Annotated in this window: 107 protein-coding genes, 1 tRNA gene and 1 pseudogene (2 of these 109 only partly in view); 55 read left to right on the top strand and 54 right to left on the bottom strand. The window is 59.3% G+C overall.

What is annotated here, in order from left to right; genetic code table 11:
• The 10 genes from BR48_RS26565 to BR48_RS0102945 form a co-directional block, all read left to right on the top strand.
• On the top strand, positions 1 to 165 hold the end of the coding sequence (locus BR48_RS26565; RefSeq protein WP_245273373.1) for a glycoside hydrolase TIM-barrel-like domain-containing protein. The gene continues 2,013 nt to the left of window position 1, outside the view; the window shows 165 of its 2,178 coding nt (coding positions 2,014-2,178); its start codon lies beyond the left edge, outside the window; its stop codon occupies positions 163 to 165.
• Between the two features lie 25 nt (positions 166 to 190).
• The gene (locus BR48_RS0102985; protein WP_027229945.1) at positions 191 to 409 is read left to right on the top strand and encodes a hypothetical protein; all 219 of its coding nucleotides are present in this window, start codon (positions 191 to 193) and stop codon (positions 407 to 409) included.
• Positions 410 to 501: 92 nt separating this feature from the next.
• Complete coding sequence (locus tag BR48_RS0102980; RefSeq protein WP_051614801.1) at positions 502 to 753, top strand: hypothetical protein; 252 nt, start codon at positions 502 to 504, stop codon at positions 751 to 753.
• Between the two features lie 22 nt (positions 754 to 775).
• On the top strand, positions 776 to 1,447 hold the full coding sequence (locus tag BR48_RS0102975; protein ID WP_027229943.1) for a response regulator transcription factor: 672 nt from the start codon (positions 776 to 778) through the stop codon (positions 1,445 to 1,447).
• A 145-nt stretch (positions 1,448 to 1,592) separates the two neighbouring features.
• On the top strand, positions 1,593 to 2,894 hold the full coding sequence (locus BR48_RS0102970; protein WP_027229942.1) for a HAMP domain-containing sensor histidine kinase: 1,302 nt from the start codon (positions 1,593 to 1,595) through the stop codon (positions 2,892 to 2,894).
• Positions 2,895 to 2,975: 81 nt separating this feature from the next.
• Positions 2,976 to 3,404 carry a membrane protein gene (locus tag BR48_RS0102965; protein ID WP_027229941.1) on the top strand — a complete coding sequence of 143 codons (429 nt, stop codon included), beginning with the start codon at positions 2,976 to 2,978 and terminating at the stop codon, positions 3,402 to 3,404.
• 80 nt (positions 3,405 to 3,484) lie between these two features.
• Positions 3,485 to 4,666 carry a c-type cytochrome biogenesis protein CcmI gene (ccmI, locus tag BR48_RS0102960; protein WP_155810797.1) on the top strand — a complete coding sequence of 394 codons (1,182 nt, stop codon included), beginning with the start codon at positions 3,485 to 3,487 and terminating at the stop codon, positions 4,664 to 4,666.
• Complete coding sequence (ccmE, locus tag BR48_RS0102955; RefSeq protein ID WP_027229939.1) at positions 4,666 to 5,112, top strand: cytochrome c maturation protein CcmE; 447 nt, start codon at positions 4,666 to 4,668, stop codon at positions 5,110 to 5,112. The genes ccmI and ccmE overlap by 1 nt, the downstream gene beginning before the upstream one ends.
• Positions 5,109 to 7,091, top strand: a complete 1,983-nt coding sequence (locus BR48_RS0102950; RefSeq protein ID WP_027229938.1) for a heme lyase CcmF/NrfE family subunit — start codon at positions 5,109 to 5,111, stop codon at positions 7,089 to 7,091. The genes ccmE and BR48_RS0102950 overlap by 4 nt, the downstream gene beginning before the upstream one ends.
• On the top strand, positions 7,088 to 7,561 hold the full coding sequence (locus BR48_RS0102945; protein WP_027229937.1) for a cytochrome c-type biogenesis protein: 474 nt from the start codon (positions 7,088 to 7,090) through the stop codon (positions 7,559 to 7,561). The genes BR48_RS0102950 and BR48_RS0102945 overlap by 4 nt, the downstream gene beginning before the upstream one ends.
• A 6-nt stretch (positions 7,562 to 7,567) precedes the next feature.
• Here the strand turns inward: BR48_RS0102945 and BR48_RS0102940 are convergent, their stop codons facing one another.
• On the bottom strand, positions 7,568 to 8,458 hold the full coding sequence (locus BR48_RS0102940; protein WP_027229936.1) for an MBL fold metallo-hydrolase: 891 nt from the start codon (positions 8,456 to 8,458) through the stop codon (positions 7,568 to 7,570).
• Positions 8,459 to 8,643: 185 nt separating this feature from the next.
• Between BR48_RS0102940 and BR48_RS0102935 the strand changes: the two genes are divergently transcribed.
• The 4 genes from BR48_RS0102935 to BR48_RS0102920 all read left to right on the top strand — a co-directional run bounded on the left by BR48_RS0102935 (position 8,644) and on the right by BR48_RS0102920 (position 15,378).
• Complete coding sequence (locus BR48_RS0102935) at positions 8,644 to 10,179, top strand: Do family serine endopeptidase (RefSeq protein ID WP_027229935.1); 1,536 nt, start codon at positions 8,644 to 8,646, stop codon at positions 10,177 to 10,179.
• Positions 10,180 to 10,331: 152 nt separating this feature from the next.
• Positions 10,332 to 11,018 carry a response regulator transcription factor gene (locus tag BR48_RS0102930; RefSeq protein WP_027229934.1) on the top strand — a complete coding sequence of 229 codons (687 nt, stop codon included), beginning with the start codon at positions 10,332 to 10,334 and terminating at the stop codon, positions 11,016 to 11,018.
• Positions 11,015 to 12,415, top strand: a complete 1,401-nt coding sequence (locus BR48_RS0102925) for a HAMP domain-containing sensor histidine kinase (protein ID WP_027229933.1) — start codon at positions 11,015 to 11,017, stop codon at positions 12,413 to 12,415. Before BR48_RS0102930 ends, BR48_RS0102925 begins: the two co-directional genes overlap by 4 nt.
• On the top strand, positions 12,412 to 15,378 hold the full coding sequence (locus BR48_RS0102920) for a bifunctional [glutamine synthetase] adenylyltransferase/[glutamine synthetase]-adenylyl-L-tyrosine phosphorylase (protein ID WP_027229932.1): 2,967 nt from the start codon (positions 12,412 to 12,414) through the stop codon (positions 15,376 to 15,378). Before BR48_RS0102925 ends, BR48_RS0102920 begins: the two co-directional genes overlap by 4 nt.
• Here the strand turns inward: BR48_RS0102920 and BR48_RS0102915 are convergent, their stop codons facing one another.
• Positions 15,379 to 17,700 carry a PAS domain-containing sensor histidine kinase gene (locus BR48_RS0102915; RefSeq protein ID WP_027229931.1) on the bottom strand — a complete coding sequence of 774 codons (2,322 nt, stop codon included), beginning with the start codon at positions 17,698 to 17,700 and terminating at the stop codon, positions 15,379 to 15,381.
• Positions 17,701 to 17,918: 218 nt separating this feature from the next.
• Complete coding sequence (pepN, locus tag BR48_RS0102910; protein ID WP_027229930.1) at positions 17,919 to 20,564, bottom strand: aminopeptidase N; 2,646 nt, start codon at positions 20,562 to 20,564, stop codon at positions 17,919 to 17,921.
• Positions 20,565 to 20,840: 276 nt separating this feature from the next.
• Between pepN and BR48_RS0102905 the strand changes: the two genes are divergently transcribed.
• Complete coding sequence (locus BR48_RS0102905; RefSeq protein ID WP_036813779.1) at positions 20,841 to 21,755, top strand: DMT family transporter; 915 nt, start codon at positions 20,841 to 20,843, stop codon at positions 21,753 to 21,755.
• A 5-nt stretch (positions 21,756 to 21,760) separates the two neighbouring features.
• On the opposite strand, the gene BR48_RS0102900 is transcribed toward BR48_RS0102905, so the two are convergent.
• The 3 genes from BR48_RS0102900 to BR48_RS0102890 form a co-directional block, all read right to left on the bottom strand.
• Positions 21,761 to 23,014 carry an MFS transporter gene (locus tag BR48_RS0102900; RefSeq protein ID WP_027229928.1) on the bottom strand — a complete coding sequence of 418 codons (1,254 nt, stop codon included), beginning with the start codon at positions 23,012 to 23,014 and terminating at the stop codon, positions 21,761 to 21,763.
• Positions 23,015 to 23,115: 101 nt separating this feature from the next.
• The gene (locus tag BR48_RS0102895) at positions 23,116 to 23,946 is read right to left on the bottom strand and encodes a uracil-DNA glycosylase (protein WP_027229927.1); all 831 of its coding nucleotides are present in this window, start codon (positions 23,944 to 23,946) and stop codon (positions 23,116 to 23,118) included.
• A 50-nt stretch (positions 23,947 to 23,996) separates the two neighbouring features.
• Entirely contained in the window at positions 23,997 to 24,608 is a 612-nt protein-coding gene (locus BR48_RS0102890) for a hypothetical protein (RefSeq protein WP_245273343.1), read from the bottom strand.
• Positions 24,609 to 24,887: 279 nt separating this feature from the next.
• Between BR48_RS0102890 and BR48_RS0102885 the strand changes: the two genes are divergently transcribed.
• Positions 24,888 to 26,555, top strand: a complete 1,668-nt coding sequence (locus BR48_RS0102885) for an electron transfer flavoprotein-ubiquinone oxidoreductase (protein ID WP_027229925.1) — start codon at positions 24,888 to 24,890, stop codon at positions 26,553 to 26,555.
• A 3-nt stretch (positions 26,556 to 26,558) separates the two neighbouring features.
• Here the strand turns inward: BR48_RS0102885 and BR48_RS0102880 are convergent, their stop codons facing one another.
• Complete coding sequence (locus BR48_RS0102880; protein WP_027229924.1) at positions 26,559 to 27,599, bottom strand: endonuclease/exonuclease/phosphatase family protein; 1,041 nt, start codon at positions 27,597 to 27,599, stop codon at positions 26,559 to 26,561.
• 525 nt (positions 27,600 to 28,124) lie between these two features.
• Between BR48_RS0102880 and BR48_RS0102875 the strand changes: the two genes are divergently transcribed.
• Positions 28,125 to 28,475: a VOC family protein gene (locus tag BR48_RS0102875; protein WP_027229923.1), complete on the top strand. Its 351-nt coding sequence runs from the start codon at positions 28,125 to 28,127 to the stop codon at positions 28,473 to 28,475.
• A 3-nt stretch (positions 28,476 to 28,478) separates the two neighbouring features.
• Here BR48_RS0102875 and BR48_RS0102870 read toward each other — a convergent pair whose 3' ends face one another.
• Positions 28,479 to 28,925 carry a MarR family winged helix-turn-helix transcriptional regulator gene (locus BR48_RS0102870; RefSeq protein ID WP_027229922.1) on the bottom strand — a complete coding sequence of 149 codons (447 nt, stop codon included), beginning with the start codon at positions 28,923 to 28,925 and terminating at the stop codon, positions 28,479 to 28,481.
• An 88-nt stretch (positions 28,926 to 29,013) separates the two neighbouring features.
• Between BR48_RS0102870 and BR48_RS0102865 the strand changes: the two genes are divergently transcribed.
• Positions 29,014 to 29,781, top strand: a complete 768-nt coding sequence (locus tag BR48_RS0102865) for a VOC family protein (protein WP_027229921.1) — start codon at positions 29,014 to 29,016, stop codon at positions 29,779 to 29,781.
• A gap of 18 nt (positions 29,782 to 29,799) precedes the next feature.
• Here the strand turns inward: BR48_RS0102865 and BR48_RS0102860 are convergent, their stop codons facing one another.
• Both BR48_RS0102860 and BR48_RS26090 read right to left on the bottom strand, forming a co-directional pair.
• The gene (locus BR48_RS0102860) at positions 29,800 to 31,308 is read right to left on the bottom strand and encodes an AMP nucleosidase (protein WP_027229920.1); all 1,509 of its coding nucleotides are present in this window, start codon (positions 31,306 to 31,308) and stop codon (positions 29,800 to 29,802) included.
• 45 nt (positions 31,309 to 31,353) lie between these two features.
• Positions 31,354 to 31,518, bottom strand: a complete 165-nt coding sequence (locus BR48_RS26090) for a hypothetical protein (protein ID WP_155810796.1) — start codon at positions 31,516 to 31,518, stop codon at positions 31,354 to 31,356.
• Positions 31,519 to 31,700: 182 nt separating this feature from the next.
• Between BR48_RS26090 and BR48_RS0102850 the strand changes: the two genes are divergently transcribed.
• Positions 31,701 to 32,402 carry a glutathione S-transferase N-terminal domain-containing protein gene (locus BR48_RS0102850; RefSeq protein ID WP_027229919.1) on the top strand — a complete coding sequence of 234 codons (702 nt, stop codon included), beginning with the start codon at positions 31,701 to 31,703 and terminating at the stop codon, positions 32,400 to 32,402.
• 34 nt (positions 32,403 to 32,436) lie between these two features.
• On the opposite strand, the gene chrA is transcribed toward BR48_RS0102850, so the two are convergent.
• From chrA to BR48_RS0102835, 3 genes are all read right to left on the bottom strand, one after another.
• Positions 32,437 to 33,822 carry a chromate efflux transporter gene (chrA, locus tag BR48_RS0102845; protein WP_036813776.1) on the bottom strand — a complete coding sequence of 462 codons (1,386 nt, stop codon included), beginning with the start codon at positions 33,820 to 33,822 and terminating at the stop codon, positions 32,437 to 32,439.
• Positions 33,823 to 33,847: 25 nt separating this feature from the next.
• Complete coding sequence (locus BR48_RS0102840; RefSeq protein WP_027229917.1) at positions 33,848 to 34,666, bottom strand: sulfurtransferase/chromate resistance protein; 819 nt, start codon at positions 34,664 to 34,666, stop codon at positions 33,848 to 33,850.
• Positions 34,667 to 35,901: 1,235 nt separating this feature from the next.
• The gene (locus tag BR48_RS0102835; RefSeq protein ID WP_027229916.1) at positions 35,902 to 36,303 is read right to left on the bottom strand and encodes a GFA family protein; all 402 of its coding nucleotides are present in this window, start codon (positions 36,301 to 36,303) and stop codon (positions 35,902 to 35,904) included.
• Between the two features lie 167 nt (positions 36,304 to 36,470).
• Between BR48_RS0102835 and bla the strand changes: the two genes are divergently transcribed.
• Complete coding sequence (gene bla / locus BR48_RS0102830) at positions 36,471 to 37,361, top strand: class A beta-lactamase (RefSeq protein WP_027229915.1); 891 nt, start codon at positions 36,471 to 36,473, stop codon at positions 37,359 to 37,361.
• Between the two features lie 1,055 nt (positions 37,362 to 38,416).
• Here the strand turns inward: bla and BR48_RS0102825 are convergent.
• Entirely contained in the window at positions 38,417 to 38,764 is a 348-nt protein-coding gene (locus tag BR48_RS0102825) for a DUF2147 domain-containing protein (RefSeq protein WP_027229914.1), read from the bottom strand.
• A 450-nt stretch (positions 38,765 to 39,214) separates the two neighbouring features.
• Between BR48_RS0102825 and BR48_RS0102820 the strand changes: the two genes are divergently transcribed.
• Together BR48_RS0102820 and BR48_RS0102815 are read left to right on the top strand one after the other, a co-directional pair.
• Positions 39,215 to 39,481 (top strand): sel1 repeat family protein, encoded by a 267-nt coding sequence (locus tag BR48_RS0102820; RefSeq protein WP_027229913.1) that lies wholly within the window; start codon positions 39,215 to 39,217, stop codon positions 39,479 to 39,481.
• 170 nt (positions 39,482 to 39,651) lie between these two features.
• Entirely contained in the window at positions 39,652 to 39,858 is a 207-nt protein-coding gene (locus BR48_RS0102815; protein ID WP_027229912.1) for a hypothetical protein, read from the top strand.
• Positions 39,859 to 39,951: 93 nt separating this feature from the next.
• Here the strand turns inward: BR48_RS0102815 and BR48_RS0102810 are convergent, their stop codons facing one another.
• The 5 genes from BR48_RS0102810 to BR48_RS0102790 all read right to left on the bottom strand — a co-directional run bounded on the left by BR48_RS0102810 (position 39,952) and on the right by BR48_RS0102790 (position 46,054).
• On the bottom strand, positions 39,952 to 40,479 hold the full coding sequence (locus BR48_RS0102810; RefSeq protein ID WP_027229911.1) for a DNA starvation/stationary phase protection protein: 528 nt from the start codon (positions 40,477 to 40,479) through the stop codon (positions 39,952 to 39,954).
• Positions 40,480 to 40,576: 97 nt separating this feature from the next.
• A complete protein-coding gene (locus BR48_RS0102805; protein WP_036813773.1) occupies positions 40,577 to 42,583 on the bottom strand; it encodes an acetyl/propionyl/methylcrotonyl-CoA carboxylase subunit alpha in 2,007 nt (668 codons plus the stop codon).
• Between the two features lie 21 nt (positions 42,584 to 42,604).
• Positions 42,605 to 44,212, bottom strand: coding sequence for a carboxyl transferase domain-containing protein (locus tag BR48_RS0102800; protein ID WP_027229909.1), 1,608 nt, complete (start codon positions 44,210 to 44,212; stop codon positions 42,605 to 42,607).
• 56 nt (positions 44,213 to 44,268) lie between these two features.
• On the bottom strand, positions 44,269 to 45,432 hold the full coding sequence (locus BR48_RS0102795) for an isovaleryl-CoA dehydrogenase (protein ID WP_027229908.1): 1,164 nt from the start codon (positions 45,430 to 45,432) through the stop codon (positions 44,269 to 44,271).
• The gene (locus BR48_RS0102790) at positions 45,398 to 46,054 is read right to left on the bottom strand and encodes a TetR/AcrR family transcriptional regulator (protein WP_027229907.1); all 657 of its coding nucleotides are present in this window, start codon (positions 46,052 to 46,054) and stop codon (positions 45,398 to 45,400) included. Before BR48_RS0102790 ends, BR48_RS0102795 begins: the two co-directional genes overlap by 35 nt.
• A gap of 138 nt (positions 46,055 to 46,192) precedes the next feature.
• Here BR48_RS0102790 and BR48_RS0102785 point away from each other — a divergent pair, with 138 nt between their 5' ends.
• Positions 46,193 to 46,699, top strand: coding sequence for a hypothetical protein (locus BR48_RS0102785; protein WP_036813225.1), 507 nt, complete (start codon positions 46,193 to 46,195; stop codon positions 46,697 to 46,699).
• Complete coding sequence (locus BR48_RS26085; protein WP_155810795.1) at positions 46,699 to 47,034, top strand: hypothetical protein; 336 nt, start codon at positions 46,699 to 46,701, stop codon at positions 47,032 to 47,034. The genes BR48_RS0102785 and BR48_RS26085 overlap by 1 nt, the downstream gene beginning before the upstream one ends.
• On the opposite strand, the gene BR48_RS0102780 is transcribed toward BR48_RS26085, so the two are convergent.
• Genes BR48_RS0102780 through BR48_RS23645 form a run of 3 tightly spaced genes read right to left on the bottom strand, consistent with a single transcriptional unit; the run spans position 47,018 to position 49,448 of the window.
• On the bottom strand, positions 47,018 to 47,383 hold the full coding sequence (locus tag BR48_RS0102780; RefSeq protein ID WP_027229905.1) for a DUF423 domain-containing protein: 366 nt from the start codon (positions 47,381 to 47,383) through the stop codon (positions 47,018 to 47,020). The two genes, BR48_RS26085 and BR48_RS0102780, sit on opposite strands and share 17 nt — an antisense overlap.
• A 26-nt stretch (positions 47,384 to 47,409) precedes the next feature.
• The gene (locus BR48_RS0102775) at positions 47,410 to 48,510 is read right to left on the bottom strand and encodes a pyridoxal phosphate-dependent aminotransferase (protein ID WP_027229904.1); all 1,101 of its coding nucleotides are present in this window, start codon (positions 48,508 to 48,510) and stop codon (positions 47,410 to 47,412) included.
• 50 nt (positions 48,511 to 48,560) lie between these two features.
• Positions 48,561 to 49,448 (bottom strand): protein-methionine-sulfoxide reductase heme-binding subunit MsrQ, encoded by an 888-nt coding sequence (locus BR48_RS23645; RefSeq protein ID WP_051614500.1) that lies wholly within the window; start codon positions 49,446 to 49,448, stop codon positions 48,561 to 48,563.
• 127 nt (positions 49,449 to 49,575) lie between these two features.
• On the opposite strand from BR48_RS23645, the gene BR48_RS0102765 reads away from it, so the two are divergent.
• The 3 genes from BR48_RS0102765 to BR48_RS0102755 all read left to right on the top strand — a co-directional run bounded on the left by BR48_RS0102765 (position 49,576) and on the right by BR48_RS0102755 (position 52,586).
• Positions 49,576 to 50,076, top strand: coding sequence for a DUF1236 domain-containing protein (locus BR48_RS0102765; RefSeq protein WP_027229903.1), 501 nt, complete (start codon positions 49,576 to 49,578; stop codon positions 50,074 to 50,076).
• Positions 50,077 to 50,267: 191 nt separating this feature from the next.
• Positions 50,268 to 51,317, top strand: coding sequence for an aldo/keto reductase (locus tag BR48_RS0102760; RefSeq protein ID WP_027229902.1), 1,050 nt, complete (start codon positions 50,268 to 50,270; stop codon positions 51,315 to 51,317).
• Positions 51,318 to 51,365: 48 nt separating this feature from the next.
• Positions 51,366 to 52,586, top strand: a complete 1,221-nt coding sequence (locus tag BR48_RS0102755) for an MFS transporter (protein ID WP_051614498.1) — start codon at positions 51,366 to 51,368, stop codon at positions 52,584 to 52,586.
• On the opposite strand, the gene BR48_RS0102750 is transcribed toward BR48_RS0102755, so the two are convergent.
• Positions 52,583 to 53,872 carry an Hsp70 family protein gene (locus BR48_RS0102750; RefSeq protein WP_027229900.1) on the bottom strand — a complete coding sequence of 430 codons (1,290 nt, stop codon included), beginning with the start codon at positions 53,870 to 53,872 and terminating at the stop codon, positions 52,583 to 52,585. The genes BR48_RS0102755 and BR48_RS0102750 overlap by 4 nt on opposite strands.
• Before the next feature lie 120 nt (positions 53,873 to 53,992).
• Complete coding sequence (locus BR48_RS0102745) at positions 53,993 to 54,901, bottom strand: LysR family transcriptional regulator (protein ID WP_027229899.1); 909 nt, start codon at positions 54,899 to 54,901, stop codon at positions 53,993 to 53,995.
• 99 nt (positions 54,902 to 55,000) lie between these two features.
• Between BR48_RS0102745 and BR48_RS23640 the strand changes: the two are divergent.
• Positions 55,001 to 56,007 (top strand): annotated as a pseudogene (locus tag BR48_RS23640) (aldo/keto reductase).
• Positions 56,008 to 56,044: 37 nt separating this feature from the next.
• Here the strand turns inward: BR48_RS23640 and BR48_RS23635 are convergent.
• On the bottom strand, positions 56,045 to 57,550 hold the full coding sequence (locus BR48_RS23635; protein ID WP_051614794.1) for an MFS transporter: 1,506 nt from the start codon (positions 57,548 to 57,550) through the stop codon (positions 56,045 to 56,047).
• Between the two features lie 122 nt (positions 57,551 to 57,672).
• Between BR48_RS23635 and BR48_RS23630 the strand changes: the two genes are divergently transcribed.
• The gene (locus BR48_RS23630; RefSeq protein ID WP_051614497.1) at positions 57,673 to 58,578 is read left to right on the top strand and encodes a LysR family transcriptional regulator; all 906 of its coding nucleotides are present in this window, start codon (positions 57,673 to 57,675) and stop codon (positions 58,576 to 58,578) included.
• Positions 58,579 to 58,607: 29 nt separating this feature from the next.
• Here BR48_RS23630 and BR48_RS0102725 read toward each other — a convergent pair whose 3' ends face one another.
• From BR48_RS0102725 to BR48_RS0102705, 4 genes are all read right to left on the bottom strand, one after another.
• Positions 58,608 to 59,174: a hypothetical protein gene (locus BR48_RS0102725; RefSeq protein WP_245273372.1), complete on the bottom strand. Its 567-nt coding sequence runs from the start codon at positions 59,172 to 59,174 to the stop codon at positions 58,608 to 58,610.
• A 132-nt stretch (positions 59,175 to 59,306) separates the two neighbouring features.
• Complete coding sequence (gene gnd, locus BR48_RS0102720) at positions 59,307 to 60,344, bottom strand: phosphogluconate dehydrogenase (NAD(+)-dependent, decarboxylating) (protein WP_027229897.1); 1,038 nt, start codon at positions 60,342 to 60,344, stop codon at positions 59,307 to 59,309.
• Positions 60,345 to 60,539: 195 nt separating this feature from the next.
• Positions 60,540 to 60,794, bottom strand: a complete 255-nt coding sequence (locus BR48_RS23625; RefSeq protein ID WP_036813218.1) for a hypothetical protein — start codon at positions 60,792 to 60,794, stop codon at positions 60,540 to 60,542.
• A 443-nt stretch (positions 60,795 to 61,237) separates the two neighbouring features.
• A complete protein-coding gene (locus tag BR48_RS0102705) occupies positions 61,238 to 62,563 on the bottom strand; it encodes a CoA transferase (protein WP_027229896.1) in 1,326 nt (441 codons plus the stop codon).
• 57 nt (positions 62,564 to 62,620) lie between these two features.
• Between BR48_RS0102705 and BR48_RS0102700 the strand changes: the two genes are divergently transcribed.
• Positions 62,621 to 63,772, top strand: coding sequence for a citrate synthase family protein (locus tag BR48_RS0102700; RefSeq protein WP_081815739.1), 1,152 nt, complete (start codon positions 62,621 to 62,623; stop codon positions 63,770 to 63,772).
• A 208-nt stretch (positions 63,773 to 63,980) separates the two neighbouring features.
• Here the strand turns inward: BR48_RS0102700 and BR48_RS26765 are convergent, their stop codons facing one another.
• The 3 genes from BR48_RS26765 to BR48_RS0102685 form a co-directional block, all read right to left on the bottom strand.
• Entirely contained in the window at positions 63,981 to 64,106 is a 126-nt protein-coding gene (locus tag BR48_RS26765; protein WP_255453099.1) for a hypothetical protein, read from the bottom strand.
• 231 nt (positions 64,107 to 64,337) lie between these two features.
• Entirely contained in the window at positions 64,338 to 67,559 is a 3,222-nt protein-coding gene (locus BR48_RS0102690; protein WP_027229894.1) for an efflux RND transporter permease subunit, read from the bottom strand.
• A gap of 30 nt (positions 67,560 to 67,589) precedes the next feature.
• The gene (locus tag BR48_RS0102685; RefSeq protein ID WP_027229893.1) at positions 67,590 to 68,807 is read right to left on the bottom strand and encodes an efflux RND transporter periplasmic adaptor subunit; all 1,218 of its coding nucleotides are present in this window, start codon (positions 68,805 to 68,807) and stop codon (positions 67,590 to 67,592) included.
• 169 nt (positions 68,808 to 68,976) lie between these two features.
• Here BR48_RS0102685 and BR48_RS0102680 point away from each other — a divergent pair, with 169 nt between their 5' ends.
• Positions 68,977 to 69,561, top strand: coding sequence for a TetR/AcrR family transcriptional regulator (locus BR48_RS0102680; RefSeq protein WP_027229892.1), 585 nt, complete (start codon positions 68,977 to 68,979; stop codon positions 69,559 to 69,561).
• 8 nt (positions 69,562 to 69,569) lie between these two features.
• Here BR48_RS0102680 and BR48_RS0102675 read toward each other — a convergent pair whose 3' ends face one another.
• Genes BR48_RS0102675 through BR48_RS23620 form a run of 4 tightly spaced genes read right to left on the bottom strand, consistent with a single transcriptional unit; the run spans position 69,570 to position 74,677 of the window.
• Positions 69,570 to 70,691, bottom strand: coding sequence for an ABC transporter permease (locus tag BR48_RS0102675; RefSeq protein ID WP_027229891.1), 1,122 nt, complete (start codon positions 70,689 to 70,691; stop codon positions 69,570 to 69,572).
• A 7-nt stretch (positions 70,692 to 70,698) separates the two neighbouring features.
• The gene (locus tag BR48_RS0102670; RefSeq protein ID WP_051614789.1) at positions 70,699 to 71,844 is read right to left on the bottom strand and encodes an ABC transporter permease; all 1,146 of its coding nucleotides are present in this window, start codon (positions 71,842 to 71,844) and stop codon (positions 70,699 to 70,701) included.
• 29 nt (positions 71,845 to 71,873) lie between these two features.
• Positions 71,874 to 73,637, bottom strand: a complete 1,764-nt coding sequence (locus BR48_RS0102665) for an ATP-binding cassette domain-containing protein (protein ID WP_027229889.1) — start codon at positions 73,635 to 73,637, stop codon at positions 71,874 to 71,876.
• A complete protein-coding gene (locus BR48_RS23620) occupies positions 73,634 to 74,677 on the bottom strand; it encodes an efflux RND transporter periplasmic adaptor subunit (RefSeq protein WP_051614496.1) in 1,044 nt (347 codons plus the stop codon). Before BR48_RS23620 ends, BR48_RS0102665 begins: the two co-directional genes overlap by 4 nt.
• Positions 74,678 to 74,769: 92 nt before the next feature.
• Between BR48_RS23620 and BR48_RS0102655 the strand changes: the two genes are divergently transcribed.
• Positions 74,770 to 75,453, top strand: coding sequence for a CerR family C-terminal domain-containing protein (locus BR48_RS0102655; protein ID WP_027229888.1), 684 nt, complete (start codon positions 74,770 to 74,772; stop codon positions 75,451 to 75,453).
• Here the strand turns inward: BR48_RS0102655 and BR48_RS26080 are convergent.
• A complete protein-coding gene (locus tag BR48_RS26080; protein WP_155810794.1) occupies positions 75,447 to 75,623 on the bottom strand; it encodes a hypothetical protein in 177 nt (58 codons plus the stop codon). The genes BR48_RS0102655 and BR48_RS26080 overlap by 7 nt on opposite strands.
• 232 nt (positions 75,624 to 75,855) lie before the next feature.
• On the opposite strand from BR48_RS26080, the gene BR48_RS26075 reads away from it, so the two are divergent.
• The gene (locus tag BR48_RS26075) at positions 75,856 to 76,191 is read left to right on the top strand and encodes a hypothetical protein (protein ID WP_139217607.1); all 336 of its coding nucleotides are present in this window, start codon (positions 75,856 to 75,858) and stop codon (positions 76,189 to 76,191) included.
• Positions 76,192 to 76,233: 42 nt separating this feature from the next.
• Here the strand turns inward: BR48_RS26075 and BR48_RS0102640 are convergent, their stop codons facing one another.
• The gene (locus BR48_RS0102640) at positions 76,234 to 76,608 is read right to left on the bottom strand and encodes a hypothetical protein (RefSeq protein ID WP_155810793.1); all 375 of its coding nucleotides are present in this window, start codon (positions 76,606 to 76,608) and stop codon (positions 76,234 to 76,236) included.
• 58 nt (positions 76,609 to 76,666) lie between these two features.
• Positions 76,667 to 77,056: a DUF930 domain-containing protein gene (locus BR48_RS0102635; protein ID WP_027229886.1), complete on the bottom strand. Its 390-nt coding sequence runs from the start codon at positions 77,054 to 77,056 to the stop codon at positions 76,667 to 76,669.
• A gap of 300 nt (positions 77,057 to 77,356) precedes the next feature.
• On the opposite strand from BR48_RS0102635, the gene BR48_RS0102625 reads away from it, so the two are divergent.
• Positions 77,357 to 77,447: transfer RNA gene (locus BR48_RS0102625), tRNA-Ser, on the top strand.
• 100 nt (positions 77,448 to 77,547) lie between these two features.
• Here BR48_RS0102625 and BR48_RS0102620 read toward each other — a convergent pair.
• Positions 77,548 to 78,264 (bottom strand): hypothetical protein, encoded by a 717-nt coding sequence (locus BR48_RS0102620; protein WP_027229885.1) that lies wholly within the window; start codon positions 78,262 to 78,264, stop codon positions 77,548 to 77,550.
• A gap of 656 nt (positions 78,265 to 78,920) precedes the next feature.
• Here BR48_RS0102620 and BR48_RS0102615 point away from each other — a divergent pair.
• Complete coding sequence (locus BR48_RS0102615; RefSeq protein ID WP_081815738.1) at positions 78,921 to 80,456, top strand: hypothetical protein; 1,536 nt, start codon at positions 78,921 to 78,923, stop codon at positions 80,454 to 80,456.
• A 153-nt stretch (positions 80,457 to 80,609) separates the two neighbouring features.
• Here BR48_RS0102615 and BR48_RS0102610 read toward each other — a convergent pair whose 3' ends face one another.
• On the bottom strand, positions 80,610 to 81,329 hold the full coding sequence (locus BR48_RS0102610) for a class I SAM-dependent methyltransferase (RefSeq protein WP_027229883.1): 720 nt from the start codon (positions 81,327 to 81,329) through the stop codon (positions 80,610 to 80,612).
• 659 nt (positions 81,330 to 81,988) lie between these two features.
• Positions 81,989 to 82,111: a hypothetical protein gene (locus BR48_RS26760; protein WP_280140128.1), complete on the bottom strand. Its 123-nt coding sequence runs from the start codon at positions 82,109 to 82,111 to the stop codon at positions 81,989 to 81,991.
• Positions 82,112 to 82,331: 220 nt separating this feature from the next.
• On the opposite strand from BR48_RS26760, the gene BR48_RS0102595 reads away from it, so the two are divergent.
• Positions 82,332 to 83,510, top strand: a complete 1,179-nt coding sequence (locus BR48_RS0102595; protein ID WP_027229882.1) for a GAF domain-containing sensor histidine kinase — start codon at positions 82,332 to 82,334, stop codon at positions 83,508 to 83,510.
• A 237-nt stretch (positions 83,511 to 83,747) separates the two neighbouring features.
• Here the strand turns inward: BR48_RS0102595 and BR48_RS0102590 are convergent, their stop codons facing one another.
• The 4 genes from BR48_RS0102590 to BR48_RS0102575 all read right to left on the bottom strand — a co-directional run bounded on the left by BR48_RS0102590 (position 83,748) and on the right by BR48_RS0102575 (position 86,904).
• Entirely contained in the window at positions 83,748 to 84,671 is a 924-nt protein-coding gene (locus BR48_RS0102590; protein WP_051614787.1) for a site-specific integrase, read from the bottom strand.
• A gap of 336 nt (positions 84,672 to 85,007) precedes the next feature.
• Entirely contained in the window at positions 85,008 to 86,114 is a 1,107-nt protein-coding gene (locus BR48_RS0102585; protein ID WP_027229880.1) for a porin, read from the bottom strand.
• 47 nt (positions 86,115 to 86,161) lie between these two features.
• Positions 86,162 to 86,491 carry a multidrug efflux SMR transporter gene (locus BR48_RS0102580; protein WP_027229879.1) on the bottom strand — a complete coding sequence of 110 codons (330 nt, stop codon included), beginning with the start codon at positions 86,489 to 86,491 and terminating at the stop codon, positions 86,162 to 86,164.
• Complete coding sequence (locus BR48_RS0102575; RefSeq protein ID WP_027229878.1) at positions 86,488 to 86,904, bottom strand: hypothetical protein; 417 nt, start codon at positions 86,902 to 86,904, stop codon at positions 86,488 to 86,490. The genes BR48_RS0102580 and BR48_RS0102575 overlap by 4 nt, the downstream gene beginning before the upstream one ends.
• On the opposite strand from BR48_RS0102575, the gene BR48_RS0102570 reads away from it, so the two are divergent.
• The 3 genes from BR48_RS0102570 (at position 86,897) to BR48_RS25375 (ending at position 89,596) form a co-directional block, all read left to right on the top strand.
• Entirely contained in the window at positions 86,897 to 88,015 is a 1,119-nt protein-coding gene (locus tag BR48_RS0102570; RefSeq protein ID WP_027229877.1) for a porin, read from the top strand. The two genes, BR48_RS0102575 and BR48_RS0102570, sit on opposite strands and share 8 nt — an antisense overlap.
• A 147-nt stretch (positions 88,016 to 88,162) precedes the next feature.
• Entirely contained in the window at positions 88,163 to 88,828 is a 666-nt protein-coding gene (locus BR48_RS0102565; RefSeq protein ID WP_027229876.1) for a BON domain-containing protein, read from the top strand.
• A gap of 120 nt (positions 88,829 to 88,948) precedes the next feature.
• Positions 88,949 to 89,596, top strand: a complete 648-nt coding sequence (locus tag BR48_RS25375; RefSeq protein ID WP_051614495.1) for a hypothetical protein — start codon at positions 88,949 to 88,951, stop codon at positions 89,594 to 89,596.
• A gap of 5 nt (positions 89,597 to 89,601) precedes the next feature.
• Here the strand turns inward: BR48_RS25375 and BR48_RS0102550 are convergent, their stop codons facing one another.
• Together BR48_RS0102550 and BR48_RS0102545 are read right to left on the bottom strand one after the other, a co-directional pair.
• Complete coding sequence (locus BR48_RS0102550; protein WP_081815737.1) at positions 89,602 to 90,498, bottom strand: alpha/beta hydrolase; 897 nt, start codon at positions 90,496 to 90,498, stop codon at positions 89,602 to 89,604.
• Positions 90,499 to 90,500: 2 nt separating this feature from the next.
• Positions 90,501 to 92,609 carry a lytic transglycosylase domain-containing protein gene (locus BR48_RS0102545; RefSeq protein ID WP_081815736.1) on the bottom strand — a complete coding sequence of 703 codons (2,109 nt, stop codon included), beginning with the start codon at positions 92,607 to 92,609 and terminating at the stop codon, positions 90,501 to 90,503.
• A gap of 278 nt (positions 92,610 to 92,887) precedes the next feature.
• Between BR48_RS0102545 and dapA the strand changes: the two genes are divergently transcribed.
• Positions 92,888 to 93,769 carry a 4-hydroxy-tetrahydrodipicolinate synthase gene (gene dapA, locus BR48_RS0102535; RefSeq protein ID WP_027229873.1) on the top strand — a complete coding sequence of 294 codons (882 nt, stop codon included), beginning with the start codon at positions 92,888 to 92,890 and terminating at the stop codon, positions 93,767 to 93,769.
• Between the two features lie 31 nt (positions 93,770 to 93,800).
• Positions 93,801 to 94,289, top strand: a complete 489-nt coding sequence (gene smpB / locus BR48_RS0102530; RefSeq protein ID WP_027229872.1) for an SsrA-binding protein SmpB — start codon at positions 93,801 to 93,803, stop codon at positions 94,287 to 94,289.
• Between the two features lie 332 nt (positions 94,290 to 94,621).
• On the opposite strand, the gene BR48_RS0102525 is transcribed toward smpB, so the two are convergent.
• Together BR48_RS0102525 and grxD are read right to left on the bottom strand one after the other, a co-directional pair.
• Positions 94,622 to 95,827, bottom strand: a complete 1,206-nt coding sequence (locus tag BR48_RS0102525; RefSeq protein ID WP_027229871.1) for a multidrug effflux MFS transporter — start codon at positions 95,825 to 95,827, stop codon at positions 94,622 to 94,624.
• A gap of 145 nt (positions 95,828 to 95,972) precedes the next feature.
• On the bottom strand, positions 95,973 to 96,305 hold the full coding sequence (gene grxD, locus BR48_RS0102515; protein ID WP_027229870.1) for a Grx4 family monothiol glutaredoxin: 333 nt from the start codon (positions 96,303 to 96,305) through the stop codon (positions 95,973 to 95,975).
• A 218-nt stretch (positions 96,306 to 96,523) separates the two neighbouring features.
• Here grxD and BR48_RS0102510 point away from each other — a divergent pair, with 218 nt between their 5' ends.
• Positions 96,524 to 97,234, top strand: coding sequence for a phosphodiester glycosidase family protein (locus tag BR48_RS0102510; RefSeq protein ID WP_197030327.1), 711 nt, complete (start codon positions 96,524 to 96,526; stop codon positions 97,232 to 97,234).
• Here BR48_RS0102510 and BR48_RS0102505 read toward each other — a convergent pair.
• Together BR48_RS0102505 and purL are read right to left on the bottom strand one after the other, a co-directional pair.
• Positions 97,231 to 97,464, bottom strand: coding sequence for a BolA family transcriptional regulator (locus BR48_RS0102505; RefSeq protein ID WP_027229868.1), 234 nt, complete (start codon positions 97,462 to 97,464; stop codon positions 97,231 to 97,233). The two genes, BR48_RS0102510 and BR48_RS0102505, sit on opposite strands and share 4 nt — an antisense overlap.
• Positions 97,465 to 97,476: 12 nt before the next feature.
• Positions 97,477 to 99,708: a phosphoribosylformylglycinamidine synthase subunit PurL gene (purL, locus tag BR48_RS0102500; protein WP_027229867.1), complete on the bottom strand. Its 2,232-nt coding sequence runs from the start codon at positions 99,706 to 99,708 to the stop codon at positions 97,477 to 97,479.
• A gap of 184 nt (positions 99,709 to 99,892) precedes the next feature.
• Here purL and BR48_RS0102495 point away from each other — a divergent pair, with 184 nt between their 5' ends.
• Positions 99,893 to 100,660, top strand: a complete 768-nt coding sequence (locus tag BR48_RS0102495) for an SDR family oxidoreductase (RefSeq protein WP_027229866.1) — start codon at positions 99,893 to 99,895, stop codon at positions 100,658 to 100,660.
• A 57-nt stretch (positions 100,661 to 100,717) separates the two neighbouring features.
• Positions 100,718 to 101,044 (top strand): DUF1330 domain-containing protein, encoded by a 327-nt coding sequence (locus BR48_RS0102490; RefSeq protein WP_027229865.1) that lies wholly within the window; start codon positions 100,718 to 100,720, stop codon positions 101,042 to 101,044.
• A gap of 13 nt (positions 101,045 to 101,057) precedes the next feature.
• On the opposite strand, the gene BR48_RS0102485 is transcribed toward BR48_RS0102490, so the two are convergent.
• Both BR48_RS0102485 and BR48_RS0102480 read right to left on the bottom strand, forming a co-directional pair.
• On the bottom strand, positions 101,058 to 101,723 hold the full coding sequence (locus BR48_RS0102485) for a uracil-DNA glycosylase (RefSeq protein WP_155810844.1): 666 nt from the start codon (positions 101,721 to 101,723) through the stop codon (positions 101,058 to 101,060).
• On the bottom strand, positions 101,723 to 102,295 hold the full coding sequence (locus tag BR48_RS0102480) for an NYN domain-containing protein (RefSeq protein ID WP_027229863.1): 573 nt from the start codon (positions 102,293 to 102,295) through the stop codon (positions 101,723 to 101,725). The genes BR48_RS0102485 and BR48_RS0102480 overlap by 1 nt, the downstream gene beginning before the upstream one ends.
• Positions 102,296 to 102,594: 299 nt before the next feature.
• Between BR48_RS0102480 and rpoZ the strand changes: the two genes are divergently transcribed.
• The 11 genes from rpoZ to BR48_RS0102420 all read left to right on the top strand — a co-directional run.
• Positions 102,595 to 102,999 (top strand): DNA-directed RNA polymerase subunit omega, encoded by a 405-nt coding sequence (rpoZ, locus tag BR48_RS0102475; protein ID WP_027229862.1) that lies wholly within the window; start codon positions 102,595 to 102,597, stop codon positions 102,997 to 102,999.
• Positions 103,000 to 103,156: 157 nt separating this feature from the next.
• Positions 103,157 to 105,373, top strand: a complete 2,217-nt coding sequence (locus BR48_RS0102465; protein WP_027229861.1) for a bifunctional (p)ppGpp synthetase/guanosine-3',5'-bis(diphosphate) 3'-pyrophosphohydrolase — start codon at positions 103,157 to 103,159, stop codon at positions 105,371 to 105,373.
• A 21-nt stretch (positions 105,374 to 105,394) separates the two neighbouring features.
• Positions 105,395 to 105,973 (top strand): orotate phosphoribosyltransferase, encoded by a 579-nt coding sequence (gene pyrE, locus BR48_RS0102460; RefSeq protein WP_027229860.1) that lies wholly within the window; start codon positions 105,395 to 105,397, stop codon positions 105,971 to 105,973.
• A gap of 71 nt (positions 105,974 to 106,044) precedes the next feature.
• Positions 106,045 to 106,608: a DUF2062 domain-containing protein gene (locus tag BR48_RS0102455; RefSeq protein ID WP_027229859.1), complete on the top strand. Its 564-nt coding sequence runs from the start codon at positions 106,045 to 106,047 to the stop codon at positions 106,606 to 106,608.
• Positions 106,605 to 107,009, top strand: coding sequence for a holo-ACP synthase (acpS, locus tag BR48_RS0102450; RefSeq protein WP_027229858.1), 405 nt, complete (start codon positions 106,605 to 106,607; stop codon positions 107,007 to 107,009). The genes BR48_RS0102455 and acpS overlap by 4 nt, the downstream gene beginning before the upstream one ends.
• A gap of 87 nt (positions 107,010 to 107,096) precedes the next feature.
• Entirely contained in the window at positions 107,097 to 107,870 is a 774-nt protein-coding gene (lepB, locus tag BR48_RS0102445; RefSeq protein ID WP_027229857.1) for a signal peptidase I, read from the top strand.
• A gap of 7 nt (positions 107,871 to 107,877) precedes the next feature.
• Positions 107,878 to 108,591 (top strand): ribonuclease III, encoded by a 714-nt coding sequence (gene rnc, locus BR48_RS0102440; protein ID WP_027229856.1) that lies wholly within the window; start codon positions 107,878 to 107,880, stop codon positions 108,589 to 108,591.
• Complete coding sequence (gene era / locus BR48_RS0102435) at positions 108,588 to 109,508, top strand: GTPase Era (RefSeq protein ID WP_027229855.1); 921 nt, start codon at positions 108,588 to 108,590, stop codon at positions 109,506 to 109,508. The genes rnc and era overlap by 4 nt, the downstream gene beginning before the upstream one ends.
• An 18-nt stretch (positions 109,509 to 109,526) precedes the next feature.
• Positions 109,527 to 110,303: a DNA repair protein RecO gene (gene recO / locus BR48_RS0102430; protein WP_027229854.1), complete on the top strand. Its 777-nt coding sequence runs from the start codon at positions 109,527 to 109,529 to the stop codon at positions 110,301 to 110,303.
• Positions 110,300 to 110,818 carry a PaaI family thioesterase gene (locus tag BR48_RS0102425; protein WP_091919117.1) on the top strand — a complete coding sequence of 173 codons (519 nt, stop codon included), beginning with the start codon at positions 110,300 to 110,302 and terminating at the stop codon, positions 110,816 to 110,818. Before recO ends, BR48_RS0102425 begins: the two co-directional genes overlap by 4 nt.
• 232 nt (positions 110,819 to 111,050) lie before the next feature.
• On the top strand, positions 111,051 to 112,341 hold the 5' portion of the coding sequence (locus BR48_RS0102420; protein WP_027229852.1) for a PTS transporter subunit IIC. The gene runs 113 nt beyond the window's last position; 1,291 of the gene's 1,404 nt are visible here — the first part of the coding sequence; its start codon is at positions 111,051 to 111,053; its stop codon lies off the right edge, out of view.

The raw sequence follows: 112,341 nt of genomic DNA, 5'->3' as shown, positions 1-112,341 counted from the left end.
TCCGCGGAGGTTGCTGGTCCGAGCTGGTTTTATGGCTTGCAACAGCGCCGGGACGACTTGGGCAATCCTGATGCAGACTTTGACTTCTACGTCGCGATGATTTCGGCCGTCACGGGACCCAGCCGGCAGGCTCATTTGGCAATTCGCCATAAACTATTGAAATAAAGCCATTTTTAAAAGGGATTTGATTATGACCAATGAAAAACCCTGGTACCTTTCGAAGACGATCTGGGCATCGATCGTTACGGTTTTGCTGTCCTGCTCGGGCTTCTTCAACATTTCCGTTGAGCATGTCCAACCGGCCGAGCTCACCGCAACCATCGTACAGTTCATGACCGCGCTCAGCGGAATCGCAGCGCTATTTGGCCGCATAAGTGCGACGTCGCTCATTTCACGTAAAGAAATATAGTGTTAAAAGGCGTGACGTAGTGGCAATCCTGCCCTTTGCATCCCAACTGTTCATGCATCGTTCAGACACCAAGCGATACTAATAACGCCATGATGAAACACCTGATTTTCTCCCTGCCCCTTGCGGGCCTTATATCGGTCGCTGGCGTCCTTGGGGCCGGCAGCGCCCAAGCCGCGGATTGTTCGTCTGTCGGCCAACAGGTCGCGGACTCGCAAGGCGGCACCCTTGCGCGCGCCACGTCCGTTGTGCAGAACGGCAAGGAAGTATGCGTTGTCGTGGTGCTCATTCCAGGCCGGGATGGCGAACGGCCACGCCGCGTCGAAGTGGCCGTACCGGCAAACTGAGTTTGCGCTTGGGAAACAATGGATGAGAATACTCGTCGTCGAAGATGATCGTGACCTCAATCGCCAATTGGTCGAAGCGCTGACCGAGGCCGGTTATGTGGTCGACAAGGCTTTTGACGGCGAGGAGGGGCACTTCCTGGGGGATACGGAGCCCTATGACGCGGCAGTGCTGGATATCGGTCTGCCGCAGATGGACGGCCTGACGGTTCTTGAAAAGTGGCGGCGGGACAACCGCAGCATGCCGGTCCTGTTGCTCACGGCGCGCGATCGCTGGAGCGACAAGGTTGCCGGCATCGATGCCGGGGCGGACGATTATGTGGCGAAGCCCTTTCACATCGAGGAAGTTCTAGCGCGCCTGCGTGCCCTTATCCGCCGCGCCGCAGGACATGCTTCGTCAGAGATTACATGCGGACCGTTGCGGCTGGACACGAAGACATCGAAAGCCACGGTCAACGGCACGCCGCTGAAATTGACCTCGCACGAGTTTCGCCTTCTATCCTACCTGATGCATCATATGGACGAAGTGGTCTCGCGCACCGAACTCGTCGAGCATCTTTACGACCAGGATTTTGACCGAGATTCCAATACGATCGAAGTCTTTGTTGGACGTCTGCGCAAGAAGATGGGCATGGATCTGATCGAAACGATCCGCGGCATGGGCTACCGGATCAAGTCACAGGACAGCAAGTCCTGATTGTGTCCCGCCTGCCGCCTGCTGACCACCTTTCGATCACCACAACGACAAAGGGCGACGCGTGAACATCCGCCTGAGCAGCTATCTTCCCAGCCTGCGTTCGCTTTCCCTGCGCGTCATCACCCTGTCGACGCTCTGGACCATCATTTCGTTTTTCGCGATCGCCACGATCATCTCGGCGCTCTATGGCGAGGCGCGCCTGCAAAGCTTCAAGCAATTGCTCTCGGCCCATCTCTTCAGCGTCATCGCGTCGGTCAGCGTCAATGACGGCACACTTGCAGGCCGCCCCGATCCTGGAGAAGTGCGCTATTCCAGCCCGATGTCGGGCTGGTATTGGTCGCTCGAGCCGGTGGGTGACAATCTCAAGGGCTCGCTCCGCTCCATTTCGCTTGGCGACAAGAGCATCGACTCGCCGTCCACGCTCCTCGTTCCCTTCGACACCTCGTTCCAGCGCTCATACACGGAAGAGGGGCCAAATGGGCAGCAGCTCTCTGTCGTCGAAACGGAGGTCGTCCTCGACGCGGAGAACCGTGTCGCCCGGTTCCGCGTCATGGGCAATCTCAGCGAAGTTGAAGGCGAAATCGCCAATTTTCGCCATACGCTGTATTTTTACCTCGGTATCTTCGGCTTGGGCGGCACGCTGATCAACGCTGCCGTCATCCTTTTCGGCCTGAGACCCCTCGACCGTGTACGAAGGAGCCTTACCGACATTCGCGAAGGCAAGGTAACACGCCTCAATGAGAACCTGCCCGATGAGATCGCGCCGCTTGCCCGCGAGATGAATGCGTTGATCGACAACAATCGCCGCATCATGGAACGGTCGCGAACCCAGGTCGGAAACCTCGCCCATTCGCTGAAGACGCCGCTTTCCGTGCTCGTCAATGAAAGCCGCACGATCGGCGGCACCGAGGGGCGCCTCATCGCCGAGCAGAGCGCGGCTATGCAGGTACAGGTCCAGCACTATCTGCAACGCGCCCGCGTCGCCGCCCAGCGCGACAGCGTGGTGTTTCGAGCGCCGGTGACGCCGATTCTCGAACGGTTGGTGCGCGTAACTGCGAAGCTCAATCCCGATAAGGAGGTACGCTTCGACAATTATATGGACGATGCCATCTTTGCAGGCGAACAGGAAGACCTTGAAGAAATGGTCGGCAATCTCCTTGAGAACGCCGGCAAATGGGGAAATAGCGTCATCAGGCTTAGGCTCAGCCAGGTAGATGCCGGATTCGAGATCAGCGTCGATGACGATGGATCGGGGCTCGCCCCCGAACAGATCAAGGATGCCCTGACGCGAGGCAAGCGACTTGACGAGAGCAAGCCGGGCACCGGTCTTGGGCTTTCCATCGTCCACGACACCGTGCGTGAATATGGCGGCACACTTCGGCTGGAACGCAGTGCCGATCTTGGCGGCTTGAGCGCCCGTTTGACACTGCCCGTCGCCGGAACCTGAATGAGGCTTGCAAGACGGCGCTCAATCAGGCCATAAACGATTGCTGCCCATGTATTTGATGTATTTGTAGACGGACAGATGATGAAACTTGAGATTGCCATTTCCCTCCTAGCGGTCGCACTCCTCGCCGGCTGCTCGACGACCTCAGCATCGAAAAGTGGCGGCGGAACCATCAGCGGCCTCACTGGAGGCGCAAAGGCGCCGGCCTCCGGCGTGATTGCAGCCCTCGGCAATGGGCTGGTCGGCAATGCGTCGCTCGATGCCTCCGATCGCAAGCGCGCCCTGCAAGCCGAATACCAGGCATTGGAGTATTCTCCCGCCGGCAAGACCGTCGAGTGGAAGAACAGCACTGGCACTCGCTCCGGGGAGGTCGTTGCCGCGCAGCCCTATCAGGTGGGATCGCAAAATTGCCGCCAGTACACGCATACCGTGAGGATAGACGGCACCCCGCAATCAGCGCGCGGGACGGCTTGCCGAAATGAAGACGGCAGCTGGACACCGCTTACATAGCAGCAATCTGATCACATTTTAGTTTTGCGGCGAAATGCCCTATCTGCGAAATCCCTTGGATTTTAGGCGGATGGGAGTCTATGTCTCAACCCATGGTTTTCTGGATATCCGCTGCAATTTTAACCGTGGGCGCGACGTTGCTCGTGCTTCTGCCCTTGACGCGCCGCGTCAAGCCATCGGCATCGGACAGTCAATATGATGTCGAAGTCTATCGCGATCAGCTGCTTGAACTTGACGCGGACGAGCGGCGAGGGCTCATCGACCATGTGAGCAGCGAACAGGCGCGGGCCGAGATCGGCCGCCGCCTGCTGAAATCTGCAAAGGCCGTCGAAATCGACAGGACAAGCATTCGTCCGCAGAAAAGTGCGTTGCGCGAATGGCTCACGCTCGCAACCGTAATTGCCATTCCATTGATTTCCTGGGGCATTTATACGAAGACGGGCTCGCCTGATCTTCCGGCACAGCCGCTGGCCGAGCGTCTGTCGCGCCCGCCGGATCAAAGTACGCCCGCCGAGCTAATAGCGCGCGCCGAGGCTCACCTCACGCTCAATCCGGACGATGGGCAGGGCTGGGAGGTGCTTGCGCCTATCTATCTTCGCATTGGCCGGCCTGCCGATGCGATAACCGCGTTCCAGAACGCAATCCGCCTCAATGGCGACACCGCGACGCGGCAACTGGGCCTCGGGCAGGCGATGACGGCTGCCGCCGACGGCAAGGTCACGCCTGAGGCGGAGGCGGTCTTCAAGCACGCGCTTGAACTCGATCCAAAGGACATGCGTCCGCAATTTTTCATCATTGACGGGTGGATGCAGCAGGGTCGCCTCACGGAAGCCCGCGATCTGATCAGAAAGCTTTTGGTCGAAGCACCCGCGGACGTTCCATGGCGCGATCAGGCGCAGGCCGCGTTGACCAGGTTGGACCAGGAAATCTCGGGTGATGCGCCGGATGTCAGCAATGTCGAAAAGACGGGCCCCGATGCCTCGCAGGTCGAAGCGGCAGCCGGCATGAGCAGCCAGGATCGTGCCGAGATGATCGAAACGATGGTCGCCGGGCTTGCCGAAAAATTGAAACAATCGCCTGATGATGTGGAGGGCTGGGAACGGCTGGTTCGCTCCTACGTGGTTCTCAACCGCCCAAACGATGCGATTGAAGCGCTTGGGCGTGCAAAGTTGGTTCTGAGTGCCGACAAGGTCGCTCAGCTTGATGCGGTTGCCAAGGACCTCGGGCTTGAAGACGAGCCCGGGACGCCGGAGAAGAATTGATGACGCGCAAACAGAAACGGCTTTCGGTGATCGGCGGCGGGCTGCTCGTTCTCGGCGTCGCGGCAGCGCTCGTGCTGTTTGCGCTTCAGCAGAAGATCGCCTTCTTTCGCATGCCGTCGGATATTCAGGCAACCGATATGCAGTCGGAGTCGCGCTTCCGGCTGGGCGGGCTCGTCGAAAAGGGCACCGTCGTGCGCGGTGAGGGCGCGAAAGTAAGTTTCGCCGTTACCGATCACATCAAAAGCGTGCCTGTGACGTTTGAGGGCATTTTGCCGGACCTCTTCCGTGAGGACCAGGGGGTGGTGATCGAGGGCAGGTTCACGCCGGGCGGTGCATTCGTTGCCGATAGCGTCCTCGCCAAGCATGATGAGAACTACATGCCCAAGGAGGTTGCAGACAGTCTGAAAGCCAAGGGTGTCTGGCAAGGGGAGGCAAAGCAGCAATGACAGTGGAACTTGGACATTTCGCGCTGGTACTCGCCCTTGCCTTGTCGATAGTGCAGGCGGTCCTGCCTGTTCTGGGCGCGCGCCGCAACGACGAGCGGATGATGGCGGTCGCAGTTCCCGCGGCCTTCACGGTCTTCGCCCTGATCGCGCTCTCCTTCGTTGCGTTGACGACAGCCTATGTCCTATCCGATTTCTCGGTGCAGAACGTCTTTGAGAATTCCCATTCGCAAAAGCCGCTGCTCTATAAATTCACCGGCGTATGGGGCAACCACGAAGGCTCCATGCTGCTTTGGGTGCTGATCCTCAGCTTCTTCAGCGCGCTCGTCGCTTTCTTCGGCAATAATTTGCCACCTGCGCTCAAAGCCAATGTTCTGGGTGTGCAGGCCTGGATCGGCAGTGCCTTCCTTCTGTTCATCGTGGCGACGTCCAACCCCTTCACCCGCATCAATCCTGCGCCGATCGAAGGCCAGGATCTCAATCCGATCTTGCAGGATATCGGCCTCGCCATTCATCCGCCCATGCTTTATCTCGGCTATGTCGGGTTCTCGGTCTGCTTTTCCTTCGCCGTCGCGGCCCTGATCGATGGCCGGATCGACGCCGCCTGGGCGCGCTGGGTGCGCCCATGGGCTTTGACCGCCTGGCTGTTCCTGACCGGCGGCATCGCCATGGGCTCCTACTGGGCCTATTACGAGCTTGGTTGGGGCGGCTGGTGGTTCTGGGATCCGGTCGAGAACGCTTCCTTCATGCCGTGGCTTGCGGGAACGGCGCTGCTGCACTCGGCGCTCGTCATGGAGAAGCGCTCGGCGCTGAAAATTTGGACGATACTGCTCGCGATCCTCACGTTCTCGCTGTCATTGCTGGGCACATTCCTCGTTCGCTCCGGCGTGCTGACGTCGGTTCATACCTTTGCGACCGATCCGGGACGCGGCCTGTTCATCCTTGCGATCCTTGTGCTCTTCATCGGCGGATCGCTGGCGCTCTTCGCCTGGAGGGCGCAGACGCTGGAACCCGGCGGCCCGTTCCAGCCGATTTCGCGCGAAGGGGCGCTCGTCTTCAACAACCTCTTCCTGACAACGGCCGCGGCAACCGTGCTGATCGGCACCCTTTACCCGCTGCTGCTCGAATCGCTGACCGGCGAGAAGATTTCGGTGGGCGCGCCCTTTTTCAATCTCACCTTCGGCCCGCTGATGCTACCGTTGCTGGCCGCGGTGCCGTTCGGACCGCTCCTTGCCTGGAAGCGCGGAGATATTCTCGCCGTAGCGCAACGATTGATGGCCGCGTTCTTTATCGCGCTCATTGCCGTTGGTCTCGTGCTCTACCAGACGTCGGCGTCCGGCGTTCTCGCGGCGTTTGGTATCGGTCTTGCAGTGTGGCTGATGCTTGGCGCGATCACCGATCTCGTTCTCAAGACCGGTTTCGGCAAGACCTCTGCAAGCACTGCCTTCCAGCGCCTCGTCGGTCTGCCGCGTTCGGTTTTCGGCACGACGCTCGCGCATTTCGGACTCGGCGTCACTCTGCTCGGCATTGTGGCGGTGTCGACTTTTGCAACGGAAAGCGTTCTCGTGATGAAGCCCGGCGATACCATCGCCGCGGGCGGTTATACGTTGCGTTTTGACCGGACCGAGTCCGTGAAATCGTCCAACTACACCGAAGATCAGGGTCACTTTACGGTCCTTAACAGTTCGGGTACCGAAGTGACGGTTCTCCTTTCGTCAAAGCGTTTCTTCCCCGTCCGCAAGATGCAGACGACGGAGGCGGGCATCAAGACGTTCTGGTTCAGCCAGCTCTATGTTTCGCTCGGCGATGCGGCCAAGGATGGCGGCGTCGTTGTGAGGGTGTGGTGGAAACCGTTGGTCACTCTGATCTGGCTCGGCGGCGTTGCGATGATGGCTGGCGGCTGTCTCTCGCTGTTCGACCGGCGTCTTCGCATTGGTGCTCCCGCGAAAGCGAAGATATCGAAGGCGCGGGCGACGGCATGAAGCGCCTGCTCGTTCTAATTATCCTCGGCCTCTCTTTGTGCCTGGCTGGCGCAGCGCAGGCGGTGTCGCCTGACGAAATGTTGAGCAATCCGGCCCTGGAGAAACGTGCCCGTACCATCTCGGCAGAATTGCGCTGCATGGTTTGCCAGAACGAGTCGATCGACGATTCGAACGCCGATCTTGCCAAGGACTTGCGGTTGTTGGTGCGCGAGCGACTGGTCGCGGGCGATACTGACCAGCAGGTGCTCGACTTTCTTGTCGCGCGCTATGGCGAGTTCGTGCTTCTGAAACCGCGGTTGCAGTTCTCGACGCTCCTGCTTTGGGGCTTCCCGATCGCTGCGCTTGTTGCCGGAGGATTCGCCATTCTTATTTCGATACAGCGGCGTCGCGCTAATCCTGCGCAGATCACACCGCTTACGGATGGCGAAAAACGCGAGTTGAAAAAGATCTTCGCCGCTCCGAAGGAATAAGGCGGACTATTCTTCCGCTTCTCCCGAGAGAACTGCCTTGATGTTCTCGCGGTGCACGACCTCGTAGGGAGCGAAATAATGGATCGCTCCCGACCGAAAATCCTCTTCTGCAAATGCTTGAAGGTCGTCGCTCGCGAGATCCCTGTTTTGGCGCACCGTGATCAGCTTCTCGACATAGTTTCTTGTTGCATCGATAAGGCTCGCCCCATAACCGCCCGCGACAATGATATCCTCCGCGCCATGATTGGGCAGGATCTTCGAGAAATCCCAGGTCGCCATGCGGGCGAGATCGGCAAGATGCTCTTTCAGCCTGGTGGGTTCAGCGACATAGGTTATCGGATCCTCGAGCGCATCGCCGGCAAACAATAGTTCCATTGCCGGCAGCAGCAGCATCGTGCCATCGCGGCTGTGAATATCGACGACGCGTAAATCGACCTCGAACGCACCGATCTTCAAGCTCAATTCATCCTCGAAAATGCGGTTGGGCATGACCAGCGGGCGGATTGGCGGATCCCTGTTTTCCAGATTGTCGCGATGATTGCGCAACGCCTTTTCCGTCAGGCTATTGGCGATGATCTCGCAATCGGCGAAAACTTCGTTGCCGGCAACGTGATCCACATGCCAGTGGCTCAGCACGACCGTAATCCTGCTTGCTCCGGCATCTTCGAGGGTCTTGCGAATTATTCGGGCGTGGGGAAGAGAAATGCTCGTGTCATAGACAAGCGCCTCATCTCCAGACAGCAGTGCATAGGAACATACGCCAAGCGAATAAGCGCCGTCATCCAGCCAGTTGGGACGTTCGGAATAGGCGCGCACCCCGTCAATCCGTCCATCATAGAAGGCATAAACGCCTTCGTAAGGCTTATGGATACGCAGCGTTGAGCCAAGCGGCGGCATGGGTGTCTCCAGGTAACAGAAGGTGGAAGCGCCTGCGGTTTGTAGCCAGCTTTCCACATGTCGTACAACGTCAATCTTACAAATTTGTCATGTTGCGGAAATAGCGGGGTAACGTTCCTATCTGTATCACTACTGCTATAAAGCGATCGTCCTCCTAACGATCGGACTTTCAAGGAGATACATTCATGCCGAATATTCGCAAGTCCTCACACTTCCGCAAGGGCATCGCTGCCGCAATGTTGTCCTCGGCGCTCGTCGGGGGCTTCCTGGCAACGGGTCCGCTCGCCGCTATCGTTCCGGCTCAGGCTGAAGCCGTGCGTGTCGATGCTCCCCAGCAGCCCGGCTTTGCCGACGTTGTCGAGAAGGTCAGCCCCGCCGTTGTGAGCGTCCGCGTCAAGAGCGCCGTTCATCAGACGGCCGACGATGGTTCGGGGGGCATGCCGGGCCTTGATCAGCTGCCGGACGACCATCCGTTGAAGCGCTTCTTCTATGATTTCGGTGGCCAGGGCGGCCAGCGCATGGAGCCGCGCAAGGGTGGCCCGCGTGATCATAACCGTCCGGACCGCATCCGTCCGACTGCCCAGGGTTCCGGTTTCTTCATCTCTGAAGACGGCTATCTCGTCACCAACAACCACGTCGTTGAAGACGGTAGCGCCTATTCGGTCGTGCTGAATGACGGCACCGAACTCGACGCCAAGCTGATCGGCAAGGACAAGCGTACCGATCTCGCCGTCCTCAAGGTCGATGACAAGCGCAAGTTTACCTATGTCTCGTTCGGCGATGACAACAAGATCCGCGTCGGCCAGTGGGTCGTTGCCGTCGGCAATCCGTTCGGCCTCGGCGGTACCGTTACGGCGGGCATCGTCTCGGCTCGCGGCCGTGATATCGGCGCAGGCCCTTATGACGACTTCCTTCAGATCGATGCTGCCGTCAACCGCGGCAACTCCGGTGGCCCGGCCTTCAATCTCAACGGCGAAGTCGTCGGCATCAACACCGCTATCTTCTCCCCATCGGGCGGCAGCGTCGGCATCGCCTTCGCCATCCCCTCGACGACAGCCAAAAACGTTGTCGATCAGCTCATCAAGACCGGATCGGTTTCGCGTGGCTGGATTGGCGTACAGATTCAGCCGGTCAACAAGGAGATCGCTGAATCCCTTGGCCTTGCCGAAGAGAAGGGCGCTCTCGTTGCCGAACCGCAGGCTGATGGCCCCGCCGCAAAGGCTGGCGTTTCGGCAGGCGACGTGATCACGGCCGTGAACGGCGAGACCGTCTCCGACCCACGTGACCTTGCCAAGAAGATCGCTGCGATCAATCCGGGCAAGGATGTCGAGTTGACTGTATGGCGCAAGGGTGAGGCAAAGTCCTTGAACGTTGCGATCAAGGCGATGCCGGGCGACGACCAGCTGGCCTCGAAGAACACGCAGCCGGACCAGGAGACTGCAAAGCCTTCGGCTCTTGATGACTACGGCCTGACCGTCATGCCTTCCGACGACGGCAAGGGTGTCGTGGTTACCGACGTAGACCGCCAGGGCGACGCAGCCGACAAGGGCATCACCACGGGTGACATCATCGTTTCGGTCAACAACCTGCCGGTAAAGAGCGGCGCGGACATTGAGACGGCGATCACCTCTGCAACGAAGGCCGGCCGCAAGGCGGTCCTCCTGCAGGTCCAGACCAACGATCAGTCGCGCTTCGTGGCGCTGCCGATCAATCAGGGTTGATCCTGATCTAAAGGTTGCGGCGGCGCTTCACATCCCCCACCCCGCAAGCGCCAACGCAAACAAGGGCGGCAGATCTCCTTCGATTAATCTGCCGCCCACTTCTTTTGGGGCACCACTTAACGCATTCACCAAAACCGGCTTAGAATTGCGCCATGAAGATTCTCGTCATTGAAGATGACCGCGAAGCGGCCCGATATCTGGAAAAGGCCTTTGCTGAGGCCGGCCACACGGCCGATGTCGCCGGCGATGGCGAAACCGGTTACGCGCTGGCGGAGCAGGGCAGCTATGATGCGCTCGTCGTCGACCGCATGCTGCCGCGTCGCGATGGGCTTTCCGTTGTGGCGGCGCTTCGGGCGCGCGGCAATGACACGCCGGCCCTGATCCTCTCTGCCCTCGGCCAGGTCGATGATCGCGTTACCGGTCTTCGCGCTGGCGGCGACGATTATCTCACCAAGCCCTATGCTTTCTCCGAACTTCTCGCACGGATCGAGGTGCTTCAGCGCCGCTCTAGCCCAAAAGAGGCCGAGACCGTTTACCGGGTTGGCGATCTCGAACTCGACCGTCTTTCCCATACGGCCAAGCGCGCCGGCCAGGTCATCATCCTGCAGCCGCGAGAATTTCGCCTGCTCGAATATCTGATGCGCCATGCCGGGCAGGTCGTCACCCGTACCATGCTGCTCGAACATGTCTGGGACTATCATTTCGATCCGCAGACCAATGTAATCGATGTCCATGTCTCGCGCCTGCGCGGCAAGATCGAGAAGGATTTCGGTACGCCGCTGCTGCACACGGTGCGCGGTGCCGGCTACATGCTCAAGGCAGCCGAGACCGGTGCATGAGCCGTTTCTCCGCCATGATGAAGATGACGGCCGTCCGGCTGTCGGCACTTTACCTCCTGCTCTTTACGGTTTGCGCGCTGGGCCTCGTATTCTACATGACCAGCCTTTCCGTGCGTCTTCTGACCACCCAAACTGAGACCGCCGTCAACGAAGAGATCGAAAGCATCGGTCAATCCTATGAGCGCGGCGGCATTGCCGGGCTTGTGCGTTCGATCGATCGGCGTGGCCGCCAGCCCGGCGCCTATCTCTATCTGGTGACCGACCCCGCCGGGCGGATCGTCGCCGGAAACGTCCAGAGCATTGAAATCGGCGTCCTCCAGACTGAAGGCTGGATCGAACGTCCCATCATCTATGAGCGTTACGGCGAGGGCAACGAGGCAAAGACCCACACCGCCATTGCCCGCGTCATCGTCATGCCGAACGGGATACGCGTCATGGTCGGGCGTGACCTCGGGGAGCCCGAGCAGGTTCGCCTCGTCGTGCGCCGCGCGCTCATGGCCGCTCTCGGTACCATGGGCATCGGCGCGTTCCTGATCTGGTTCTTCGTCGGCCGCCGCGCGCTGCAGCGCATCGACAAGGTTTCCGTCGCATCGCAGCGGATCATGGGCGGCGATCTCGCCGGCCGCCTGCCGGTCAGCGGGTCCGGTGACGAGTTCGACCGCTTGTCCGAGAATCTCAACGGCATGCTCGCGCGCATTCAGGAACTCAATGAAGGCGTTCGGCATGTCTCTGACAACATCGCCCACGATTTGAAGACGCCCCTGACGCGCATGCACAATCGCGCAGAATCTGCCCTCGCCAGCGCGAGGACGACGAAACAGTGGCGCGCTGCCATGGAAGGCATGATCAGCGACTCCGATCAGCTTATCCGCACTTTCAATGCGATCCTGATGATCTCGCGCCTGGAATCCGGATATTCCACGGAAGCGCTCGAACAAATCCCGCTCTCGGTGATCGCCGAGGACGTGTTCGAGCTTTACGAGCCTTCCGCCGAGGAGGCCGGTGTCCAGCTCTTGCTCGGACCCGTTGATGCAACGCCTGTCAGGGCCAACCGGGAACTTGTCGCGCAGACCGTGTCCAATCTTGTCGACAACGCGATCAAATATGCCAGCGGCGTCGACCGTCCCGTGGAGGTTTCGCTTTCCGTCGTCAGAGCGGACGACAAGGTGAAAGTCATCGTTGCCGACAATGGAACGGGTATTCCCGCCGATCAGATGGAACGCGCGACGGAACGCTTTGTGCGACTTGAGGAAAGCCGTTCGCAACCCGGTTCCGGTCTTGGTCTCAGCCTTGCCAAGGCGGTCATGAAATTGCACGGTGGTTCCCTGGAACTAGCAGACAACGCGCCGGGGTTACGGGCGGTCCTGACATTTCCGGCGGGAGAGGAAAGCGGATGAGCGGCATATCCAAGGCGGCGAATGCTGATGCGCCATTCTTTTCGCAGGTTTTGCGGGAACTGGCGCCCTTGGATAAGAAGAATGCTGCGGCTCTCTTGCGCGAGTTTCTTGCCCATGCCGCGGAAAAAGGCTGCGGCTTCAGCAGCGCGCTGAACGACAACAAGCCCGCTGCCGGTTTTCTGTCTGCCGTTCTTGATCTTTCGCCCTATCTGCGCGGTACGCTCCTGCAGGGTCCGCAATTGCTCGATCCACTGTTCGAGCGTTCGCTCCCCCAGCGGCTTGAAGCGCTGTTGCATGAGATCGCGGCGGGCAGCGATGCGGAAGACCTCACCGAAGCCGATCTGATGACGGCACTGCGGCAGCACAAGCTCGAAGGGCATCTGCTTATCGCACTCGGCGATCTGTCAGGTGTTTTTTCGGCCGATGATGCCACGTTCTGGCTTTCGCGCCTGGCCGAAGAGAGTGTTGGAGCGGCCGCGCGCTTCCTCCTTCTCGACGCCCATGCCGCCGGCAAATTGAAGCTCCCCGATCTGAAGCATCCGGAGGTTGATTCGGGCTGGATCATCCTCGCCATGGGGAAATTCGGCGCGTTCGAACTGAACTATTCCTCCGATATCGATCTCATCGTCTTCATCGACGAGCACAGCCCGGCCATTCCCGACCCCTATGACTGCGTTGAAACGTTCTCGCGACTGACGCGCCGCCTGGTGCGCATCCTTCAGGACCGTACGGCGGACGGTTACGTTTTTCGCACCGACTTGCGGCTGCGTCCCGATCCGGGTTCGACGCCGCTGGCAATTCCTGTCGGCGCCGCCCTCAATTATTATGAGGGGCGAGGTCAGAACTGGGAACGGGCGGCAATGATCAAAGCGCGGCCCGTTGCCGGCGATATCGCCGCCGGCAAACGGGTGATTGCGGAACTTGCACCCTATGTCTGGCGAAAATATCTCGATTATGCCGCGATTGCCGACGTGCATTCGATCAAGCGGCAGATCCACGCGCATAAGGGCCACGGTGAAATTGCAGTGCGTGGCCACAATGTGAAGCTTGGCCGCGGTGGTATTCGCGAGATCGAATTCTTCGTCCAGACGCAGCAACTCATTGCCGGCGGCCGTTTTCCCAAGCTCAGGGGCTCGCGCACCCTCGATATGCTTGCGGCACTGGAGGACCTCGGCTGGATCGGCGAGGAAGCGCGCGACACGCTTACGCGAGAGTACTGGTTCCTGCGAGATGTCGAGCACCGCATTCAGATGATTGCCGACGAGCAGACGCATATGCTGCCGGAAGACGACGAGGAGTTCCTGCGCGTTGCGCATCTGATGGGCTATCGCGATGGTGAAAGCTTTGCGGCGGATTTCCGCGCGGCGCTGACGATTGTCGAGACCCACTATGCCGCGCTGTTCGAACAGGCGCAGGAACTTACCGGCGAGGCCGGAAACCTCGTGTTCACCGGCGATGTCGATGATCCGGACACATTGAAGACGCTCGCCAATTTTGGCTTCGAACGCCCGAGCGATATTTGCCGCGTCATCCGTACCTGGCACTTTGGCCGCTACCGAGCCACGCAGTCGGCGGAATCGCGCGAGCGTCTCACCGAATTGACGCCGGTCCTGCTGAAGGCCTTCGGCGCGACGAGCCGTGCCGACGAGGCGCTGATGCGCTTTGACGAAATGATCAAGGGCTTGCCGGCGGGAATACAGCTCTTCAGCCTGCTGCAGTCAAATCCGCGCCTCCTCGACCTTCTGGTGTTGATCATGGGCGCGGCGCCAAGACTTGCCGGGATCATCACCCGCAAGCCGCATATTTTCGACGGCATGCTCGACCCGGCGATCTTCGCCGATGTTCCAACGCGCAGCTATCTTGCGGAGCGGCTGGAGAATTTTCTCGGGCCCTCCAAGGTTTACGAGGATATTCTCGACCGGCTGCGCATCTTCGCCGCCGAGCACCGTTTTCTCATCGGCATTCGCCTGCTCACCGGCGCGATCGACGGCGCGCGCGCTGGCAAGGCCTTTTCGGACCTTGCCGATCTCGTCATCGACCGCGCCCTGCAGGCGGTGATCGACGAATTCGCCGTAAGACACGGTTCGATCAAAGGTGGACGCATCGCCATTCTTGGCATGGGTAAGCTCGGCAGCCGCGAATTGACCGCCGGCTCCGATGTCGATCTCATCCTGCTCTACGATCATGACGAGGATGCGGACGAGTCAGATGGCGAAAAAGGCCTGGCGCCGTCGCAATACTACATGCGCCTGACGCAACGCCTCATAGCGGCTCTTTCGGCGCCGACGGCGGAAGGCGTTCTCTATGAAGTCGATTTCCGTCTGCGGCCGTCCGGGAACAAGGGCCCGGTCGCCACGCACATCGACGCCTTCCGCAAATACCAGCGCAATGATGCCTGGACGTGGGAGCATATGGCCCTGACCCGGGCGCGCCCGGTTGCCGGCGATGCCTCTTTCTTCCCCGAGATTCAGGAAGACGTGGCCGGCATCCTTGCGATGTCACGCGACGCGGCGAAAATCGCCAAGGATGCCGCCGAAATGCGGGCTCTGATTGAAGCTGAGAAACCCCCGAGCGACGCCTGGGACCTGAAACTTGTCGCCGGCGGCATCATCGATCTCGAATTCATCGCCCAGTTTGCGGTGCTCACCGGCAATGTCGAAGGGCCGGTCGTGGCCCTATCTACGGCAGAAGTGCTGCGCAAGCTGAAGCCTGAGTTCGTCGATCCCGCAACAGCCGACCGTCTTGTCGAGGCGGCAAACCTCTATACTGGCGTTACCCAGATCATCCGCCTGTGCCTCGACGGTGATGTCAAGCGCGAGGATTTCCCGCCGGGGCTTGGCGATCTTCTCTGCAAGGCCTCCGACCTTCCCGATCTTGATCGCGTGGAGGCGCAACTTCAGGAGACAGCCATGTCGGTACGCAAGACGTTTGACTCATTGCTGCAGAAAGCAAAGAAGAAGTAGCTAGGCGGCTTCCAGCGCTCGTGTCGGGATGCGCACTGAGACAATGGTGCCGACACCCTCGGTCGAACGGATCTTCAGCGCCCCGCCGTGAAGCTCCGTGAGCGAACGCGAGATGGCGAGGCCAAGTCCGGAGCCCGCATGCGACTTGGTGAACTGGTTTTCCACCTGCTCGAAGGGCTGGCCGATTTTCTTCAGCGCCGATTTCGGGATGCCGCAGCCCGTATCCTCCACTGTGAAGACTAACGCGCCAGAAACTTTGCGCGCACGCACCGCTATGCGCCCGCCCGTATCGGTGAATTTCACGGCGTTGGAGAGAAGGTTGAGCAGCACCTGCTTGATCGCGCGGCGGTCGGCGTCGATCGTGACACTGTCGGCGATGCGCGTATCGACCTTGATGTCCTTCTCCTGCGCCTGCAGCGAGATGACCCGGACGGTCTCGTGGATGAGCGGGCAGAGATCGATTTCCTCGCGGTCGAGCGAGAAATGTCCCGCTTCGATCTTCGACATGTCGAGGATGTCGTTGATGACATTGAGCAGATAATTGCCGCTGGTGTGGATGTCGTGCACATATTCGACATAGCGATCGGAGCCGAGTTCGCCGAAGGTCCCCGAATGCATGATCTCGGAAAAGCCGATAATGGCGTTGAGCGGCGTGCGCAGTTCGTGTGACATGTTGGCGAGGAACTCGGATTTGGCGCGGTTGGCCGCCTCGGCACGTTCCTTTTCGACCACGTATTTGCTGTTGAGCTCCGTAAGCTCAAGCGTACGCTCGACTTCGGATTTGCGGGCGAGGCTGAGGTCGTGAATGGTCGCCATGAGGCGCCGCTCGCTGTCGACCAGCCGTTCCTCGTGCACCTTCAATTGGGTGATGTCGGTGCCAACTGAGACAAGCCCGCCATCCTGCGTGCGCCGCTCGTTAACCTGCAGCCAGCGTCCGTCAGCAAGCTGCCTTTCGAAGGTCAGCGCGCCGTTGCGACCATTCTCATTGGCCATGCGCTTTTCGAAGGCGACGGCGCGGATGCGCGGCTCCAGCTCGTCACGACCGATACCGGGCAAAAGACACTCATTCGCAAGTCCCGAATACTCGTTGAACTTGCCGTTCGACATGACGAGCCGGTTGTCGGCGTCCCAGAGAACGAAGGTCTCGGAGATGCTTTCGATCGCTTCACGGATGCGCTGGTCGGCCTGCGCCGTCGCCTGGGCAAAGCGATGCTGCTCGCTCACATCCACGGCGACGCCAACGAGATGCAGGTCGCCTTCGCCCGCCACCTGGGCGCGCACCCGCATCCATACCCAATGGCCCTCGGCATGGCGCATGCGGAAGACGCGATCCATCTGGTTGATTTCGCCTGCCGCGACCTGCGAGGCGACATGATAGAGCTTGTCGTCGTCGGGATGGATGATCGACGAAATGTCACCGAGCGAGAGGATCGCATCATGCGCCTCGTAGCCCAGCATTTCATACATGGAACGTGACCAGTAGACCCGTCCGCGTGCCATGTCCCAGTCCCACAAGCCGCAACGACCGCGGGCGAGGGCGGTATCGACCCGTGCCTGCGTGTGCTGGTAGAGCTCGTCTGCATCCTGGGCCCGGGCCGACTGGCTGAAATAGGCGTAGAGCACGATCAGCATGATCGTCGCTGTTCCTGCGAACATCGTCACATTGACCGAGACGGTGCGCCGCCACTCGGCAAAGACGTCCTCGACCGGCTGCATGGCGAAGACAGAATGCGCCGCATTGGCTGTTCGGCTATAGGCGGCAAAGGCAGGCGTTCCCTCGACCTTGACGGGCATGGTGCCGGCACGCTCGCCAAACAAGAACAGCGGCTGCCCCTCGGTGACGAAGGTTTCGAGATTGCGTTCGCGCCAGCGCTCGCCGCCTTCGGACGAGGCGATAATGCGCGCATCCGCATCGGCAATTGCAAACCACATGCCCTGAGGGATGAGGTCGCTGGCGCGGGTCTCGGCGATGATGTTCTGAAGATCGCCGCGGCCGAGTTTCTGGCCGCCGTTCATCCGATTGTCGATGATGCTCGCCATATGGATGGCAGCCATGGAAAGGGTAGCGCGGGCCGTCCGTTCGGCATCGTCGCGCCAGGCGAGCAGTGACATCGAGCGGATGACGGCGAGCACGATGAGAAAGACGACGATGAGCGGCGGAATGGCGCGGCGCAGGTAGGGTTCGGTGGCGAGAAGCTTGCCATAGGCGGGGTCGGCAAGAAGCTTTACGTGGCCCGAGAGCCGGTTGCGCCCCCGCGCAGTCGTCCGGTCCTTGGCGTAAATCTTCCCCGTCGGCGCGCGATACGCGTCCGCATTTGCCATTGAATGGCCCCCTCGAATTGCCGTTGTGTCCCGTGATTTGCTCCGGCACGCCGCACATCCGAAGCAGCTACAGTGAATCAAAACTGATTCTTTGTGTCTAGTCCCTTTGTTAAATATTTATCAATAGTTTAGGCAATTCGAGGCCTCCGATGAACGACGGATCGTAACACCTTGAAATGACTCGAATTCCCTGATCGCAGGTTGCCGGGAGACCCGGCCTAAGCCAGCGTTCGCTCCACGATATCGCGAACATCCGCCGAAAGACCGCCGACTTTGGCGATATTTGCCAGCGCTTCGCGCGCATGTTCGCGCCGTACCGGCTCGAAGGAGCGCCAAGAGCGCATTGCCGTCAGCAGGCGCGCGGCAAGCTGCGGGTTCTTCTTTTCGATCGTCAGGATCGTTTCGGCAAAGAAGACATAGCCATTGCCGTCGGCGCGGTTGAAACCGGTCTGGTTGCCGCTCGAAAATGCGCCGATGAGCGCACGCGCGCGGTTGGGGTTGTCGAGAGAGAACAGATTGTGCTTCATGAGGCGCTGCACCCTCTGCAGCGCTCCGACGCCGGGTTGCATCGCCTGGACGATGAACCATTTGTCCATGACCAGCGCGTCACTGCCGAAGCGGTCCTCGAAGGCCTTGAGCGCCTGGCTGGTCGCATCGCTGCCGCTGAAGCGCTGGACAAGCACATGCAACGCCGCTGCACGGTCCGACATGTTGTCGGCGCCGTTGAATTGAGCAGCCGCCCGCTTCGGATCCGCTTCCGCGACACTCAGATAATCGAGGAGGACGTTGCGCAGCGCACGCCGCCCCGCACTGGCGGCATCGGGCTGGAACGGCCCGTCATCGGCGAGCTGTTCGTAAATCTGGGTGAACTTTTCCTCATTGGCTTCGGCAACGGTCTTGATCAGCGCGTCGCGGCTCGCGAGGATCGCGTCGGGGTCGATATTGGCGCCGAGCTCGCGCGCAATATCGCTCTCGGACGGAACGCTCAGGCAAAGCGCGCGGAAAGCCTCGTCCAGTGCAACATTGGCCGCGATCTCCCCGAGAAGTTTGATCGATGAGCTTTCGATGGTCGCCGGCTTGCCGCCGCGAATACGTTTGGCGTTGCTGGTGAGCTTGCTGTTGAGAAGCTCGGTCAATGCCTGCCAGCGATTGACCTCGTCGCCATCGTTGCGTGCAAGAAAGATGAGGTCAGTCCGGGTCAGCTCACTCGTCATCGTCACCGGCGCGGAGAAGCCGCGCAGCAGCGATGGCACCGGGCGCTCGGCGATGCCCGAAAGGGTGAAACGTTCCTTGCGCTTGCGCAGATGGATCACGTCGCCATCAACGAGCCCGCCCTTCGCCGATCGCGGCTTGAGTTCGCGGCCCTTGGCACCGAGCAGGCCGAACTTGATGGGAATGTGCATCGGCTTCTTCGACGCCTGTCCGGGCGTCGGCTTCAGCGACTGTTCGATTTCGATCTCGAATGTCTTGGTCGCCTGGTCGTAGTCGTAAGTGACGGCGAGATTGGGCGTTCCCGCCTGGTCGTACCAGAGGCCGAACTGGCTGAGATCCTCGCCGGAGGCATCTTCGAAGACCTTGATGAAATCTTCGATGGTCGCTGCATCGCCGTCATGGCGTTCGAAATAGAGATCCATGCCCTTGCGAAAAAGGTCGGGTCCAAGGATCGTGCGGATCATGCGCACGACTTCCGAACCTTTTTCATAAACCGTCGAGGTGTAGAAATTGTTGATCTCGCGAAACTGGCGCGGGCGCACCGGATGGGCGAGGGGACCTGCGTCTTCCGGGAACTGATGCGCCTTGAGCGCCTTGACCTCGGCAATACGCTTGACCGGCCGCGAACGCATGTCGGCCGAAAACTCGTGATCGCGGTAGACGGTCAGACCTTCCTTGAGGCAAAGCTGGAACCAATCCCGGCAAGTGATTCTATTGCCTGTCCAATTGTGGAAATATTCGTGGGCGATGACGGCCTCGATGCCGGCATAGTCGGCGTCGGTGGCAGTCTCGGGATCGGCAAGGACATATTTGTCGTTGAAGACGTTGAGCCCCTTGTTCTCCATCGCGCCCATGTTGAAATCGGAAACGGCGACGACGTTGAAGATGTCGAGATCGTATTCGCGGCCGAATGCCTCCTCGTCCCACTTCATCGAACGTTTCAGTGCGTCCATCGCATAGAGCGCACGCGCTTCCTTGCCATGTTCGACATAGATGCCGAGATCGACATGGCGGCCGGAAGCCGTCGTGAAACTGTCGGTGATGACGCCGAGATCTCCGGCGACGAGCGCAAAGAGATAGGCGGGCTTGGGATGCGGATCGTGCCAGACTGCAAAGTGGCGCCCATCCGTAAGCGCTCCCTTATCCTTGGGGTTGCCGTTTGAGAGCAGGACAGGCGCCTCGCTGCGCGCCGCTTCGATACGGACCGTATAGACGGAAAGAAGGTCCGGCCGGTCGAGGAAATAGGTGATCCGGCGAAAGCCTTCAGCCTCGCACTGGGTGCAGTACACGCCGCTCGAGCGGTAGAGGCCGGTCAATTGCCGGTTGAGAGTAGGATTGATCTCCGTGGTTATTTCAAGCGTAAACCTTCCGTTTTCCGGCAGGCCGCGGATCTCGAGTCGCTCCGGCGAGGCCATGTAGGCATTGTCGCCGAGCGGGGCGCCGTCGATGCGGATATCGACAAGCTTGAGTCCGTCACCATCGAGAATGAGCGGTGCATCGGCGCCGACGCCTGCGCGGCGTTCGACGATAAGCTTCGATTTGACAATCGTGCGCTCCGGATCGAGCGTGAAATCCAGATGTGTTTCGGGAATGAGGAAATCGGTCGGCTTGTAATCTTCCAGATGAAAAACCTTGCCGGTATCGGTACGCATAGTCGAAAAATCCTTTGTGTGGTGCCGGAACCTAGAGCAAGTTGCGTCGGTAGGAAACCCTGAGGGCAGCGATCACCCGATTGTTTGAGCGCCAAACGCAACGTGATCGGAATTCCATCTGGTGTGCCTGTGAAAACAAGCATATAGATATATCAGTTTCCAGTCCTCATCATATCGCTCGCCGCCTACTCCCAAGGAATTCCCGTTGTGACCACTATCGTTCACCCGCAAGAAGGTGAACCGCCCGTTGCAGACAAATTGCGTACGACCAATGCGATGCTCGGGATTGGTCTGAAAGTCGCCTCCGTCTGTGTCTTCGTCTGCATGTCGAGCCTGCTCAAGGCATCGGATGGCATTCCCGCCGGCCAGCTTGTATTTTTCCGCTCCTTCTTCGCAATCTTTCCGGTCATTGCCTTCATCGCATGGCAGGGGCAGATGTCAGTCGCTTTCAGGACGAGCGAGCCCTTCAGCCATTTCTGGCGGGGCTTTGTCGGCGTCAGCGCCATGAGCCTCAGTTTCTACGGCCTGACCAAACTGCCGCTGCCGGAATCGATTGCCATCTCTTACGCGACGCCGCTCCTGACCGTTGTCTGCAGCGCGATATTTCTGCGCGAGACGGTTCGTCTCTACCGCTGGTCGGCGGTATGCTTCGGGCTCGTTGGTGTCCTGATCATCCTTTGGCCGCGCATGTCCTTCTTTACCGGGACGACGGAATTTGGCGGCGGCGAGGCGATCGGCGCGCTTGCCACGCTCGGCGGCGCCGGGCTTGCCGCCGTTGCCATGCTGCTCGTGCGCAAGCTCGTGCAAACGGAGCGTACACCCACAATCGTCGTCTATTTCTCGATCGCGTCGAGCCTTATCGCGCTCGTAAGTTTTCCATTCGGATGGGTGTGGCCAACGGGCCTGCAGGCAACCTATCTGATCATGGCCGGGATCGCCGGCGGCGTCGCGCAGATCCTGCTGACTGAAAGCTACCGCCACGCCGACATGTCGACAATTGCGCCGTTCGAATACACATCCATGTTGCTCGGGATTACTATCGGCTATCTGCTCTTCGGTGATATCCCGACCGCGGAAATGATCACCGGCGCGGTCATCGTCATTAGTGCCGGCATCTTCATCATCTACCGTGAGCACCGGCTAGGCCTTGCACGCGCAAGGGCGCGCAAGGCATCGACGCCGCAGGGGTGATTGCCCTACTGCTGCTCGCCCTGAGCCGCTTCGCTTAATGGGTGCAGTTGCAAGGTTTCGGGCGTTTGCGGGCGGTCATGTGGGCGAATGGCGAAATCCGGCCGCGTCGAGGGCGCCTGCGCGGCACGGCGCAGGCTGCGCCAGAACGCGTAGGATCCGTAGGCGGCGTAGGTAATCGCCATCGTCACGAAGAATCCGGACGGGCCGTTCAAGTCCATGAGCCGGCCCGCAATCTGCGGCCCGATCATGCTGCCAACACCGTAGACAATGAGCAGTCCGCTCGACACCTTGACGAATTCGCTCGGCTCGGCGAAGTCGTTGGCATGGGCCACGTTCAGCGAATAGATGGGGAAGAGCACGGTCCCGAAAGCGAACATCAGCGTATAGATGACCCATGGCGTCGTTGGCTGCAGCATGATCATCGTCAAGGATATGGCGACGCCGCCAATCCCGGCGACGACCATGACGTAGCGACGGTCGATGAAATCCGACATGCGGCCGATGGGGTACTGGAAAATCGCCCCGCCGATCATCGATGTGGCAATCATCGTGGCGATGCCGAAGGTGGAAAGCCCGATATCGCGTCCATAGACCGCCGACAAGAAATTCCATGCACCCGCGATGATACCGGCAAGCAGCGAGCCGACCAGCGCCGCAGGCGACTTGCGAAAGAGGCCGGGCAAATCCAGCGAGACCTGGGTGAGCGGACGCGGCGACTGCGCATTGGAAAGGCCCGTCGGTATGAGCGCGGCGGCGTAGATGAGGGCGCCGATCATGAACAGCGCCTGCGTCAAGGGGTTGCCGAATGGCAGGATATATTGCCCGACAAGGAGGCCGATCATCGACACGATCATATAGATCGAAAACACCATGCCGCGCGTCGAATTGGTGACGCGCTCGTTGAGCCAGCTCTCAATGACCATATAGCTCCCGGCGAGCGAAAATCCGGCCAGAGCGCGAAAAACGGTCCAGGCCCAGGGATCGACGATCAAGCCATGCAGGAGCATCGACATGCTGAGCAGCGTCAGGAGAACGGCGAAGACCCGGACATGGCCGACACGCCGCACAAGTCGTGGCACGACGATGCAGCCTCCGGTGAAGGCAAGCGCGTAGCCCGTACCCAGCCAGCCGATCGTCGTCGGCGACCAGCCCTCCATGCCGGCGCGCAGCGGCAACAGAATTCCCGCGAGGCCCCCGGCCGTCAGCATCAGAAACGTGCTGGTCAATAGCGCCGTAATCGGCAAGAGCTGGAGAAACATCGAAGGATCCTGCGTGTCAGCCTGGAAAGCTACAGGTTTCGTTCGGCCCGCAAGCCGATAATTACGACACTGCCTTTCCAGTTTTGCGCCAAGCCATTGGATTATTCGGCCAGGCTGCGCAACCGCATTTTGACATTGAGGAAATCGCGCCAGGCAAAGCGCTTCTGCGCCGGGTTGCGCAGGAGATAGGCCGGGTGAAGCGTTGGCATCACCGGTATCTCGATGCCGGACGGCGTGAGATGGGTCTTCCAGTTGCCGCGCAGCCGCAAAATGCCCTCGCTGGCATTGGTCAATGCCTTGGCAGCCGGGCCGCCGAGTGCCACCAAAATCTTTGGGTTGGCGAGTTCCACCTGGCGCTCGAAGAACGGACGGCAGATTTCGGTTTCGAGCGGCGTCGGCGTCCGGTTGCCGGGCGGCCGCCAAGGGATTGTATTGGCGATATAGACACTGCTGCGATCAAGGCCGATGGCGGCAAACATGCGGTCAAGCAATTGCCCGGCGCGGCCGATGAAGGGCACGCCCTCCAGATCCTCTTCGCGCCCGGGCGCCTCGCCTACGAACATGACGGGTGCGGCTGGATTGCCATCGGCAAAGACGAGGTTCTTGGCCGTGAACTTCAGGTTGCACCCGTCGAAGTCGGCGAGCTGCTCGCGCAGTTCTTCGAGCGAACCTGCCCCTAATGCAAGCTGGCGGGCCATTGCGATCTTCGCGTCGTCAGGCACGGACGCCTTGGCGAGCGCCGGCGCGGCTACATTGGCTTGAGGGCGTTCAGAAGCCGGCTCGGATGCGGACCTCGCAGGAGGGGAAATGGGCGCGACTGGCGAAGCACGCTTTGCCTCGACCTGCGAAAACCTGTCGACGGGCACATCCTCGAGCGGCGTGTCAACACCGGCCTCGGCATAAAAGTGCAAGAGCTCGCGCAGGTTGGGCAATGGGAAATCCTTTTCCTCTGAAGTCGCAAATTGTGCGGGCGATTGCAAGTTCAAGAGGACGGAATGCGTGGGTCCTGCACCAGATAGAACACGCGCTTCGGCGTAAAATCAGCGATTGGGAACTGGAACGTCGCATTCTGGCCGGGATCGAGTTTGCCGCCACTGAACACGAGGCGGTCGTAAGGCTCGAAATCGTCGCTGTAATGCGCAAAGCCCCGCGACTTTACGAGGTCGGTCTTGTCGCCCGGTTGATAGAACGACAGGCCGTCGCCATAGTCGCTCGGCACGTTCAGCTGCTCCTGCAGTTCGAATTCGAACTCGATCCACGGATGGCCGCTGCCGTTGATCGCCCGAACCTGCAAGTAGAAGAGAATGCCGGCATCCTCGCTGGGATTTGCAAGAGCGACCCTGTCGGTTCGGATGACAAGGGTTGTCGGCGTTGCGGAAGGAAACTCCTCGGTGAGGATGATGGGGTCTTTCAGCGTACCCGTTCCGCTGATCGACCGGATCGTAAAACCGCCGAGTTCGTCGGAAAATGAATAGGGCCCCGCCACCCAAAGTTCGGGTTCTTCGGCTGCGATTGCAGTGGAAACGGCGGCGGCGAACAGCAAAGCGGCGGCGAGGAGGCCTTTGAGCATCCAGATTGCCCGGGATCGTGTCATCCGGTCTCCAATCATCAAACGATGGGCACCAGCTTCGGCTATGTTCGTGGCTAAGTATGAACGAATTGCCGCATCGCGCAACTGTCACAGGGCGGCAGTTGATTGACGTTTACGTCAAGGTAAATTATGAATCGCCGCGCTCGTCGTAACATGAGGGCAATTGGCCGCATCTGGAATGCTTTCTAGGCACTGTCTTGCGGCTATTGTTGCGTTACAAATCGGAAAAACACGGGCAGGAATCGTGTTACGGGGCACATAGCAGGTATTCAGGAGGAAAGCATGAGCGAGACACCAGAACTTCCAGAGCGCGAAAGCATGGAGTTTGATGTCGTGATCGTCGGGGGCGGACCGTCGGGCCTCTCGGCTGCCATCAGGCTCAAGCAGATCAATCCTGAACTTTCCGTCGTCGTTCTCGAAAAGGGCGGTGAGATCGGAGCCCATATCCTTTCCGGCGCCGTCGTCGATCCCATCGGCATAGACAAACTGCTGCCCGGCTGGCGCGACGAGGAGGGCCACCCCTTTAAAACGCCGGTAACGGCCGATCATTTCCTGGTGCTGGGACACTCGGGCTCTATCCGCCTGCCTAATTTCGCCATGCCGCCGCTGATGAACAATCATGGCAATTTCATCGTTTCGCTCGGCAATGTCTGCCGCTGGCTCGGTACCAAGGCGGAAGAACTCGGCGTTGAGATTTACCCCGGCTTCGCCGGCACCGAGGTTCTTTACGATGATACCGGCGCAGTCATCGGCGTAGCCACCGGCGACATGGGCATTGAAAAAGATGGCACGCATGGTCCCGCCTATACGCGCGGCATGGCTCTTCTTGGCAAGTATGTCCTCATCGCCGAAGGGGCGCGCGGGTCGCTCGCCAAAGTGTTGATCAACAATTTCAAGCTCAGCGAGGGCAAGGAGCCGGCGAAGTACGGCATCGGCCTGAAGGAACTCTGGCAAGTCGATCCCTCCAAGCACAAGCTCGGGCTCGTGCAGCACTCCTTCGGCTGGCCGCTCGACATGAAGACGGGGGGCGGCTCGTTCCTCTATCACCTTGAGGACAATACTGTCGCCGTCGGCTTCGTCATGCACCTCAACTACAAGAATCCCTACCTGTCGCCCTTCGAGGAATTCCAGCGTTTCAAGACGCATCCGGCCATTCGCGGTACGTTTGAAGGCGGCAAACGCCTTTCCTATGGTGCGCGCGCCATCACCGAGGGTGGCTGGCAATCGGTGCCGAAACTGTCGTTCCCGGGCGGCGCGCTGATTGGTTGCTCGGCCGGCTTCGTCAATGTGCCGCGTATCAAGGGCTCCCATAACGCCATGCTGTCCGGCATGCTGGCGGCCGAGCATGTCGCCGAGGCGCTTGCGGCAGGCCGCGCCAATGATGAACTTATCACTTACGAGAATGCCTGGCGCTCCAGTGAAATCGGCAAGGACCTGAAGCGCGTGCGCAACGTCAAGCCGATGTGGTCTAAGCTCGGCACCATTGGCGGCGTCATGCTCGGCGGTCTTGACATGTGGCTCAACACGATCTTTGGCGGCTGGTCGCCGTTCGGAACCTGGAAGCATGGCAAGACCGACGCTGCCTCGCTCGAGCCCGCGAGCAAATACAGCCCGATCGCTTACCCGAAGCCGGATGGCGTTCTCACATTTGACCGCCTTTCGTCGGTGTTCCTGTCGAACACCAACCACGAGGAGAACGAGCCGGTTCACCTCATCGTCAAGGACCCTGCGCTGCAGAAGTCATCGGAACATGATGTCTTTGCCGGGCCATCGACCCGATATTGCCCGGCGGGTGTGTATGAGTGGGTCGAGGAGGCGTCGGGTCCGAAATTCGTCATAAACGCCCAGAACTGCGTTCACTGCAAAACCTGCGATATCAAAGACCCCAATCAGAATATCAATTGGGTGCCGCCGCAGGGCGGCGAGGGGCCCGTCTATACGAACATGTAGTTCTCAAAGCCCGGCCATCGTGCCGGGCTCCTGATTGCGGAGCATGACGGTCTGCTCGTCCGGTCCATTGTCATCCACGCCCTCTATTGAAAATCGCAGCAGCAGCGGCAGATGGTCGGAGCCGACCGGCTGAAGCGAATCCACCGATTTTGCCGCAATGCGCTCTGATACGAGCACATGGTCGATCGGTAGGCCGATCCAGCGCGCGGCATGGGCAAAAGTGCCATTGATCAGCCAACTTGGACGCAAGCCGTCGACTGGATGCGTGTTGCTGGCGTCGAGGAGGTTCCTGATGGTCTGGCTCCACGGTGCAGCGTTGAAATCGCCGGCAAGGATCATCGGACCGCCAAGGCGCACGAGATAGGGCTGCATCTCCTCGACATTTTCCGCCTGCTCGAAAGGCCAGGGCCAGCCAAGGTGCACGGAGGCTATGAGTGCGCTGCGCCCGCCGAAATCGATGCGCGCCAGCGCCATCAAACTGTTCCCGACGCATTGCGGTGTCGTACCGAGCGCGAAAGGCCGCCGCGAAAGGATGGCAACGCCGCCGACGCGCTTCGTGCTTGGGCAGACGATCTTGTGAGGATATCGTCCTTCAACAGCTTTGAGTCTGGATCGCCAGTCGTCGGATACTTCTTGCAAGGTGATGACGTCGGGCGTTTCGCGCGCGATCGTTCGAATGACTTCCGACTGATCGCGATTGTCGTAGCGAAGGTTGAGCTGCATCAGCTTGAATTCGGGCAGGCCGCCATTCGATGCGGGCTCTTTTCCGCCTTCGGCCGAAGGAGCAGGTGTGGGTATCAATACCGTCCCTAGCGCCGTCAGCGCGAAGACGATCGACATCAGCCCCTCGCGCCATAGGCCAAGGATGAGCGCAGGGATTGCCGAGATGGCCATCAGTACGGCGAGATGCATGCGAAAATGCGCAAAGGCATCGAAGAGCGGATGCGCCGATCCGAAAAAGCCAAGAACCAGCGGCACCGAGATCAGGCTCGGTATGAGGACTGCAGCGAGCCTGAGCCGCGAATGCGATGATGGGGTCGTCATTGGACGCATTAAACCGGCAATTGCGACGCAATCAAGATGATGACTCCAAGAGGGTGTTACGTCCGCGCCTGCAATCGGTGTCAACTTTTTCGCGCAGCATTTGCAACCCTGAATTCGTTGCCGCGCGGCCCATTTCCCGCGATGTTTTGCACTGTTTGCAGGCAAAGCAGCAGGCACCACGCCAGCCGGTGCATCGGGAAGATTGGCTCCCCGACTGAGGCAACAGCCTTGCTGTCAAACTTGGAGGTGAAGTTATGTGGTTCAGACCACTTAGCATCACTCTGGAAGTGAAAAGAACCCGGACAGGCTGGCAAGTCTGTGTCCGGGTTCATTTTACATAACCAGAGAAAGGGGACGGGCGGAAGTCCGTTCCCACTCCAAAAACAGTATAGCATCCTCTGCTCGGTTTCCAAGATGCAGCGCGTTGGACTTTCGGCGCACGGGAATCGCATTGGGTCTTTCACTGCATCATTCGCGAAGCTAGATATCCATGAGCCAACTGGTATAGTCGAACCGGAGCACTTAATGACCGTCAAGCGCATCGTCGCCAATCTCGCTGTTTCCGATCCTGCCGCCGTTCGGGCATTTTATGAAGATTTGCTCGGTCTAAATGTGGTCATGGATCATGGCTGGATCCTGACCTTGGCGTCCGCCGCTACGACCAGGCCTGAGCTCAGTATTGCCAGCGAAGGCGGTTCAGGAACGCCCGTGCCCGACCTTTCCATCGAGGTCGATGATGTCGATGTTCTCTATGCGCGGGCGTTGGCGGCGGGCTACGAGATCACCTATGGCATCACAGACGAGCCATGGGGCGTGCGCCGCTTCTACGTACGCGATCCGTCGGGCAGGATCGTCAACATTCTCGCGCATGCTTGAAGATCAAAGCAACTTTGCCAGATTGCTGAGAAGGCGATCGTGTTCGTCATTGCCGAGAAGCGCCTGAATGTCCTTATGCGTGCTGGTCCATACCGGCAAGACGTCGGACAGGAGCTTGCTCCCGGCCGGCGTGAGCGCCAATAATCGGCTGCGCTTGTCCGCAGGGTCGATCTCCACTTTCACGAGGCCGCGACGCTCCAAAGGTTTCAGCGCTGCGGTCAGTGTGGTGCGGTCCATGGCAAGGAGCGATGCCACCGAACGCAGGTTCGGCGGCTGCGGACGGTTCAGCGACATGAGCAGGGAAAACTGCCCGTTGGTGACATCGTAGGGGCGCATCGCCTCGTCGAAGCGACGGGCAAGGGCGCGCGCCGTCCGCTGCACGGCAAGACACATGCAGGTATCACGGACATAAAGGGTGGTTTCGAAAGGGACGGAAATCGGCTTTGACATGGCCTATATATGTTGATATCAACCTAAATGTCAATATTTAATCACGAGATCCCGATATAGTCCGGCCAATCATGGAGGAGGTACTAACATGACCACACCCGGCAATTTCATTTGGTATGAATTGATGACCACCGACGCCGAGGCGGCAGAGGCTTTCTATAGTGATGTCGTCGGCTGGGACCCAAAGGATTCTGGACATCCCGACATGCGCTATACGTTGCTTAACGTGGGCGCCGCGCCAGTGGCAGGCCTGATGACGATACCGGACGACTGCGGCCCGGACATGAAGCCGGCGTGGACTGGCTATATCTGGGCGCAGGACGTCGATGCGAAGGCGAAGGAAGTCGAGCAACTCGGCGGCAAGGTTTATCGCGCGCCGGCGGATATCCCCAATGTTGGCCGCTTTGCAGTTGTCGCCGACCCGCAGGGCGCAACGTTTCAGCTATTTGCGCCAAGCATGACGGACCAGGGCGATATGCCGAAACCGCCGGCGCAGGGCACGATCGGCTGGCATGAGCTTAACACCGAGAACTGGCAGGGCGCGTTCGACTACTATTCGAAACTCTTCGGCTGGACCAAGGACCAGGCGATCGATATGGGCGATATGGGCACTTACCAGCTCTTCGCCGCCGGTGCCGAAGCTGTCGGCGGGATGATGAACCGGATGGACAAGTCGGTCCCGCCAATGTGGAATTTCTATTTCTGCGTCGACAACATCGATGCGGCGCAGGAACGGGTGACGAGCAAGGGCGGCAAGGTCCTGTTCGGGCCGCAGGAGGTACCGGGCGGCGCCTTTATCCTCCAATGCCTTGATCCGCAGGGCGCGATGTTCTGCCTGGTAGGCATGCGCAGCTGAGCCAGATCGCTTGATGTGCTACTGAAATGCCATCTCGTAGAAACTGCGCAGCTTGCGCGAGTGCAGTTTCTCGGGTGGCATTTCAGCCAGCTTCTCCAGCGCGCGAATGCCGATCTGCAAATGCTGGGCCACCTGGCGCTTGTAGAACTCCGTCGCCATGCCCGGCAGCTTGAGTTCGCCATGCAGCGGCTTGTCGGAAACGCACAGCAGCGTGCCGTAGGGAACGCGGAAGCGGAAGCCGTTTGCAGCAATCGTCGCCGATTCCATATCGAGCGCAATGGCCCGCGACTGTGACAGGCGTTTCACCGGACCGCGCTGGTCGCGCAATTCCCAATTGCGGTTGTCGATCGTCGCCACCGTGCCGGTGCGCATGATGCGCTTCAGATCATAGCCCTCGAGCCCGGTAATTTCGGCGACAGCCTGTTCCAACGCCACCTGAACTTCGGCAAGGGCAGGGATCGGCACCCATACGGGCAGGTCATCGTCAAGCACATGGTCTTCGCGCACATAGGCATGGGCCAGCACATAGTCTCCGAGCGCCTGCGTATTGCGCAGGCCCGCGCAATGCCCGAGCATCAGCCATGCATGCGGACGCAAGACCGCGATGTGGTCTGTGATCGTCTTGGCATTGGAGGGGCCAACGCCGATATTGACCATGGTGATTCCCGAACCATTGCGGCGTTCGAGGTGATAGGCCGGCATCTGCGGCATGCGACCTGCCGGAACGCCCGATGTCGGCGCGCTGCTGCCTGCCTCGGTGATCAGGTTGCCTGGCTCGATGAAACGCTCATAGCCGCCACCACCGGCTGCCATGAGCTTGCGCGCCCACACGCAGAATTCGTCTATATAGAACTGATAGTTGGTGAACAGCACATAGTTCTGAAAATGCACCGGATGCGTCGCCGTATAGTGCGACAGCCGGTGCAGGGAATAATCGACGCGCTGTGCCGTGAAAGGTGAGAGCGGCATGATCCCGTCTAGGTCATCCGCTTCGTATTCGCCATTGACGATGCGGTCGTCGGTTGCATTGAGGTCCGGCACATCGAAAAGATCGCGCAGGGGCCGTGTGAACGCATCGGCGATCGAAGATTCAACATGCGTTCCTTCGAGGAAGGCGAAGTGGATCGGGATGGGCGTCGTCGATTCCTGCACAGTCACCGGTCCGCCATGGTTGCGGATCAAGAGCTTGATCTGTTCCTCGAGGTAACTTGCAAAGAGGTCGGGGCGGGTAATGGTCGCCGCGTACTGGCCGGGCGAAGACACATGGCCGAAGGCAAGGCGCGAGTCGATCTGCGCATAGCTTGACGTGGAAAGCTGCACCTCGGGGTAAAAGGCGCGAAAATGCAGGGTGTCCTTGGCTTCGCCTTTCGCGACCTTGTCGAAGGCATCGCGCAGGAATTGCGTATTGCGCTCGTAGATCCGGCGCAGCGCCTCGACAGCCGCATGCTCGTCCATGAACTCTTCGGGTTCAACATGCGGCGGCATGCTGATCGTGACAGGCTTTCTTGTTCCGATTCGTTTATCCATCCCCGCAATATAGTCGCTCCGGGTGACAGTTGAAATGCACCTGTCTCAAACGCGCTGCAAGGCAACGACGAGTACGAGCCCAACGCCGCCATTGGATGGCGAGCGGCTTTCATAGCTGGCCGCAAAGGCGATGACCGGCCCGACGAGGATCGCCGAAAAGACAAGCGCCCTCAGGAAAATCAGCGAAAAGTTTGCTGTCGACCGCATCATGTCCCGGAATCTCCTCGGCCCGCTTCGGCACCCATCGTATCGAGCGCAAATTAGGCGAGGCGTGCTGAACCAAAGCTGAGACCGCCGTTCATCTGGCGTTCAACGGAATTGCATGGCCCATCTTGCGCGCGGCTATGGAAGTTCTATTTCTCTTGAACATTCCCCCACGCATGGAGACTGCGATGACCTCCCAAACAAGACCGATCGAACTCTATTACTGGCCGACGCCCAACGGCTGGAAAATATCCATCATGCTCGAGGAGCTCGGCGTTCCCTACGATCTGAAACTTGTCAACATCGGCAAGGGCGAACAGTTCGAGCCTTCTTTCCTGAAGATCGCCCCCAACAACCGTATGCCGGCCATCATCGACCCCGAGGGACCGGGCGGAGAGCCAATCTCGGTGTTCGAATCCGGCGCGATCCTGCAATATCTCGGCCGGAAATTCGGAAAATTCTATCCGCAGGAGGAACGCAGCCGCGTCGCGGTTGAAGAATGGCTGTTCTGGCAGGTGGGCGGTCTCGGCCCGATGGCCGGCCAAGCGCATCATTTCCGTCAATATGCCCCCGAGAAGATCGAATATGCGTTCAATCGCTATACCAACGAGGTAAACCGCCTTTATGGCGTGATGAACCGGCGGCTTGCCGAGCACGACTATCTTGCCGGCGATTATTCCATCGCCGACATGGCCGCCTATGGCTGGGTCGTGCCGCATGCCAACCAGGGTCAGGATTTGAGCGAATTTCCAAATCTGAAGCGCTGGTTCGAAGCGATCGGTGCGCGGCCCGCCGTGCAGCGCGGGCTCGAACTCGGCAAAGAAGAGCGGCGCAATCTCGCCGACGACGAGGAAGCCAAGAAGGTGCTCTTCGGCCAGCGGGCCCGCTGAACCGGCGCAATTGAAGCCCTGACGGGGCAGGGCTTCAATTCAGCCCGTGGAAGAGATACCACGCCATGCCCGCCAATGACGTGGCAAGAAGCGTCGGCAACATTCCCCACCTCAGCCAGAAAATGGCGGCGATCGCGCTGGCGGTCAGCGCGACGGAAGCGAGGTTGACAGAAGAGAGCACCGGCACGTCGATCGTGATGCCCAATGCCTCCCAGCGAACGATGCTGGTGAACATCACGTGCAGCGCGAACCACACGGCAAGGTTGGTGATCACGCCGACGATGGCGGCGGTAATCGCGGTCATTGCTCCCGTCAGTGCCCGGTTGTTGCGAAGCCGCTCAATGAAGGGAGCCCCAAGGAAAATCCACACAAAACACGGCACGAACGTCACCCATGTCGTCAGGATCGAAGCGAGCACGGCTGCCGTGAGCGGCGGCAACGAGCCGGGCGCTCGATAGGCGCCGAGGAAACCGACGAACTGTACCACCATGATCAGCGGTCCCGGCGTCGTCTCCGCCATGCCAAGCCCGTCCAGCATTTCCCCGGGCTGCAGCCATCCATAATGCTGGACCGCCTGCTGGGCGACGTATGAGAGAACCGCGTAGGCGCCGCCGAACGTTACCATCGCCATTTTACTGAAGAAAATGCCGATTTGGCTGAACACATTGTCCGGTCCGAGAGCGAGGACTATGGCACCGACCGGCGCAAGCCAAAGGACGAGAAGGACGGCGCCTATCTTCAGCGACCAGGCTAGATTCGGCCGGGCGTGTTCGGGCGTGTCTTCGCCGAGCGCCGAGTCCCGGTCCGCAAGACCGGAGGCCGCATCGCCATGACCTCCGCCTAATTGAAACAGCGTCGATCCGGTTTTTCCTCCGATGAAGCCGATCAATGCCGCGATGAGAACGATGAGTGGAAACGGCACGTGCAGGACGAAAATTGCCACGAAAGCGGCAATGGCGATTGACATCATGACCCAATTCTTGAGCGCGCGCCCGCCAATCCGCACCACCGCCTGCAGCACGATGGCAAGCACGGCTGCTTTGAGGCCGAAGAACAGCCCCGCCACCATCCCGACATTGCCAAACAGGACGTAGATAATGCTGAGGCCGAGGATCGACAGAAAGCCGGGAAGGACAAACAGCGTGCCGGCAACAAGGCCGCCTTTGGTCCGGTGCAGCAGCCAGCCAATATAGATCGCCAGCTGTTGCGCCTCGGGTCCGGGCAAGAGCATGCAATAATTGAGGGCATGCAGAAACCTGTTCTCGCCGATCCAACGCTTCTCATCGACCAGAATGCGATGCATCACCGCGATTTGCCCGGCGGGCCCGCCGAAGCTCAATGATGCGACACGCATCCAGACGCGCAGGGCTTCGCTGAACGAGATGTCATTGCCCGTTCGCCCTTGGGATACGGCGTTCACGCCATCGGGTGCTGAAACGGTCAATTCATGCACCAAGCTTGCGATTAGGCCAGTTATGCGTTTCGCCCGTCGCATCACGGCACCAGCGATAGAATGCGTCGTAGAGCGTCATGCCAGCTTCCAACTGTGCCAGATCGTCGGAATACATCCGCGACAGGCCGAGCGATGCGGCAAGCAATCCCGGAGCCTCGGGTGCAAGGTCCGGCCGGGCGGTATCCGCACCGCGCACAATCGTTGCAAGGCGCGATAACGGTGCTGACGTCAAGCCGAATTCCTCGATCATCACGTCGAAAGTGCAAAGTTCGCCGCGATGGCTCCAGAACGCGTCTTCGATATCAAAGGGCGTCGCGCCAAAACGTTCGGCCACCGCCTCGACCTCCGCAGGCGCGACGAACAGGAACACGGCATCAGGGTCGATAAATCGACGGATCAGCCAGGGACAGGCAATCCTGTCGATCTTTGGCCGCGCCCGCGTGACCCAGATTGTCGGTCCATTCGGGTCTGCCGTCGGCAGGCGTAACACGCGAACCAGCGGCAGAGATGCCGTGACCCACGCCTCGTAACCGCCGTCGAGCGATTCGGCCGGCACACCGTGATAACGCAGCAGCGCCGCGGTCCCCTCGCTGAGCTTCCTGCCTTGCTGGCAGATGACGATCGCCCGTTTGCCGACGAGTTCATCGCGCCAGGTTTCGATTGCCGCATATGAACGGCGGCGTGAGCCGGGAATCAATCGCTCATCGAAGGCAAAGTCCTCGTCCGTACGGACGTCGATAAGGACAGGGCATGCCGGCGTTCCGATAAGCCGTGCCAGTTTTTCGTGTGAAATTCGTGTCGTCGAAGACATTTCGCGTCCCTCCGCTAAAGTGGGGTTGTTGGACGCGATACTTGGGCATGACGCCTCGTGGGGAGACCGCAATCCCCATAAGGTTATGATTGTCACGAAACAGGATTATGTCAACAAGAGCGAAAGCAAGAGGCTGTCCCCGCGGGCACCCCAGCTAAGAGGGTCTGCAAACTCGTCTCAACCAACTCGTGTAGCAAATTCACTTCCGACACCAAGGCTTAAAGTCCTTAGCCAACACGGCGCTGCAAGCTCGCTGCCGTTGACAAGGCTCGGCAAACTCGTCTCAATCAACGTGCATAGCCAATTCACTTCCGCCATCAAGGCTCAAAGTCCTGAGCCAACACGGCGCTGCAAGCTCGCTGCCGCTGCGAAGGCTCGGTAAACTCGTCGCAACCAACTCGCGCAGCAAATTCACTCCCGCTACCAAGGCACGGCGAAGTCTGCAAACGACAGGGTTTGGCGAATGCCGTGCCGTCACCAAAGCTAGGCAAACTCGTCTCAACCAACTCGCGTAGCGAATTCACTTCCGCCGCCTGGGCTCGGCCAAGTTTCCCAACCAACAGGGCCGGGCGACTCGCTGCCGCCTACGGGGCTCGGCCAATGCCTCGGCCAGTGCTCGGCAGATCGCTGTCGCAACCAACATTGGACAAAGTCCGCAACCAGCAGTGCTCAGCAACTCGCTGCCGCCTACAGGGCTCGGCCAAGGCATCGGCCAGCGCTCGGCAACTTGCGGCCACTAACAAGGCGTAAAGTCGTCCGCCCACGCGGCGCCGCAAAATCGCTGCGACCAGGCACGGGAAACTCATCCACCACAAGAAAAAGGCAGCCATGGGGGGACTTCCATGGCTGCCTGTCTTTTTGCCCGTAACCAGCGAAGGAGCTGCTCGAGCGCATTGGTCCTGCGGTTGCCTGCCCGACAAAAGTTCGGGCACATGCCTCAAGAAAGGAATGGCCTACGCACCATTCTATCCCTGATCCTCCCGAAATTTCGGCTTTATGTGCAGGGAGGGTTTGCACATAAACGACTGGATACTTAAGACACCAGCAACCGCAGGATAAAGGTGGTCAACAACAGTGCATTTCGAAAACAACTACACGCTAAAATCGATTTCTTTATAGCCGGGGGAATTGTTCGAAACAATTAGACATTAGTCTAATATGCTGTAAATAAAGGGCTTTTCACGGCGTAGAGTGTTGTTTTTGCTCGTTCATTTTTTTAGAACTCAAAATTCCATCTAAAGATGGCGCACTTCCTGCGGCCGCCGTTCCCAGTGGTCGTGGAGCCCATCCTGATACTCCAAGGGCGCCGCTACCAGGTCTTTGACAGGCATATCATCGAGGCAGGCGACATTGACGCCATAGAACTTTCCCATGCTTTCCATCTCGCCCTGACCGAACGGTTTCATGCCGCATGTGTCGCAAAAGAAATGGGTAATTGCGCCGCCGCCAAAACGATACGCGATCAATTTTTCTGACCCCGTAACGACACGGAGCTCATCGCCGCCGACGATCACCTTCCAGAAACGGCCTTTGGCACAGATCGAACAATTGCACTTGCTGGTGCCCTGGGTGAGGTCGATGTCGGCCTCGAAACGAACCACCCCGCAATGACAGCTCCCATGATAGGTCTTTCGCATCGTTCCCTCCTAAATTTACCAATAAGTTAAATAACCTAAAGGTTTACTGTTGGTCAAGTTCAGACGCTCTTTTTCGTCACAGTTTCTCCACGGAATTTGCCAGTTCGGATCGCAGCTTTCGCCACGCGTGAATCGCGCAGTCGGTTTGTAAGACATGGAGATATGAAATGAGTGGTTCAATTACCCGCCGCGGAGCATTGCTCGGATCGATGCTGGTGATACCGGCATTGGCGTTGCCGAGGGCTTTGGCCTATGCCGCGCCGGCCGAAAGGGTTGATCTCGATGCGGCGTTCAAGGGGCTAGACGAAAAGACCGGTGCACGCCTTGGGGTTGCAGCACTCGACACGGCGAGCGACAGCAAGATCGAATACCGCGCGCATGAGCGCTTTGCGATGTGCAGCACGTTCAAGTTCCTGGCCGCGGCAGCGGTACTGGCGAAAGTCGATCGCAAGGAAGAAAAACTTGACCGGGTCATTAAATATGGCAAGGGCGACCTTGTTGCCGGCTCGCCCGCCACGGGAAAGCATGTCGACGAGGGCATGACCCTTGCTGCACTCTGCGAAGCTGCGATCACGTTGAGCGACAATACCGCCGGCAATCTCCTGCTGGACAATCTCGGCGGACCGAAAGGTCTGACACAATATGCGCGCAGCCTCGGCGATGCGACGTTTCGACTGGACCGGCGCGAGACAGAACTGAACGAGGCGGCGCCCGGCGATCCGCGTGACACCATTACGCCGGCGCACATTTTGAAAGATCTGCAGAAAACGGTTCTCGGCAACGCGCTGGCGAAATCCTCACGCGATCAACTCATCGAGTGGCTGCTTGCGAACAAGACCGGCGACAAACGTCTGCGCGGCGGCTTGCCCAAGGGCTGGAGCGTCGGCGACAAAACCGGTACCAGCGACAGCGGCATGGCCAATGATATCGCCGTGATCTGGCCGCCAAGCCGCAAGCCGATCCTGCTGGCCGTCTATCTCTACGATCCGAAGGGAACTGCGGATAGCCGGAATGAAATTCACCGGAAGGTGGCAAGCCTGGTCGCTGAGAACATCTGAGATTTGCTGGGCGGCGATCCGGTCGCCGCTCAAACAGAACGCGGGCAGAGTGGTCCCTGTTGTTATCAGCGCCAAGTGTGCCGTACGATTCCCACGGCGGTTATCCCCCGGCGGTCCCCACTTGCGTCAAAAAGGGTCATCTGCACTGCGTCGCCTCGGGCCGTTCTCGTTTTCCGCTATCCTTGGGCTCCCCCCACTGCCGCCATCCACGGGATCTCCTCTCTGTCTTCCTCGGGCCCTTGTCCCGAGGATCCATCGTCGACGCTGTTTGCGCCGCGAAGGGAAGAGTGGGTCCTCGGGGCTAACGCCCGAGGATGACGGCGGAGAGGGTGGATGATGGGAATTTATGCGAGAAGCTCCGCCACTCAGCCATCGAAGTCCGCTCGTTCGACTCCGTCCTATGGATAAACATCGGACGGGGGAGTGCAGACGGCGGACTGACCCACTACCGTCACCGGTGGCCGTGCTCACGTCCTCCATCCTTCGGCAGTCTGCACTGCCGTCACCGCGGACGCTGTTCGGCCACGGAGGGAGAACGTCCCTCTGGCTCCCCTCACTTCCGTCATCCTCGGGCCCTTGTCCCGAGGATCCATCGCGGACGCTGTCTGCCCACGAAGAAAGAATGGGTCCTCGGGTCTAACGCCCGAGGATGACGGCGGAGAGGGTGGATGATGGGAATTTATGCGAGGATTGCCGCCACTCAGCCATCGAAGTCCGCTCATTCGACTCCGTCCTACGGATAAACATCGGACGGGAGAGTGCAGACGGCGGACTGACCCACTGCCGTCACCTTGGGCCTGTTCCACTTCCTCCATCCTTCGGCAGTCTGCACTGCCGTCACCGCGGGCGCTGTTCTGCCACGGAGGGAGGACGTCCCTCTGGCTCCCCTCACTTCCGTCATCCTCGGGCCCTTGTCCCGAGGATCCATCGTCGACGCTGTTTGCCCCGCGAAGGAAGAATGGGTCCTCGGGTCAAGAGCTCAAAGAGGGTGGATAACGCAAACGCACGCGAGGAGCGCCGCTACCCGGCTCACGAAAGTCTACCCCACCCGACCTCTACTGGCGCGTCAGGCTCTCGCTCTTGCAGATGAGCCCGCCCATGACACAGCCTGAAAGCGAAAGGGTCGCCCCGGTTGCCGTCGCCTTGCCATTATAGGTCTTGCCCTCGTCGAGCTTGTTGACCGTGCCCTTGTAGGAACCGCTCTTGCCGGACATCGAGCCGATCGACTTTCCCTTGTATTCGCCGGTCATCACCGTGCCGCAATAGGTATCTGTCCCACAGGACGAATATTGAATGATGGTGCCGTTTGGCCGCTTCCACGATCCGACGATCGCTTCTTCTGCAAGGGCAGGGCCAGCCATAAGGACAAAGCCAGTGCAGGCCAAAACTATATTGCGCTTCATGAATTTCCTCCCGATACGAGGCGATCTCTCCAGCATCGCCTTTCTTACGCATACGTAAACGTAAATCAAAATATCAGTGAATGAAAGCGGCCCGGTCAGAAATCCGCCTGTTTTAAACGGCGTGGCGCTCGGGTGAATTGCCGAAGTTCAGATTCGCAAACCGCGCGTTTGGTTATCAAACTCTTCAGGCCGGCAGATCCGATTTTAGGCAAATTTGCGGCAAATGCCTGCAATTGCTGGCGTGCTATATTTAATGAATTGCGAAGTTTACGAGTTGTTTTTGTTTTGTTTGTGCGCGGTTAATCATGGCTTTTAACAGCAATTTCAAGCCTATCGTTCATTCTCGAAAGCATCGAAAGAGCACGCCGAAACAAACAAATGGCGGTTCTCAGAAGTCTAACAGGGCTTTTCGTTCGACGCGAATTTGGTTCAACAAGGGGTTTGACTGAAATGGCACGCTTTGATCTTCAGACTGTCGAAACCGGCGACGCCGGTGGCTCCGCCCAGACCGACATCCTCTTCGAAATGGGCATCATGTATGCGACCGGTCGCGATTGCGCCATCGACCTGGTGGCCGCGCACAAATGGTTCAACATCGCCGCCATCAAGGGCTGCGATCGCGCCGCGGAACTGCGGGCCGAACTTGGCAAGACAATGTCCAAGATTGATCTCGCAACCGCCCTGCGCGAAGCCCGCGAATGGATGACGGCACACTGATCTGTCGGAATGGACACAACCTTAGCGTGTAGAAAATTCTCGTCTGCACTCTATGGCTAGATTGCCAGCCGTGGATGGACACAAGATTGTGATTACAGTATAAGTTGGCCATACTGCTACGCTACAACTATAAGTATTGTATTTATTGCAACCACGGCGGACGGACATTCATGGATGAACTCGAAGAATTGCTCGCTAGGCTCACGGCTGCCCAAAGGCAGTTGATAACGAGCTCAGCCAAGACCAAGACATTTCCTGACAACAATACTTTGCAGAAGATCGCAACGCTGGCCCTCAACATTTCATCGGTCGAGACCATGATTGTTGAGACGCAAGGCCGCGCGCAGCTGGCAAGGCTGGCCAAGGCAAACGATTAGAGCACGTCTTGTTTGGATAGTATCGGTCTGCCGGGGGAGATCACGGAAACAAACCGGCCGCCGGGACGGCCGGGGTTATCCGTAACGGATCGATCAGACGCCAGCCGGGCCGACGCGCGATGCTTCAAACAGGAACCAATGGCGCCGCTCGGACTCGTCGATATAGTTCTCTATGATGCTGGTCGTGGCGCTGTCATTGTATTCGCTGCAAAGCTCATGCACCTGGCGCAGATAGCCGATGAAGCTCTTTGTATCGTCGCGTAGCTCGGCGATCATGTCTTCAGGCGTCACGAAATTCGCGTCATTGTCGAGAAGGCGCTGTTTCGACGAAATCTGCCCGATCGACTTGAGCGTGGTGCCGCCGATCTTGCGGACGCGTTCGGCAAGAACGTCGGTCATGGCGAAGATCTGTTCGCCCTGCTCGTCGAGCATCAGATGATAGTCGCGAAAATGCGGGCCGCTCATGTGCCAGTGAAAATTCTTGGTTTTCATGTAAAGCGCGAATGTATCGGCAAGCAGCGCATTGACGGCGGCGGAAATATCGCGCGTCGCCTTTTCCCCAAGGTCGGTAGGGGTGGCGAGGGGCGCGCGCTTTATCGTCTGGAGGGATTTTGTGGCCATAGGTAATCTCCTGAATTAAAGGCGGGAACATAGCCCGGCGCCCGCTGCTGCGGGCTCCGCGCCACTTTCCTAGCATGCCGAAGACGTGCTTGCTGCCTCAAATCTTTGAAGAATCATTGCCCGCGTCTTCAAACCGCACGAGCGACGACTTCTCTTTGACCTGCGTGCCTTCGCTGGCAATTTCGGCGATCCTGCCATCATGCGGTGCGGTAATAGAATGCTCCATCTTCATGGCTTCGAGTACGAGCAAAACCTGCCCCTTCTTGACCTGATCGCCCGCCGCAAAGCGCACAGATTTCACGAGGCCCGGCATTGGCGCGGCAAGGCGATCGCCTCCACCGCCTGCCGCTTCGGCAAGGAGAAACGGGTCGGCAACGCTGAACGTCGCCGCCGCGCCCTTGGCAAGCACCGCGACCCCATGCGGTATCGTCATGGCCTTGGCGTGAACATTGATGCCCTTGCCGGTGACATGCCACGTGGCCGGTCCATGGCGAACGCGCAGTTCCTGCATATCGGCGGGACTGGAAATTCTGTATCGCTCATCGCCGAGAACCGACACCTCGTAACGAGTGATCGCTCCGTTTTCCTCAAGCACCAAAGGATAGGCGAGGGCTGCATGATGGCTGTAACCGCGCAAGGCGGTCCAGGGATCGGTGGAAACCGGGCGCTTGAGCAGGCCGCTTGCAAAGAGAATGGCGAGTTCCTTCGCCCCTGCTTCAATCGCAACAGGCGCGATAAGCCCGGCAAGATCGCGGTCGATCAGCCCCGTATCGACATCGCCTGCGGCAAATCCGGGATGCCGCACCAGCGCCGCGAGAAAAGCCGTGTTCGTAACCGTCCCGGCGACTTCCGTCTCGCTCAGCGCGTTTTGCATCGCACGGAGCGCGGCAGCCCGATCCGCGCCGTGAACCACAAGCTTGGCGATCATCGGATCGTAGAACGGCGAAATCTCGTCGCCGCTGCGAACCCCGGTCTCGACCCGTACCGCGCCGTCCTTGACGGCATTGGGGAAAGCGAGATGATAAAGCGTCCCGGTGGCAGGCAGGAAGCTCTTTGCGGGATCCTCGGCATAGAGGCGAGCCTCGATGGAATGGCCGTTGAGAGGGATATTCTCTTGAGCCAATGGCAGCTTCTCGCCGGCAGCCACACGCAATTGCCATTCCACAAGGTCGAGACCTGTGACCATTTCCGTCACGGGATGTTCGACCTGAAGGCGCGTGTTCATCTCCATGAACCAGAAGCGGTCGGGCCGCAGGCCTTCCGTTGCGTCGACGATGAACTCAATCGTGCCTGCGCCGGAATATTTGATGGCCTGCGCCGCCTTGACCGCGGCTCCGGTCATCGCCTCGCGCATTTCCGCGGTTATTCCGGGGGCAGGAGCCTCCTCGATCACTTTCTGATGCCGGCGTTGCAGCGAGCAATCGCGCTCGTAAAGGTGAACGGCATTGCCATGATTGTCGCCGAAGACCTGCACTTCGATATGCCGGGGCTTCGCGATGTATTTTTCGACGAGAACCCGGTCGTCGCCGAAGGCACTCTTGGCCTCGCGGCGGGCGCTACCGAGGGCTTCGGCGAAGTCGTCGGGACTGTCGACCTTGCGCATGCCCTTGCCGCCGCCGCCAGCGCGGGCCTTGATCAGCACCGGATAACCGATTTCACGCGCTTTGGATGCGAGCACGACGAGTTCCTGCGCCTCGCCGTGATAGCCCGGGACGACGGGGACGCCGGCCTTTTCCATCAGACGCTTCGCCGCGTCCTTCAGACCCATCGCGCGGATCGAATCCGCCGAGGGCCCGATGAAGACGAGGCCGGCCTTGACCACGGCATCAACGAAACCGGGATTTTCCGAAAGGAAACCGTAGCCGGGGTGGATTGCTTCGGCTCCCGTATCGAGCGCCGCCTTGATGATGTGGTCGGCGCGAAGATAACTGTCGGTGACCGGCGCCGGACCGATATTCACGGCCTCATCGGCCATGCCGACATGCAGCGCATGGGCGTCCGCATCGGAATAGACCGCTACCGTACTTATGCCGAGCTTCTGCGCCGTGCGAATGACACGGCAGGCGATCTCACCGCGATTGGCGATCAGGATTTTGGAGAACATTTTCGTCATGGTCTTTTTCCCCTACATCCTGAACACGCCGAAGCGGGTTTCTTCCACCGGTGCGTTCAGCGCGGCAGAGAGCGACAGCGCCAACACATCGCGGCTCTTGGCGGGGTCGATGATCCCGTCATCCCAAAGCCGTGCCGACGAATAGAGCGGATGACCCTCGCGCTCGTATTTTTCGAGAATCGGCGCGCGGAACGCAGCCTCTTCAGCCGTGGTCCATTCACCGCCCTTGCGTTCGATGCCTTCGCGCTTGACCAGGGCAAGCACCGTAGCGGCCTGTTCGCCCCCCATCACTGAAATGCGGGCGTTCGGCCACATCCACAGGAAGCGCGGCGAAAAGGCCCGTCCGCACATGCCGTAATTGCCGGCGCCGAACGAGCCGCCGACAATCATCGTGACCTTGGGTACCCGCGCCGTTGCAACGGCCGTGACGAGCTTGGCTCCGTCCTTGGCAATGCCGCGCGCCTCGTAGGAGCGGCCGACCATGAAGCCTGTGATATTTTGCAGGAAGACGAGGGGAATGCCGCGCTGGGTGCATAGCTCGATAAAATGCGTACCCTTGAGTGCGCTTTCCGAAAAGAGCACGCCATTATTGGCGATGATGCCGACAGGCATGCCGTAGAGATGGGCAAAGCCCGTGACCAGCGTCGTGCCGTAGTTCTGCTTGAACTCGTCGAACTCAGAGCCGTCAACGATGCGGGCGATCAGTTCGCGCACCTCGTATGGCTGGCGCAAATCGGTCGGAACGATGCCGTAGAGTTCGGCCGGGTCATACAGCGGCGGACTCACTTTGCGAAGATCGAGCCCTATCGTCTTCTTTCGATTGAGATTTGCGACAATGCGGCGGGCAATGGCGAGCGCATGTGCGTCATCCATCGCGTAGTGATCGGCCACACCGGATTCGCGTGTGTGAAGATCGGCGCCGCCAAGGTCCTCAGCCGACACGTCCTCGCCCGTCGCCGCCTTGACCAGCGGCGGGCCACCGAGGAAAATCGTTGCCTGCCCCTTCACCATGATCGTTTCTTCCGACATCGCCGGAACGTAGGCGCCGCCCGCGGTGCACGATCCCATGACGACGGCAATTTGCGGAATGCCCGCCGCCGACATATTGGCCTGATTGTAAAAGATACGGCCGAAATGCTCGCGGTCTGGAAACACTTCATCCTGGTTCGGCAGGTTTGCGCCGCCGGAATCGACGAGGTAAATGCAAGGCAGGTTGTTCTGGAGCGCGATTTCCTGGGCGCGCAGATGCTTCTTCACAGTGAGCGGGTAGTAGGTGCCGCCTTTGACCGTGGCATCGTTGACAACGATCATGACTTCCTTGCCCGATACCCGCCCAATACCTGCGATAAGCCCGGCAGACGAAATGTCGTCGTCATACATGCCCCAAGCGGCAAACTGACCGATTTCGAGAAAGGGCGAGCCTGCATCCAGGAGTTGGGCCAGGCGGTCGCGCGGCAGAAGCTTGCCGCGCGACGTATGGCGCTTGCGCGCCTCTTCGGTGCCGCCAAGATTGACCTTTGCTGCCTTAGTCTCGATTTCGCTGACCAGCGCCTGCATCCGCGCCCGATTCGCGATAAAGACGTCGGACGTGGTGCTGACCTCGGATGAAAGAATCGTCATGCGGTCTCCTGTAGGATCAATTGATTGGCAGCGGGGACTCGAAACGCGACAGGCAGCTATTGTGACTCTGCAAACATCTCCCTGCCGATCAGCATGCGGCGAATTTCGCTGGTGCCGGCTCCGATTTCGTAAAGCTTTGCATCGCGCAGAAGCCTGCCGGTCGGATAGTCGTTGATGTAGCCGTTGCCGCCGAGCGCCTGGATGGCCTCGAGCGCACACCACGTTGCCTTTTCGGCGGCGTAGAGAATGCAGCCGGCGGCGTCCTTGCGCGTGGTTTCGGCGCGATCGCAGGCTGCCGCCACCGCATAGACATAGGCGCGGCAGGCGTTCATCGTCGTATACATATCGGCGAGCTTGCCCTGCATGAGCTGGAACTCGCCGATCGGCTGGCCGAACTGCTTGCGCTCATGCACATAGGGAACGACCACATCGAGGCAGGCCGCCATGATGCCGAGCGGACCGCCGGCAAGAACGACGCGCTCATAGTCGAGGCCGGACATCAGAATTTTGACGCCCTTGCCTTCCTCGCCAAGGACGTTCTCGAAGGGGACTTCGCAATCCTCGAACACGAGTTCGCAGGTGTTCGAACCGCGCATGCCAAGCTTGTCGAGCTTCTGCGCCGTGCTGAACCCCTTGAACTCCTTCTCTATCAGGAAAGCCGTGACGCCGCGCGAACCGGCAGCAGCATCGGTCTTGGCGTACACGACGAGCGTATTGGCGTCCGGACCATTGGTGATCCACATCTTGTTGCCGTTGAGAACGTAGCGGTCGTTCTTCTTGTCGGCCCGGAGCTTCATGGAAACGACGTCCGACCCGGAACCCGGCTCCGACATCGCAAGTGCGCCCACATTCTCGCCGGTACAGAGTTTCGGCAGGAATTTTGCCTTTTGCTCGTCGGTGCCCCAGCGATTGATCTGGTTGACGCAGAGGTTGGAGTGGGCGCCATAGGAAAGGGCGACCGAGGCCGACGCGCGCGACAGTTCCTCCATCGCCACCACATGAGCGAGGTAACCGAGCCCGGAACCACCAAATTCAGGATTGGCAGTCATGCCGAGAAGGCCGAGCGCACCCATCTCCTGCCACAGGTGCATGGGAAACTGGTTGGTACGGTCGATCTCCGACGCGAGCGGCGCAATCTTCTCCTGGGCGAAACGATGTACGGTGTCGCGCAGCGCCTCGATGTCTTCAGAAACTCCGAACCTTAGTCCTGACTGATACATTGCGTCCTCCCGTGGTAGCTGTCTCGATCTTCTTGGCGCCAACAAGGCGCAATCCCATCTGAACGTATTTTTCCGCCACCTCGGTGACAGTAAGCCTGTCATCGCTGCGGAACCAGAGATTGATACCGGTCGTCATTCCAATGATCGCGCGTGTCATCAGCGCAATGTCATCGATGACGAACTGGCGGGCATCGAGCCCGTCGTCGAGAATTTCGCGCAAGCTGTTCTCATATCGCCCGCGCAAGGCGACGATCACGGCGCGATTGTCGGCGCTGAGGCTGCGCAATTCCATATTGCCGATATGCACGTCATCGCGACGATCGGCATGATAAGTGATGTGGAATCGTATGAAAGCGGCGAATCGCTCGACGGGGTCTTCCACGCCAGAGCTGGTCTCCTCCCATGCGTCGATCAACCGGACCATGTGCGCCCGCATGAGCGAGAACAGCAATTGCTGCTTGTTGGGATAATAATGATAGAACGCCGCCGACTGGACGCCAACCTCATCAGCAAGCTGGCGCATCGACATCGCCTCATAGCCGACGCGCGCAATAAGACGCTTCGCAGCCGCGTCAATCGCGCTGCGTGTCTTAACGCCTTCAGATCCTGTGGTTCGTGCCATGGCGGGTTAATAAAACGATCGTTCGATTAATTCAACCCTACTTTTCCTATACGAAAGTCTGCATGGCAAGGAGCGAAAGGTGCATGTAGGATCACACTGTTAGAGCTTTTTGATGATTCATTTTCAGAGCAGGTTTTCATGATCGATTACCGAATCGCCCGCAAAACTATTGCCCTCGTCGCCGTCCTCGTTCCTTTGAACTACGCCTTGCCCGCCAGCGCTCTCAGCATGAAAGAATGCAGCGTCAAATACAAAGCTGCGCAGGCGGCGGGTCAAGCAGCCGGTGTGTCGTGGAATGATTTTCGCAAGGCCAATTGTGCAACCGATGCCGCAAAGACGCCGGCAGCGGCAGCTGAAACCGATGCCCAGCCATCCGATGCCACAGCAGCGGAGGAACCTGTCGCAAAGCCGAAAAAGTCGCCAAAGAAGACCGACACCACCGCGACATTGAACTCCGGCAAGGCGACGTACCCCTCATCGGTGGCGGCGAAATTTGCTTCAGAAACGCCGGCCAAGGCGCGGATGCACACCTGTCTCGAGCAATATCACGCCAACAAGGAGAAGGGCACTTTGGGCGGCTTGCGCTGGATCCAGCAGGGCGGCGGCTATTACTCGACGTGCAATGCGAGGCTCAAGGGTAACTGATGCCGCAGAAACCGTTGCCGATGCGTCCCTTCAAATCGGCGGCGGTGGCCCAGTCGATCTCCCTGAAAAGGGGATCGCGTTTCTTGAAAAGTCTTTCCGAAAAGTGGATGCCAGCGGGATATCTTGATGGGGGATACGCGGGGCCGAGGGAAGATGTTTTCTATCTGAAAGGAAGCGTCAACCGTTGCGGTCTGCCGAATCTTTCGGCGAGCTTCGCGGGCGCGTTAACAGCCTGCCGAACATTGCCAGACTTGCCCGCCTCTCGAGCCTGCCGTCGGCGCCTTTGCAATCATAAACAATTGGCCGATGGCGAGCCGTTTATCTTTGGCTTTTGAAATCCAGCCCGCGAAAAGCCGTCGCCGCAACGATCAGCCATCCAAGAATAAGCAGTGAGCCGCCAAGCGGCGCTGCAAAAGCGAAGAGCCGGTCGCCGGTATAATCGCGTGCCGCAAGATCGCCGATAAAGAACAAGAGCCCGAGCACCAGCACCAGACCGCCGAAATAGGCGGCCTTGCTCATCCTCGCGAGAATAGCGAGGGCAAGAAACGCCGGCGCATGGATGGAAAGGATCGGCGCAATCGTCGCCATATGTCCGCTTGCGCTATGAGCCGCGGCCGCATAGGCGGCGATGCCCGCCGCTCCGAAAAGACCGCCAAGGCCAACAAAGGCGCGATTGATATCCACCGGGGTTTCTCCGTGATTTTGAGGCTTCAAGCAAGTGAGGCGAGGGCGAGCGGAAGCTGCTCGGCGAAATAATCGAGTTCGTGTTCCAGCCCCACACTCACCCGAATGCAGCGGTCGAGCCCGGGCGCCATGGGCTTGCGCACAAAGACGTCACGCTCGATAAGCGCGTTGAGGACGGAGAGCGCGAAGGGCCCGTCGCGGCCGCAATCGATGGTGACGAAATTCGTGGCGGACGGGATGGCCCTCAAGCCATTTCCGGCGGCGATCTGCGCGATACGGTCGCGACCGGCTATGATCCGCGCGATGACCGAGGTCAGGTAATCCTGATCCTTCAACGCTGCGAGCGCTGCAGCCTGGGTCAGCCGGTTCATGCCGAAATGGTTGCGTATCTTGTCGAAGGCAAGGATTTGCCGCTCAGCGCCGATGGCATAGCCACAGCGCATGCCGGCAAGGCCATATGCCTTGGAGAATGTGCGCATGCGCAACACGTTGGGGCGCGAAACGTCGATCGGCGGCATGGCAGAGGCAGGCGCGGTTTCGCCATAGGCCTCGTCGAGGATCAGCATCGTCGTGGTAGGCAGCCTTGCGATGAAACGTTCAATATCCGCCGCCGCCCACCACGTTCCCATCGGGTTGTCTGGATTGGAGAAATAGACCAGCGGTGCGTTTTCGCGCTCGACGGCGTCAAGCAGAGCGTCAAGGTCTTCCCTGTCATCGCGATAAGGCACCGTGACCAGTCGTCCGCCAAATCCCGCGACATGGAAATTGAATGTCGGATAGGCGCCGAGGGAGGTGACGACGGGCGTACCCTGCTGAACATATTGGCGCACCGCAAGCCCGAGCAGCGTATCGACGCCTTCGCCGACGACGACGTTGCCCGGCGCCACACCGAGATGGGCAGCCAGCGCCTGCTTCAGATCGAAGTTCTCCGGATCGGCATATTTCCAGGCATCCGCCGCATTTTCCTGCATGGCGGCAATGACTGACGGCGCCGGACCGAAACTGTTTTCATTGGCACCAAGCCGCGCCCGGAAAATGCGGTTGCGTTTGCGCTCGAGCGCTTCAGGTCCGACGAATGGCACTGTCGAGGGCAAGGAGTCGATGAGGGGGGTAAATTGCGGTTCCATGGCAAAAGCGATAGCAGTTTTTGCGTCGGTGAAAAGCAAAACTTCTGCGTTTACTTGGCCGATAGCGGATTGATCTTGCGGCCATCATTGCCAATCATCGGTCTTATCGCCGCCCAGAAGGCGGGTATCAGACAGGCCATCAGGACCCACCAGGTTGGCCGGATCGAGTGGCTGAAACTGAGATTGGCGAGGAGGACGCGGGACGGGGGGATCCGCGTCGCAACGGCGAACCAGGCATATTCGATGAGGACTGTTCCAAACGCCGCGATGACGGCGATGGCGATGAGCGTCGGTACTGCCGCTATATCAAAATCCCACACCTTGGCCACGCGATAGGCGAGAAGCGCGAACAAAAGCCCCGCCATTAAGGTGGGCTCCGTCACATCGGCCTTCGACTGCATGAAGAAATGCAGGATACCGAGGGCGGCCAGCGGATAAGCCAGACGGTGCAGCCTGTTCCAGTTTTTCCCCATGCGCCGGATCATGGCATCCGTCGAGGTGACGCCGAGCGCTACCAATCCGAGGAGGGTGACAAAACCGATAAGCAGGTAGATGCGCAGCCAGATTTCGGTGGCGACCCTTGAAAGGTTGAAGTTCTGATCGACGATGTAGAGCGAAAAATGCAGGAGCGCGTAGGCAAGGGCCGTCAGCCCCAATATGCGCCGGACAAGAATGAGCTTCGACCAACGCGTAATGGCGCGAAGTGGTGAAATCGTCAGCGAGACCAGAAAGAAACGGATGGCCCAATCGCCGGTCTCGTGGATCGCCTGGGTAATTGGCCGGGGCCCCAGAATGTTGGTCTTGTAGCTTGCAGCAATCCACAACAGAGGCAGAAAAGCGACTGCCAGCGCCGCGATCTTGATGACCGATGGCTTACCGGCTCGATCATTCCACGGATACTTCATGGCGATCCTGTTTTGGCGTTTCGTCTGCGTCATTTACGGCCATAACCGACCCGAAGGTTCAACACAACAAGCCGTGAAGGCGCCAATGCGCCTGCCATTTTCTCGGAACCATATCGGCCCCCGCGGGGTTTTCCCTGCGAATGAAACAGGAGAGGTCACAATGAACAAGGTTCTCACACTGACGGCAGCCGCGTTGTTTGCAACGACCGGTTTCGCCCTTGCGCAGGACGTGCTCGTGGAAGTGCCGCAGGGCGCCCGTGACTACGTGATCGCGAATCCGTCCGATCCGGTGGTGCTCGACGACAGTGTTTCACAGGGCTATGTCGTGCCGGAGAGGATCGTTATCCACGAAATTCCGGATAATCCCGATTTTGGCTATGTCTACGTCAACGGTCGTCCGGTGATCGTATCGATGCGCAGCCGCCAGGTGGTCTACCTGTCCGAAAGTTCAAAAGCCGTGCCGGACGATGCGATAACCTATATTGAGCGACATCCGGTCGACACAGTGATGATCGATGGTCCCGTTTCGAGCGGCACGGTCATTCCGGGAGATGTAATGCTCAACGATATCCCGGACCAGCCGCGCTATTCCTACGTCTACGTCGACCAGAGGCCAGCGCTCATCGACCGGAGCACGAGACGCGTCGTTTGGGTGCGTTAAACCAATATCTGTCGATCACGGCCCGAAGCCGGTTGCGCCTGCAACCGGCTTCGTAGTGTTTGGCAGTTGCTCACGGTGCACATTTGCGTCATCCGGTTCAATCCGGGGGCGACATCCGCGCGGCGGACAATTATAGATAGGCCCTTCGTCACGTTCCGGCGCAGCCCATCTGCATCATCAGGGAGTCCGACATGGAGTATCGTCAGCTTGGCCGCTCCGGCCTCATCGTGTCTTGCTTGAGCCTCGGTACCATGACCATGGGCGGCCAGGGCAATTTCGCCAAGACCGGCGACACGGACCTTGAAGGCGCGAAGCGTCAGATCGGCATGGCCCTCGACGCCGGCATCAACCTTTTCGATACGGCCGACATCTATTCAGCCGGCGCCTCGGAGGAGATCGTGGGCCAGGCCCTGAAAGGCAAGCGCGACAGCGTCCTGATCGCCACCAAAGCGCGGTTCCGGATGGGCTCCGAAATCAACGATGCCGGCCTGTCGCGTTACCACATTATCCGCGCGGCCGAGGCCAGCCTGAAGCGGCTTGGCACCGACCATATCGACCTTTACCAATTGCACCAGTGGGACGGGCTGACGCCGATCGATGAAACGATTGAGGCGCTCGACACGCTTATCCGATCCGGAAAAGTGCGCTATGCCGGCGTTTCCAATTTCTCGGCATGGCACCTCATGAAGGCAATCGGCACGGCTGCGCTCAAGAATTATATAGCGCCGGTCAGCCAGCAGATTCACTACAGTCTCGAAGCCCGCGAAGCCGAGTACGAACTCATTCCGGCAACGCTCGACCAGCAGCTCGGCGTGCTTGTCTGGAGCCCGCTCGCCGGTGGCCTGCTTTCCGGAAAATATCGCCGCGACAAGGATGCGCCCGAAGGCACGCGGCAGCTTGCCAATTGGGGCGAACCGCCCATCCGCGACCAGGAGCGGCTCTACGATATTGTCGACGTGCTGGTTGAAATCGCAGAAAGCCGCGATGTATCTGCGGCGCAGATCGCGCTGGCCTGGCTGCTCGGGCGATCCGGTATCACGTCCGTGATCGTCGGCGCGCGCACGGACGAGCAACTTGCGGACAATCTGAAGGCCGCCGAAATCAGCCTGACGTCCGAGGAGCGGGAAAGACTCGACAAGGTGAGCCTTCTGCCGTTGATCTATCCCTATTGGCATCAGGCGCGCACCGCGTCCGATCGCCTGTCGCAGGCCGATCTTTCCCTGATCGAGCCACATCTGTAAGCCACACATAACCGGCGAAGAGGAGCGCCGGTCGAAAGATCGATTTTGATGCCCCATTCCCGCGACGCCGCCCAAATTGAAACTGCCATCACGGACACGCCCGAATTGCCGGGACTTTCGCCGGCTCTTACGTTTCTGTTCGCTTTCGCCTGCGGGGCGATGGTAGGCAATATCTACTATGCGCAGGCCTTGATCGGCCTGATCAGCACCGACCTCGACATGCATGGCGGCATGGCTGGCTTCATCGTCACGGTGACTCAGCTCGGTTATGGTGCCGGACTGCTCTTCCTCGTCTCCCTAGCCGATCTCGTTGAAAATCGTCTCCTCGTCCTTCTAACTCTGGCTGGCACGGCGATCGGGCTTGCCGGCGCTGCCATGTCCGGATCGGCAACGACATTTCTGTTCTTTTCCTTTGCTATCGGCTTTTTTGCCTGTGGCGCGCAGGTGCTCGTACCCTTCGCCTCGCATCTGGTGCCGGCGGCATCGCGCGGGCGCACCATCGGCAACGTCATGGCTGGTCTCCTGACCGGCATCATGCTGGCGCGGCCGCTTGCCAACCTTGTTGCCTCGGAGTTCGGATGGCGGGCGATATTCTGGATTTCCGCGGGGGCCATGCTCGTCGTTCTCGCCCTCCTGCGCATCGCACTCCCGCTCCGCCGTCCTCACGGTTCAATGGGCTACGGCGCAATCCTGAAATCCATGGCGCATCTGCTGGTGACGACACCCGCGCTGCAGCGCCGGGCAATCTACCAGGGCATTATCTTCGCGAGCTTCAACCTGTTCTGGACGGCGATCCCGCTGCTGCTGACCGAAAGATTTGGCTACAGCCAGCGTCAGATCGCTCTCTTCGCCCTCGCCGGAGCAGCGGGCGCGGCAGCGGCGCCGATCGCCGGGCGGCTTGCCGATCGCGGCCACACGCAACGCGGGACTGCGATCGCCATGATCACGCTGACGATCTGGTTTCTTGTGGCAGGTTGGGCGGGCACCGCTATTTCCATCGCTGCGCTGGTGCTTTCGGCGATCTTCATCGACAGCGCCGTGCAGACCAACCAGATCCTCAGCCAGCGCATCATCTTCTCGCTGAACGACCATGCGCGCGGACGCTTGAATGCCGTCTATATGACGATCGTTTTTCTGCTTGGCTCGGCGGGATCCGCGCTTGCGGCGGCAACCTATTTCTATGGCGGCTGGTGGGCGACGGCAGCGTCAGGTGCGGCCCTTGGCCTTTTGGTTCTGCTGATCTTTGCGACCGAGCGAAAAGCGGTCTAGACGGCCCACTGCCTGACGTCGTCGCGCTCTCCAATGAGTGCGAGCCCATGGGCGATAGACAGGAGTTCACCGCCGGTCTCGATGCGGCTGTGATCGAAGCGCTCGGTAAAGATGCGCCGCACGGCGGGCACGAACGAGGTCCCGCCGGTCAGGAATACCTTGTCGATTGCCCCGGCAGGCGTCGCCGTCTTTTCGAGAACGTCGTCGAGCGCGCCTTCAATGCGGGCAAGGTCGCCCGCGATCCACGACTCGAAGTCGGCGCGCCGGATCGTCTTGTGGCCGCCGCGACCAAGCGGTGCGAAATCGAACGCCGCTTCATCGCCGGACGAAAGCGCGATCTTGGTGGCGGAGACTGCCTGGTAGAGCGGGTAGCCCTCGTCATGTTCGACGAGATCGACGAAAAGTTCGAGCCGTTCTGGATCAAGGCTATCCCGGACAAGTTTCTTCAGCGCCGAAAATTCCTTCGAGGTCTTGAAGATCGACAGCTGGTTCCAGCGGCCGAAATTGGCATACCAGGAGGCGGGTACTTCCAGTGTCTTGTCGAAGCTCTTGAAGAAACTGCCTTTTCCGATCTGCGGCGCGACGATCTGATCGATCATTCGATAGTCGAAATGGTCGCCGGCAATGCCGACGCCTGAATGTCCGACTGGAGTGGCGCTGAGCTTGCCGCCGTTTGTTTCGAAGCGGATGATCGAATAGTCGGTCGTGCCGCCGCCGAAATCTGCAACGAGCACTGTTGCGTCGGATTTCAGGTTCTGGGCGAAGTAGAAGGCCGCGGCCACAGGCTCGTAGACGAAATGAATTTCTGGGAAGCCGAAGCGGGTCAGCGCCGCGTTGTAACGTTCGACGGCCAGTTGCGGATCGGGATTGGCGCCGGCGAAATGCACGGGCCGTCCGGTGACGATCCGCGATATATCGGCCGGCCAGTGATCGCCGGCATAAGTCCTGAGCCGACGCAGGAAAATCTCCATCAGGTCTTCGAAGGTCTGGCGCTTGGCGAAGATCAGCGTGCCCTGAAACAGGGGGCTTGCGGCAAATGTCTTGATCGACTGCAGGAAACGGCATTCGCCGGGGTGATCGATGAACTGGCGGATGGCAGCGTGGCCCGCTTCGACTTTGAGGGCCGCGGCGCCGGCGCGCGGGTCCTTCATGAAGGAGAGGGCGGTGCGCATGCTGTCGGCGGTGCCGGCCGTGCTGGTGAAGGCAAGGGAGCGTGTCGAACGGCCCTCCGCGAGCGCCATGACCGTATTGGTCGTGCCGAAATCAAAGCCCAGCGCGTGTGCCATGGCAGCGCTCCTTCTATCGCGTGATGTCATTAAGGTCGGAATTCAGCGGATGCGAAATGCGCCCCCGGCAAGGGAGGCGCGTCATGGCATAGTCGCCGCTGCGATGCAAGGCCAGCGATTCTATTTTGACGGCGATTTAGCGGATGCCTTTATGAAGTCGACGAATGCGCGCAACGGTGCCGCCATGTGTTTGCGGCTTGGATAGTAAAGGCGCGGGCCGGTAAAGCTCTGCCAATATGGGCTGAGGACCGCGACCAGCGCGCCGCTGGCGAGCGCTTCGGCAAGAAATTCCTCAAATGTATAGACCAGCCCCAGACCATCGATCGCTGCTTTGACCTCCATTTCGGCTGTCGACGCGATGAGCGGGCCCTTGGGCGTCACCTTGATGACTTGACCATTCCGTTCGAATTCCCAATGCGGAATGTAGCCACTGCTAAAGCGGTGACGGATGCAGGCATGGTTCACCAGGTCGCGCGGATGGGCGGGGAGGCCGTGAGCCGAAAGGTAGGAGGGCGCCGCCGCCGCGACGAAACGCTGGGTCGGGGGCCCGATTGGGATTGCGATCATGTCGCGCTCGATACGTTCATCATAACGGATGCCGGCGTCGAACCCAGCGGCGAGCACGTCGATGAATGTGTCGGAGGCGGTGATCTCGAGCGTGATACCTGGATGGGCCGCAAGAAAAGCGTTGATGATTGGCGGCAAGATCCGTTCCGCTACGATGACCGGAACATTGAGCTTGAGCGTCCCCGTCGGACTGTCGTGGAAACTGTTCATGCTGTCGAGCGCGCCGGCGATCTCGCCAAGGGCCGGCGTTAATCGTTCGATGAGGAGTTTGCCAGCCTCGGTCGGGGTAACGCTCCGCGTGGTGCGGTTGAGAAGCCGCACGCCGATACGGGCCTCAAGGCGGCGTATGGCTTCGCTCAGCGCGGAGGCGGACACGCCGCGCATCATCGCTGCGGCGCGGAAATTCCGCGTCTGCGCCACCGCAACCAGCGCGCTGAGATCAGAGAGATCAGGATCTGTCATTGTGCAGTTTTCCAAACAACCCATGCACAATATAGCGGATTATCGCACAAATACAGAGAGCCTATAGTGCTTTCAACCGAGGCAAAGGAATTGAACGAAATGCAACATCATCAACTTGGAAAGACCGGGCCGCGCGTATCGCAGATCGGGCTCGGCTGCATGGGCATGTCGGGCATGTATGGGCCGTCCGATCGCGCTGAAAGCATTGCCACCATCCACGCCGCGCTCGATGCCGGTATCAACCTCATCGACACCGGCGATTTCTACGGAATGGGTCACAACGAATTGCTGATTGCCGAGGCGCTTAAGGGTGTCAGGCGTCAGGATGCGGTGCTCAGCGTCAAGTTCGGCGGGCTGCGCGACCCAGCAGGCGGCTGGACCGGTTTTGACGGGCGGCCGCAGGCGGTCAAGAACTTCGCAGCCTATTCGCTGCAGCGCCTCGGTGTCGACTATATCGACATTTACCGCCCCGCACGGCTCGACCCGGCCGTACCGATTGAAGAAAAACGATAGGCGCAATTGCCGATCTCGTGAAAGCTGGTTACGTCAGGCATATCGGGCTTTCCGAGGTGGGCTCGGAGACGATCCGCCGTGCTGCCGCGGTCCATCCGGTCGTCGATTTGCAGATCGAGTATTCACTGATTTCGCGTGGTATCGAGGACAATATCCTTGCGACCTGCCGCTCACTTGGCATCGCCATCACCGCCTACGGCGTGCTGTCGCGGGGGCTGATCAGTGGCCATTGGACGAAGGAGAGCGCGCAGACCGGTGACTGGCGCGCCCATAGTCCCCGTTTCCAGGCCGAAAATGTTGACGCCAACCTCGCGCTCGTCGAGGCGCTGAAGAAGATTGCGGAGGCAAAGGGCGTGTCTGTCGCGCAGATCGCCATTGCCTGGGTCGTAGCGCAGGGGAGCGATATTTTCCCCGTCATTGGCGCACGCCGCCGCGATCGTCTTGCTGAAACGCTTGGTGCTCTCGATGCAAGCCTCAGCCGCGACGACCTTGCGGCTATCGAAAAGGCCGTGCCCAAGGGTGCGGCCGCCGGCGACCGCTATGCTGCGGTCCAGATGGCTCATCTCGACAGCGAGGCAGGGGCACATGGATAAGGTCCCCTGGCCCGCCCATGCCAAGGCGGGCCCGCACCTAGCTCCCCGACGCCGCAGCCAACCCGACTTTGTCGCAGCGTCGGGGGAGAACCGTTAAACTGAATGCGCCCATGATCCAGGCGGCAGCTGCGCCATAGAGCATCACCCAGCCAAATCCATTGTTCAACGCGCTTATTGCTTGTTCGTGTGAGACGCCTGCGGCGACTGCCTCGGAGAAATTGCCGGCGGCTATGGCATCGATCAGGGCCGCCGATGCGGGAAAATTCGGGGCGAGGGCGCCGGAAATGCCCAGAACGAGTATGAAGCCCATCAAAGCGATATTGATTGCCAGCGAGATCATGCGGGCGCTCATGTCCATTCCCGATGCCATGCCCGCGCGTTCGACGGGCAGTGCGCCGGTGGCGGTGTTGGTGACGGGCGTATTCGTCAGTCCCAATCCGACCCCGGCAACAATGCAGCCGGGCACAATCGCAATGCCAGCTAGATCACCGAACGTCGCAAAGCGCATCAGCAGAAAGCCCGTACCGATCGTAAAGAGGCCGAGAGGAATGACGAACCGCGGTCCCCGCTGCAGGAGCAGGCGCTCGGCAAGCGGGGGAACGACAAGGCTGGGAACCGTGTAGGCGAGCAGAATGAACCCTGCTTCGATACTGTCGTAGCCTAGGACCGCCTGCAGGAAGATAGGCAAGTAGATGACGAATGGCCAGAAGCTGAAGTTCATGCCGCTCGATCCCAAGAGAGCACCGGAGAAGAGGCGCACTTTAAAAACGCGGAAATCGAACATCGGCCGGGAAGTGGAGTTCTCGATGACGATGAATGCCAGCAGGCTGATGCCGCTCGATGCCAGAATTGCCAACCCGTGCAGACTGGTCAATCCAATGGCTTGACCCTGGGTGATGAAGTAGACAAGGCAGAACACGGATAGCAAGAGGGTCGCCATGCCGGCAAAGTCGATCCGCGTCGCGTGCGGATCGCGCGACTCGACCACGCCTGCGAGCGTAAGAAAAGCGGTGCCGACCGCAAGCACCGTGTGGATCAGGAATACCCATTGCCAGCCTGCAAAGCTCGCGATCAGGCTTCCGATAATGGGACCAAAGCCGAGCCCGATCCCGAAAATGATGCCCCACCAGCCAAATGCGCGTGCCCTTTCCTTGCCGCTGCGAAAGTGATCGGAAAGAACGGCGACCTGACACGCCAGCATTGCGGCGCCGCTTGCGCCTTGCAGAAAGCGTGCACCGATGAGCAGCGACGGGGTGTTAGCCAGACCGCAAGCGAAAGATGCCGCCCCAAAGACAAATATCCCGATCAGGAAAATACGCTTGCGGCCAAAACGATCCGCCAGCGCGCCCATCGCCATCAACACCGTGCACATGGCGATCGTATAGGCATTCATTATCCATTGAAGCTCCTTGAAGCTTGCCGGCAGAACGCTCTGGAGCGTCGGCAGGATGGAGGGAATGCTGGAGATTTCGAGCCCGAGCATAAGCGCGGACAAGCAGACGGCGGCCAGCGCCATCGTATTTCTTGAAACGTCGGTTGTCATGATTGCCTTGATCGAATGAGCGGCCAGTACCTTGGCTGCGAGGGAACACCGACGAGCAAAATGTCGCGAAGTTGATGACAACACAATCGTATGATAACGCATATCAGTGATAACAAATCTGGATGATCGAAGTGATTTCACTTGAAGTGGATGCCGTACGAGCGTTCGTGACCATTGCCGATTTTCAAAGCTTCACGCGTGCAGCGGAGGTGCTGGGAACGACTCAGGGCGCAATCAGCGTAAAGCTGAAACGACTGGAGGACCGGCTGGGGCAAAAATTGCTGGAGCGAACGCCGCGCCAGGTCAGGCTCTCGGCCCAGGGCGAGATGTTCATTCAATCGGCGCGGGCCTTTCTTACTGCCCATGAAAGGGCATTGGCCGATCTGACCGCCTCCCGCCGGCGCTTTGCGCTTGGCATAGCGAGCCATGTCATGGGCCCGGAGGTATCATCGTTATTGGCAAAGCTGAAGTCGCTGGATCCGACACTGATAATCGAGGTTCGTGTCGACAGTTCGCGGTCGCTTTTGGATTTGTACGATGCCGGTTCACTCGATGCGGTCATAATCCGCTGCGATGATGACAGGCGCGATGGCGAAACCCTGGGACCCGAGCATTTCGGGTGGTTCGCCGCGCCGGGATTCGTTCACTGCAAGGGCGAACCCTTGCGCATTGCCGGGCTCTCACCTAGCTGCGTCGTTCGCGACGTTTCGACCAGCCTGCTGGATCGGGCGGCGATTTCGTGGACGGAGGTTTTCATTGGAAGCACGTCCGCAATTGTCGCCGCCCTCTCGGCAGGGCTTGCCGTCGCCGCATTTCCACACAGGCTGGCGCCGGCCGATGTCGTGGAAGTCAGCGAAAGATTTGCGCTGCCGCCGCTGCCTTCCTTGTCGATTGTCTTGCACTCTTCCCTGACGGATCCGAAGAGCCGGGAAGCGCTTCGGGCCATAACCGCGGCCTTTCGCGAGCATCCGCGGTCAGCCCCGCAAAGGACAGTCACAAGTCTGTCTGGCCATGCGCTTATTGGATGATGGGCCGCGCACGCGCGCGATCCCATTCATTACATCGGCGGAACGATACCGTTGGTCCCGACGACGATGCGCTTTGTCGAAAGGCTGTCGCCATTGCCGCGCTCGGCTGAGATGAACACCGTGGCGCCAGGCTTCAGGTCATCCTTGCTGGCTTTGGCCAGCGTCACGATGGGCGTTCCATCGGGGATAGCGATCTTCTTTTCTGTACCATGATAGACAACCGTCAGCGTCCGTCCGTCGATGTCCTTGACCGCATCAGCGACCGTCGCGTTGGTCATGCTGCTGTTCGGCTTCAGATCCCAGGGCCGGTCGCCTTCGCCCGTGCCTTTAAGAGCGGCCGGGAAGAGCACGACCTCGACGGCGCTCGCAACACCTTCGCTTTTCGGCACATTGGTTATGCCGACGAAATCGCCCTTCTTGATATCGTCGATCGAAGCCTTGACGACGCCGCCGACCTGCCAGCCGTCACTCAAGGCAACGGTCGCATCGGGTCCTTCGCGAGTTTTCACCACGATCGCAGTGTCGCTCAAGCTTTCGATCGCGCCGCGAACGTTGACGCGTTTGGTGGCTGGCGTTGCTGCCGTCTGCTTGGACATTGTGTTCTCTGCATGAACCGCGAGCGGGAAGGCGAGCGAAAGCAATCCTCCCAACAGCGCTGCCGGGAAGCCAAATCTCGATGATATCCTAGCCATGTTTCTGCTCCTGTCAGACAGGCAGCCGGCGCAACCCTATTGCCCGCCGGGCTTGGCCTGCTTTTCCACGTGTCCGCCAAATTCTCGGCGCATGGCGGACAGAACCTTGTTGGCGAAATCGGCATTGCCACGTGAACTGAAGCGCTCGATCAGCGCGGCGCCGAGCACAGGGGCGGGCACCGCCTCGTCGATGGCGGCAATCAGCGTCCAGCGGCCTTCGCCGGAATCCGACACATGCCCCGCATAGCCGGCGAGGCCCGGATCTTCGTAAAGCGCGTCGGCCGTGAGGTCGAGCAGCCATGAACTTATCACGCTGCCCCGCCGCCAGACTTCAGCAATGTCGGGAAGATTGAATTGATACTGATAATGTTCAGGGTTCTTGAGCGGTGTCGTCTCGGCATCCGCCTCGTGCGAGCGCAGGCCAATATCGGCATTGCGCAGGATGTTCAGCCCCTCCGAATAGGCGGCCATCAGGCCGTATTCGATGCCATTATGCACCATCTTGACGAAGTGACCGGCGCCGTGCGGGCCGCAATGGAGAAAACCCTGATCCGCCGTGCTTTCGCCCGCCGGCATGGCACGGCGGCTCTCGGTCTCGGGCAGATCGCCCTTTCCCGGCGCGAGCGCTGCGAAGATAGGCGAAAGGTGCTGCACGATGTCCGGTTCCCCGCCGATCATCAGGCAGTAGCCCCGTTCAAGGCCAAACACGCCCCCACTCGTCCCGACATCCACATAATGGATGGCGGATGATTTAAGCGCCGCGCCGCGCCGTATGTCGTCGTGGTAATAGGAATTGCCGCCGTCGATGACGATATCATCCTTCTCGAGCAGCGGTACCAGCTTGGCGAGCACCGTATCCACCACAGCTGCGGGCAGCATCAGCCATACCGCACGCGGACGCGACAGCTTTGCCACGAATTCCTCGAGCACGGTCGAGCCATCCGCTCCGAGCCGCTGCAGTTCGGCTACGCTCTCGGCTCTTGTATCGTAGACCACCAGCTCGTGGCCGCGTTTCAACAGGCGCTGCGTCATGTTGCTGCCCATGCGCCCCAGCCCAATCATGCCAAGCTGCATTTTAAATCTCCCAGGTCCGAGTAATTTGCATGCAGGCTGCACGTTATCGGCGGCGCGTTCAACAGCCAAGTTATGCCCCGGCCTTTTGCGGTACAAGCACACGCGCGAGTCATAAGATCGTGATGGCCGGAATTGCTGGTGCCTCAGTCCGATGACAGACTCAGGAGAGGTTTTGATTGGCTTTCGCCATCGCTCCTACCACCAGCCCGGGCCGTAATAGGGCGGCCCGTAAATGAACACGGGCTGGTTGAACTGCATCTGCGCACGACGATCGGCACGCCGGTCGAGATCGATGCGGAGCAGGCAGTTTGAGAAGGCGGTCGTACCGAGCTTGAAGCCGAAGGAGGCACACTTCTGGTTGTCCATGGCCCGCTGCTGTTCGGGGGTAATAGTCTGACATGCGGCAACGAACAGCGGCAGCAAGAGCACGAACAACACCGTAAATCTCATCTGTCCCTCCTGGGCCACCAGAATACGAACTTATCGCCCCGCCGCCATTATGTCGCTTGGCTGGCAGGTTGAACAGTCAGACTTTGGGCATATGAAATAAGATGGGGGAGGGCGTCTTCAGATAAACAACAAGCCGTGCAGAGGCTGCTTTGAGCCGCGTTCGTGATCCCCCTTTCCAAGCTCCGCGAGCTTCGAAAGACGTTCGGCATCCAATTCTCCATCTTCCGTCATGTCCAGCGTTCTCCCGCTGGTCTCTCGCGATCAAGAATAACCATTTCTGGCGCGCCGGGCGGCATGCGCTGGTGTATCCGCCTTCTGGCGATGGCGCGCCTGCCCTCCTTCAGGACCTTTCGTCAGTTGTCGACTTAGGAGGTGTAATGCGTGCGAAACTTCGGGGATGAGACGAGATTGGCGGACCGGTATGAATAAATGACCCCAAAGGATCACCAGCTTGGGGTATCGTCCCGCAAAGATCCAGCGGGCGCCGCCCATTCTGGCGACTTGCCTTCAAGGCGGACTGGGAATTTTAGTCGCCTGGCCGGTCCCCAAGCCGTGGCTTCGAGGGCAGGCGCCAAATCGGCTATGCTTTCATCAAGTGCAGAGCCTTGAAAATCGCGGGCACCTGCGGCGGTCAGCATTGCCGCGGTTCGGGCGAGAGACACGCGGGCGGATAAGCTGACGCCAGTCGACTGGCACTGGCGTAAAGCACGCAGGACCGTTGCGGCCATCAGATATCCTGTCGCGTGATCAAGCGCCTGTACTGGAAGCGGCAGCGGCCGGTCTGCCGTGGCCCGCCGCATTCCCTCGTAGGCAATCCCGCAACTCATCTGGACCAAGCTGTCGAAGCCGCGCCGACTTTTCCATGGCCCGCTCCAGCCATAGGCATTCAGGCTGACATCGATCAGGCCGGGCGACAGGCGCTCCCGCTGTTCATCGTCGTAGCCCAGTTTATCGAGCGCGCCGGGGCGGTAGCCGTGCACCAGAACATCGGCTTCGGAAAGCAGGGTCTCGAATATGCGGCGATCGTCCGCCAGGTGCAAATCCAACCCCGCCCGGCGCTTTCCGAGAGTAACTTCCGGTTCCACACCCGGTTCATGCCAGCCGGGCGGGTCGATGCGCAGGACCTGCGCGCCAAATCCTGCAAGGAACCGGGTCGCAACCGGGCCGGCCAGCACCCGGGTTAGGTCAAGCACCCGTCGACCGCGCAGGCCCGTGAACCGGCACCCCTGTCCGCTTTGCCGCCAGGTGATCAATGGTTCAGCGGCCACTGCCCGCCCCTGCGGATGCCCCGCCCATTCCTCCAGACTGTGCATGGCCGCGGCCGCGCCGCCAGCCGCCACGACCGCATCTTCCAGCACCCCTTTCCGCCAAGCAACTACCGCCTTGGAAACACGTGCGCTATCAGCACCGCAGCCCAGCACCTGCAGCGCGGCATCGCGGTGATGTGGGGCATTGGTGTGCAACCGGAGCCAGCCATCTGCGGTCTGGTAATCGCCCGATATCGGATCCCAGGCCGCGGGGAGGCTCCAGCCCGAAGGCCTCAGCGTCATGCCGAACCACATCAGCGCCAACCGACGGTCAACCGAGACTTCGCGCGCGCCCGTCAACGCAGCGAGTTCCCTTGCCGCGACCCGGAATGCGGCTTCTGCCAGATCCGACACCCGAAAACAGGATCTGAGTTCGCCGCCAGCGCATTGCAACACGTCGATGTCTGGAGAAAGATCAAGGCCCAGCGCCTCGTCGATCTGCCGCTCGAAATCATCCGTCATTGGTGCCTCCTTGCCGTGAAAGGCGCATAAAATCGTCCAATTGACAGGCTGTAAATCTTGATCAATATAATCAATATGAAATCGCTGGACTGGCTCGATACCCGCACGGCCTGCGCATTGCTTGGAGTCAAACCTCAGACGCTCTACTCCTATGTCAGCCGCAGCCTTCTGCGTGCTCAGGCTGATGCCGGGGACGCGCGGCGTAGCCTTTACGCGCGCTCTGACGTGGAAGCCCTGCTGCAACAGAACCACCGCCCGCGAGCCCGCGCAGAAGTTGCCGAACAGGCGCTTCGCTGGGGGCAACCTATACTTGCCACCGCGATATCCGAGGTGCGGGAGGGCATGATTTGGCTGCGTGGAAGGTCGATTGAGGAGTGTGCGAACATCCTGACGCTTGAGGATATGGCCGCGCATCTATGGACGGTTGGCGCGGTTGATTTTGCCGCGAGCGATGTCGCGAGTTTTTTGCCGGATCCGGTCAGTCGGGCGCTGGAAACGCTTGCGCTCAGCATTCCGAAGGCCTCCGCGATGCAAGATCTTACGCCCGAAGGCATCGCTCGCGAGGGGGGTAGGCTGATCTCCGATGTGACGAATGCCCTGCTTGGCGCACCAGCATCCGGGCCAATTCATCTGCGGTTGGGCCAGGCTTGGGGGACAGACGCGCAGGGATGCGATGATCTGCGCCGTGCACTGGTCCTACTGAGCGATCACGAGTTGAACCCATCGACTTTCTCCGTGCGGATCGCTGCATCGACGGGGGCGAGCCTCGCGGCTGCGTTGCTTTGCGGTCTCGCGACGCTCAGTGGCCCCCGGCATGGCGGTGTCGCATCGCTGGCACGGCATGCGCTGCAGGCCACGCAGGACGGAGACATGGAAGGCTTTCTGACTGAGCAAGCCGGCCAACCGCCTTATGGCTTCGGCTTCGGGCATCCTCTGTATCCCGACGGCGATCCGAGAGCGCGGTTCATTCTGGATCGCCTCGCGCCGGATGCCCCGCCTGTGGTCGCTGTTTGGTCTCTGTCCCGGCATCTGGGCGTGCTGCCAAATATTGATACAGCGCTGGCCGCATTGAGTATATCGCGAGACCTGCCGGAGCGCGCCGCGTTCACCATCTTCGCAACCGGACGGATGGTGGGGTGGATCGCACACGCGATCGAACAAGTGCAGAGCGGAGAGATCATCCGTCCGCGGGCACGGTATTGCGGTTGAGGCTGGACGGGGTTGGCAAGGGCCGTCACGCAACTGGCCGCCGCCATTATGTCGCTTGGCTGGCAGGTTGAACAGTCAGACTTTGGGCATATGAAATAAGATGGGGGAGGGCGTCTTCAGATAAACAACAAGCCGCCAATCATCAAAAGCACGATGGCGCCCGCCAGGATCGGCAGTATGGAAAAACCTTGGGACGTGTTTTGCGGCCTCAATACCAATTGGGCACGGTCAGCAGGAAAGTTGCTGCGACTTCGGTCAGAAACACAAAGACAACGAAGGGAATAAATCCGTCGCTGACCTTCCGATTATCATTGGCTGCGGCAAAGCTGCTCAAGGCGTTCTCCTGATTTTAACGACCCCCGCAACACGCGGTAGGATCATGATCGTCAGTGCCGAATTCGGCTGGTCACATAACTGTAACAGTTTGAAACCTTTTGTCACCCAAAAAGTTCCATAACCAAATTGAAATTAGCGCTGGCCGCTTTCTGGCGGAAAAAATCGATGCTGGATCAATGCTTTGATTCGAGCGGCGCGGGTGGGATTAAGCCCGCGCCGCCGCGTTTTTTTACTCTGCCGGCGACGGGGCCGGAAGAATCACGTCCGAATTATGGCCTGACGTGCCTTCGAAATGGCTGCCATGCGTCGCATGACGCAAAGGCCGATTCCCGCTGAGCGCCCGGACCAGAACGTAGAAGACCGGGGTCATGAACAGTCCGAACAGGGTCACGCCAATCATGCCGGCAAAGACCGCGACGCCCATGGCGCTGCGCATTTCAGCGCCCGCCCCCGTCGAGGTAACCAGCGGTACGACGCCCATGATGAAGGCGAGGGACGTCATCAGGATCGGGCGCAGGCGCAACCTGCTCGCTTCGACGACGGCCTTGAAGGGTGTCGCCCCCGCAAACTCGAGCTCGCGCGCGAATTCGACAATCAGGATCGCGTTCTTGGCCGACAGACCGACCAGAACGATCAACCCGATCTGCGTAAACACGTTGTTGTCGCCAGCCGTCAGCCAGACGCCGGTCAAGGCGGCGAGGAGCCCGAGCGGCACGATCATGATGATCGACAGCGGCAAGGCCATGCTCTCATACTGGGCTGCAAGCACAAGGAATACGAGAAGGATCGACAGCGGAAAGATCAGATAGGCGGAGTTGCCGGCAATGATCTCCTGGTATGTCAGTTCGGTCCATTCGAAACCGATGCCTGCCGGCAGCGTCTCGGCGGCGATCTTCTCGACAGCCGCGCGTGCCTGACCGGACGAATATCCGGGCGCGGCATTGCCGTTCACATCGGCGGAGAGGAAGCCGTTATACCGCATCACGCGGTCGGGACCCGCACTGGAATCGACCTTGATCAGGGCGGAAAGCGGGATCATCTCGCCAGTACCCGAGCGTACCTTCAGGTCGCCGATATCCTCGGCCTTCGCCCGGAAATTCGACTCCGCCTGCATCCGCACCGAATAGGTACGGCCGAACTTGTTGAAGTCGTTGACGTAAACGGAACCGAGATAGATCTGCAGCGTGTTGAAGATCTCCGGCAGCGATACGTTGAGTTGGCGCGCCTTGGCGCGATCGACATCTGCGTAAAGCTGCGGAACGTTGATCTGATAGCTGGAGAAGAGGCCTGTCAGCTCCGGAGCCGCTGCCGCCTTGCCGAGGAATGCCTTGGTTGCGTCGTCGAGCGCCTGGTAGCCGAGGCCGTTACGGTCTTCGATCTGCAACTTGAAGCCGCCGATCGCACCAAGACCCTGCACGGGGGGAGGCGGGAACACGGCGCTGAACGATTCCTGGATGCCGAACAGTTGCTGATTGAGCTGCATGGCAATGGCTCCGGCGCTGAGTTCCGGCGTCTTGCGCTCTTCGAAGGGCTTGAGCGAGACGAAGACGATGCCGGCATTGGCGCTGTTGGTGAAGCCGTTGATCGAGAGGCCCGGGAAAGCAATTGTGCTCTGGACGCCCGGGATCTTCAGCGCGATGTCGCCGATGCGGCGAACGACCGCCTCGGTCCGGTCAAGGGTGGCGCCATCCGGCAGCTGGGTGAAGCCGACCAGATATTGCTTGTCCTGCGGCGGAACGAAGCCGCCGGGAACGCTCTTGAACATGAACGCCGTCGCGCCGATGAGGACGAGGTAGATCGCCATCATCAACGTCTTGCGCGAAATGACACCGCGCACGCCCCGGCTATAGCCGTTGGCGCCGCGTGTGAAGACGGCATTGAAACCGCGGAACAGCCAGCCCAGCGACGCGTCCATAAATCGTGTCAGCCGATCCTTCGGCGCGTCATGTCCCTTGAGGAGCAGGGCGGCGAGGGCAGGCGACAGGGTCAGCGAGTTGAACGCCGAGATCACCGTCGAAATGGCGATCGTCAGCGCGAACTGCCGGTAGAACTGGCCAGTTAGCCCGGTGATGAACGCGAGCGGCACGAACACGGCGACGAGGACAAGCGCAATGGCGATGATCGGTCCCGAAACTTCGCGCATGGCCTGGATGGTCGCCTGCCGGGGCGCAAGCCCGTTCTCGATATTGCGCTCGACATTTTCCACGACGACGATTGCATCGTCGACGACAATGCCGATGGCAAGGACGAGGCCGAAAAGACTGAGCGCATTCACCGAAAAGCCGAAAAGATGCATCACCGCAAATGTGCCGATGATCGAGATCGGGACGGCGATCAGCGGAATGATCGAGGCGCGCCACGTCTGCAGGAACAGAATGACCACGAGGACGACGAGAACGACAGCTTCAAGCAGCGTATGAATCACGGCCTCTATAGAAGCGCGCACGAACTGCGTCGTATCGTAGACGATTTCGTAGTCGACGCCCTCCGGCATGGTCAACTTCATCTCGTCCATGACGCTGCGCACCTGGTCCGCGATCTGGATCGCATTGGAACCGGGCGCCTGGAAAACCGGGATTGCCACCGCAGGCTTATTGTCGAGCAGCGAGCGCAACGAATACTGCGCCGCGCCAAGCTCGACGCGGGCAATGTCCTTCAGGCGGGTGATCGCCCCGTTGGCTGCCGTCTTGACGATGATCTGCCCGAATTCCTCTTCCGACTGAAGCCGCCCTTGCGCGTTGACCGACAGCTGCAGATTGACGTCGTTCGGGCTCGGTGACGCACCGATCACGCCCGCAGCCGCCTGCACGTTCTGGGCGCGGATTTCGCTAAGAACGTCGGTTGCCGAGAGACCAAGCTCGGCCGTCTTCTGCGGATCGAGCCAGATGCGCATCGAATAGTCGCCCGAGCCAAACAATTGCACATCGCCGACACCAGTGATGCGGGCAAGCCGATCCTTGATGTTGATCAGGGCATAGTTGCGCAGATAGGTGATGTCATAGCGGTTGTTGGGGGAGATGAGGTTCACGACCAGCATCAGGTCCGGCGAACTTTTCACCGTGGTGATGCCGAGACTGCGCACCTCCTCGGGCAGGCGCGGTTCCGCCTGCGAGACGCGGTTCTGAACCAACTGCTGCGCCTTGTCTGGATCGGTACCAAGCGCGAAGGTGACGGTCAGTGTCATCTGGCCGTCGGCAGTCGCCTGGCTGCCCATGTAGAGCATGCCTTCGACGCCGTTGATCGATTCCTCGATCGGCGTCGCCACCGTTTCCGCAATGACCTTGGGATTGGCGCCCGGATACTGTGCGCGCACCACGATCGAAGGCGGGACCACGTCCGGATATTCCGAAACGGGCATCGCCGTGAGGGCAATCAGGCCGCCGAGAAAGATGACGAAAGAAAGAACGCCCGCAAAAATCGGGCGATCGATGAAGAAGTTGGAAATGTTCATGTCATTCCACCTGCCCGGAGGGGCTCTGGGTTATTGCTTTGCGGGTTCCGCAAGCGCTTGCTGGTCAGCCGCCGCCGTTGCCCCCATTGCCACCATTTGCGGTGCGACGAGTGAACCGGGACGGATGCGCTGCAAGCCGTTGACGACGATCTTTTCATCAGCCTGCAGGCCCGCCGTCACGATGCGAAGGCCTTCGGCCCGCGCGCCCAGCGTGATCTCGCGATATTCGACGATGTTCTGCGGATTGACGACCATGACGAACTTCTTGTTCTGGTCGGTACCGACAGCCTTTTCATCGACGAGCAGTTCCTGACGCTCATTGGCCTGGCCCATGCGAACCTTGGCGAACTGGCCCGGCATCAGCCTGCCGTCGGCATTGTCGAAGACCGCACGCACCTTGACCGTGCCGCTCGACACATCGACGCTGTTGTTGATGAGCTGGAGTTTTCCGGCAACGCCGTTCGACCCCTGCACATCCATCTGCACGGGAATGCGATCCACGAAGTCACGGCCGTTGAGACCGCTCGGCAGATCGGCGAGCGCCTTGGCGACGACGTTCTCGTCGGCCTCGAAGCTTGCATAGATCGGGCTGATCGAGACGAGCGACGTCAGAAGCGGCGAACTCGGGCCGGCAGCGATCAGGTTGCCGGGTGTGATCTCGATGCGCCCGACGCGTCCGGTGATCGGTGCGCGGATATCCGTATAGTCGAGATTGAGCATGGCCGTCTTGAAAACGGCCTCAGCTGCCTGCAGGTCAGCCTGCGCGCCGGTCTGCACGTTCATGCGCTGGTCGTAATCGCTCTGCGATACGGTGCGGGAATCGATCAGGCGCTTGCCGCGCTCAAGCTCGTTCTTGGCAAAGGCGAGCTTCGATTGTGCAGCGCTAACCTCGGCGCGAGCCCGCGCAACCTCTGCTTCGAACGGCGCCGGGTCTATTTTCACCAGAAGGTCGCCCTGCTTGACGATCGCGCCTTCCTTGAAATGGATCGACTGGACAGCGCCGGCAACGCGCGAGCGCACTTCCACCGAATCGATTGCTTCAAGACGGCCGGAAAATTCGTTCCACTGCGTCACGTTTTTCGGCTGGACGAGCGCTACCGACACCGGCATTGCCTGAGCGGGAGCCTGCTGCTTTTCAACTTCTGCATGACCTTTGGAGAATTCAAAAACTTTTGTGCCACCTACGGTTGCAAGCGTTAGAACAATGCCGCTGACGAGGAGGCTCTTCTTAAAAGTGCTGATTGACATCGTGGTCACCTGCTTTGAAAATATATGCCACTTGGGAGGATGGCAGATCGGAACTCGATCATTGACGTTCTATACCGATCGGTATAGAAGCGGTGATATAAGGCTGCGGTACAGCAGCTGTCAACCGATTTTATACCGAGCGGTATAATTCTTTTAGGGAGTCTTGTCCATGGGACGGCCGAGGGAATTTGATGCGGACGATGCCTTGCAGACGGCTTTGGAGCTGTTCTGGCGCAAGGGCTACGAAGGCACGTCCATCACTGACCTTACTGACGGCATGGGCATAACAAAACCAAGCCTCTACGGCACATTCGGCAACAAGGAAGAACTCTTCCGCATGGCGCTGCAGCGTTACGAAGAGCACTATATGGCGTTCTTCTGGAGCGCGCTCGAACAGCCGGAGGCGCGCACGGTTGCCTTTGACATTTTGCGCGGGTTCGTCCGGGCGCAGACCGAAGCGTGCAATCCCGGCGGCTGTCTCGTTGTCAACGCCGCAAGTTCCTGCAGCGATGCCGCGCTCGAGATCCACAAGACGATTGTCGAGCGTATTCAAGTCGGTCAGAAGGCGCTGGCGCGTCGGTTCGAGCGCGCCAAGCGCGAGGGCGACCTGCCTGACGACAGCAATCCCGAGGACCTTGCCCGGTACATTTTGACCGTTGCGCAAGGTACCGCCGTGCAGGCGTCGAGCGGCGCCAGCCGTGAAGACGTCTACAGGCTTGTCGATATCGCGATGAAGTCTTTTCCTGACAAATAGCCGCCGTTTCATGTCAGCCGGTTGCGGAACAGCCACGCCGAAAACGGCAGGGTGACCGCGGCGATCGCGACCAGCGCCAGCATTTCCGGATAGAGCTCCCTTACGCCTGCATCCTCCAGATAGACCTGATGCGTGATACTGATCGCATAGCGCAGTGGATTAACGAGGGTCATATACTGCAGGATCTCGGGCATGTTGCCGATAGGCGCCGTCAGGCCGGAAAGCAGCATGAACGGCATAAGCAGCACGAACGAATAGATCATGGCCTGCTGCATGTTGGCGGCGAGCGACGAGATGAACAGTCCGATGCCGACGGCTGCGGCGAGAAACAGTATTAATCCGAGATACAGCATGAAATAGGACCCGGTAAACGGGATCTGGAACCATAATTGGGCAACGAGAAGAATCGTCGTTGCCTGGCTGAGCCCGACCAGCATCGAGGGCAGGGCCTTGCCGATCATGATCTCGGAGGGCCGAAATGGCGTGACCAGCAATTGGTCGAAAGTGCCTGCCTCGCGCTCCCGCGCCACGGACATTGCCGTGAGCATCAACGTCATCATCATCGTGATCGTGCCGATCAGCGAAGGGATCATGTACCAGCGCGTTTCAAGGCTTGGATTATACCACGCCCGGGTGGTGAGCTTCATGCCGCCGGGCGGATCCTGACCATTATCTGCCCGCCAGCGCGTGGCGAAGTCCGATGCGATCGTGCTGATATAGCTCTGCGCCGTGCCCGCCGTGTTGGAGTTGCGGCCATCGGCGATCACCTGCAGCTTGGCCGGCATCCCCGCCATCAGCCGCTTTTCGAAATCCTCGTCGACGACGATGACAAGGAGCACGCGCCCCTCATCGATGAATTTCGCGATGTCCGAGGTCCGCTGCAGCGTTGCCACGCGCGTGAACGTTCCAGAGCCGTCAAGCTTGGAGATGAATTCGATGGAGGCGGCACTGTGATCGTGATCAAGGATAGCATAGGGAACGTTGTTGAGGTCATAGCTCGCCGCGTAGCCAAAGATCAGGCACTGCAGGATCGGCGGCAGCACAAGCACGATCCGGCTCTTCGGATCCTTGAAGATTGCCAGCAATTCCTTGCGGATCAGGGCGATGATGCGGAAGAATGACTCCTTCATGACTGGCTCACCCGAGTTTCTTGCGCGTTGCGAAGACCGAGGCGGTCATCAGCACCGCTGCCATCGCGGCCAGCACAGCCGCGTTTGGCAGGATGACCGGCCAGATATCGCCGGCCAGAAACAGCGTCTGCAACACGCTGACGAAATAGCGCGCCGGGAAAATATGGGTAATGACCTGGATCGCATAGGGCATGCTCCTGATGTCGAACATGAACCCCGAGAGCATCATTGCCGGCAGGAAGGTGACGATCAGCGTGATCTGGCTCGCCACGAACTGGTTTTTGGTCAGCGACGAAATCAAGAGCCCGATGCCGAGCGCAACCAGCAGATAGAACGTCGAGACCACCACCAGGATCCAGAGCGATCCGCGCAGCGGAACGCCGAACAGAACCTGGCTGCCGATGACCGAAAGCGCAAGCCCGAGCATGCCAAGCACGAAATAGGGCACCGTCTTGCCGAGGAGGATCTCGCTTGGCAGCGCGGGGGTGACGAAGAGCGCCTCAAACGTGCCGCGCTCCCATTCGCGCGCGATGACCAGCGCCGTCAGCAGGGCGCCAATGAGCGTCATGACCAATACGATGAGCCCGGGGACGAGAAAATAGGTGCTGTCATTGGCCGCGTTGAACCAGAGGCGCGGTTCAAGATCGATCGTCGCGCCGTTGCTGACGATCTTGCCCTCGGCCATCTGCCGAGCAGCTGCAATACCGACGGCACCCTGCGCATAGCCGAGTGCAATCCGGGCGGTGTTGGCATCACTGCCATTGACCACGAACTGGATCTCCGCCGTCCCAGCCTCGACATCGCGCGCAAACTGAGGCGGTATACGAACGATACCGTTGACGGTCTTGTTCATCAGAAGACGCTGCGCCTCGGCCATGGTCATCACCCGATGCGTCTGAAAATAGGGCGAGAGTTCGAAGCCGGACACGGCATTGCGGGCCTCGGCCGACGAATCCTCGATCACCATCGCCACGGGCAAATTCTTCAGGTCGAAGGAAAGTCCGTAGCCAAAGAGGATCAGGAGGATCATGGGCATGACGATGCCGACGGCGATGCTGCTCGGATCGCGCACGACTTGCCAGGATTCCTTGCGCACCAACGCCAGGATGCGGCGCAGGCTGTTCCTGGCGGGATGCGAAGCGGGCGCGTTCATGGCTGACCCCTCGCTGGTTTGGTGGCCCATTACGCTGCCTTTTCGCGCGTTTCGCGGCGCGATTCCTCGACGATGGCGATGAAGGCGTCTTCCATGTTGGCCTCTTCGCCTTTCTTCGGCTTGGCATGGGCGCGGATTTCGGCGGGCGTTCCCTCGGCAAGATTGCGTCCGGCATCGAGAATGATGATGCGATCGCAATACTCGGCTTCTTCCATGAAATGGGTGGTGACGATCACGGTAACGCCCTGTTCGGACAGCGCAGTGATGCGGCCCCAGAATTCGCGCCGCGCCAGCGGATCGGCTCCGCTGGTCGCCTCATCGAGGAAAAGGATATCCGGCTCGTGCAAGAGCGCCGCCGCCATGGCGAGGCGCTGCTTGAAGCCGCCGGGCAATTGCCCGCTTGGCAGTGTCGACAGGCTGCCGAGTTCGAATTGATCTTTTGACCATTCGATGCGCTGGCGCTTCTTCGCACCGCGCAGGCCATAGGCGCTGGCAAAGAAATCAAGGTTTTCGTCCACGGAGAGATCGCCGTAGAGCGAGAACTTCTGCGCCACATAGCCGAGATTTTCGCGGGCCTCGGCGCGCGACGTCCGCAGGTCCGCCCCGGCAACGCGCAAGGTGCCGCTCGTTGCCGGCATCAGGCCGCACAGCATGCGGAAGGTCGTGCTCTTGCCTGCGCCATTCGGGCCGAGCAAACCGTAAATTTCGCCGCGCCTTACCTCGAACGTGACGTGATCGACGGCAGTGAAGTCACCGAACTTGCGCACGAGATCATGGACTTCGACGGAGATCTCGCTGCCACCAGCCGGCTTCGGCCTGTCGAGGATGACCGCGCTCGACTGGCTTTTCCTGGCCACGGCGCTGAAGAGGATCATGAAGCCATCCTCGAAGCGCGGCTTTACTGGTTCGAGCTCGACAGGCTTGTCGTCGATGCGGATATCGCCGCCGAAATCCGGTTGCTTCACGACGCGTACTCTGCCGGCTTCCGGCACGGCGTCGGCGACGCCTTCCTGGCGAAACAGCCGCGCCTGCAGGGACCTCGCGGTCGTGCCGGCGTCGGGCGTTGCGATGAATACCTGGTCCTTTGCCCTGGCGGTGATTTCCTCGGGCTTGCCTTGCGCCAATACCTTGCCGAGATGCATGACCACGGCATGATCGCAAAGCTCCGCCTCGTCGAGGTAGGAGGTGCTGACGACGACTGTCAGCCCGTCTTCCCGCACAAGTCTGGTGACAATTTCCCAGAGTTCACGCCGCGACAGGGGATCGACGCCGACCGTCGGTTCATCGAGAAGAAGTAGCTCCGGCGCGCGAACGAGGGTACAGGCAAGGCCGAGCTTCTGCTTCATGCCGCCGGAAAGCTTTCCTGCCAGCCGATCCGTGAAGCGGCCGAGGTCGGTCATTTCCATCAGGCGAGGGTAGATTTCCTTGCGCGCGTCGTGGCCGATACCGTGCAGATCGGCATAGAGATCGAGATTCTGTTGAACGGTCAGGTCCTCATAGAGGCCGAATTTCTGCGGCATGTAACCGATACGGTTCTGAATGTTCTGCGGGTCCGCGGCGACATCGACGCCAAGCACGGAAAGCTCGCCCTTTTCAGCGGTCATCAACCCGGCGATCAGGCGCAGGATCGTTGTCTTGCCGGCGCCGTCCGGCCCAACGAGCGCGGTCAACGTGCCGTGCCGTGCCTCGAATGAGACGTCCTCCAGCGCCTTGACCGTCTCGCCGGTTTCGCGCTGAAACGTCTTGAAGAGGTTTCTTGCGACAACCGGTGCGGAAGGCGCGGCTTCTGTCATGACTTTGCCTTGGCGTCGGTCTCCTGGCCGCCGGCCGGCAGTGGCTTCAGCGGTTCGTTCGGCAGAAGCGTGACAGTAGCCGGCATGCCAAGCCGTAGAAGATCATCCTTGTCATCGACAAAAACCCGGACCTCATAGACGAGGCTCGATCGCAAATCAGCAGTCTCCACGGTTTTCGGCGTAAACTCCGCCACCGGTGATATGAATCCGACCCAGCCATCCTGCGGTTTGTCCGGGAAGCTGTCAGTGGTGATCCGCGCCCGCATGCCGGGTTTCACATGTCCGAGATTGGGCTCGGAGACATAGGCCCGTACCCATTTCGTCTTGATCACGGCGAGCGAAAGCACCGGTTTCATCGGCGCGGCCATTTCGCCCGGCTCCATCAGGCGTGAGCGCACCACGGCATCGACGGGCGCTATCAATTCCGCATCGTTGAGCTGTTCGCGTATCAGCGCCAATTGCGCTTCGCTGCCGCGCAGCTGTGCTTCGGCCTGCAACAGGTCCTCGGCGCGGGGACCGGCGATGGCGAGTTCCAGCGCGCTCTGGGCCACTTCGACCTTGGCGTCGGCAACGGCGGCCGCTGCCTTGGTGGTGTCGAGTTCCTGTTTGCTGATCGTGGAATTGACCGTCAGGCTCATCCGCCGTTCGAGCTGTATGTTGGCGTTGTCCGCATCGGCCTTCGCCGACGTGAGATTGGCGCGGGCCTGCGCGATCTCCTCCGGCCTGCTGCCATTGCGCAGCTTCAGGACCATGGCGCGCTGTGAGGCAACGGTCGCGTCAGCCTCGCGGACCTGCGGCGCAAGCCGGCCGGTATCGAGGCGGGCCAGCACCTGTCCCTTTTTCACGACATCGCCTTCCTCGACAAGGACCTGATCGATGCGTTCCGAGCCATTGAAGGCGAGGGAGGCCTGCCTCAAGTCGACATTGCCATAGAGTGTCAGTGCGTCGGCGGTTGCCGGACGGTGCCAGTACCACCATGCGCCAACGCCAAGCGCAGCAAGAACGACCAGAATGATCAATATGCGGATTTTTTTGCCCATGGCCGCACATCATATTCAACTTGCACGTTTATGTCAAATTACAATTTGAATTTCAACTTTGAAAAACCGGTAAACTCCGCTACAATGATTCCATGGCGAAACAGAGCACTCGAAAACTTCCCGGCCGGCGCGAGGATGGCGCCACCACCAAAGCTCAGATTCTGGAGGCTGCAGGGGAAGTCTTTGCCGAAAAGGGCTTCGATCGCGCCACCGGCAAGGAAATTGCCGAACTGGCAGGCAGCAACTCTGCCGCCGTCAACTACTATTACGGTGGTATCGACGGTCTCTACGGGCAAGTGCTGCTCGAGGCACACCGCCGCCTCCTGACCTATGAAAGTCTTGTGACTGTAGCGGAAGGTCCGGGTGACCCCAGGGAAAAGCTGCGTAGCCTCATCGGATTGCTCGCACGTGCGGTGACGGGTTCGGCTCGATCGTCGTGGGCGCTCGGGGTGCTCGGACGTGAGATTCTTTCGCCATCACCGGCATTTTCTTTGCTTCTCGACAAGGAAATTTTGCCGAAGAAGCTCGTGGTTACGACGATTGTCGGCGAGATCCTGGGATTGCCGCATGACGATCCGGCGGTAACGCGCTGCGCACTCAACATCATTTCGCCCTTTGCCATGCTGGTCGTCGGCAACAAGCAGATCTTCACGCGCGTCCTACCCGGGTTAAACCCCGCCGAACCCCAGGCCCAGAATGAAATCGTCGAGCATTTCCAAAGATTTGCCATGGCGGGGCTCGAGGCTACTGCCTCGGCGCTGCGTTCCGCTCATTGATGCATCTGAATGGGCGGCCAGCGATAAGTATCCGCAACGGTTTTGATCTCCGCTGGCTTTTTCACAGCCTTTTCGGGCAACTCCTGAGACTTGGCGATCGCCTCGCGCAGCATTTGCCATTCTCTTTCGTGGCGTTGATAAACATCCTGCGGAACGGTCGGTGTCGTCATTCTGCAACCTCCAGTATTCGATTGGGTGTGATCCTTAGGCGTCGCGGATAACGATCAAATAAGGTCTCGGTTCCGCCTGTGCCATTCAAGAATTGCAACCGGCATTTACAGATCCGCGCATGTCTGCGATCTGCGGTAGCAATTGCGTGAACAGGGAACCAATCCGTTCACGACAAGTTCATGCTTCGAGGTGCATTTGAGAACTGTACCGCTTTTGTCAGGAGGCATTTATATGCAAAGAACACTTTCCGCCTTGTCGGCCGCAATCGTCGGTTTGGCGATGTTGCTGGGCTCGGCCATATCATCGTTTGCCGCGCCGGTCCCTTCCCAGCCCGTGCAGGTGACGTCCAATATTGAGCAGGTACGTTCGCGCGACAGGTATCGTCCGTACTATCGTCACGGTTGGGACAATCGCCGTAACTGGAACAGATCAAATCACCGCTACAACCGAAACTGGGGCAGGTCCCATTGGGGCCGGTCCGATTGGGAGCGCCGCAATGTTCGCACCTATCGCGACCGCAGGTGGCGCGAAAACCAGATGGGTGGCAGCGGCCGCAGTCATCAGTAACTGACACCGAGGGCGGCGCAAGCCGCCCTTTTCGTATCCGGACTAATTCCCTTTTCGCTTGATAGCCTCGTAGCCAACGCGCACTTTTTCAGCGAGTGTCAACAATCTGTCCTTGCAGGTCTTCGCGTCGAAATCGCCTGGTTGCTTCGGCCCCGCGTTTACCTCGCGCAGCCAGCCGCGCACGGTCTGATCGGCTTGATCGGCGGATTTGCCCAGCGCCTTCAACACGGTTTCGCTGCTTTCGATAGCCGAGTAGTGCGGTTCGCGCCCCAAGGCGTCCTGGCACTGATATGAGGCGATAACCAGGGTCCTTGCATCTGCCACGACTTGATCCGTGCCTGCGGTCTTGCTGTTGGTGGTCGTGCATGCCGCCACGAATACGGCCAACGTGCAGCAGCCTAATGATCTGAGTTGCATGCAGATTCCCCCATTTTCTCGAATGGAGGCTAGCCAACCAGCGCCGTGGTGTCGAGCATCAGGGAACGAGGAAATGCGTGGTCCAGTCTTTTTCGGGCACGAGATCGCCGATCTTATATTTGAACGCGACGATCTGCATGTTGTCGGCGCTCGTCTCGCACTTGTATTTGAGGTGGTACCACGCACCGCCGCTGCGAAAAGCTGCGCCGCGGGTCTGGATGCCATGCGCCTGCATGCGTGGCTCGGCAAAGGCATAGGCCAGAACCTTGTCCGGGTTGAACTTGCCTTCGTCTTTGCGAATGCGCTCCATTGCCTCGACGTCGCAACGTTGTTCGAGCCGGGTTTGCGGATCGAGTTTGCGCAGGCCTGTCTCTTCGCGCGCATCCATGGCGAAGACCGGCTGGGATGCCACAACGGCAAGCGCGACCGCAACAAGAACTGTTTTCATAAGAGACCCATCCAATTTTCTGCGGTGCGAGCGATGCGCGAGACTACGAGAAGGGGGAGTTGCTCGCCAAGTCCCCGAAATCACACAACCCACAGGTTTGATTCGACGCGGGCACGATCAGCAACAACGGCCCGGTGCATAGCGGCTAGGCCGCGAAATTGTCAGAACTTGGTCACAACGCATGAATATTATCGGCGATGGATTTGCCAGGATCGCGCGCCGGCTCGCCTGCGGCATTTTTTACGGAAAAGCCAACAAAGCCCTTGCAAACAAGGGGTTTCATCTTTAGTCAGCGTCCTCGGAGAGGTGGCCGAGTGGTCGAAGGCGCTCCCCTGCTAAGGGAGTAGGGCTCAAAAGGCTCTCGAGGGTTCGAATCCCTTCTTCTCCGCCATGCCTCTAATCAGCCGGCGTGCGTTTCATCGAGGAAGGCGTGGTGATCGTTGCCAACCAACTATCTTGTCGGTTTACTAGACCAACTTTGCCAGACGCGCTTAACCATCCGTATCGGCAGAGGGCGTAAGCAACCCTAACAGCCCGCCAGTCGGCCTGGATGCGGCATTTGGAACCCTGAGGGCCGCGATTAGGCGTTCACGCTGCATGTACTGAATAAACTGCTGTTTCTCTTCCGGGCCAGAATACACGGCAAAACCTTGGTCGCCTGATGCTGCCTTCATTGCGGCCACGCACTCCTGGACGCTCTTTCCCTTGAACAAGTTGTGATAGAAGGCGATGAAGGCAACGAGAGCATCATCGTACAGGATGTTATTGAAGCTGCCAATCGTCGCGAAGAACGGCCTCTCGTGCTCCTCCTCCCTCATGTTCATTCGGATAGAACTGCCTCCGCCACATGTCGAGAAAGCAATCATCAGTCCGTTCGGGAGCGCCTCATTGATGGGCGAAAGAATATCGCGGAGTTCCGCCCAGGAAATAACGGTACCGTCCGTTAATTGGATGCCTTCCGCGAAACCATGCATGCTCAGATGCAGTACCGGCATGCAGCCATGGTGAGCAACTGCTGTTCCAAACCTGTTTCCCGGTTCTTTGATCGATAAGGCGAGTAAAAACTGCTCCTTATTGACAGCGATACAATAGGAATGTTTCGTGCGCGAAAGATTAAATGCTTCGCAAAGCGCGCTTCCCTCCGTTCGCCTGTCTGCGAAGTCAGTCGCGCTGGGCGATTCTACAATGTAAACGAAACCATCCGACATAACGGAACTCCGACGTAAGTGTCGGGCACAATATCAAGCGTCTGGCATTAGTGTAAACACTAAATATAGTGCAATCATTGAAAAAGTTGGCAGCACCGTGCAAGTTATCGTATGCGGGGCTTCATGCGGACGCTGGACGCAACTGAAAGTTTCCGTTGCGTTGTTACGATCCTAAGCTACGCACGAGGAAAAAAATCCCTGTGAATATAGTCCGCCTATTTGAACTTTCGCTGCCTCGGATCCTAAAGAACAAGGACTACGACGATTGGGAAGCAGCGGTATAAAATGACCAACACTCGAAACAATTTACACGCTCAGTGAGACCGCGGAAAAGATGCTGCGAATAGCTAGAGAGCGGCGGAAGGATAAACATAAATGACCAAAACCCGATCCAGTGCACTCGATGATCTTCCCACTATCTGAGCAGTGGCGGACGGAATCACGCGCCACTCAGCGACAAGGTTGAGGGAACGAAACTTCGGTATTACAGCTATGTAACCTGTTTCGAAACGCCCACACGCTCACTTCTATCAAGATGGAAGAGGCATGCTATGAGCAACCGCCGCGACGTTCTGATTGGTCTTGGTTCTTTACTGGCGTGCTCGACATGCTTGCGACCTGTTCTGCATGCAGCTATCGCTCAGGACTTGCCGACTATGCCGCCGCGCAATCCCTGGCTTGCCGAGAGCGTCTATCCGACCTCGCATTTCAATCCCGGCGCGACGGATTCGGTGCTGTTCGCCGGCCCCGTGCATGGTCGCAAGCTTAAGACCGAAGAGGTCAAGACCGTTCCGACGGTCATCACCTCCAATCCCACGCTCAAGAAGGTGGGCGATCAGACGATCGCTTTTGCCAGTGGGGCGGTGGGCGTTCAGAAGCTTCGCCTGACGGGGAAGACGATGGAGGCCGGCAATTTCGTGCCGTATCCCGGCTTCGAGGCGGATGCGGAAATGGCATCCAACGAAAGCATCCACACTGTCCTCGACAAGCTTGATGCGGCATCTCGCGCTCGCGACGAAAGCCAGATTGTCGCCGCGCTTGCTACAATGGGTTCCATGGGCCTCAACATTCAGACTGGCATCAACGGGGTCTACAACCTCTTTGACAAGGATGGCTATCACTACTGCGTTTTTGGCGGGACCAAAGTGCTCAAGTCATTCGATGACAATGATCCCGAGGCAGACGTCCGCATCGTAGCCTCCAAAAATCTGGTGGAGGATTTGCCGGCCGACATCGCCAAATCCGTGTCGCGGATCATAGGGCTGGCCATGACCTATGATGGCTATCTTGCTGCGGCTGCCCCCGGCGCAGCGCTGATCCTCGATCGCAATCTCAATGTGAAGTCCTATGTCGGATTTGGTGACGAAGCAGTCGACAACTCCATCTGCATCGATGACAAGGGCGGGGTCTATGTCGTCACCAGCAAGCGCATGCTGCGTCTCGCCTGGACCGGTGAGAAGCTTTCAACCGACACCGCAGATGGTGCATGGGAGTCGCCTTACGAGTCGATGGACCCCAAAAAAGCCATGGCGCTTGGCGCAATCTCGCGCGGGTCGGGCACGACGCCGACGCTGATGGGGTTTGGTGACGATCCCGACAAGCTCATCGTTATTGCCGATGCCGCAGAAGCTGGGACCAATCTGGTCGCGTTCTGGCGTGACGCGATCCCGGATGGCTTTCAGCAGAAACCCGGCACTCTGTCCCGACGAATTGCCGACCAGATCAAGATCGACATATCCAGCCTTACAATCGAACCTTCCCCCAACGTGCTGGGTTACGGGGTTGCCGTCATCAATGGCAGCTACCCGGAACCGTTTCCGGAGCCCGGGCCGCCCAACCAGTTCACCGCCGGGGTTACGCGCAAAGCGCCGCTTGGCGTTCAGAAATTCACCTGGGACCCGAAAGAGAAGAAGTTCGAAAAAGCGTGGGTCAATATGGAGGTCGACAACACCGATATTATGGTGCCCGTCGTCTCCGCGGCCACCAACCTCATCTACTGCGCGACCAAAATCAGCGGGAATTATGCCTATGTCGGGCTGGACTGGACGACTGGCGAGACGAAGCAGACGTGGCTCTTTCCCGACGACAGCCGAAAGTGGAATGCGCTGGGCGGCATCACGACGATCCTCAAGGATGGTGATCTTCTGATTGGCGGCGCATTTGCCATTAAGCGGATGATAGATGCACCTTAGTTTTGGATAAGACAACGGGACGGTACAACCGAACAGGGCCGGTCGTAATATCACGATCTCCACGGACTGGTGTGCCGCGATTCCGAATTGTCAGTTTATGTGTTGCGAGAAAGGATGGTGCGTTGGATTGTCATTTATAGAGCTTTCGCAAGTTCAGTGACCATCCCTCTTTTTTGCCTTGAGCATTAGCGTCCATCCCCAATCTCTTTTTTCCATGAAGTCACGGAGCCCATGACCAAGCAATGGTGCGGTAAGTCGATTTACTTTGTTGGATGTCAGCAGTCTTCTGAAGTGTTTATGAGCGATTGGCGTAATCGAGAACAATGATTCTATTTCAAAATGCTTACTTGCCAGCGAAGCCAATTCCGTGCGGTCCACCCACTTCCTGAGCTGGCCAGGTTGCTGGGTCGGCACCCTGCAGTAATTTTGCAGAACGGGACGATTTTGCGTCGCAAGGAAGAGGTGCCCGCCGGGCTTGAGCAGTTCCGAGAGACGCGTGAAAAATTTGTTCTGGTCAGCAACGTGAGATAGCACTTCCAGGCTGACCAGCACGTCGAAAGACATGGGTGCAAAATCGAGTTTGGCGAAGTCGCCGGCCACGAACTTTATTTGGGGCCAGCGCGTTCGCGATGCTGATAGAACCTCGTCGGAAATGTCCGTTCCGGTGACGTTGCCAAACTTTGCCAGCGTTGGGCAGAACCAGCCGTTACCGCAGCCAACTTCGAGGATGTTGAGATCGCGTCGTCCCAACTCGACAAGCCATTCCTCGATAACCTGGGATTGCCGGCGGGAAATTTCCCCTACATCGTGCTGACGATTTTCGGAGTTCCACTTATTCCAAAACGTGCGTTGTAGTTCGTCGCTCTGTTCCATAAACGAAGGATTGCAAGCTCTCTATGGTGGCGCAATGTAATACAAGGAGGTAATTCCATGTATTGATACGCAGCCTTTTCGTTTCATCTAAATGCTTTACACCAAACGGGTTTGCGAACCGCTGGATGGTGGGGAGTACCCACGCTTTCCCGATGGGCACCGATGTACAGGAGTGAAAACAGCCGGGCTGGAGATCGCGGGAGCGCAACTTTGAGCCCGTACTAATGCTTGATGCTTATTTGCCTGATTGGCTTGCGGGGTTATTCACAAAAGGTAGGTAAGCCCGACAGCCAAGGCTACGCCGACGAAAAACAACGCCCCGTACATCAAGGATGTTCGGAACTTGGGAGCTGGTCGTTTCTCGTTATATTCGTCATAGGCTTTCATACCCGTTTAACGTGTCTCAGCTTCGATCGTTCCGGGTCGAGCAGATTATCCCTTTCGACAGCCAATCCACTGGACGAGAACCCGAATTCGCAGCGTAACATCATGCGCGTTGGGGACGACAAGATCGTTGAGTGTCTGGAAACGTTAAGGGACTGGCGGCGATGCCGCCGCTCCGCGAGAATCTTGCTAAGCCCGGAAACAGCATCCAGCGCCGGTCACCTCGTTGGAAAATAGTCGGAAGCGGCGAAGGAGGAGGGGATAAAGGTTCTCGTTCAACCCGGGAGCATCTGCGAAATAACGACCGCGACTGAAACCGCAAAAGCGAAAATGAGAAGATGACGCCACATCGGGGTGGTGTAGTGCGAATAGATTTCGTCTTCTTCGTCTTCGAACATTTCCGGCCTTTCTCCCATTTCAGCCGTCCCTATCAGTGCAATGTGAAGCCTGGATGTCAAGTTAATGCATTAATCTGAAGCCGGTCGATCGTTGAGGTATGATGGTCGACTAGTCCCTCCCGCCTTATAATCAACGCGGTGTCGGCGCAGAATGTTCCCGTGCATGGTGCAATCCGCCAAAACCCCTATATTGGCTTGCACCTCAGATTCGGGAAACTTCATGCCACACGATTTTCAAGCTGATATTGATGCCATTGCTCGCATCGATGCAGTTCCAACCATACTCGATGTCGTCTGCCGGACGACAGGCATGGGATTCGCGGCTGTCGCACGGGTGACCGAAGATCGCTGGATCGCCTGTCAGGTGCTCGACAATATTGCGTTTGGCTTGAAGCCCGGGGGCGAACTTGAGGTCAAGACCACGATCTGCGATGAAATTCGCGGCAGTGGCCAAGCCGTCGTTATTGACGAAGTGTCGCAGGATTTGGTTTATTCGACCCACCACACGCCGCAGATTTATGGCTTTCAAAGCTACATCTCGATGCCGATAACACTGCCGGACGGCACTTTTTTCGGCACGCTTTGCGCCATCGATCCCGCGCCGGCGCGTTTGAAGAATCCGCAAGTGGTTGGCATGTTCAAGCTCTTCGCCGATTTGATTGCTTTTCATCTCGACGCCAATGACCGCCTTGCCAAAACCGAGGCTGCCCTGGTCGACGAACGGACGATCTCGGAATTTCGCGAACAATTTGTCGCCGTGCTCGGTCACGACCTGCGCAATCCTGTTGCCTCGATCGATTCGGGCACGCGCCTGCTTCTGCGTACGCCACTCGACGAAAAGGCGGAAGCCATCGTCAAGTTGATCCGCGGCAGCGTTGTGCGCATGTCTGGCCTCATCGATAACGTTATGGACCTGGCGCGGGCTCGCCTCGGCAGCGGCGTCATGGTCGAGATCAAGCGCAATGCCGAATTGAAGCCCACGCTGACCCAGGTTGTCGACGAACTCGGGTCGGTCCGCCCCGATCGCGTCATCGAGACCAGCTTCGAATTCGATGATCCGATCCGCTCCGACCCGCTGCGTGTCGGCCAGCTTCTGTCAAATCTTCTTGGCAACGCCTTGGCCCACGGTTCCGAAGACGGGGCGATTATCGTGGATGCCCGAACCACCGATGACGCATTTGAACTGTCGGTTACCAATCGCGGCGAGCCTATACCTGCGGAATCGGTCGACCAGCTGTTTCTGCCCTTCTTCCGCCATGGCGCCAAGACCGGCCAGCAGGGGCTTGGCCTCGGACTCTACATCGCGTCCGAAATCGCCAAGCTGCATGGCGGCGTCATCGAGGTCGATTCGAACGACGGGAAAACGCGCTTCACGTTCCGCATGCCGCTCGAAGCGTAGGGCCGGCAGCGAGGCGATGCTAAGTAACAGGGCAGGGTTAAGGTGAGGACGCCTTGCCCTCCCGCTTGCGGGGAGCGTCGCAAAGCAGCGACGCCGAGGGGCTCCGTGCGCCCGCGCCTCATTCGAAATACGCCGGTATCCGGGCTTGAGTGAAGTTTGCTGGCGCCGCGTCACGGTTTTACTCAACCGGTCAGCGGCGCCTGATTCCGCTCAATGGTGCTCCAATACGGCAGAGGCTCAATGGTGCTCCAACACAGCAACGCAGGAATCAAGATCATTGGTGGCGAGGTGGGCGTAGCGCATGGTCATCTGCAGGGTCTGATGTCCAAGCCACATCTGCACGCGCCGGATGTCGATGCCGCCACGAACCAGCCTCGAAGCGCAGGTATGGCGCAATATGTGCGGGACGACCTGATCGTCGCGACCGAGTCCGACCTCGGCTTTTGCCTCATTCCAGATCGCGCGAAACCGTACCTGGCTGTGCATGGAGAAGGGACCCTTCAGGCGTCCGCGCGGGATCAGCGTCGCTTCGCGAGCGCGGGAGGTTAGGGGAACGGTCCGGCTACGCCCGGATTTTGTCAGCCAGAAAGTCGAGCGGCTATCCTGCAGATCGTTCCATGAAAGGCCGATCGCCTCGCCGAGACGGCACCCGGTATCGACCAGAAACACGCTGAGGCGGTAACTGTCTTCGCAGCGTGCCCGAATTGCAGAGAACAAGCGCTGTTCTTCTTCGAATTCGAGGAAGCGAATCCGCCCTTGCCGCTCTTTCTGGCGGCGAAACTCCGGCAGGTTGTAGATATCGCCCATCTTACACGCTTTCCGCAGCAATTTGCTCAAGGCCGCCATCTTGCGATTGATGGTGGCATTGCTGTTTCCGCGTTCGCGCAAGGTTCCAATGACGAAGTCGAGCATTTCCTGGCTGAATACGCTGAATCGCTCGCCGCCCACAATCTCGGCGATCTCGCCGAGAAATGATCGGACATTGACCTTATGCGATCCTTCATCCCAGAGAATGCCGATATATTGCGCGGTCAATTCCGCGAGCGTGTGATCCCGAACCAGTCGTCGCGTCTGGTGAGCGCTTGAGGAGTAGTGCAGATCATATTCGAACTGGACCGAAAAACGGGCGTCCTGCTGCGTGTCCAAGGGGGCGACTAGCATAATGATTGCGCTCTGAAACAATTTAGAAGCATCGGAAAAATATGCGGCAAGTTGTAGCCGCCAATCCGAAAAACGCAATCCCGGAACGTCTGCCCATTTAGGCTAATAGACTTCCGTATGATAAAGCGACAGGCTTTATCAGTTCTCAACCCAACGGGCTGCAGTTCGAGCATTTCCACGTCTCCTCGGTCCGCGACCGATCAGAAATCCTTTCTCTGAAAATTGCTGTCCGCCGAAGAATGCGAACGCTGAAAATTGCTGTTGCTTAGAATTGTTGGTTCAATTGGAAAAGCCGACGCCGGAAAAACCGGCGTCGGAAGTATTCAGGTCAGATGATTAGAAATTGCGCTGGAAGCGGATAATGCCCTGCACGGCATCCTCTTTCTCAACGAAGTAACTATCGTCAAAGTGTGTGTAGTTGACTTCTGGCGTAATCTTGAAGCCCGGCACGAGTTCGTAGCCGACGTTCAGAGCAGCAGCGATGCGACCCTCGTCTTCGTAGCCAACCTGCGCGTTGATGGTCGCCTTGTCGGTTGCCTTCACTGCTACACCGCCCCAGACGGCATAGTCGCCATTCCATGTACCGTAGTAGTTACGCTCCCCTACGATGTTTCCATCCTCATCATAATGAGAATCGCCCCAGCCGGACTGATAGCCACCCATCACCCAGGCAGCGATCGTGTCGTTGACTTTGACGTCCAGGCGGACTTTCCCGGCGAACTCTTCAACAATTGAATCGTAGCCGCCAACAGCCGAGATGGAACCCCAGCCCTGCGCAAACTTCACACCTGCCACGATATGCGGGACATAATCGTCGATGACGTATGAACTGGTTGTAACTACATCGGTGTCATAGTCGATGGAGTCGTAGCTGTCCGCACCCTGTTCAAGGCCAACCATGGCCGAGAAACCGTTACCGCCAGCGAACGTATAGCTCACCTGGTTGGTGTTGTATGGACCTTCGGCAATTACGTCGTCGGAGATGATGTCACCGAGATAACCGGTCCAGGAGGTGAACTGGGAATCGACCGCGCCAACCCGGAAACCGCCGAGTTCGATATAAGCCTGATTTAGGTCAACCGTCTCTGCATCGGCGCCGTTCTTGAAGTTGAAGCGGGTTTCGACGAATGACTTCAATGTACCGAGTTCGGTCTCGCTACGAGCATCGAAGCGAAGATCAGCACGGGCCTTTTTGTCCCAAGTGCCACGCTCATAACCGGTATACGGATCATCGCCGCCCTTGGCATCGTAACGGACATAACCGCTGATCTTCAAGCAGGTCTCGGTTCCCGGAATGTAGAAGAAGCCTGCGCCGTAAGCGTCGCAAACGCGAACGTATTCGACAGGCTCTGGTTCGGCGACGACGATTGCATCGGCAGCACGTGCGCCGGTTACTGCGACGAGAGCCGCAGCGGAGCCGAGAAGAAGGCTCTTGATGTTCATTTCTGACCTCCAGTCAAGATTCGCTGGAGATCGGCGGAAAACGGTCGTTAGTGGCCGACTGTATTCGAAAACAGATTGACGATGAGAACGCCGGCAATGATGAGGGAAAGACCAATGATTGCAGGCATATCGAGGGCCTGGCGGTACCAGAACCAACCGACAGCTGCGATGAGAACGATGCCCGCGCCGGACCAGATCGCATAAACAATGCCAACCGGAATCGTCTTGATCGGAATCGACAGCAGGTAAAAGGCGAGGCTGTAGCCGACGACGCACACGAGCGAGGGCCACAGCCGCGTAAATCCGTCCGCCTGTTTCAGGGCGGATGTGGCAACCACTTCACAGACTATGGCAACAACGAGGTAGAGATATGTCATGTCAAATCACCATTGCGGAAGGAGCGGGCGGATTGCCGATTCGAATCGAGGAACGCCATGAAAACCACCGGTTCATGGGCGATTCTCAAGCGAGGTAACGTCCCAATACCGGCATTCAAGGGCAAGATTTCATTAAAAAACCAGTTACCTCTATTAAGGAGTGGTAAAGATATTGGAGGGTGCGCGGCGATTTCGTGGCATTTGTGCAACAGCGATCTTGCATAGACGCTTTGGAACCCTTCCGGCGAGACTTTCATGGTTGAAACGCCAGCGCTGGCGAGTATGGTCAGTCGGGAGGAAGGGCGTTCATCGCATTTCTTCTTGGACTTAGGGGATGGGGACAGGTTGTCCTTCAGCCAAATTGGAATGCCCAGACCCATTTTTAACTTTGACTGGAGGTCAGAAATGAACATTAAGAGCCTTCTACTCGGCTCCGCTGCGGCCCTCGTCGCAGTAACCGGCGCGCGTGCTGCTGATGCAGTCGTTGTTGCCGAACCAGAGCCCGTCGAATACGTTCGCGTTTGCGACGCTTACGGCGCAGGCTTCTTCTACATTCCGGGGACCGAGACCTGCTTGAAGATCAGCGGTTATCTGCGTTACGACGCTGCTGGTGGCGACGATCCGTACAATGGTTCGAACGTTGGCGCCAACGACAACGAAACCTGGTACAAGCGCACTCGCGCTGAAGTCCGTTTCGACGCACGTTCGGAAACTGAACTCGGCACTCTGCGTTCCTACGCTCAGACCCGTTTCCAGTTCACCAACGGCAGTGACAACGGTGCTTCGCTTCCGCAGGCATTCATCGAACTCGGTGGTTTCCGCATCGGTGTCGCCGACGAAATCTTCGGTTCGTGGACCGGTTATGCTGGCAACATCATCAACGACGATGTGATCAACTACCAGTCGGGCACGACCAACCAGGTTAGCTACACCTTCGCAGGCGGCAACGGCTTCTCGGCCATCATCGCTGCTGAACAGGGCCAGAACGACTTCGGCAATTTCGGCTTTGACTACGTCATCGACGACTACATGCCGCACGTTCTTGCTGGTGCGAAGTGGGAGCAGGGTTGGGGCGGCATCTCCGGTGTTGTTGGTTATGACTCGGTTGTCGAAGACGTTGCTGTAAAGCTGCGTTTGGACCTCAAAGTCACCGACACCATCTCGCTGTTCGCAATGGGCGGTTATCAGTCTGACTACAGCGCACCGGACTTCGACACGACGACTGGCGTTGTAACCGGCGGCAACCAGAACTGGTTCGGCACCTGGGAAGGCGATTGGGCTGCTTGGGCAGGCTTCTCGGCTAAGCTCTCCGACAAGGCAACTCTTAACGGCCAGGGCGCATACGAAGAAGAAGGCACCTACGCTTTCGCTCTTAACGTAGCCTACGAACTGGTTCCTGGCTTCACGATCACGCCGGAAATCAACTACACCAAGTTCGACGGCGTTCGTAAGGACGTTGCTGAGTTCGACAACGGTAACGACGACGCATTCGGCGGTATCATCCGCTTCCAGCGTAACTTCTAATCCTTTACTGGATTGGTTGATAAAGACCCGGCGGCGCGAGCTGCCGGGTTTTCTTTGTTCATGGGCCGGTCGTCGTGTTGAAATGGCCATGAACATGGGGCAAGACATAGCTCCAGCCCATCGAGACTGAGAGAAAGCCTTAGGAATATGCGTACCATCAGGAGCTGGTTCTGGCCCGGTGTCATCACCGTCGCACTTCTGACGGTTCTTGCCGGCTGGTTCCTCACTGATCCAATCGACCAGCAACTCACGGATGCGGCCAATGCTGCGCTGAGCGCCGATAATTCCTGGGCGAGCGCCGATATTGACGGCCGCGATCTTACCTTGAAGGGTGTCGCTCCATCCGAAGAGGCGCTTGCTGCCGCTCTTGGGATCGCCGCAAGCACGCCCGGCGTGAGAACCATAGATAATCAGGCGACGCTTCTGCCCCTGGCCGAACCGTTTTCCTTCGTCATCACCAAATCCGACGACGGAATATTGCTGTCAGGCAACGTCCCCTTCGGCGATTCGCGCGCGCGAATTCTCGCGTCTGCCGAAAACGCCATGCCGGGCATCGAAATCCTCGACGAATTGGCCGTTGCGCGCGGCGCGCCGGAAGGTTTTCTCGATCTTGTCGACTTCGCATTGAGCCAGGCGGCGCAACTGACCAACGGAGAGGTGGAAATCTCGGGCAAGACCTATAGTATCAGCGGCACCGCGGCCAACGCCGCCGACTACGATGCAATCAACGCCGCCTTGCGCGCTCCCATTCCCGGTAATGGCAAGCCGGGCGAGATCAAGCTTGAGGCGGCGGTCAATACCAGCGGAGGCTAGAAACATGTGGTTCATGATCGGTCAGCTCTGGCTCTTCCTGTTGATTGCTGCTCTTGTCGGTTTCTATGTCGGCTGGTCGACATACGACCGAGGCCAATGACGCGAACCAGGGGATAGACAATGGTTGTATTTCTTCTCCAGTCATTGTTTCTCATCGCTGCAGCCTTCGTCATCGGCGCGATTTTAGGCAATCTTTTCAAGCGGATGTCACCGAAACGCGAATCTGTTTCTGAAGTATCCACGCGCGCTGCCGATGCGCGCCTGGCAACAAGCCCAATTCTTCCGGCAAATGACGATGTGAGGCAGTCGGCGCGCGAGGCTGCCGCAATGATACCGCCAGCGGAACCCGTGCCGCCGGCGGAAGTCCCCGCGAGCGGTAAGCCGGCGCGCAAGACAGCCGCAAAGCGGGTGGCTGCGAGGACGGCTATCGAACGCAGGTCCAATCCGCGGCAGGACGACAGCCATAAGCCCGTTATGCTCAAGGCGGCGCGGCGCGGCAAACCCGACAAACTCACTGATATCGACGGTATTGGCACCGCCATACAATCGCGGCTTTTCGATCTGGGGCTGTTTCATTTCGACCAGATTGCTGGCTGGTCGATTGAGGAAGCTGCGTGGGTGGGCGAGGAAATAGGATTTCCCGGCCGCGTGCAGAGGGAAGGGTGGATCAGACAGGCTGCGGCAAGGGTAAAGATGCCTGCGGCAGATCAACTGGCGAAGCCGAAACCAACAGCGCGGCGCAAGGCTGGAACTACCAAGCCCTCATAGACCGTTCAGGCAAGCGCGGTTTCGCGAAGGTCGATTCCAGCGGCAAAGGCTGCGATAAGTTCAGGCAAGCGTCCGGTTTCGAGCAAAGGCGCATGGCCTTGACCCGCAACATTGATGACCTGCATTGCGCGATGCCGGCGCGACATTTCCAGCACTGTTTCAGGTGTCAGCAGGCTGCTGTTTTCGCCGCGAATGACCAAGAGCGCCAGCTTTTCAAACAGGTCGAACTGCTCCCAAAGGTCGGGCAATTTCTTGTCGAAATCAATATTCGCCATGGTTTTCAGGAGGTTGAGATCGTAGTCCGGGCGAATGGTTCCGCGCTGCCTGCGATAGATCGCGCGCGCGAAGCGCATCCAGTCCGCTTCGGTCAGCGCCGGAAAGGCCGGTCCGTGCAGATTGCGCTGGCGCTCGATCGCCTCCGGCCAGGTGCGCGGATTGCGCGACTTGCGCAGATATTGCGTGATCTGGCGCAAGCCTTCAGGGGCGATTTCCGGCCCGATATCATTGAGAATGACACCGGCCAGCAACGTCGGCGCCACCGATGCCAGGATGTGGGTTATCAATCCCCCGCGCGAGGTTCCGAGAAAGATTGCACGGTCGATGCCGAGCGAACCAAGACCTGCAATAATGTCATTGGCTTCGACGCCAATATTGTAGTGGGACCAGTCGCGATCATATGCGGACAGTCCGCGACCGCGATAGTCGAATGTTATGACCTGGCGCGGCGTGTCGGGATGCTGCGACAGAAGTGCTGCGACTTCGTGAAAGTCGCGGCTGTTGCGGGTGAGGCCGGCAAGGCACACGAGCGGCACCGCCCCGGCGCGCTCCAATCCGTAAACCCTGCCATGGAGCTTCAGTCCATCGGGTGCATCGAAGCTGATCTCGCGATAGGCCTCGGCCAAATTCAACCCCGCCGTCCGGCGGTGAGATCGCTCTCTATCTGCGCCTTGCCGGTCAACCGCGCCTTGTAGACTTCATAGTTCTCCATGACCCGCTGCACGTAGTTGCGCGTTTCCGTGTAGGGAATGCGCTCGATCCAGTCGACCACCTCATCCACAGGCTTGCCACGCGGATCGCCATACCGCGCCACCCACTCGCTGGCGCGGCTCGGGCCGGCATTGTAGCCGGCAAAGGTAAGCACGTACGAACCATCGAACTTGGCGATCTGCTCGCCGAGGAATTTGGCGCCGAGCGTTGCATTATAGGCAGCATCACCGGTCAAACGGTCCTTGGAGTAGGTCATGCCAGCGCGCTGGGCGACGCCCTTTGCGGTGCCCGGCAGCAACTGCAGCAGGCCGCGTGCTCCGGCGCTCGATACGGCAGTCGGGTTGAACTCGCTTTCCTGGCGGGCGATTGCATAGGCGAGGGCTGCACCGGAACCCGAAATATTGGCATTGCCCGGGATGGCGCCGACCGGATGTGACAGTGCACCGACGTCGATGCCGCGTTGCGCCGCGGTCTTGCCGACGCGCAGCGCCACGTAATGGTTGCCCTTGCGTTCGGCCATCACGGCGAGGAGAGCCAATTCGCCGGGGCTGTCGAGCTCCTGTGCCAGGCTGGAATAAAGAATTGCCGCCCGGGAATCATAGCCGGTGTCTTCCAGCCTCTGTATGGCTCGGACGGCTTCGCGCTGGGCAAATCGTGAACGTTCTGCATCAGACGGCTTGGGATAGGGTAGTTGCAGCCCGGATTGCCCGAGCTTTGCTGCTGCAAGCTGCCCGTAAAATGTCGTGCCATAGCGCGATGCGCGTGCATAATAATCGCGCGCGCTGCCTGCTGCGCCCGCCTCCGCGGCACGGCCCAGCCAGTAATAGGCGCGCGAGGCCGACATCGGGCGCGAGGAAATCTCGGCGATGCGCGTGAAATGGCGCTGTGCCGTGTTGGGATCATTGAGTCCGCGCAATGCGTACCAGCCGGCGTGGAACTCCGCTTCGGCGGCAACCGAAGGTGTTTCGGCGCTGTGCATTGCCGCCACGCGATAGGCGCGCTTGACGTCGCCCTGATCGAGAAGCTCGCGTGAAAGAACGCGCCGTTCCGTCCACCAGGCATCGGGGTCTACCAGCGCTGCGGCATCACGCGGCGCGGTCGCCATTACATCGGCTGCCTCACGGAATTTTTCCTGGCGGCGCAAATATTGCGCCTTGGCGAAGATATAGGCCGCATTTGACGCCCATGCGCCATGAACGGCGGCAAGCTTCTGGCCGGCATCCGGTGATTTTTGCAGGACGGCTGCGAATGCCTGGAACAAGGATTCTGCGTTGGCCAGCTTGGCGACACGCCCGGCCGACTTTACCTTGCCCTCGTAAAGCATCGTCAGCATGCGCGTCAGATGGTCGTCGCGGGAAATGACCTGCGAAAACTCCTTGAGGATCATTGTCTCCTGCGTGTCCTCGAGCTTCTTGGTCCGCCAGAACGCGCCGAGGATTTGCCGCGCGCGCGGAGCATTGCCGCTCGCCACATAGGCGCGGGCGAGGATAACGACGCCCTCTGTCGTCTGCGGTGCAGTATTGCCAAAGGCGTTGATGACGATCGAAGGCGCGGGATTTTCCTTATAGAGCGCCCGCTCCGAATTGTTGCGGAAGGTCGCCATGCCGGGCCAGCCGGGCAGTTCCTGCGCGGCATGGGCAATCTCCGAACTCGGTATGCCCGGCGCGTTGGAAAGACCGATCGCCCAGGTTAGGATATGGCGGTCGAGCGCGTCAACGGGCAGGCCGTTGCGAATGCCGAGCGCACGCTGCGCGTCGCCGGCGGAGAGGGCGTCAAGCCCGCTCTTGAGACTGCCGGCAATCGCCGAGGGCTTCGATGGTTGGGTGATGCCGGCGGTGGTGACCGGATCGGGCCGGGCCAGTACCTGCGTTGTCGGGCTCACGCGCGTTTGCGTCGACGCGAACGGCTTCAATCCGGGAACCGGGACGGCGGCCGAAGGTACAGGTGTTTGGGCATGGGAAGCCGTCGTCACCAACGCAAGCGTGGACGCGAGAAGAACGTGACGCAAAACAGAAGTTCTCAGCATACAACTACCAGTTTTTTGGAGCGGATCAGAGGGTCCCCCGGATCCGTGGAGACAATGAAGACGATAATAGTGGCGGACGTATGAAAGCACTCTTAACAAAGGGTTATCCGAGCCCGTTGCATTAAACCTATTGCAACTCATGCTAGCGGAGATATGCATCAACTTGATGTGTTTCATCAGGCAAATGAACTTGCTCCAGACGATCTGCGCGATTATGGTGCGCCACCTTTAGCCCCCGCGTGGACGGGGGCGACCAACTGCCATACCGGAGTTTCGCAATGCTGAAAGGCTCAATCACCGCTCTCGTAACGCCCTTCCTCGAGGATGGTTCGTTCGACGAGAAAGCCTTTCGCAGCTTCGTTTCCTGGCAGATCGCCGAGGGCACCAATGGCCTCGTCCCGGTTGGCACGACCGGTGAATCGCCGACGCTGTCGCATAGCGAACATAAGCGCGTGGTCGAGGTCTGCATCGAGGAAGCTGCGGGCAAGGTGCCGGTGATCGCCGGCGCCGGCTCCAACAACACCCGCGAAGCCATTGAACTCGCAGAATTTTCGCAGAAGGCGGGGGCAGACGCCATTCTTGTGGTGACGCCCTATTACAACAAGCCGAACCAGCGCGGGCTTTACGCACATTACAAGGCGATTGCCGAAGCTGTGTCGCTGCCGATCATCATCTATAACATTCCGGGCCGCTCGATCATCGACATGACGCCGGAGACGATGGGTCAGCTCGCACACGACTTCAAGAACATCAAGGGTGTGAAGGATGCGACCGGCAAGATCGAGCGCGTTTCCGAGCAACGCCTGACCTGCGGCAAGGAATTCATCCAGCTTTCCGGCGAGGATGCGACCGCGCTCGGCTTCAACGCGCATGGCGGCGTCGGCTGCATCTCGGTTACGTCCAATGTCGCGCCGCGCCTCTGTGCCGAATTCCAGGCGGCGACACTTGCCGGCGATTATGGCAAGGCAGTCGAATTGCAGGACCGGCTCCTGCCGCTGCACAAGGCTCTGTTCCTGGAGCCAAACCCGTCCGGCCCGAAATATGCGCTTGCCAAGCTCGGCAAGATCAAGAACGCATTGCGCTCGCCGCTCGTCGCGGTCGAGGCTGCAACCGCCGAGCGGATCGACAGGGCCATGCAACATGCCGGTTTGATCAACTGACAAATCAGTTGAAACGCACTATATAGCCTGCATGAACAAGCCGAAATCTGCGTCAAAACCCACGACGGCTCGCAAGATCATTGCCGAGAACCGTAAAGCGCGCTTCAACTTCGAGATTCTCGACACGCTCGAGGCTGGCCTCGTGCTTGCGGGTACGGAGGTCAAGTCGCTGCGCCGTAACCAGTCGAACATTGCCGAAAGCTATGCCAGCTTCGAGAACGGCGAGTTCTGGCTGATCAACAGCTATATTCCGGAGTATCTCGAGGCCAACCGCTTCAACCATGAGCCGCGCCGTCACCGCAAGCTGCTGATAAACAAGCGGGAAATGTCGCGGCTGGCGCAGTCTGTCGACCGCGAGGGCATGACGGTCGTTCCGCTGAAGCTCTATTTCAATGACCGCGGCCGGGCGAAGCTCGAGATCGCCGTCGCGCGCGGCAAGAAACTGCACGACAAGCGCGAGACCGAGAAACAGCGCGACTGGAACCGCGAGAAGTCCCGGCTCCTGCGCGATCGCGGCTGATACCTGCATGAGCGGTCGAAGATGGATCCTCGGGACAAGGGCCCGAGGATGACGGCGGGGTGCGTGCAGCGATCGAAGTCCTGAGAGGCATCGGCGGCGGGCTACAGCGACGGAGAGGGTTGTGCCGTTTGCCGGGGTAACGGAGACGTTGGAGCGTCGGGCGAAGGCTCACGACGGGCAAATCTCCGCCCGGCGCAGGTGGGCGGAGACATCCTCCGTTCCCCGCGGCCGTCATACTCGGGCTCGTCTCGAGGACCCAACTTCCTTACCGGCACCGCAATGAAGTCCGGGGCAACTGATCACTAGACCCATGAACGTGCGGCGCGTCAAATCTAAACCGGCCTGTTGTGCGGCTGGAATAGCCGTCCGCGTTCGGCGATAAGCACAAACACCAATCCGATCAGCGACAGGACGAAGAAGCCGGCGACAAGCGGCAGCGTCGTGCCGTTAAAGGCCTGGCCGATCACTGCTCCGACAACGCCGCCGCCGGCCGTACTCATGAAGCCGAGGACCGACGAGGCCGTGCCCGCCACGTGCCCGAGCGGCTCCATCGCCAGCGCGTTGAAATTCGAGCCGATCCAGCCGAACTGGAACATCGCCAAGGCGAACAGCAGCAGGTAAATCGGGAACGGCGTCGGATTTGGTCCAAGGATCGTCAACAGCAGCCAGAATCCATTGACGGCAAGGAAGGAGAGGAGAGCGCCATGGGACAGGCGGCGCATGCCGAACCGGCCGACAAGGCGCGAATTCAAGAAGGACGACACGGCCATGGTCACGGCGACCGCTGAAAACGCGACCGGGAACCACACACCAAGATCATAGATGCCGACGTAGATCTGCTGGGCCGAATTGATGAAGCCGAACAGCGCGCCGAAGATGAATGAATTTGCCAGCGTGTAGCAAAGCGCGACGCGATTGGTGAGCACGATCCTGAAGCCTTGCAACACCGATTTGAGGGTAAAGGGGCGAACATCGGCCGGATCGAGCGTTTCCGGCAGGCGCAGGTAGACCCAAACCAGAACTGCGCTCGCGATCGCAGCCATGAAGATGAAGATGAGGTGCCAGTTGCCGAACAGCATGACTGTCTGGCCTGTTCCCGGCGCGATGACCGGGACGATCATGAACACCATCATGATGAGCGACATGACCTCGGCCATGCTGCGGCCGCCATAGACGTCGCGCACGATCGAAATGGTAATGACGCGCGTTGCTGCCGAACCGATCCCCTGCAGCAAACGGAACAATAGAAGCGAGGTGAAGGTCGGCACGAACACGCAGGCGAGCGCCGAGGCGATATAGACGACGAGGCCGACGAACATCGGAACGCGGCGGCCGAAGCGGTCGGAGATCGGGCCGTAGAACAATTGCGACACGGCAAAACCCATCAGATAGGCCGAGATGACATATTGCCGATGATTTTCGCTGGCAACGCCGAGGCTCGCGCCAATCTGCTGCAGGCCGGGAAGCATGATGTCTATGGCAAGCGCATTGATCGCCATCAGCATCGCCATCATCGCGATGAATTCCGCTTTCCCCATTCCCCTCAGGCGGGCGGCGGAAGTGGTCGTCGAACTGTCCATGATCAAACCTGCAAATATCAACAAAGACAAAGGCGTCGGAGCGGCCGACGCCTTTCGAAACAAGGTACCGGGCAATCCGGAACCGATTGGAACTATTGCGTAATCAGGCGGCCTTCGTGGCGACGCCCTTTTCGCTGAGCAGGTTTTGCAACTCGCCTGCCTGGAACATTTCGCGGATGATGTCGCAACCGCCGACAAATTCACCCTTCACATAAAGCTGCGGAATGGTCGGCCAGTTGGAATAGTCCTTGATGCCCTGGCGCAGTTCGTTGGATGAAAGAACATTCACACCCTTATAGTCGACGCCGATATAGTCGAGAATCTGCACGACCTGGCCGGAAAAGCCGCATTGCGGAAAGCCGGGCGTGCCCTTCATGAAGAGAACGACGTCGTTGCTCTTGACCTCACTGTCGATGAATTCATTGATACCGCTCATTTCGGCAACCTTTCACCCCAAGATGTGACGAATCGTCATTTCATGGTTCAATTGTTTTCGTTGTTTACAGATAGCGCTTCAATTTAGTCAAAACAAGGCTGGTGAGGGTGTCATATCGTATCATCATCGCTGCCGGTGTGCTCCTTGCCGCACTCGCGGCGGGATTGTTTGCCCAACTTGGGCAATTGCGGCCGGCGACCGGAGCGTCAGGAGGTACTATGGTTTCGCTTCCTTTTGACCGCAAGGACCTGCCGGCCCCTTGCCGCACTGTCGACTTCGAGGGCAGCGGCAACATCGTCTGCGAAGTTGATCTGCGCTCCTACGAGGTCCGGCTTGGCCTCAATGGTGCGGATGGCAAGCTCTATGGCTCGCTCGCATCATTCATGGCGGGACAACCGGCCGCGGCGAAGCTCGTTCTCTCAATGAATGCCGGGATGTACGAGCCCGACATGAGGCCGGTTGGCCTTTACGTCGAGGAGGGGAAAGCGATTGCGCCTCTCAACACTGGAGAGGCTCCTGGCAACTTCTACATGAAACCGAACGGCGTGTTCTTCGTCGCAAAAGACGGCACGGCCGGCGTTGTTTCGACCGAAGCCTACGCGAAGGCAGCACCTGATGTTCGCATTGCCACGCAGTCGGGGCCCATGCTCGTCATCGACGGAAAGGTGCACCCGCGCTTCGAACCCAACGGCACGTCGCGCTACGTCCGCAATGGCGTCGGCGTCCGCGATCCGAATACGATCGTACTGGCGATTTCAACGGAACCGGTCAGTCTCGGCCGCTTTGCGCGCCTTTTCAGGGATGAGCTTGGCTGCGCCAACGCTCTGTTCTTCGACGGGATGATTTCTGCCCTGTCAAACGACCGGAAGGTGTTGCTTGGAGGAACCGATCCGGTGGGACCGATTCTGGCAGTGTACGAAAAGTCTTAGTCCGGGGCGCTCGTCTGCAGGGCGAGGGCGTGCAGTACGCCCCCCATATTGCCTTTCAATGCGTCGTAAACCATCTGGTGCTGCTGCACGCGCGACTTGCCGCGAAAACTTTCCGCGACAACCTCGGCAGCATAGTGATCGCCGTCACCCGCGAGATCGCGGATCGTCACTTTTGCATCCGGAATGGCGTCTCGAATCATTTTCTCGATGTCGCGTGCATCCATTGCCATGCTGTTCTCTCCTCAAGCGGCCTGATTCTTATCGTCCACGTGACCGCTCATATAGTCAGGGAACCACGATTCGTGTGCTTGTGTCAGGTCTGACACAGATATGGAGAGCAGACCGCCGATCGTCAATGCGTTGCCGCCAACTGTCCCAAGCTTGCGGAACGGGAGACCGGAACCCTCGGCGTTGAGCGTGATCATGTTTGCCGCATCCGGGGCCACTGCAACGACGTAACGGGACTGATCTTCGCCGAACAGCAAGGCATGCGGCGCGCCTTCGCCGATCTCGACCGTCGCACCCTTGCCGGAGGCCATGCACATTTCAGCCAATGCGATGGCAAGCCCGCCGTCCGACAGATCGTGGCAAGCGGTTAACTGGCCGTTGCGGATCGCCGAGCGGACGAAATTGCCGTTGCGCTTTTCGACGCCGAGATCGACTGCTGGCGCCGGACCGTCGGCGCGGCCATGCAGATCGCGCAGGTAGATCGATTGTCCGAGATGCGTGCCGTCGACGCCGAGCAGGATCAGCACGTCGCCATCCTTCATGCCGCCGACCTTGGTGGTCTTGGTCCAATCTGGAATGAGCCCTACGCCGGCTATGGTCGGCGTCGGCAGGATGCCCTGGCCGTTGGTTTCATTATAGAGCGAGACATTGCCTGAAACGATCGGGAAGGAGAGGGCCCGGCAGGCCTCGCCGATACCGCCGATCGCCTTGACCAGCTGGCCCATGATCTCCGGCCGCTCCGGATTGCCGAAATTGAGGTTGTCGGTGGCGGCCAGGGGTTCGGCACCGACAGCGGTGAGATTGCGCCAGCATTCGGCCACTGCCTGCTTGCCGCCCTCGTAAGGATCGGCCTCCACATAGCGGGGCGTCACGTCGGAAGAAAAAGCGAGCGCCTTGCTTCTATTGCCATCGACACGGACAACGCCGGCATCGCCGCCGGGAACCTGCAGGGAATTACCCTGAATCAGCGTATCATATTGCTCGTAGACCCAGCGCCGCGACGAAAGATCGGGGGAGCCGACCAACTGCAGCAGCGCTGCGCCATAGTCTGCGACTTCCGGCACATTGGCGGCTGGCAGCGGTGCATGCTTGCCGGGTTCCATCCACGGGCGGTCATATTCCGGCGCCTGGTCGCCAAGGTCCTTGATCGGAAGGTTGGCGACTTCATGTCCGCCATGCAGCACACGGAACCGCAGATCGTCCGTTGTGTAACCGACAATGGCAAAGTCGAGGCCCCATTTGCGGAAGATCGCTTCGGCTTCCTCTTCCTTTTCCGGGCGCAGCACCATGAGCATGCGCTCCTGGCTTTCGGAGAGCATCATCTCATAGGCGGTCATGCGCTCTTCGCGCACGGGAACGCTGTCGAGATTGAGCTCGATGCCGAGATTGCCCTTGGCGCCCATTTCAACAGCCGAGCAGGTCAGACCGGCCGCGCCCATATCCTGGATTGCGATGACGGCGCCGGAGGCCATCAGTTCAAGCGATGCTTCGAGAAGGCACTTTTCCGTAAACGGATCGCCCACCTGAACGGTCGGGCGCTTTTCGTCGATCGATTCATCGAATTCCGCCGAGGCCATGGTCGCGCCGCCGACGCCGTCGCGGCCCGTCTTGGCGCCGAGATAGACGACGGGCAGGCCGACGCCCTCTGCCTTCGAATAGAAAATCGCATCGGTCCTGGCGAGGCCGGCCGCAAAGGCGTTGACGAGGATATTGCCATTATAGCGAGCGTCGAAATTGACCTCGCCCCCGACCGTCGGAACGCCGAACGAATTGCCGTAGCCGCCGACACCCTCGACGACGCCGGAAACGAGGTGGCGGGTCTTCGGATGGGCCGGGTCGCCGAAGCGCAGCGCATTCATCGCCGCAATCGGCCGGGCGCCCATGGTGAACACGTCGCGCAATATGCCGCCGACGCCGGTCGCAGCGCCCTGGTAGGGCTCGATATAGGAGGGGTGATTGTGGCTCTCCATCTTGAAGACCACGCATTCGCCGTCGCCGATATCGACCACGCCGGCGTTTTCGCCAGGGCCCTGGATGACCTGCGGTCCGGTGGTCGGCAGGGTGCGCAGCCACTTCTTGGAAGACTTGTACGAGCAGTGCTCGTTCCACATGGCGGAAAAGATGCCGAGCTCCGTAAATGTCGGCTCGCGTCCGATCAGATCGAGAATACGCTGGTATTCATCCGGCTTCAGCCCGTGCGAGGCAACGAGTTCCGGTGTAATCGGGCGGGTATCGGGATTTGTCATGGGTTCTGGAGCATCCTTGGCGAGGGGGCGGCTTTCGGCCACTCTTTAACCTATGTAGTGCGGTCGCGCGACAGGAAAATAGCCCAAATCGACAAAGCCCCGGCATGCCCGAAACGACCTGCTCTTGTTCGGGAGAGGGGGCGCGCGTAACGTCATGTCGGATCATTTCATGGGGGAGACAGGCATGACGTGCAGGCTTCAGGACAAGGTGGCGATCATATCCGGCGGCGCCACGGGAATGGGGGGAGCGGCGTCGAAGCTCTTCGCCGCCGAGGGCGCAAAAGTGGCCATCGTCGACCGCAACGAGGCGGCAGCTGCTGCAACCGTTGCCGAGATCAGTGCGGCGGGCGGCGAGGCCGCCTACTTCGTTGCCGATGTCTCGGATGAGGCTCAGGTAAACAGGGCCGTTGAAGCCACGTTCGAGCACTTCGGCCCGGTTACCGTATTGTTCAATCACGCCGGCACAATCGTCATCAAGCCGTTCCTCGAAACGACGCTCGAGGAATGGGATTGGCTGCATGCGGTCAACGTGCGCTCGATGTATCTGATGACGAGGGCAGTAATCCCTCACATGATCGAGGCCGGCGGCGGCTCGATCGTCTGCACCTCGTCGATTTCGGCGGTTGCCGCAACCCCGATGGAAGTGCTCTACGACACCACCAAGGGCGCGTGCCACATGTTCGCTCGCGCGATCGCCGTCGAGTTTCGCGACCGCAACATCCGCTGCAATGCGGTTTGCCCCGGTTTCATCCGCACCCCGCACGGCTTGCGCGAGGTGGATGAATTGCAAAAGCGCGGCGTCGATGTATCGGACGCGGCCATGCAGGCGGCGCAGGGCCGGATCGGCGAGCCGGAGGAGGTGGCGCGCGCGGCGCTGTTTCTTGCCAGCGACGAATCCTCCTTCATCACCGGTACGCATCTCTTCGTCGACAATGGATTTACAGCGATCTAGTCGACTGTGCTAAGCTTGCCACGGGCACCTTAACAGCCGACTCTAGGGAGACGGACGATGACGGCTTACCTGATTGCTGACGTGAAGGTGACGGACGATAAATGGATACCGAAATACGCGGCGGCGGTGCATGACATAGCGCACAAGCACGGCGGCAAGTATCTGTCGCGCAGCGGCAATATTACCTTGCTGGAGGGAAAGCCGCTCGACACGACGTTGATTGCTATCATCGAGTTTCCTTCGACCGAGGCGGCCGAAGCCTTCGCCAGCGATCCGGAATATGCGCCCTATGCGAGTGCGCGGCAGTCAGGCAGCGAGAGCCGCTTCCGCATCATCGACGATACGGATCTTGCCGGGAGCATCCCCTACCTGCCGAAGGGGTGATTCCCCAATCAGGCTAGGCAGCGATGGCGTCGAGGTGTTTTCGCACCTCGGCGAACACGCTCTTGAACATGGCTTCGGTCAGGCGGCCGGTGTTGGTGTTGTAGCGCGAGCAATGATAGCTCGAGAAAATCCGGACATTGCCAATCTCGGCTCTGCCGCCATGGCTGAATGGATAGGCAGATACCGGCTGCTTCAGCGCACGAATTGTCGATTGGTGCGCAATGGTGCCGAGCGTCACTATGGCGCGCAGACCGGCAAATTGTTCGATGGTCGGTGTCAGGAAGCGGCGGCAATTGCTGATCTCGCCGCCGACGGGCTTGTTCTCCGGCGGAACGCATCGCACCGCATTGGTGATGGCGGTATCGATCAGCTGCAATCCATCGTCCGGCCGCGCCGCAAAGGTGCCGCGGGAAAAACCGAACTCGCTCAGCGTTCCATAAAGAAGATCACCGGCATAGTCGCCCGTGAACGGCCGGCCGGTACGATTGGCGCCGCGCAGGCCAGGCGCCAGGCCGATGATGAGCAGACGAACGGATTCAGCACCAGCGGCCGGCAGGAACGTCGGAACGGGCGCGTTGTGCCACCCCGGTTCCTTGTCCCGCCAAGCGGCGATGAAATCATGCAGACGCGTGCAGATAGGGCAGTCCGGAGAAGGCTCCGGACCCGTCAATTCTGCGATCAATAATCGACCTGTTCTTCTTCGACGCGGCGTGGTGTCCGTTCGGAAGGCTCGCGGCCGATTTCAGCACGCAGCGACACGAGGTCGATGAAGTGATCGGCCTGGCGGCGCAGTTCGTCGGAGATCATCGGCGGCTGCGTCGACAACGTCGATACGACGCTGACCTTGCGGCCCTTGCGCTGCAGCGCTTCGACGAGCGAGCGGAAGTCGCCATCGCCGGAGAAAATGACGAAATGGTCTACCGTGTCCGTCAGTTGCATGGCATCGACGGCAAGTTCGATGTCCATATTACCCTTGATCTTGCGGCGGCCCGCAGAGTCGGTGAATTCCTTCGCCGGCTTGGTTACAACCTTATATCCATTGTAGTCGAGCCAATCGATCAGCGGACGGATCGAAGAATACTCCTGATCCTCAACCAGTGCAGTGTAGTAATACGCACGAAGCAGGTAGCCGCGCTTGTGGAAAGCAGCGAGCAGCTTGCGATAATCTATATCGAAGCCGAGTACCTTGGAAGCCGCGTAGAGATTTGCACCGTCAATGAACAAGACGATCTTTTCTCGTGGATCAAACATAATAACGTTCCATTTCAAAAATCTAAGCTTAACTTCAAATCAGCTTGCTTATAATAGAGCCCGATCTGAACTTAATACGAAAGTAGGATATTTAGTACGTCGGGTCGAGGCAAAAGCCAATAGGTTCGTTGATATTTTGTCGAGGTTTCCGCCGATATGCGGTGATTGGCCCGCACCGCGAAGCTGTAAATCGCGCGAAAGCGTCAATATGCATCGGTGGCTTTTGCTTGTTTTTTGCGTTCATCCGCGTTATGTGCGGAGCAATCCGCTAATTCAGAGAAAAATGAAAGGGGCAGTTTATGGCCCGTGTCACTGTTGAAGATTGCGTTGACAAGGTTGAGAACCGGTTCGAACTCGTTCTCCTCGCCAGTCACCGCGCGCGCCTGATTTCCCAGGGCGCAGCGATCACGATCGATCGCGACAACGATAAGAATCCCGTGGTAGCCCTGCGTGAAATCGCCGATGAGACCCTTTCGCCGGGCGATCTTAAAGAAGATCTGATCCATTCCCTGCAGAAGCATGTCGAAGTGGACGAGCCCGAAGCTGTTGCCGTACCGCAGGTGACTGCCGGCGACAATGTGGCAGCCGATGTCGATGCCGACAGCGAAGCCGAAGACAATGTTTCCTTCGACTCCATGTCGGAAGAGGAACTTCTGGCCGGAATCGAGGGTCTTGTGGCCCCGGAAAAGAGCGACGACTACTAAGTCAAATGTCGCGCTCCGGCGCGGCAGCGGCCGGCAAGGCTTTTGATGCGTCGCAGCTTTCTGCGGCGCATTATTTTTGCGGCTCCCGTGGTGCAATACCATATAGTCGCCATAACAATTTCGTGTTCGGCCAATTCTGTGTGTGAGGTCTTCGTCCATGATGCGTCAGTATGAGCTTGTCGAGCGTGTCCAGCGTTACAAGCCTGACGTCAATGAAGCGCTTCTGAACAAGGCCTATGTCTATGCCATGCAGAAGCACGGCCACCAGAAGCGCGCGTCGGGCGATCCCTATTTCTCGCATCCCCTGGAAGTCGCAGCAATTCTCACCGACATGCATCTCGACGAGGCGACAATCGCCATCGCCCTGCTGCACGACACGATCGAAGATACGTCCGCGACCCGCCAGGAGATCGACACGCTGTTCGGTCCGGATATAGGCAAGCTCGTCGAAGGACTGACCAAGCTCAAGAAACTCGATCTTGTCTCGAAAAAGGCGGTGCAGGCGGAGAACCTGCGCAAGCTTCTCCTTGCGATCTCCGACGACGTGCGCGTCCTCCTCGTCAAGCTCGCCGATCGCCTGCACAATATGCGCACGCTGCATCACGTGCCCGAAGACAAGCGCCTGCGCATTTCCGAGGAGACGATGGATATCTATGCGCCGCTCGCCGGTCGCATGGGCATGCAGGATATGCGCGAGGAGCTGGAGCAACTCGCCTTCCGCTACATCAATCCCGAAGCCTTCAACGCCGTCACCAACCGGCTCGCGGAACTGTTGGAGAAGAACCGCGCGACGTTGAAGCAGATCGAGACCGACCTCTCCAACCTCTTTGCCAAGCATGGCATCAAGGCCAGCGTCAAAAGCCGCCAGAAGAAGGCATGGTCAGTGTTTCGCAAGATGGAAAGCAAGGGCCTGTCATTCGAGCAACTGTCGGATATCTTCGGCTTTCGCGTCGTCGTCGATACCGTCGCCGATTGCTACAACGCGCTTGGCATCATCCACACCACCTGGTCGATGGTGCCTGGCCGCTTCAAGGATTACATCTCGACCCCGAAGCAGAACGACTACCGCTCGATCCATACCACCATCGTCGGGCCATCACGCCAGCGCGTCGAACTGCAGATACGCACCCGCGAGATGAACGACATCGCTGAATATGGCGTTGCGGCGCACTCGATCTACAAGGATCGCGGCAGCGCCCAGAACCCGCATGTGATTTCGACCGAGACAAACGCCTATGCCTGGCTGCGCCAGACCATCGAGGCGCTTGCCGAGGGTGATAATCCCGAAGAATTTCTCGAACACACCAAGCTCGAGCTTTTCCAGGATCAGGTCTTCTGCTTCACGCCGAAGGGCCGGCTGATTGCCTTGCCGCGCGGCGCGACCCCTATCGACTTTGCGTATGCGGTCCACACCAATATCGGTGACAGTTGCGTCGGGGCAAAGGTGAACGGCCGCATCATGCCGCTCATGACCGAACTCCACAATGGCGACGAGGTCGAGATCATTCGCTCCAAGGCGCAGACGCCGCCGGCCGCCTGGGAATCGATTGTCGTTACCGGCAAGGCGCGGGCCGCCATCCGCCGCGCCACGCGCATCGCCGTCCGCAAACAATATTCTGGCCTCGGCACCCAGATCCTCGAGCGCGCCTTCGAGCGGGCAGGGAAGGTCTATTCGCGCGACGAACTGAAGAAGGGGCTGCAACGCCTCGCACGCAAGGAGCTCGACGATGTGCTTGCCGCCGTCGGCCGCGGCGAATTGCCGTCGTCGGATGTGATGAAGGCGGTCTATCCCGAATATCAGGACTCCAAGCCGAAGCCGGCGGCCGAACGCGAGGAGGGCTGGGTCAATTTCCGCAATACATCCGGCATGATCTTCAAGATGCCGGAGGGCGCGGAAGCCGAGGGCATGACGCCCGGCGGTCCCAATGCGTTGCCGATCCGCGGCGCGAGCCCGGACATGCCGGTACACTTCTCGCCGGAAGGTGCAGTGCCGGGCGACCGGATCGTCGGCATCCTGCAGCCTGGCGCGGGCATGACCATCTACCCGATCCAGTCTTCGGCGCTGATGGCCTATGACGATCAGCCGGAGCGCTGGATCGACGTCCGTTGGGACATCGACGATAACAGCCGCGACCGTTTTCCGGCCCGTATCAGTATATCGGCAATCAACGCACCCGGCTCACTCGCCGAGATCGCGCAGATCATCGCCGAGAACGAGACCAATATTCACAATCTCTCGATGGTTCGCACCGCGCCCGACTTTACCCAGATGATCGTCGATCTCGAAGTGTGGAACCTCAAGCATTTGAACCGGATATTGTCGAAACTTAAAGAGAGCAAATGTGTCAGCGATGCGCAGCGCGTCAATGGCTAGCAGGAATTGATTGAGGGAAAGATGAACACGAGCGAAGTTCTGGATGTATTCCGTGATGCGGGCGCGATACTCGAAGGTCATTTCATTTTGACGTCGGGCCTGCGCAGTCCGATCTTCCTGCAGAAGGCGCGGGTTTTCATGCATGCGGACAAGACCGAGCGCGTCTGTCGCGCCCTCGCCGAGAAGATCAAGGCGGCAGGGCTTGGCCAAATTGACTATGTGGTCGGGCCGGCCATCGGTGGTATCATCCCGGCCTACGAAACCTCCCGCCATCTCGGTGTTCCGGCGATCTGGGTCGAGCGCGAAAACGGCAAATTCAAGCTGCGCCGGTTCGACATAGCCACAGGCGCGCGGGTGGTTATCGTGGAGGACATCGTAACGACAGGGCTTTCGATCCGCGAGACGGTGACGTGCCTGAAGGAACTCGGCGCAGACGTGTTGGCGGCCGCCTGCATCATCGACCGTTCCGCCGGCAAGAGCGATGTCGGCGTGCCGCTGGTCGCTTTGGCCGAGTATGAAGTGCCTGCCTATCCCGCGGATAAACTTCCGCCGGAACTTGCCGCAATTCCGCCCGTTAAACCGGGTAGTCGCAACATCTGATCCCTTATTTGGCAGAGGCGACGACGCGGCTTATTGCCGGCGGCGCGGCATATCGAGGATATTGAACGAGAATGCTTTTCAAGAGGCGCAACAAACCTGATTTTCGCGAGCGGCTGCGCCTGGCGCTATGGCCGCGTCGTTCGGTCGGGCGGTCGCTGCGCTATTTCGGCAAGCGGGTGCTCCGGCTTCGGGCGACCCCGCACGCGATCGCGTCCGGCTTTGCTTGCGGCATCTTCGCCGCTTTCATCCCCATTCTCGGCGTGCACATTGCGGTGGCGCTTGCCATTGCCTGGCTGATCGGCGGCAATGTTGCTGCAGCCGTCATCGGAACGACGCTCGGAAATCCGCTGGTCCTGCCCTTCATCTGGGCGGCGACGCTGGAGGTTGGCCGGTTCGTCATGACCGGTTCGCTGCAAGGCGAGCCCATGCCGCAACATCTCGGCCATATGCTGAGGCATCTCGATATTTCGGTACTGTGGGGTCCGGTGATCGAGCCGATGCTGATCGGCGCGGTACCGCTCGGGCTCCTTGCGGCCGTAATCGTCTATTTTCCCGTGCGCTGGGCCGTCGCCGGCTTTCAGCATCGCCGCAGGCACCTCCATCGGCACCATCACCGGGTTCCTGAGCCAACATGATCATCGGCATCGGCAGCGATCTGATCGATATTACCCGCGTTGAAAAGACGCTGGAGCGCCATGGGGAGCGTTTTATATCCCGGGTTTTCACGCCCATCGAGCAAGCAAAATCCGAACGGCGCAAACAGCGCGCCGCATCCTATGCGAAGCGGTTTGCGGCGAAGGAAGCCTGCGCCAAGGCTCTCGGCACAGGCCTGGCGCAAGGCGTTTTCTGGCGAGACATGGGCGTCGTCAACCTGCCGAGCGGCGCGCCGACGATGCATCTGACCAATGGCGCCGCCAAACGGCTCGAGGCGATCGTTCCAAAAGGCCACACCGCGCGCGTTCATCTCACGATCACCGACGACTTTCCGCTTGCACAAGCATTCGTGATTATTGAAGCGTTGAAAATCGAAGAATAGCCTTATTCAAAAGCCATTGGCTGCATTGCCCCGTGCGCTTCGAGCGGCTAAGAGGGGTCACATTGAGTTTACGGAGATACGACGAGCGTGAGTGACAAAGCTGTTGTGAAGAAATCTGGTGGTCTTGGCGAGACGATCAGCGTCATCGTGCAGGCGTTGCTGCTCGCACTTGTCATCCGGACGTTGCTGTTCCAACCGTTCAACATTCCGTCCGGCTCGATGCGCCCGACGCTGCTTGAAGGCGACTATCTCTTCGTTTCGAAATTCTCCTACGGCTATTCCAAATATTCGATTCCGTTTGCTCCGGACCTGTTTTCCGGCCGCATCTGGAGCGGCGAGCCGAAGCGTGGCGATATCGCGGTCTTCCGCAAGCCGAACGATACCTCGCTCGATTTCATCAAGCGCGTAATCGGCCTTCCTGGCGACAGGATTCAGGTGCGCCAGGGCGTGCTCTATATCAATGATGTTGCCGTTCCGCGCGAGAAGGTCGGCCAGATCGACAATCCGGACGTCACCGAGGTCAATCGCCCGGTCGACGTCTACCGCGAGACCCTGCCGAATGGCATCACCTATGACACGCTCGACCTGACGCCGAACGGCATCGGTGACGACACGCGCGAATTCGTCGTCCCCGCCGGTCACTACTTCATGATGGGCGACAACCGCGACAATTCAAGCGATAGCCGCTTCGATGTTGGTTATGTGCCGCTCGAAAACTTCATCGGCCGCGCCAATATCATTTTCTTCTCGATTGCCGGGAAGGCGAGCCCGCTCGAAATCTGGCGCTGGCCGTCGGAACTGCGCTTCGATCGCCTGTTGCACAGCGTAAACAGCGCGCCAAACACCGTGAAAACCAATTGATGAGCCGATGAACCTGTCCGCCGACGCCGTTCGCAGACTGGAAGAAAAAACGAGGCACACTTTTCGCGATCTCGGCCGGCTTGAGCGTGCGCTGACCCATGCGAGCGCTCGGCCCTCGGCCGGTTCCGATTATGAGCGTCTCGAATTCCTTGGTGATCGCGTGCTCGGGCTGGTCATCGCCGAGCTTCTGTTTCGCGCCTATCCGACGGCGAGCGAGGGCGAGCTTTCGCTGCGCCTGAACTCGCTCGTCAATGCCGATACTTGCGCGGCCGTCGCCGACGAGATCGGGCTCCACGAGTTCATTCGTACGGGCTCGGACGTGAAGGGACTGGCCGACAAGCGCTTGAAGAGCCTGCGGGCCGACGTCGTCGAATCGCTGATTGCCACAATTTATCTGGACGGCGGTCTTGAAGCGGCGCAACCTTTCATCGAACGTTATTGGAACGCGCGGTCGCGTGAAATCAATTCGGCTCAGCGCGACCCGAAGACTGAATTGCAGGAATGGGCGCATCAGCAGGATGGCGCGCAACCGATTTACAGCGTCGTTGACCGCACAGGGCCCGATCATGACCCCCTGTTCACCGTCAAGGTTGATGTAAAGGGCTTTGCGTCCGCCACGGGCACCGGCCGCTCGAAACGTATCGCCGAGCAGAACGCTGCCGTGGAACTGCTCTATCGCGAAGGTGTCCGTCAGAAGACGCAGGAAGAAGAAGAGAAATGACCGAACATCAACAGGAAACCGGCGTACCGACGCGATCAGGCTTTGTGGCGCTCATCGGCGCGCCGAATGCCGGTAAATCGACGCTGGTCAACCAGCTGGTCGGCAGCAAGGTATCGATCGTCACCCACAAGGTGCAGACGACACGGGCGCTTGTGCGCGGCATCGTCATTCACGGGCCGACTCAGATGGTGCTCGTCGATACGCCCGGCATCTTCAAGCCGAAGCGGCGGCTCGACCGCGCCATGGTCACGACCGCCTGGGGCGGCGCCAAGGACGCGGATTTGATCCTCGTTCTCATCGACGCCGAACTTGGGATCAATGAAGAGGCCGAGGCGATCCTCGACAGCCTCCACGAAAAGAAGCGCAAGGTCATCCTCGTTCTCAACAAGGTCGACAGGATCGAACCGCCGAAGCTCCTCGAACTCGCACAGGCCGCCAATGATAAGGTAAAGTTCGATAAGACCTTCATGATCTCGGCGCTGAAGGGCTATGGCTGCAAGGACCTCGTACAGTATCTCGCTGACAATCTCCCCGAGGGGCCGTGGTATTATCCGGAAGACCAGATCTCCGACATGCCGATGCGCATGCTCGCGGCCGAAATCACCCGCGAAAAGCTTTACCTGCGCCTTCACAACGAGCTTCCCTATTCCTCGACCATCGAGACCGAAAGCTGGGAGGAGAAGCCGGACGGCTCCGTCCGTATCAGCCAGGTGATCTATGTTGAGCGCGACAGCCAGAAGAAGATCGTTCTCGGCCACAAGGGTGAGGCGATCAAGTCGATCGGTCAGGCGGCGCGCAAGGAGTTGATGGAGATCCTCGAGCAGAAGGTTCATCTGTTCCTCTTCGTCAAGGTGCGCGACAATTGGGGGAACGACCCCGAGCGCTACCGCGAAATGGGCCTTGAATTCCCGCACTGATAGCGCGACCATCTTTAGATGGAATGGCGTGATGAAGGAATAATCCTCGGGACGAGGCGGCATGGCGAAACCAGCGCCATCCTCGAACTGATGACGTGTGACCATGGCCGGCACCTCGGTCTGGTGCGCGGCGGTCGTTCCCGGCGCATGCAGCCGATGCTTCAGGCAGGCAACCGCGTCGACGTGATCTGGCGCGCGCGTATGGACGAGCACCTCGGCATGATGCAGGTCGAGCCGGTGGCATTCGCGGCAGCGCGGCTGATCGAACAGCCGGTCGCGCTCTACGGCCTCCAGCTTGCAGCTGCCCATTTGCGCCTTCTCCCCGAGCGGGATCCGCATCAGAACCTCTTTGAAATTCTCAATGTCATTGTCGAGCATTGCGACAATTCGCTGATCGCCGGTGAGCTTCTCCTCCGCTTCGAACTGACAATGCTCGAAGAACTTGGCTTCGGCCTCGACTTGAAGTCCTGCGCCGCTACGGGTGGCCATGAGAACCTTGCCTATGTTTCGCCGAAATCGGGACGGGCGGTGTCGCGCGATGCCGGCGCACCATGGGCTGAAAAGCTTCTTGAAATGCCGCCCTTCATGTCGAGCCCCACGGTGCGCGCCGCGTCGCTGAACGAAGTCATCAGCGCCTTTCGCTTGACCGGCTACTTTTTCAACCGCCATATCTGGGAGCCGCGGGCGCAGCGATCGCCGGAAGCCCGCGACGGTTTTCTCGCCGCGCTCGGGCGTTCATTGTCAAATGCAGCCGGGGCAACGGCGCCAGTGCAGGAAAGGTCGATCCTTCCATGAGCTATGACGACGTGTCTCCGGTCGAGTTCCCAGGCGGTGTCGGCCTGCTTCCGCTCGCCGACCTCGCCACACGCGGCGGCCTCGACATCCTGCAGGCGATGTTGCGCGGCGACTATCCCGCGCCGCCCATGGCCCAGACGCTGTCCTTTACCTTGCATGAAGTTGAACAGGACCGCGTCGTCTTCAAGGGCTTGCCGCGGCCCGAGCATCGCAATCCGCTGGGCGGAATCCATGGCGGCTGGGTTGCGACGCTGATGGACTCGGCTCTTGCCTGCTGCATCATGACCACTCTCAAGCCGGGCGAAGCCTATACGACTGCAGAATTCAAGGTGAACCTCGTGCGGCCGTTGACCGCCGATATGGGCCTCGTTCTGTGCGAGGGGAGGCTCATTCATCGTGGCCGCACGCTTGCAACATCCGAGGCGTTCCTCAGGGACAAGAACGGCAAGCTGCTAGCGCACGGCACTGAAACTTGCGCGATTTTTCCGCTCGAGAGTTTCGTGCGCAGCAAATAGAGCCTTCTGTGAAACAGGAAGCCAGATTGTGACGGGTGCCGCAAATGCGCGGCAAGTAAGTCACACTTTCCATAAATTTTGTTGAAAACCCTTTGTTTTTCGCTTCTGTCGCGACTTGAGCGTTTGTCGCACGTTGACGGCTGAAATTTTGCATTGATAAACATTGATATTGGGCAGAATACAAAAGTTCTGTTGGGTGAACGCAGTCCGCGCGACTGCCGGGGAGGAAAACATGGATAGTTTTTTGGCGGGCCTCAAGGCCGCTGTCGACGCAATGGGACCGACGGTCCTCTTGCCGATCGTAATCTTTATCATTGCGCTGGTGCTCGGCGCGAAGCCGGGCAGGGCGTTTCGCGCCGCTGTCACCATCGGCGTCGCCTTCATCGGCATCAATCTCGTTCTTGGCCTGATGCTGACGTCGATTGGCGATGTCGCGAAGGCCATCGTTACCAATACGGGCATTCAGCGCGATATCGTCGATGTCGGTTGGCCGTCAGCCGCGGCGATCGCTTTCGGCTCCTCCGTCGGCCTTTGGGTGATCCCGATTGCCATCGTCATCAACATCATTCTCCTGGTGACGCGCCTGACCCGTACGCTCAACGTCGACGTGTGGAATTTCTGGCATTTTGCCTTCATCGGATCGCTTGCCGTAGCCGCGACCGACAGCCTTGCCTATGGCCTCGTCGTTGCCGCGCTCATGGTTGCGCTTTGCCTGCTCTTTGCTGATTGGTCGGCGCGGGCAGTCCAGCAGTTCTACGGCATTCCGGGCATTTCGGTGCCGCATCTCGCCTCGGCGCAGATCCTGCCGATCGCGATCGTGATCAACTGGATCATCGATCGTATTCCGGGCATCAACCGCATCGAACTCAATACCGAGACCTTCGAGCGCCGTTTCGGCGTGTTCGGCGAGCCGGTCATCCTCGGCCTCATCATCGGTCTCGTCCTCGGCGCCATCGCCTATTACAATGCCGGCGATTTCGGTACGGCGCTGACGAAGATCCTGCAGACGGGCATGACGCTCGCCGCCGTGATGCTGCTTTTGCCGCGCATGGTCAAGATCCTGATGGAAGGTCTGCTGCCGGTTTCCGACGCCGCACAGGAGTTCGTGCGCAAGCGCACCGGCGACCGCGAACTTCTCGTCGGCCTCGACTCGGCGATCCTCATTGGTCATCCGGCGGCAATCTCGTCGTCGCTCATCCTGGTGCCGATCGCGATCATTCTGTCGGTAATCCTTCCGGGCAACCGCGTCATTCTCTTCGCCGACCTTGCGGTCATTCCGTTCATCGTTGCCATGACGGCGCCGCTCCTCAAGGGCAATGTGTTCCGCATGGTCATCGTCGGCACGATAACGCTTGCGGTTGGCTTCTATGTTGCGAACGCGCTTGCACCGCTATTCACGGCCGCTGCCCAATCGTCGGGCTTCCAGATGCCTGCCAATGCGGTGCAGATTACCAGCGTGGTCGACGGCTTCCTGTGGATACCCTATGTCGTCATCGCGTTGATCCAGAACCTCGGCGTCATTG

The sequence above is a fragment of the Phyllobacterium sp. UNC302MFCol5.2 genome (genome assembly GCF_000686005.1).
Lineage (GTDB): Bacteria > Pseudomonadota > Alphaproteobacteria > Rhizobiales > Rhizobiaceae > Phyllobacterium > Phyllobacterium pellucidum.
This window is presented reverse-complemented; position numbering and strand designations above follow the sequence as displayed.

Excerpts from the sequence above, each read along its gene's own strand:
- BR48_RS0102490 (WP_027229865.1), top strand. The coding sequence starts at position 100,718 with ATGACGGCTTACCTGATTGCTGACGTGAAGGTGACGGACGATAAATGG.
- BR48_RS0102545 (WP_081815736.1), bottom strand. The coding sequence starts at position 92,609 with ATGCTGAGAACTTCTGTTTTGCGTCACGTTCTTCTCGCGTCCACGCTT.
- BR48_RS0102980 (WP_051614801.1), top strand. The coding sequence starts at position 502 with ATGAAACACCTGATTTTCTCCCTGCCCCTTGCGGGCCTTATATCGGTC.
- BR48_RS0102945 (WP_027229937.1), top strand. The coding sequence starts at position 7,088 with ATGAAGCGCCTGCTCGTTCTAATTATCCTCGGCCTCTCTTTGTGCCTG.
- purL (WP_027229867.1), bottom strand. The coding sequence starts at position 99,708 with ATGACAAATCCCGATACCCGCCCGATTACACCGGAACTCGTTGCCTCG.
- BR48_RS26090 (WP_155810796.1), bottom strand. The coding sequence starts at position 31,518 with ATGATGCGGTCGACAGCAAACTTTTCGCTGATTTTCCTGAGGGCGCTT.
- BR48_RS0102825 (WP_027229914.1), bottom strand. The coding sequence starts at position 38,764 with ATGAAGCGCAATATAGTTTTGGCCTGCACTGGCTTTGTCCTTATGGCT.
- BR48_RS0102760 (WP_027229902.1), top strand. The coding sequence starts at position 50,268 with ATGGAGTATCGTCAGCTTGGCCGCTCCGGCCTCATCGTGTCTTGCTTG.
- BR48_RS0102850 (WP_027229919.1), top strand. The coding sequence starts at position 31,701 with ATGACCTCCCAAACAAGACCGATCGAACTCTATTACTGGCCGACGCCC.
- BR48_RS0102835 (WP_027229916.1), bottom strand. The coding sequence starts at position 36,303 with ATGCGAAAGACCTATCATGGGAGCTGTCATTGCGGGGTGGTTCGTTTC.
- BR48_RS0102875 (WP_027229923.1), top strand. The coding sequence starts at position 28,125 with ATGACCGTCAAGCGCATCGTCGCCAATCTCGCTGTTTCCGATCCTGCC.
- BR48_RS26760 (WP_280140128.1), bottom strand. The coding sequence starts at position 82,111 with ATGTTCGAAGACGAAGAAGACGAAATCTATTCGCACTACACCACCCCG.
- BR48_RS0102610 (WP_027229883.1), bottom strand. The coding sequence starts at position 81,329 with ATGGAACAGAGCGACGAACTACAACGCACGTTTTGGAATAAGTGGAAC.
- BR48_RS0102525 (WP_027229871.1), bottom strand. The coding sequence starts at position 95,827 with ATGGGGAAAGCGGAATTCATCGCGATGATGGCGATGCTGATGGCGATC.
- BR48_RS23630 (WP_051614497.1), top strand. The coding sequence starts at position 57,673 with ATGATCGAAGTGATTTCACTTGAAGTGGATGCCGTACGAGCGTTCGTG.
- BR48_RS0102765 (WP_027229903.1), top strand. The coding sequence starts at position 49,576 with ATGAACAAGGTTCTCACACTGACGGCAGCCGCGTTGTTTGCAACGACC.
- BR48_RS0102680 (WP_027229892.1), top strand. The coding sequence starts at position 68,977 with ATGGGACGGCCGAGGGAATTTGATGCGGACGATGCCTTGCAGACGGCT.
- BR48_RS0102685 (WP_027229893.1), bottom strand. The coding sequence starts at position 68,807 with ATGTCAATCAGCACTTTTAAGAAGAGCCTCCTCGTCAGCGGCATTGTT.
- BR48_RS0102795 (WP_027229908.1), bottom strand. The coding sequence starts at position 45,432 with ATGTATCAGTCAGGACTAAGGTTCGGAGTTTCTGAAGACATCGAGGCG.
- BR48_RS0102785 (WP_036813225.1), top strand. The coding sequence starts at position 46,193 with ATGATCGATTACCGAATCGCCCGCAAAACTATTGCCCTCGTCGCCGTC.
- BR48_RS0102595 (WP_027229882.1), top strand. The coding sequence starts at position 82,332 with ATGCCACACGATTTTCAAGCTGATATTGATGCCATTGCTCGCATCGAT.
- BR48_RS0102465 (WP_027229861.1), top strand. The coding sequence starts at position 103,157 with ATGATGCGTCAGTATGAGCTTGTCGAGCGTGTCCAGCGTTACAAGCCT.
- BR48_RS0102905 (WP_036813779.1), top strand. The coding sequence starts at position 20,841 with ATGCTCGGGATTGGTCTGAAAGTCGCCTCCGTCTGTGTCTTCGTCTGC.
- BR48_RS0102510 (WP_197030327.1), top strand. The coding sequence starts at position 96,524 with ATGGTTTCGCTTCCTTTTGACCGCAAGGACCTGCCGGCCCCTTGCCGC.
- gnd (WP_027229897.1), bottom strand. The coding sequence starts at position 60,344 with ATGCAGCTTGGCATGATTGGGCTGGGGCGCATGGGCAGCAACATGACG.
- acpS (WP_027229858.1), top strand. The coding sequence starts at position 106,605 with ATGATCATCGGCATCGGCAGCGATCTGATCGATATTACCCGCGTTGAA.
- BR48_RS0102865 (WP_027229921.1), top strand. The coding sequence starts at position 29,014 with ATGACCACACCCGGCAATTTCATTTGGTATGAATTGATGACCACCGAC.
- BR48_RS0102890 (WP_245273343.1), bottom strand. The coding sequence starts at position 24,608 with ATGACACGATCCCGGGCAATCTGGATGCTCAAAGGCCTCCTCGCCGCC.
- BR48_RS0102885 (WP_027229925.1), top strand. The coding sequence starts at position 24,888 with ATGAGCGAGACACCAGAACTTCCAGAGCGCGAAAGCATGGAGTTTGAT.
- BR48_RS0102640 (WP_155810793.1), bottom strand. The coding sequence starts at position 76,608 with ATGCAACTCAGATCATTAGGCTGCTGCACGTTGGCCGTATTCGTGGCG.
- rnc (WP_027229856.1), top strand. The coding sequence starts at position 107,878 with ATGAACCTGTCCGCCGACGCCGTTCGCAGACTGGAAGAAAAAACGAGG.
- smpB (WP_027229872.1), top strand. The coding sequence starts at position 93,801 with ATGAACAAGCCGAAATCTGCGTCAAAACCCACGACGGCTCGCAAGATC.
- BR48_RS0102690 (WP_027229894.1), bottom strand. The coding sequence starts at position 67,559 with ATGAACATTTCCAACTTCTTCATCGATCGCCCGATTTTTGCGGGCGTT.
- BR48_RS26075 (WP_139217607.1), top strand. The coding sequence starts at position 75,856 with ATGCAAAGAACACTTTCCGCCTTGTCGGCCGCAATCGTCGGTTTGGCG.
- BR48_RS0102670 (WP_051614789.1), bottom strand. The coding sequence starts at position 71,844 with ATGAACGCGCCCGCTTCGCATCCCGCCAGGAACAGCCTGCGCCGCATC.
- BR48_RS0102805 (WP_036813773.1), bottom strand. The coding sequence starts at position 42,583 with ATGTTCTCCAAAATCCTGATCGCCAATCGCGGTGAGATCGCCTGCCGT.
- grxD (WP_027229870.1), bottom strand. The coding sequence starts at position 96,305 with ATGAGCGGTATCAATGAATTCATCGACAGTGAGGTCAAGAGCAACGAC.
- BR48_RS0102755 (WP_051614498.1), top strand. The coding sequence starts at position 51,366 with ATGCCCCATTCCCGCGACGCCGCCCAAATTGAAACTGCCATCACGGAC.
- BR48_RS0102965 (WP_027229941.1), top strand. The coding sequence starts at position 2,976 with ATGAAACTTGAGATTGCCATTTCCCTCCTAGCGGTCGCACTCCTCGCC.
- BR48_RS0102585 (WP_027229880.1), bottom strand. The coding sequence starts at position 86,114 with ATGAACATCAAGAGCCTTCTTCTCGGCTCCGCTGCGGCTCTCGTCGCA.
- BR48_RS23645 (WP_051614500.1), bottom strand. The coding sequence starts at position 49,448 with ATGACGCAGACGAAACGCCAAAACAGGATCGCCATGAAGTATCCGTGG.
- BR48_RS0102920 (WP_027229932.1), top strand. The coding sequence starts at position 12,412 with ATGAGCGGCATATCCAAGGCGGCGAATGCTGATGCGCCATTCTTTTCG.
- BR48_RS0102870 (WP_027229922.1), bottom strand. The coding sequence starts at position 28,925 with ATGTCAAAGCCGATTTCCGTCCCTTTCGAAACCACCCTTTATGTCCGT.
- era (WP_027229855.1), top strand. The coding sequence starts at position 108,588 with ATGACCGAACATCAACAGGAAACCGGCGTACCGACGCGATCAGGCTTT.
- BR48_RS0102940 (WP_027229936.1), bottom strand. The coding sequence starts at position 8,458 with ATGCCGCCGCTTGGCTCAACGCTGCGTATCCATAAGCCTTACGAAGGC.
- ccmI (WP_155810797.1), top strand. The coding sequence starts at position 3,485 with ATGTCTCAACCCATGGTTTTCTGGATATCCGCTGCAATTTTAACCGTG.
- BR48_RS0102950 (WP_027229938.1), top strand. The coding sequence starts at position 5,109 with ATGACAGTGGAACTTGGACATTTCGCGCTGGTACTCGCCCTTGCCTTG.
- BR48_RS26080 (WP_155810794.1), bottom strand. The coding sequence starts at position 75,623 with ATGACGACACCGACCGTTCCGCAGGATGTTTATCAACGCCACGAAAGA.
- recO (WP_027229854.1), top strand. The coding sequence starts at position 109,527 with ATGGAATGGCGTGATGAAGGAATAATCCTCGGGACGAGGCGGCATGGC.
- BR48_RS0102985 (WP_027229945.1), top strand. The coding sequence starts at position 191 with ATGACCAATGAAAAACCCTGGTACCTTTCGAAGACGATCTGGGCATCG.
- BR48_RS0102925 (WP_027229933.1), top strand. The coding sequence starts at position 11,015 with ATGAGCCGTTTCTCCGCCATGATGAAGATGACGGCCGTCCGGCTGTCG.
- BR48_RS0102880 (WP_027229924.1), bottom strand. The coding sequence starts at position 27,599 with ATGACGACCCCATCATCGCATTCGCGGCTCAGGCTCGCTGCAGTCCTC.
- BR48_RS0102425 (WP_091919117.1), top strand. The coding sequence starts at position 110,300 with ATGAGCTATGACGACGTGTCTCCGGTCGAGTTCCCAGGCGGTGTCGGC.
- BR48_RS23635 (WP_051614794.1), bottom strand. The coding sequence starts at position 57,550 with ATGACAACCGACGTTTCAAGAAATACGATGGCGCTGGCCGCCGTCTGC.
- BR48_RS23625 (WP_036813218.1), bottom strand. The coding sequence starts at position 60,794 with ATGAGATTTACGGTGTTGTTCGTGCTCTTGCTGCCGCTGTTCGTTGCC.
- BR48_RS0102790 (WP_027229907.1), bottom strand. The coding sequence starts at position 46,054 with ATGGCACGAACCACAGGATCTGAAGGCGTTAAGACACGCAGCGCGATT.
- BR48_RS0102505 (WP_027229868.1), bottom strand. The coding sequence starts at position 97,464 with ATGGCAATGGATGCACGCGACATCGAGAAAATGATTCGAGACGCCATT.
- BR48_RS0102975 (WP_027229943.1), top strand. The coding sequence starts at position 776 with ATGAGAATACTCGTCGTCGAAGATGATCGTGACCTCAATCGCCAATTG.
- BR48_RS0102775 (WP_027229904.1), bottom strand. The coding sequence starts at position 48,510 with ATGGAACCGCAATTTACCCCCCTCATCGACTCCTTGCCCTCGACAGTG.
- BR48_RS0102915 (WP_027229931.1), bottom strand. The coding sequence starts at position 17,700 with ATGGCAAATGCGGACGCGTATCGCGCGCCGACGGGGAAGATTTACGCC.
- BR48_RS0102665 (WP_027229889.1), bottom strand. The coding sequence starts at position 73,637 with ATGACAGAAGCCGCGCCTTCCGCACCGGTTGTCGCAAGAAACCTCTTC.
- BR48_RS0102935 (WP_027229935.1), top strand. The coding sequence starts at position 8,644 with ATGCCGAATATTCGCAAGTCCTCACACTTCCGCAAGGGCATCGCTGCC.
- BR48_RS0102750 (WP_027229900.1), bottom strand. The coding sequence starts at position 53,872 with ATGGCACACGCGCTGGGCTTTGATTTCGGCACGACCAATACGGTCATG.
- BR48_RS0102810 (WP_027229911.1), bottom strand. The coding sequence starts at position 40,479 with ATGGCCACAAAATCCCTCCAGACGATAAAGCGCGCGCCCCTCGCCACC.
- BR48_RS0102580 (WP_027229879.1), bottom strand. The coding sequence starts at position 86,491 with ATGACATATCTCTACCTCGTTGTTGCCATAGTCTGTGAAGTGGTTGCC.
- BR48_RS0102815 (WP_027229912.1), top strand. The coding sequence starts at position 39,652 with ATGGATGAACTCGAAGAATTGCTCGCTAGGCTCACGGCTGCCCAAAGG.
- BR48_RS0102570 (WP_027229877.1), top strand. The coding sequence starts at position 86,897 with ATGAACATTAAGAGCCTTCTACTCGGCTCCGCTGCGGCCCTCGTCGCA.
- BR48_RS0102575 (WP_027229878.1), bottom strand. The coding sequence starts at position 86,904 with ATGTTCATTTCTGACCTCCAGTCAAAGTTAAAAATGGGTCTGGGCATT.
- BR48_RS0102655 (WP_027229888.1), top strand. The coding sequence starts at position 74,770 with ATGGCGAAACAGAGCACTCGAAAACTTCCCGGCCGGCGCGAGGATGGC.
- BR48_RS0102800 (WP_027229909.1), bottom strand. The coding sequence starts at position 44,212 with ATGACGATTCTTTCATCCGAGGTCAGCACCACGTCCGACGTCTTTATC.
- rpoZ (WP_027229862.1), top strand. The coding sequence starts at position 102,595 with ATGGCCCGTGTCACTGTTGAAGATTGCGTTGACAAGGTTGAGAACCGG.
- pyrE (WP_027229860.1), top strand. The coding sequence starts at position 105,395 with ATGAACACGAGCGAAGTTCTGGATGTATTCCGTGATGCGGGCGCGATA.
- BR48_RS23620 (WP_051614496.1), bottom strand. The coding sequence starts at position 74,677 with ATGGGCAAAAAAATCCGCATATTGATCATTCTGGTCGTTCTTGCTGCG.
- BR48_RS0102900 (WP_027229928.1), bottom strand. The coding sequence starts at position 23,014 with ATGTTTCTCCAGCTCTTGCCGATTACGGCGCTATTGACCAGCACGTTT.
- BR48_RS0102725 (WP_245273372.1), bottom strand. The coding sequence starts at position 59,174 with ATGTCCAAGCAGACGGCAGCAACGCCAGCCACCAAACGCGTCAACGTT.
- BR48_RS0102565 (WP_027229876.1), top strand. The coding sequence starts at position 88,163 with ATGCGTACCATCAGGAGCTGGTTCTGGCCCGGTGTCATCACCGTCGCA.
- pepN (WP_027229930.1), bottom strand. The coding sequence starts at position 20,564 with ATGCGTACCGATACCGGCAAGGTTTTTCATCTGGAAGATTACAAGCCG.
- ccmE (WP_027229939.1), top strand. The coding sequence starts at position 4,666 with ATGACGCGCAAACAGAAACGGCTTTCGGTGATCGGCGGCGGGCTGCTC.
- BR48_RS0102590 (WP_051614787.1), bottom strand. The coding sequence starts at position 84,671 with ATGCTAGTCGCCCCCTTGGACACGCAGCAGGACGCCCGTTTTTCGGTC.
- BR48_RS0102860 (WP_027229920.1), bottom strand. The coding sequence starts at position 31,308 with ATGGATAAACGAATCGGAACAAGAAAGCCTGTCACGATCAGCATGCCG.
- BR48_RS0102745 (WP_027229899.1), bottom strand. The coding sequence starts at position 54,901 with ATGACAGATCCTGATCTCTCTGATCTCAGCGCGCTGGTTGCGGTGGCG.
- BR48_RS0102455 (WP_027229859.1), top strand. The coding sequence starts at position 106,045 with ATGCTTTTCAAGAGGCGCAACAAACCTGATTTTCGCGAGCGGCTGCGC.
- BR48_RS26085 (WP_155810795.1), top strand. The coding sequence starts at position 46,699 with ATGCCGCAGAAACCGTTGCCGATGCGTCCCTTCAAATCGGCGGCGGTG.
- BR48_RS0102820 (WP_027229913.1), top strand. The coding sequence starts at position 39,215 with ATGGCACGCTTTGATCTTCAGACTGTCGAAACCGGCGACGCCGGTGGC.
- BR48_RS0102495 (WP_027229866.1), top strand. The coding sequence starts at position 99,893 with ATGACGTGCAGGCTTCAGGACAAGGTGGCGATCATATCCGGCGGCGCC.
- BR48_RS0102930 (WP_027229934.1), top strand. The coding sequence starts at position 10,332 with ATGAAGATTCTCGTCATTGAAGATGACCGCGAAGCGGCCCGATATCTG.
- BR48_RS25375 (WP_051614495.1), top strand. The coding sequence starts at position 88,949 with ATGGTTGTATTTCTTCTCCAGTCATTGTTTCTCATCGCTGCAGCCTTC.
- BR48_RS0102615 (WP_081815738.1), top strand. The coding sequence starts at position 78,921 with ATGCCGCCGCGCAATCCCTGGCTTGCCGAGAGCGTCTATCCGACCTCG.
- BR48_RS0102635 (WP_027229886.1), bottom strand. The coding sequence starts at position 77,056 with ATGAAAACAGTTCTTGTTGCGGTCGCGCTTGCCGTTGTGGCATCCCAG.
- BR48_RS0102705 (WP_027229896.1), bottom strand. The coding sequence starts at position 62,563 with ATGACGGATGATTTCGAGCGGCAGATCGACGAGGCGCTGGGCCTTGAT.
- BR48_RS0102480 (WP_027229863.1), bottom strand. The coding sequence starts at position 102,295 with ATGTTTGATCCACGAGAAAAGATCGTCTTGTTCATTGACGGTGCAAAT.
- BR48_RS0102620 (WP_027229885.1), bottom strand. The coding sequence starts at position 78,264 with ATGTCGGATGGTTTCGTTTACATTGTAGAATCGCCCAGCGCGACTGAC.
- BR48_RS0102840 (WP_027229917.1), bottom strand. The coding sequence starts at position 34,666 with ATGTCTTCGACGACACGAATTTCACACGAAAAACTGGCACGGCTTATC.
- bla (WP_027229915.1), top strand. The coding sequence starts at position 36,471 with ATGAGTGGTTCAATTACCCGCCGCGGAGCATTGCTCGGATCGATGCTG.
- dapA (WP_027229873.1), top strand. The coding sequence starts at position 92,888 with ATGCTGAAAGGCTCAATCACCGCTCTCGTAACGCCCTTCCTCGAGGAT.
- BR48_RS0102675 (WP_027229891.1), bottom strand. The coding sequence starts at position 70,691 with ATGAAGGAGTCATTCTTCCGCATCATCGCCCTGATCCGCAAGGAATTG.